A 115,343-nucleotide genomic window follows, 5' to 3' on the forward strand; every position below is an offset into this window, starting at 1 on the left:
GTGATCGAAGCCTTGGCAGCTTCGTTTACGGAAAAGGCCTCCTTGTTACGAGTCTCGGTCACTTCGGCGAGAATCGTCAGGAATTGATCGCGAACTTCAGGCTCCAGGCTGTCCAGCCAGTCAACTGAGGTTACAACCAGATAATCGATGATACCGTGGTTCGTTTCTGTGATGCCGTCCTGCACCTCGAAGAACTTCTTGCCGTAGATGTTCGACCAGGTGTTTTCCTGCCCGTCAACAACGCCCTGTTGCAGAGCACCGTACACTTCCGAGAACGCCATCTTCTGAGGGCTGCCACCAATTGCTTCCATCTGGGCAACCAATACGTCCGAAGACTGAACGCGGAACTTCAGGCCGTTCGCATCCGAAGGATCTTCCAACGGCTTGTTCGCAGACATCTGTTTCATGCCATTGTGCCAGAATGCCAGCCCCTGAAGGCCGCGGCGCTGCATGCTGTCTTTCATCGCCTGACCATCAGCCGAGGCTTGGAACGCATCCACAGCATCGATGTTCTTGAACATGAACGGCAGATCGAACAGGCGGAATTGCTTTGTAAATTTCTCAAACTTCGACAGCGAGGGCGCGGCCAACTGCACGTCGCCCTGCAGCATCGCTTCAAGAACCTTGTCATCGTTGTAAAGAGTGGAGTTCGGATAAACCTCCATGCACATCACGCCGTTCATCTCGTCATTGACGCGCTGCTCAAGCAGCGAAGCGGCGATGCCCTTGGGGTGTTTGTCGGTATTGGTCACATGCGCAAACTTCACGACGATCTCGCCATCATCGCAAGCTGCTACACCAGCGGTCGCTGTCACGGACAGTGCGATTGCGGTTGCTGCCGTTGTCAGGAATTTCATCAGTCTTATCCTCCCAGACTTCCCTAAAACTTCCATCGAGCGCTCAATCAGCGCCGTATGTTGCGGAGTGAACCGAATCGGCTCCTCACTCTCAACATTTTGTTTAGATGTTGCTGAAATCTGTTTTTTCCAAATAATTTCTTACGGTTAAATGATGTCCGTTATAAATCTGGTATTTCGGCAGAACTACGCTGTGCGATTTTTCGCACAGGCAGTCAGCACCTTGTGCGAATTTCCGCACAATATCCGAATCGATGCGAGCGAATCGCTCGCTTAAGCCACAGCGCAACCGCAGTTCGCCCTAGCGGAAGTGTTTTGCTAACGACGATAGTCTTCTGGCCTAATGTGGTAGCGGGTCAGCTTGTCATAAAAAGTTTTGCGCGGCAGCTTCAGTGCCTTGGCGGCATCCGCAGCCTTGCCATTGTGGCGCCCAAGGGCTGCAATCAGCAAAGACCTCTCAACACGCGCCAATTGCTCGCTCAACCCCAGATCAGCGGCCTGTGCAACCTCATCCGGCATCCCCAACACAAACCGCATTGCCGCCGACATCAACGATCGGGCATTGCCCGGCCAATCCTGCGCCATCAGCGAGGCCAGATGCTCGGGTGTCACTTCAGGTTCCGCAATCCCGGCCTGCTCAGCGGCCTGCGCCACATAGCGGCGAAAGATGACGGGGATATCCTCGGGCCGTTCTGACAGGGCCGGGATTCGCACCCGCATGACATCCAACCTATAGAACAGATCGGCATTGAACCTTCCCTGTGCAGTAAGGTCCGACAAATCGGCCGTTGCCCCTGCGATGATTCTGGCTTCCGTCCCTTGTTCGATCAGTTCCAGCGCGGCGTATTGCGTGGCATCCGACATCGCCGAGATCTCATCCAGATACAGCGATCCGCCTGCCGCATCCTTACAGACACGCAACAAATCATCCGGGTTCAGGCCTGAGGCAGGGCGTTTGACAAATGGCCCCTGTCCAACCGGAGACATCAGATGGACAACTTCAGCGACCTTTGAAACTCCGCTACCCGCTGGCCCGGTAACCAGTACCTCGGCCCGTGTTGGCGCTACGCTCCGCACTCGCTCACGCAAGGCCTCGGCTTGATCTGACAACCCAAACAGCATGCGTGCTGCGGGATCGCCACGCTCAAGTTCGCGCCGTTGCTCGCGTTCCTGCAGAATTTCTGCGCGCGCGGCAAAGGCTCGTTCGAGTACCGCCAATAAATCCGCTGCTGCACAGGGCTTTTCCAGAAAATCAAATGCTCCCTGCCCCATGGCCTGTACCGCCATCGGGATATCGCCTTCACCTGTCAGCAATACCACCGGAAGTTCAGGATCAACCTCGCGCGCGTATGCGAGCAGATGAAACCCATCCCGCCCCGGCATGCGAATATCCGAGATGATCACACCGCCGAAGTCACGATGAATATGATCCTTTGCGGCCACGAAAGATCCCGCGGTGACCGGTTCATACTCGGCCAATTCGAGGGTTTGCGCCAAGGCCTCACGTACGGCGGCATCATCATCGACCAAAAGCACTTTGCGGATCATGCTGCCTCATCTTCTTCAAAGGGTTCCAGTTCAACCGTGAATTCAGCACCCTCGTCCGTGTTGGCACCGCGAATATCCCCCCCGAAGCTCTGAACCAGACCGTAGGATATCGACAGCCCCAGACCCATCCCTTCGGACGTCCCAACCGTTTTTGTGGTGTAGAACGGCTCAAACACGCGGTCGGGGTCCTCGATGCCGGGTCCGGTATCCCGCACCGACACGCGAATAGGCTTTCCCCCTGACAGAGTGACCAATATTCTGCGCGTCGGTCGATCGACCATCGCATCCGCTGCATTATTGATTAGGTTGACAAACACCTGCACCAGACGCACCTCTCCACCCCAAGCATAGACCGCAGTCTTTGGCGGCACCCACTCCAACGCGACGTTCTCATCGCGCAGGCGCGCCTCGGTCAATTCTGTGGCAGTGTTCAGAACCTGAACCAGATCAACGCGCCCCATTGGTTCGTTTTCATTTCTCGCAAAGGCCCGCAGGTTCTTGATGATCCGCGCCATGCGTGCGGCCATATCGGAAATGCGGCCCAGATTTTCGCCAGCTCTCTGGCCCTTGCCGCGCTCAAGAAAGGCGGTCCCGTTGTCGGCGAACTGCTGAATCGCCATCAAGGGCTGGTTCAATTCATGACTGATGCCAGCCGACATCTTGCCCAAAGCGCTCAACTTACCAGCCTGAACCAAATCGGCCTGCGCTTGTTTGAGCGCGGCCTCCGCCTCCTGCCGCTCGGCAACTTCGTGGCGCAAAGCGCTATTAGCCGCCGTCAAGGCGCGCGTACGTTGCGCGACCCGGCTTTCCAGCACGGTATTTGCCTCTGCAAGTGTCCGACGGCGTTCCGAGGCCAGAAACAACAAAGCACCAAAGGCGAAACAGATCGCCGCAACCGCCGCCGCCTGCAACCCCGCCAACCGGCGCGCCGGGGCGACATCAACCAGCATCTCTGCGGTCATCGCAATCACCGGAAGATCGAGCGTCAGATGCAGGGCGCGACGGGGCAGATAGCGACCCCAATTGAGCTTCCACACTTCATATCCCGCAATCCGGGTTGAGGCGAAATCGACATTCTCACCTTCTGGTGACATCAGCCCTTGCTGCCCTTGCCCGCGGCGCCATAGTAGCAGATCCGATCGGTTCGAGATAAAGACAACCCCATCCGTATCAACGAAAAACACCGCATCGGTACTGCCGCGCCATGTTTGTTCCACATCCTGCACATCGGCCAGAACCATCAACGCGCCTTCTATTTGGCCCAAATCCCCGAATGATGGGGCCGCGTATGAATAAATGCGGTCACTGCTTGCGTCTTCGACCCCATGTGCGCTGCCCAGGGCCCCCTGCATGGCGCGCTCGAAGGCCGGATGTGCGGACATATCGCGCTGCGTCACCGGTTGGGCCGCGACCAGAACCTGACCCTCCGGATTCAGGTACATAACGTTAACGGCAGCGGTTTTGTCTGCCACATCCAGCAGCACCTTTCGGGCGGCCCGTTGCTGTTCTGATGTTTCTAGCTCCTGCAAAGCAGGATGGTCCGCCATCAAGGCGGCCACTTCCTGATAGACCTGCATTTGAGTGCTCAGACGGTCGGCGGCCAGTTCTAAATCGGCCTCGGCCTTCTCGCTCAGTTGCGACAGGGCCTGACGATAGCCATAAGTCCAGACCGCCGCTGACAGCAATCCGACCGCGCATAAGAAACCGGCTATGATCCAAAAACGTTGCATATCTAGGGTCTTGCATTCAGCAGCCGCCATGGCAAGTCTGCACCGCATGAAGACGCTGACCCAATCCCCGACCGACCCGGCATTCGTGCAAAACCCATACCCCTTTTATGACAGCGCACGTCAGTCGGGCGATCTGTTCTACTGGAAAGACTACGGCCTTGTCGCGGCTGTCTCGCACAAAGCGGTGCAAATTCTGCTGCGCGATCGGCGCTTCGGGCGTGAAATCCCGGCGGAACTTGCAAAACCCGGCCCAGAGCATCTTGCACCCTGGCTAGAAGTCGAATCCCATTCGATGTTAGAGCTTGAACCCCCGCGTCATACTCGATTGCGTTCTCTGGTACTGCGGGCGTTTACCTCTCGCGCGATCACGGCGCTTGAGGGGTCCACTGAACAGTTGTGCCACGATTTGATCAAGCAGTTCCCCGCTGGCCCCTTCGATCTGCTGGAGGCCTATTGCACCCAGGTCCCCGTGATCACGATCTGCCGTCTGCTTGGTGTGCCGGAAGACATGGCACCGCAACTGTTGCAGTGGTCGCACGCCATGGTGGCCATGTATCAGGCAAACCGGACGCGCCAGACCGAAGACGAAGCCGTCCGGGCGACGCAAGCCTTCACCACCTATCTCGAAGAATACATCGAAAAACGCCGTACTGACCCGCGTGACGATCTGATCACCCGGTTGATCGCGGCAGAGGAAGATGGCGAAAAACTCTCGCGCGACGAACTGATCACGACCTGCATTTTGTTGCTGAACGCCGGTCACGAAGCCACCGTGCACGCTATTGGCAATGGCGTGAAGACTATATTAACGACGGGTACACAGCAGTATGTCCTGGCGCCCGGCACTATCGATAGCGCAGTCGAGGAAATCCTGCGTTTCGATCCACCACTGCACATGTTCAGACGCTATGCCTATGAAGACATTGAACTCTTCGGTCACCGCTTTGCGCGTGGTGACGAAGTTGCCTTGCTTCTGGGCGCAGCCAATCGCGACCCTGCTGCTTGGTCCCAACCCGATACATTCGACCCGATGCGAGATGTAAGCGCCAATACTAGCTTTGGTGGTGGCCTTCACTTCTGTGTAGGCGCTCCGCTGGCCCGGCTTGAGATGCGGATCGCCCTGCCCATCCTGTTCCAGCAATGCCCAAAGCTAGAGCTGACGGCAGAGCCGCAATATTCGGACAGCTACCATTTCCACGGGCTGACCAAACTCATGGTAGCGGTCTGACTTAACATCCTGTCAAGAAACCCGGATCCGTGCTTCATCTGGCCATAAATATCTCGGGGGAGTCGCCTTCGGGCGGCGGGGGCGGCGCCCCCATTCACGCTTCATCCTATCCGACAGACTTCAGTGGTAGCATGGTGGTCGATTTGATCTCTTCCATCGAAAGCAAGGCTGTGACGTTGTGCACCCGTACCTCTGAAATCAAAGCCTGATAAAACGCATCATACGCACGCGCGTTCTTGACGCGCACTTTCAGAATGTAATCGATGTCTCCAGCCAAACGGTGCGCTTCCTGAACCTCCGGACGATCGCGCAACGCTTTCAGGAACTTCTGCTGCCACTCAGCCTCATGTTCCGACGTACGGATCAGCACAAAGAATGTGGCCTCAAAGCCCAACGCTTCGGCATCCAGCAATACTGTCTGCTGGCCAATGACTCCTGCCCCCTTCAGTTTGCGAATGCGATTCCAAACCGGCGTCTTGGAGCTCCCTACACGGGCTGCGATTTCGTCAAGCGACTGGCTGGCATCCCGTTGCAGCTCGGCTAGAATTTTCCGATCCGTGTCGTCTATTCGCACCGACATTCCAATTTCCCTTCCAATTCAGAACAAACCTTCTTCCACTCGCCGATGATAGAACATTTGTCCTTATTTCTTAGCGCATATGGCGATTTGGCGGGAATATTTCCTATATTGGCACTCAAGTCAAATCAGTCACGAGATGATCCGATGCAGGTCAAACAAACAAATATGCGCATTCACAAACCCGGCGTCGCCCGAGTTGCGCAATACCCGCACGTAGTCTCGGATTTCAATAAGGAGCTTGCCTGATGGCCCGCGCTTTTACCCCCAAAGTCGTCACCGCCAACGACTTGTTGGAAGGTGATGTGATTTACCAGACCGAAGATGACCGGTGGTCGCGCGAGTTGTCCGATGCCGAACTGATCACGGACGAAGCTCACGCGCAGGTTCGTCTGCTGGATGCCGCGCGTCAGGCCAACAAGATCGTCGGCGCCTATCTTGCCGACGCGGTGGCCGGAGAAAACGGCCCCGAACCCACCCACTTTCGGGAGGATTTCCGCCGGACTGGTCCGTCCAACTATGCCCACGGCAAACAGGAAACCTCCCCGCAGCCTCGGGCCTGATCTCAGGCCATTCTCTCTCCCCTTCAAGGCCCCGGGTCCGGGGCTGCAACTAAGGACAGCTAAACATGTATCGCTACTCCGAGTTCGACACAGCATTTTTGGCAGAACGCAACGCGCAGTTCCGTGCGCAGGTTGAGCGTCGCATTGACGGTTCGCTGACTGAAGACGAATTCAAGCCACTGCGCCTGATGAATGGTCTGTATCTGCAATTGCACGCTTATATGCTGCGGGTCGCTATTCCATATGGCACGCTGTCCAGTGCTCAGATGCGTCAGCTCGCTTTGCTGGCCGAGAAATGGGACAAAGGTTACGGCCATTTTACCACCCGTCAGAACATTCAGTACAACTGGCCGAAGCTGAACGACGTGCCGGATATGCTGGACGCACTGGCCGAGGTTGGCATGCACGCCATCCAGACCTCGGGTAACACCATCCGCAACGTGACCGCCGATCATTTCGCCGGTGCCGCCGCGGATGAGGTCGCTGATCCGCGCCCCTATGCCGAACTGCTGCGCCAGTGGTCAACCGACCACCCTGAATTCCAGTTCATGCCCCGCAAATTCAAGATCGCCATCACCGGCAGCGAGAATGACCGCGCCGTGATCAAGGCGCATGACATCGGTCTGCAATTGGTTGAGCGTGATGGCGTTCTGGGTGCCCGCGTCATCGTTGGCGGTGGTCTGGGCCGTACGCCCATGATCGGCAAAGAGCTATCGGAATTCGTCGCCTTTGACGACCTGCTGGCCTATCTTGAGGCCACCGTTTCCGTGTGGAACCAGATCGGCCGTCGCGACAACAAGTACAAGGCACGTATCAAGATCACCGTGCATGAGCACGGCATCGACGCCATCCGTGCCAAAGTGAACGAACGCTTTTTGAAGGTTCGCCCGCAATTCAAAGGCGCGGATATGAACCTGCTGGAAGAAATCAAGGGCCACTTTGCGCCTCCGGCCTTCCGTGATGGTTCGGTTGCCTCGTTCGAGAGTGCCTACACCAACGATCCGGTCTTCCGTTCGTGGGTCGACACCAACATCGCGCCGCACAAGAACGCGGACCACGCGATCGTCACGATCTCGATCAAGAAGCACGGCCAGACGCCGGGCGATGCGACTGCCGAGCAGATGCGAGTGATGGCTGATCTGGCCGAAGAGTTCGCCTATGACGAACTGCGTATCAGCCATGAGCAGAACGTAATCCTGCCGCATGTCCACAAATCCGACCTGCCCGCGATCCACGCAACGCTGAAAGAACACGAGTTGGCGACCGCCAACATCGGCTTGATCAGCGACATTATCGCCTGTCCCGGTATGGATTACTGCGCACTGGCGACGGCACGTTCGATCCCCGTGGCGCAGGAAATCGCGACCCGGTTCGAAGACCTGAAACTGGAGCATGATATCGGCCACCTGAAGATCAAGATTTCAGGCTGCATCAACGCCTGTGGTCACCACCATGTGGGTCACATCGGCATTCTTGGCCTAGACCGCGCTGGCGTCGAAAACTACCAGATCACTCTGGGTGGTGACGGTACCGAATCCGCCGCCATCGGTGATCGTACTGGCCCGGGCTTCGCCTATGACGAGATCGTTCCGGCGGTCGAGCGCATCGTCGACACGTATCTGGAGCAGCGCGACAGCGCGGAAGAGACCTTCTTGCAGACCTATCGCCGCGTTGGCATGGCACCGTTCAAGGCCGTGCTTTACCCCGAGGCACAGGCCAATGCCGCTTGACCTGATCCAAACGGAACTGGGGGCTGACCGCGCCGAACTGACCGAAAAGGTCGAGGCGCTGAACGCCCGCTTCCGCCACCACAGTGCCCATGATGTGATGCATGGCGCATTGGACGAGATCGATGAGCTTGCTCTGGTCTCCAGCTTTGGCGCGGAATCGGTGGTGTTGCTGCATATGGCTGCAGTGGTCGACAAGATGACCCCAGTGCTATTCGTGGACACCCAGATGCTGTTTGCCGAAACGCTGGAATACCAGCAGGAGGTCAGCGAGCGTCTGGGCCTGCGCAATGTGCAGATCATCCGCGCCGAGGATGAAGATGTTCAGCGTGACGATCCTTATGGCGCGTTGCGTCTGCGTGACACCGATGCCTGCTGCAACCTGCGCAAGACCTTCCCGCTGCAGAAAGCTCTGACTGGGTATTGTGGCTGGATCACCGGGCGCAAACGGTTTCAGTCCGGCACCCGTGCCGCGCTGGACTTTTTCGAGGTCGAGGACGGGACCGGCCGGATCAAGGTCAACCCGCTGGCCCATTGGGCACCCGAGGATGTGCGCGCCTATATGGACGAAAACAACCTGCCCCGGCATCCGCTGGTGGCCAAAGGATACCCCTCGATCGGCTGTGCGCCCTGCACTTCACCGGTCAAAGAAGGCGAAGACCCCCGCGCCGGGCGCTGGCGCGATCAGAACAAGGAAGAATGCGGCATCCATTTTGTTGATGGAAAAATGGTGCGCATCGGAGAGAAAACATGAACGTAATCGTAAACGACGAGGGCTTTGCCCCCGATGATTGGAGCGATGGCTATGTCACGCTGGACGATGCAGCGAATGACGTGGTCGCACTGGATATCGCTTCGGACACTGACCCCGATGAACTGTTTGACCGGCTGGGCAGCGCCCAGATGGTGCGCGTGGATTTTCCATCCTCAGCGGATGGGCGCGGTTTTACCATCGCGCGTGTTCTGCGTCTGAAAGGTTATACAGGTCGCCTGCGGGCAAAAGGCCATGTTCTTGCAGACCAATACGCCATGGCGCGTCGTAGCGGCTTTGACGAAGTCGAAATTGATGACACCTTGGCGAACCGGCAGCCCGAAGATCAGTGGCTGGCCCGGGCCAATTGGCAGGACAACAACTACCAGGCCCGCCTGCGCGGCTAACCCGCCATCGCCAACCTGTGATACGAAAGGGGCAATCTGCCCCTTTTCCTGACTTGGATCAAAGATTAAACGGAGATACCGGTTTAGCAGACCGGCAGTGAAATGATGACAGAGATGAAATCCGTGAGTGAAGCAACCGCCGTTAAGGCCCCCGTCCTGCCCGACGCCCAGACTGTGACCGAGGTCAAACATTGGACCGACCGCCTGTTCTCTTTCAAGGTGTCGCGCCCGGCTTCCTTGCGCTTTCGCTCGGGTGAGTTCGTTATGATCGGCCTACTGGGCGATAATGGCAAACCGCTGTTGCGCGCATATTCCATCGCCTCGCCTTCATGGGATGAGGAACTGGAATTCTACTCGATCAAAGTGCAGGATGGCCCGCTGACCTCAAAACTGCAGCACATCCAGCCTGGTGATCAGATCATTCTTCGGCCCAAACCCGTCGGCACGCTGGTGCATGACGCATTGCTGCCCGGCAAGCGCATCTGGTTCTTCGCCACCGGCACAGGCTTTGCGCCCTTCGCGTCGCTGCTGCGTGAACCGCAGACCTATGAGGATTATGACGAGGTTATCATCACCCATACCTGCCGCGACGTAGCTGAACTGGATTACGGTCGCGAGTTGATCGAGGGCGTCAAACAGGACGAGTTGCTGGCCGAACTGATTGGTGACGGTTTCGCCGACAAGATCCGCTATTATCCCACCACCACGCGGGAAGAGAGCCCAAAGATGGGCCGTATAACCGAGCTGTTAAAAGACGGCACCGTATTTGCCGATCTGGGCATCGAAGGTGGTATCAAGCCAGACACTGATCGCGCGATGGTTTGTGGCAGCCTTGCCTTCAACCATGACATCAAAGCAATTCTGGAAGAGTTCGGCCTGCGAGAAGGCGCCAATTCCGAACCCAAGGAATTCGTGATTGAAAAGGCATTTGTGGGCTAATGGGGTTTGCCGGTGGAGTTATCGACACCCTAAACCGGCAAAAACTCACGAAATTCATGGAAAATTCATGCGGCTTGCAATTTATGCCGCTTGAAACACCTCTCAGCCCGGTCTAAATTCCGGGCTCGAAATTCTGCAATCATCAAAGGAATGAACCCATAGCCCGCAGACCTCACAACGCGCCGCCACAGCGAGATACCGGCCCGCGCGTCAATGACAAGATCCGTGCTCCCGAAATTCGCCTGATTGGCGCCGAAGGTGAAAATGTCGGGGTGGTTCATCCCGCAAAAGCCATGCAGATGGCCGCCGACGTCGGTCTCGATCTGGTTGAGATTTCGCCTAACGCCAACCCGCCGGTCTGCAAAATCATGGATTTCGGCAAGTTCAAGTACGAACAGCAGAAACGCGAAAGCGAAGCCCGCAAGAAGCAAAAGATCATCGAGGTGAAAGAGGTCAAGTTCCGGCCCAACACCGATACGCATGACTATGACGTCAAGATGCGCAACGTGTTCAAGTTTCTTGAGAACGGCGACAAGGTCAAAGTCACCCTGCGTTTCCGTGGCCGCGAGATGGCCCACCAAAATTTGGGGCGTGAACTGCTGGAACGTGTGGCCGAGGACGTCAAGGATCTGGGCAAGATCGAGAACATGCCCAAGATGGAAGGCCGTCAGATGATCATGATGATTGGCCCGCTGCCACAGAAGTAGGTTTTCTTTTTGTAGAATGACAAAAGCCCCTCCGAAATCGGAGGGGCTTCTTTGTTTTCTGGCTTCTCGCCTAAATCAGATCACCGAGGATATCGCCCGATCCAGCTTGTCTACAAGCTCGACCAGTTGGTCATCTTCGATGACAAAGGGCGGTGCTAGGAGGATATGATCTCCGTTGCGTCCGTCACGCGTGCCTGACATCGGGTAACAGATCAATCCCTCGGCCATGGCGGCCTTCTTGATTTTGCCCGCCACGCCACGCGACGGATCAAACGGGGTTTTCATATCTCGATCCTCGACCAGCTCAATCCCTCGGAACAAGCCGCGACCGCGAATATCCCCGACATTCGGGTGCTGACCGAACTTGTTTTCCAGCATGCTCTGCAGCTTATCCCCCATTACACCTGCCCGCGCCGGCAGATCACGAGAGGTAAGTTCCTGTATAACGGCAAGCGCAGCCGCAGTCGCAACCGGATGACCGATATAGGTGTGGCCATGCTGGAAGAAACCCGATCCATCCCGGATCGCATCATAGATTCGACCCGAACACAGCATCGCTCCGATAGGCTGATACCCTGCACCCAACCCTTTGGCGATACAAAGAATATCCGGCGCGACATCGTCATGATCACAGGCAAACAAATGCCCGGTACGACCCATGCCGCACATTACTTCGTCGAGGATCAGAAGAACGCCGTGTTGATCGCAAATTTCACGGATTCGCTTGTAGTACCCCTCGACTGCCGGAACAGCCCCAAGCGTCGCACCAACCACCGGCTCTGCCATGAAAGCCATGACCGTTTCAGGCCCAAGGCGCAGGATTTCTGCCTCCAGCTCATTCGCAACGCGCTGACCATATTCAAAACTGCTCTCATCCTCAGGCTTTTCGGCGTACTCATAGCAAGGAGCGATATGAGTCATCTCGATCAGCATCGGTGCAAACTGCGCCCGCCGCCATTCATTGCCACCCGCCGAAAGTGCCCCCAAAGTGTTGCCGTGATAGCTTTGCCGACGCGCGATCACATGGCGGCGTTCTGGCTGACCGGTTTCCAGATAATACTGCCGCGCCAGTTTGATAGCAGCCTCGGTCGCCTCTGACCCGCCCGAGACAAAATAGACCCGGTCCAGTTCGCCGGGGGCGTGTTTAATCAGCAGATCGGCCAGTGCCTCGGCCGGTGCCGAGGTCATAAAGCCCGTATGCGCAAACGCAATCTGCGCCACCTGATCCTGCACCGCTTTGACCACAGCGGCGTTGGAATGGCCGAGGCATGAAACGGCAGCATCACCACAATCCAGATAGCGACGGCCGGTTGAGTCGATGAGATAACAGCCGTCACCACCAGCGGCCTCAGGCAGTTCCGACTTTGTATGGCGTGGAAATACGTGACTCATGTCGACGTCCTTTTCAGAAGATCAATCAGCGCCGCGACGGATGCGGCATTGTCTGCCCAAGCCTGGCCATCCGGACCGGCAAGGCTGTTCTCAAAACCAACGCGCACATCGCCACCCAGCTGCGCGGCCTTTTGCAGGCACGCATGCTCCTGCCCTCCAAAGGCACAGACCATCCATGGATCAGCGCTGTGCGGAAACACATCCAGATCATTCGGACTCGATTCCTGCGCCGTGGAATAGCGACCAAGGACAAGCAGACGGTCGACCTGATCCGATTTTACCACCCCTTCAGCCTGCCAATGGGTCAGTAACTCAACGTCAGCGACATCATAGAGGATATGCTGAACACGAGTCCCTTGTTCCGCGCATAGTGCGTAGACCTTTGGCGCAAGTTCGGGCGACCGTGCAATCTCGCGCACCGAAATCGAAGCCCAGTCCGGGCGCACATTTTGCAAACAAGCAAGTTGTGCTTGAACGCCGAAAACGCCAGCAGCTTCTGTCGTAATCTGGATGTCCATGTCAGGGGCCGCAGCACGCAGTTCAGCAATGGTTTCGCGATACAAACCCGCATCTAGTGAATGGTTACCTGACTGATCGCGAATATGCAGATGCAGACCTTGCGCACCTGCCCTATGGCACGTTTTCGCGACCTTGACGATTTCATCAGTCTTGATCGGCAGGGCAGGATGATCTCCATGCCCTCGTCGCGCCCCGTTCGGAGCCACCAACACATATGGCCTTCTCGTCATCCTCAAACCAGTCCCAGACATTCCGTCACCTGTTTTTTACGATCCCGAATTAGACACCTCGCTCACGTTTTCAATTTGCAATCTTCATAACATTTGTTTTTTCTTACCAAATGCAACACACCTCATCCCAACTCACCGAGCAGCTTCGGCACGAAATCGACACCCTGCCTCAGCAAATGCAAGCCGCAGCGAAATACATCATCGACCACCCTGGCGATTTCGGGCTCGACCCGGTTCGGCTTACCGCCGAAAAGATCGGTGTCAGTTCAAACGTTTTGGTGCGGTTGGCACAACGCATGGGATTCGACAGTTTTGAGTCGTTCAGACGACCCTTTCGCCAAACCCTTGTCACAGATCGAGAAGATCGGCTGGGTCAGGGCTGGCTGGATCGCATGAAATCGGGGGGCCAATTCAGCGCCGCGCAAGCTGGGTTTGCGCAAAACGAACTGAACGTCGTAGCCCGCTCCTTGCGACTGGCCGATCCTGATTTGATGCAACAGGTCACAGAGTACATGATTGCAGCTAATCGCTGTTTCCTAACCGCGACCCGGGCCAGCTATGCTTTGGCCTACTATCTCCACTATGCGGGTCGGATGGCACACCCAGGATTTCAACTTATCCCGCGACATATGGGATCAGCCATCGATGATTTGCTCGAGGCCGATGAGGCGGACTGCCTTTTCGCTATTACCGTTCACCCCTATTCCTCTGACACTATACAATCCATGCGTTTTGCGCGTAAACGCGGCATGCGCATCGTGCTATTGTCGGATAGCGACGTCATCGCCCCTGGTGTTGACCCTGACATCGTGCTGCCTGTAAGTACCCGCGCGCAACATCACTTTTCCAGCTTCTCCGGAGCGATGGCAGTGCTTGAATGCCTGCTGGGTCATCTCTTTGCCGCAGGGGGATCAGCCGCGCGTGACCGCGTGGAACGCTATCAGACAGCCAGAGAAGACACCGGCGCCTACTGGCGCCCCGCCAAGCTCCCAAGAGTTCGGAAAGAATAAAGAGCCCCGGCTTTCACCGAGGCTCTCAAAGCTGATTAACAATCAGATCAACTGCAAGCTTCGACAGCCCGTTTCGTCATAACAGTGACCAGATGCGCCCGATACGTTTTGCTCCCGTGCAGATCACCAATCATGTTCATCGGATTGATATGCAGCCCCATCAAAGCGTCCGCGCGGAACTCTTTGTTCAGGGCCTCCTCAGCCTCCGCCCAGCGGAAAACTCCGTCCTCGCTTGCACCGGTTACTGCAACCCGAACGCCATCGGCAAACCGGGCAAGATATACCCCGACCAACGCAAACCGAGACGCGGGCTGCAAAAACTTCTGATAACTCGCCGCCTGAGGCACGGGGAAACGCACCGAAGTGATAATCTCGCCCTCTTCCAGAGCTGTCGTAAACATGCCCTGAAAGAAGTCATCCGCCGCTATCTGGCGATTATTGGTGACAATGGTCGCGCCTGAACCCAGCACTCCCGCCGGATAACAGGCCGCTGGATCATTGTTGGCAATCGAACCGCCAATAGTGCCACGATTACGCACCGCAGGATCACCGATCTGGCCGGCCAGCGCTGCCAGCGCCGGATAGTTACCAGCAGCTTCAGCGGCCACATTTGCGTGGGTTGTCGCACCGCCTATCGCTACCGAGCCATCATCCTCGACGCAGACCCCTTTCATTTCAGCGATTCCATTGACCGAAACCAGCTTGGATGGCGCGGCCAACCGCTGCTTCATTGTGGGGATCAGGGTTTGCCCACCCCCCAGTGCCTGTGCATCCTCAACTCCCAACGCAGTAACCGCGTCAGCGATGGTCGAGGGTTTCTCAAACTCGAAATTGTACATTTCGTTCTTCCTTTCCGAAAAGCGCGGATCCGCCCTTCATCTGGCTATAAATATCTCGGGGAGCGCGAGGGGCTGGCCCCTCGCACCCGAACCTCTCAACCATGCATTGCTGTCCAAACACGCGACGGGCTCATCGGCATGTCAATGTGATCAACAGCCTTTCCACCCGAGTTCAGCGCATCCAGAACCGCGTTGACTACCGCAGGCGGCGAGCCAATCGCACCAGCCTCACCGCAGCCCTTCACACCCAACGGGTTGTGCGTACACGGCGTCTGGCTGGAATGGTCGACCGCATAGAACGGCAGATCATCGGCGCGTGGCATCGCGTAATCCATGAAGGATGCGCTCAGCAACTGGCCATTCTCGTCATAGGCGCAATTTTCCAACAAAGCCTGACCGATACCCTGACCGATACCGCCATGTACCTGACCATCCACAATCATCGGGTTAACGATGTTGCCAAAGTCATCCGCAGCGGTGAAGGCTTCGATGGTCACCTGTCCAGTCTCGGGATCCACCTCAACCTCGCAGGCATATGCCCCCGCTGGGAAGGTGAAGTTGGCCGGGTCATAAAATGCGGTCTCCTCCAGCCCCGGCTCAACCTCCAATGGGAAGTTGTGCGGTACATAGGCTGTCAGAGTCACATCACCCCAGGCCACGGACTTGTCAGTGCCCGCGACGCTGAACTGACCGTCCTTCAGCTCGATATCGGCCTCGGACGCCTCGAGCAGGTGGGCCGCGATCTTCTTGGCCTTGTCGATCACCTTTTCGGTCGCCTTAACCATGGCCGAACCACAGACCGCGAGCGAGCGTGAGCCATAAGTGCCCATGCCGAACGGGATCTTCGAGGTGTCGCCATGCACAATCTCTACCATCGACTCGTCGATGCCGATCATGTCGGCCACAACCTGCGGGAAAGCGGTCTCATGCCCCTGCCCGTGGCTATGTGCACCAACCATGACGCTGATGGAACCGGTGGCGTTCACCCGCACCGTGGCAGCATCATAAAGACCCGCCCGGGCCCCCAGCATGCCGACGATGTTCGAGGGCGCGATGCCGCAGGCCTCGATATAGCAATTGACGCCTAGGCCACGCAGCTTGCCATTGGCCTCGCTTTCCGCCCGTCGCGCGGCAAAGCCAGCCAAATCAGCAGCAGCTTCAAGCTTATCCATCGTCCCGTTGTAATCCCCGGTGTCGTAGGTCAGCGCCACCGGTGTGTCATACGGGAACTGGGTGATGAAATTCTGGCGACGCAGGGCGATCGGATCGACACCCAGTTCACGCGCTGCCTTGTCGATGACGCGCTCCAGCTGATAGGTCGCCTCTGGCCGACCCGCACCGCGATAAGCGTCCACCGGCACTGTGTTGGTGAACATTGCCTTCACATTCACCTGAATGACCGGCGTCTTGTAGTTGCCCGCCATCAGAGTGCCATGCAGCCAAGTCGGAACCGAGCTTGAGAAGGTCGACAGATACGCGCCCAGATTGGCGTAGGTGTTGGTGCGAAGGCCTGTGAAGTTATTGTCCGCGTCCAAAGCGAGCTCAATCGTGCTGACGTGGTCGCGGCCCTGCGCATCCGACATAAACGCCTCGGACCGGCTGGCGGTCCATTTGACCGGACGGTTGCAGGCCTTGGCAGCGAATGTACAGAACGCCTCTTCCGCGTAGTGGAAAATCTTCGTGCCAAATCCACCACCAACATCAGGCGCTACGACACGCACTTTGTGTTCAGGCAAGCCCAGAACAAATGCGCACATCAGCAAGCGGATCACATGCGGGTTCTGCGAAGTGGTGTAGAGCGTGTACTCATCCGTACCCCGGCTGTACTCGGCCACCGCAACGCGCGGCTCCATCGGATTAGCAACCAGACGGTTATTGATCAGGTCCAGAGTGGTGACATGGGCCGCGTTGGCAAAAACCTCATTGACCTTGTCATTGTCTTCTTCGCCCAGATGCCAGTCATAGCAGATGTTGTTCTTCAGATCCTCATGGATAAGCGTAGCGCCATCCTGCGCTGCGGCTTTCATATCCAGCACGGCAGGGAGTTCTTCGATATCCACTTCAATCGCTTCCGCCGCATCGCGGGCGAGTTCAAGGCTGTCCGCGACAACGGCAGCGATGGGATCGCCTACATGTCGGACCTTGCCTTGCGCCAGAATGGGATGCGGTGGTTCCTGCATCGGGGCGCCATGACGGTCGGTTACTTCCCAGCCGCAAGGCATTCCGCCCACGCCTTCAAAGTCCTTGCCGGTGAACACCTTCACAACCCCCGGCATACCCTCGGCGGCAGATGTGTCGATGTTGGTGATCCGGCCATGCGCGATGTCGGACCGTAGGAAATGCACATAGGCCTGGCCATTTACGTTGATGTCGTCGGTGTAATTGCCTGCTCCGGTCAGAAAGCGTACGTCCTCGCGCCGCTTGGAACTGGCTCCGATGCCACTGTCTTTGGGCATTGCTTGTTCTCCTCCGTGGAAAAGAATTTTCGTCGAAAATTCTTACCCGCCTCACTCGGCGGCGATGCTGGAAACGTCTTGACCCGATGCGGCCATGATTGCCTTGACGATGTTGTGGTAACCTGTGCACCGGCATAGGTTACCCTCAAGGTACTTGCGAATTTCGCCTTCGGTCGGGCGCGGGTTATCCTTGAGCAATGCTGCAGCGCTCATCACCATGCCCGGAGTGCAAAATCCACATTGCAGCCCGTGATGATCCTGAAAGGCCTGTTGGATCACGTTCAGCGTGCCATCTTCGGCCGCCTGCCCCTCGATCGTGCCCACATCCGCGCCGTCTGCTTCCAGCGCCAGCATGTTGCAGGATTTGACCGCCTCACCATTCACGTGCACCACGCACGCGCCACATTGAGCCGTGTCGCAGCCAATATGTGTGCCTGTCAAATTCAGGTGGTCGCGTAGAAATCCGGATAATAGAGTCCGCCCTTCAACATCACCGCTGACGGCAACGCCGTTCACGGTCATTGAGACCTTGGTCATAAGATCCTCCCCTTTTCTTGGCTTATTTGCTAAGCCAGAGTTAAACACGGTAAATTTCGTTTGAGAACAAAAATATTTGCCTGATTTTTCCGCAGTTTCGCTGATCAGCCTTCTAACAATGATGCGTCCACCAAACAGGGCAAAATTGCCGTTGCGTCATTTACTCTTGGCAGCGCGGGGCTGTGGCCGCGTCGGGATTTCTTTTAGCAGCCCACCGACACCCATCCCTGCGATGTCCGCGCCCGTCGTTTCGATTCCGCAAGCAACGCGGGACAAGACCCAATCCGCCCCGTTCAATGCTGGTGAGCGCGCGCATCCGGGCAAACCGATAATGGGGCGCCCGCCGGAAGATCCCAAAAACAACAGGTTCCCCGGATCGACCGGCATTCCAAACCGGTCGACGATACCCCCCGCTGCCCGCACAGAAGCAGGCGCCACATCATCTTTATCCGACGTGGCCGATCCGGTCAGGATCATGACGATCTCACCCCGAATGGCCGAAATCGATGCTGTTAAGTCGCCCATCCGATGCGGCACCACCTGAACATCTGACAGATTCATACCCAAAGCCTCAACCCGGCTACGAATAGCAGCGATACCTTTTTCATTAGATGGCCCGCCAGCAATGTCGGTAACGATGAGACCCGCGTTTTCGTATTTGGGCACCGATAACCGAATAGCGTCCTGCGCATGACGGGCCGCACTCTCAACGTCGGATCGAGGTACGGCATAAGAAATCACCTTGATCGTCGCGACCATGCCGCCAGCCGCCATCTGCTGATATTGCGGCACCGTGGCAACCGTGATCATCGGGTTGACCTGATTGAACTTTTGCAAGGCATCGGTATCCAGCACCGCGACGCCTGGTCCATTTGCTAAAAGGTTGACCCGGCCTGTAAAGGCTTCGGTGACACGCAGATTTGCCTGTGTGGGACTTGGTGCAAGCGCTTCTGCCAGCAGCGCTGCGGCTTCGTCCTCATGGCAATCACCTTGCTCCAGTCTGGCGACTGTGACCTCGGTCAGACCGGCTTGGTGCAACTCGGCTATGTGCTCGGACGCAAGCGTTATACCTTTCCTAAGCTTGCGGTTTCCCGCTTTGACGGAATGGGCCAATATCGCGCCGTTGGCGTCGGAAACGGGTACAGGACCAAACTTCACGCTCTGCCTCGCAGGACCGCCGTCATCTGCGCAAGGATCGCAACGGCTATCTCAGACGGTCCAGCCGCCCCGATATCAAGCCCAACAGGTCCGTGAATCAGTGAAATCTGGTCATCGTTGAACCCGGCCTGCTTCATCCGCTCCACGCGTTTGGCATGTGTGCGCTTAGATCCGAGTGCGCCGATGTAGAACACATCGGCCGCCAAACCGGCCTGAAGCGCGGGGTCATCAAGTTTGGGGTCGTGGGTCAGCAACACAAGCGCCGTGCGCGAGTCGAGACCCAGCTTTGATACAGCCTCATCCGGCCAATCCGTAAGGATGGTTTCTCCGGGAAAACGTGCGTCCGATGCGAAGGCCTCGCGCGGATCTATAATCGCCGGGTCATAACCCGCGATCCGGGCCATCGGCACCAGAGCTTGGGCGATGTGCACCGCTCCCACCACTATCAACCGTAACGGTGGGTTGTGGACAGCGACAAAGGTCTGCCCATCCTCTTCGAACCCGGACCTGTCCATACGCAAGCGTTCGGAATAGGCATTTCGGCGCAACGCGCGCTGGCCCGTCTCGACATTGACTTCATGGGCCAAGGGTTCGCGCCGCGCCCGTGCCGCGACCAGTTCGGCCAGCATTGGTTCGGGCAGGACCTTGCCGACCGGTTCAACCAAAACCCTGATCGTACCGCCGCAAGCCAGACCGACGGCAAACGCATCCTCGTCGCTTACACCGAACTCTAGCAGCCTTGCCTCGCCTTCATCTATGGCTTCCAGCGCTTCGACGATCACGGCACCTTCGACGCAACCACCAGAAACCGAGCCTTCGATCCGACCATCGCCCGCAATGACCAACTGCGCGCCTACACGGCGCGGCGCGCTGCCCCAGGTCTCAACCACAGTGGCCAAAGCCGCGCCCTTCCCGGCGCGATACCATTTTAGTGCGGTTTCCGGGCTGCTATCGAATCGTTCCATTTAGACCTCCGGCCTTGCTTGGGTTCAACATAGTCAGCTTTGGAGCAATGAAAAGCGCTCAGCGGGTCGATCTTGTGGCGCTAACAAGCCGATTTTGAACTCACATTCACAAATTGTTGAATGTTGGAAGGCGTCATTCTAGCCTGCATGCGATTCCGGGGCCTATTCGGGATCGTCCCAACATATTTCATAGCGGAGACAAACAGTTGAAACGCATTCTTACACTCGGAGCAGCGATCGGCCTGTTGACTGCCAGCACCGGCTGGGCTGACACATTTCTGAAATACGGTGAGGTCGAAGGCTGGAAGGTTTTCATCGATCAGGACAAGAAATCCTGCCTTATCGAAGCGGTTGATGACGCTGAAAATGTCGTACAGATGGGCCTGACCGAAGATCGCGGCGTTGGCTATGTGGGCGTCTTCACCAAAGCCGAGACCAACATCAAGAAAGGCGAGAAAGAGGCCGTCGCCATCCTGATCGGAGACAATATCTATGTTGGTGAGGCCACCGGCATGAAGGGGAACATCACCAAGGGTTATTCGGGCGGATATGTCCTGTCGGACGACCCTCAGTTCGCGGATGACCTTGCCAAGAAGAAGGTAATGGTCGTGTTCCCGGAAAAAGAGTTCGCCTTCACCGTCGATCTGACCGGCACTTACAAAGCCATGGAGATGGCACGGAAGTGCAATGAAGAGCAGCTTTCGTAACAGCTAGTCGGAAAGCGCGGACATCAGCCGCGCTTTCTGCCCCTGATCATCTGGCTGTGAAATCACGGCGGCCAGATCTTCCAGCGACGCAATCGAATGCCCGGCGCGGAAGCTGTCGACATGTGGAAGCATTGTCGCCACACCCTGAGCTTTCGGTGCGAACCCGTCCCAGCGCAGCAATGGGTTCAGCCAAATCAGACGCCGCGACGACAGGTGCAGGCGCTCGATTTCCTTTTCCAGCATCTCGGGATCGCCCCGCTCTAACCCGTCGGTGATCAACAACACGACCGCCCCCTGCCCCATGACGCGCCGCGACCAGTCGCGATTGAACTGATGCAGGCATTCTCCGATCCGGGTTCCGCCTTCCCAGTCCCGTGCCTCGGCCCCAGCAGCGGCCAGCGCTGCATCGACATCACGTTGATGCAGATGGCGGGTGATGTTGGTCAGGCGTGTGCCAAACGTGAATGCGTGCACTTTGGCCCAACCTGCGCCTTTGGCATTCGAAACCGCGTGTAGAAAGTGCAGAATGATCCGACTGTATTGGCTCATCGACCCGGATATATCGCACAACGCCACCAAATTCGGCCACCGAGGTTTGGGTTGCAAGTGCGCGATATCGCGTAGTTCGCCACCCTGCCGCATCGCTGACCTAAGTGTCCGAGCGCGATCAACGCGGTGACCGAGGTGACTGGCCTGACCTCGGCGAGACTCGATGGGTTTGACCGGTAAGTTCAGGCGCGACAGCATGCGTTTGGCCTGGGCGATCTCGGATGTACTCATCTGTTCGAAATCGAGGTTGCGCAAGCGTTCTTCAGATGACGCGGTTTGGGTTGCGTCGATCTCGATCTCGCTTTCCTCTTGTTGCTCGGTTGATTCTGGCAAGTCGCGTTCGACGCCATCCAATAACGCCTCAACCGCGCGCTTTTCAGCCGCATCCGCTTTGCGCTCCTCCTGAACACCGCGAATGGCGGGCAGCATCATGGACATCATATGTTCTAGATACCGCGGATCGCGCCAATAGAGGCGGAAGACTTGCGCAAAAACCGTTCGATGTTCCGGCCGGTTCACGAAACAGGCATGCAGCGTCCAGTAGAAATCTCTTTTCTCGGTGAACCCCGCAGCCTGCACCGCGCGGATCGCGTCAATCACGCGCCCAGTTCCTATCGGCAGTCCGGCCTTGCGCAAAGCGCGCGCAAAATGGGTGATGTTCTGGGCCAGTTTGGGGTTGTCCGGTATATCGAGTGGGAGTTGTTCGGCCATCAAACCCCCAAAGTATTTTCGAGCATATGAAGCATCAGGCTGGTTCGAGATCGGCTTTCGCCTGATCCAGAATGCGTTTGGCCTCGGACCCCTGCAACTTTTGGATGTCGTCCTGGTATTTCAGGATGGCACCCAACGTATCGCCGATTACTTCGGGACTGAGGTTGATAACGTCCAGCGCCAGCAGACACTTAGCCCAATCGATGGTCTCGGCCACCCCCGGTTTCTTGAACAAATCTTCAGTGCGCAAGCGCTGAACAAAGGCGACCACCTCACGGCTCAGCGCTTCTGCCGCTTCGGGAGCCCGTGCGTGCAGGATTTCGATCTCGCGCGCAAAGTCAGGGTAATCAACCCAATGATATAGGCAGCGGCGTTTCAGTGCGTCGTGTACTTCGCGCGTGCGGTTCGAGGTAACGATCACAATGGGCGGTTCTGGAGCTTTGACAGTACCAAGCTCGGGGATCGTGACCTGAAAGTCACTGAGTGCCTCCAGCAAGAAAGCCTCAAAGGGTTCGTCTGTCCGGTCCAATTCGTCAATTAGCAATACAGGTGCCCCATTGGCATCCGGACGCATGGCCTGCAGCAAGGGGCGTTCGATCAGATAATCATCCGAGAACAGCTCGGTCTGCAACGCGCCTCGGTCCGCCCCACCCGACGCTTCTGCGGTTCGGATCGCCACCATCTGGGCGGGGAAATTCCACTCATACACAGCGGAAGAGGCATCAAGGCCTTCGTAACACTGCAACCGGATCAAGCGGCGGCCTAGTCCTGCGGCCAGCGCCTTGGCAATTTCGGTTTTGCCGACGCCCGCCTCACCTTCCAGAAACAGAGGCCGACCAAGTTTCAGCGAAAGAAACACAACCGTCGCCAAAGCCCGGCCACAGACATAACCCTCAGAGCCCAGAAGCTCTTGCACGGCATCGATGGAGTTTGGCTGTGTCATGAGTTCCCCTTTTTCCTGCGCCCCAACAGGTCATGACCACAACCAGAGGTCAAGACCACCATCCGTCAGTGACTTACGGCGATCTGTCTCATCGGCAAGGGCAAGAGGGTCTTTCACCACCCAAGCGGCTGTGTTAGCCGGGGGCCATGACCCAATCCCTGACGATCCGCCGCCCCGATGACTGGCATTTGCATCTGCGCGATGGCGCGATGCTGCAAGCCGTCTTGCCTGAAACCGCGCGCCATTTTGCCCGTGCCATCATCATGCCGAATCTGGTTCCGCCCGTTGTCAAAGGTGACGACGCAGCAGCTTATCGGGACCGCATCCTTGCTGCTCTGCCTGAGGACATGACGTTTGAGCCGCTGATGACGCTCTACCTGACAGAAGACACAGACCCGGCGGATGTGGCCGCCGCACATGCAAGCGGTTTGGTCAAGGCGGTAAAGCTTTACCCGGCTGGGGCAACAACCAACTCGTCTTCTGGCGTTCGCGATTTCGACAAGGTACGCCCGGTGCTGGAGAAGATGGCCGAGATCGGTCTGCCGCTATGTGTGCACGGCGAAGTCACGGATGCCGAGATCGATATCTTCGATCGCGAGGCGGTGTTCATCGACCGCGTTCTTGATCCGATTCGCAAAGCAACACCCGGACTGCGCGTGGTGATGGAGCACATCACGACGTCAAACGGCGTGGATTACGCCAGGGCGAACGAGAAAGATCTGGGTGCGACGATTACAACGCATCACCTGATCATCAACCGCAACCACATTCTGGTTGGCGGCATCAAGCCGCATTACTACTGCTTGCCGGTCGCCAAACGCGAAGAGCATCGGCTGGCGCTGCTGACCGCCGCGACATCAGGCGATACGCGTTTCTTCTTGGGCACAGACAGCGCACCGCACACGGATGCAAACAAGGAAATGGCCTGTGGCTGCGCCGGCTGTTTCACTGCAACCAATACGATGTCACTGCTGGCCGAAATGTTCGAGCGCGCAGATGCGTTGGACAAGCTGGAGGCGTTCACCTCACTCAGCGGCCCGGCCTTCTATCGCCTGCCAGTAAACGAAGAGACCATCACGCTGACCAAAGGCGATGAGGTCGTCTATCCGGCCAAAATCGAAAGCGGCGACGGCCCCGTGACCGTATTCGATCCGGGCTTTCCACTGCATTGGCGCGTCGCTTAATCAGTTAGCCTTTCAGCCAAATCCGCTGCGCGCCCACCGGTGCGTAGCATTGACCAGATGGCGTCTGCCTCATCCCCTCCGATCAGCTTCGCCGCTTTCTCCCTGACGCGATCTTCGCGATCCGATAGAGACATCGGAGCCAGCAGATCATGGCTGGCCTCGCGGCGCGCGCCGTCCCGGCGTAACAGGGACAGATGGGCTTGTGTCTCGGATAGACTCTCATCCGCCTCGACCGTGATCCGGTCCCTTAAGGATTGCAGTCTTGGATCAGCACAAATCTTGTCGGAATAGCTCCCTGGCAGAGCTGTATCGTAGCCCATTGCCTGCATTGCGATCACGGTACGATAGGAAAACTTCGCTCCTAACCCACTGGTCGGCTGCAGTTGATTGCACACGCTCATCCAGCGGGGGTGGGTTTTGATCTTGATCTCGGCCACCTCAGGCTCGGCGACGTCGAGATCGCGCGCAGCCTCGAGCGCCGCGTGCAGGCCATGGCAGCAAGCGTGGAATTTGTGGCTGATGCTTTCGAACAGCCACTCGTCCCCCAAACCATCAAGCGCAGCAGCTAAATCGTCAGCTCCCAAATGTGTCGCCCCAAACCCAAACGGGCCTTCCAATGCGTCAGCACCGGGTTGAAAACCGTTGCGGATCAACTGGGCGGCCTCAACCCCGTTCGAGGCCGCAAGTCCAGCGTTATAGGGTTTACCCATGGTCCCGAACTGTGATTTCTGCCCTGAGGCCCGGGTCGCGGTTAGCCCCAGCAGGTCACGCATCTGCTTTACGTCAAATGCCATAATCCGACCCGCAGCCACCGCAGCCCCAAACGCGCCAGCCGTGGCTGTTTGGTGAAAACCAGCCTGATAATGACCACGACCAAGCCACAAACCGATGCGGATCGATAACTCCATTCCCACTAGCGCTGCCTCAAGCAGATCGACCAGAGGTCGGTCTTCCCACGCAGTAAGAGCAAGGGCTGCAGGAAAAACAGCAACCGATGGATGACCGATATGAGCGAAATGCGTGTCGTCATAATCAAGCGCATGAGAAATGGTACCATTCACCAGCGCAGCTGCACGTAGCGGCGCATCACCGCCTCCGAACAAACGCGCCTGTGCGGCACCGCTCTCGGAAAGAACCATCTGACGTATGATGCGGGAAACCGGCTCATCTGCGCCTGCCCGCCCCACAGCAAGCCAGTCCAACGCGGATAGAGATGTCACGATACGAGCCTGCGCCGTGGTCGACACAGAACCAGCAGCAAACTCGGCAAGGGCAGTTGTCAAATCGGTCATGTGGCGCAGTCTAGCGCGCGCCGCTCGGGCGTAAAGCCTCAGCCGTACAGGACGGCAGCACGTTGTTCGAATGCTCGGACGATACGGTGCATGGCTTCGTTGAAAACCACGCCAATGATTCCTTGCAGAACCGCGTTCTTGAATTCGAAATCAACGTGGAACGAGACGTTGCAGCCATCAACTGTATCCTCGAATTCCCAATCCGAGCGCATGTATTTGAACGGACCGTCCAGATACTCGGTATCGATCCGTTTCAGCTCATCAAATAGCGTGACCCGACTGCCAAAGCGTTCTCGGAATACCTTGAATGAAATCACCAGATCCGCCTCCATCACCTTGCCATCTCCGGCTTGATAGGTCCGACGGATGCGGGCCGCAGCGCACCATGGCAGGAACTCGGGGTATTTCGCCACATCCGCGACCAGATCATACATCTGCTGAGCGGTGTAAGGCAGCGGGCGGGTCTCGGAATGGGTTGGCATGATATCCGGGATTAACTGGTGACAATGGCGCGTGATTTCGTATGTTGCGCGCCAAAGATCAAGGGGGCAGCGATGAGCCAGCGCGCATATGTGATAGATGAGATGATCTCGGCCAAGGCAATTGCTGCCCGGATCGAAGAGCTTTGCCGCGAAATAACGGCTGAATTCGGCGGCACTGACAAGCTGGTCGTTGTCGGCCTGCTGCGCGGCAGCTTCGTCTTTATCGCTGATCTGGTGCGTGAGCTGGACCTGCCCATCGAGGTCGATTTTCTTGAGGCATCATCCTACGGAGACTCGATGGAAAGCAGTCGAGAAGTTCGTATTCTTAAGGACTTACGCGGCGCCATTGAAGGGCGCGATGTTTTGGTAGTCGAGGATATCGTGGATACCGGCCATACCCTGAATCATGTCTCCAAGCTGCTCCGTACCCGCAAGCCGCACCGGTTGAAATCCATCGCCCTTCTGGACAAACCCAGCCGGCGCGAGGTTGATTTCCGCTCGGACTGGATCGGGTTTGAAATCCCTGATGAATTTGTCGTGGGTTATGGCATCGACTATGCGCAGCGCAATCGCAACCTGCCGTTTATCGGCAAGGTTCGATTTGTCGAAGATCAGGACTGATGAGTCTGCGCCACTTTGTTCGCATGTCAAAATGGGGGCGAAACCCGCCCTCGGAACGGCGCGTGAAACTGGTGTTTGGCGCGATCCTTATCTGCCTGATGATTGCCGGAATTGAATATATGGGTTGGTGGCCCGAATGGGCAGAAAGCCAGCCCAGAAAACTCAGGCCTTGAGCGTTTGTTCGATAGCAGCCAGAAAAATATCTGTCCCGATCGGGATCAAAGCATCCGGGAAATCATAGTCGGGGTTGTGTAGCTGCGGATGATCCCGCCCCGCGCCTAGCCAGAACATGGCGTTTTTTGCGCCTTTTCCGAACTGCCCAAAATCTTCCGAAAACCTTTGTGGGGTTGCAACCAGCTTACAAGGAATGTCGCGGCTTTGGCAGGCCTCTGACAGGATCTGCACGGCTTCACCCGAATTTGTGCAAGCCTCAAACACATCGTCATAGGTGATTTCAACACCTAATCCTTGTGCCTGAGCACGTGTAGTCACCAGCTGTTCTGCGTCGCGGATCAGGCTTGCCATCCGGCTGTCCGAGACCGTGCGCAGGGTCACCCACAGTTCGGCCTGACCGGGTGCGATACCAAAAGTGGCCTCACCCAGCCTAGCATGGGTTACCGTTGTCAGCGCATATTCTGCATCCAGCGCCCCACCCTGCCCCAGAATGGCCAAAGCAGGCATAAGCTCTGCCAACGCACCGGCTGGCGACACTCCATCCTGAGGAGCCGCCGCGTGAGAGGTTTTGCCCGTCAAAACAATTCGCATCCCACGCGAGGCGCAATTCGCCGGACCCGAGCAAAGCTCAACCCCGCCCAATTCCAAACCCGGCAAATTGTGCAAAGAAAACACATAGTCCGGAGCGATATCCGCAAACTTGGGATCAGCACGATAGGCAATCGCACCTTGACCGGTTTCTTCGGCGGGTTGAAAAATCAGAATCACCCGCCCCTTGGTCGGACGCTTGTCCCCCAATACAAAGGCAACACCAAGCACCATCGCCATGTGGCCATCATGCCCGCAAAGATGCCCCTTTCCGGGATGTTGCGACGCGTATCGTGCACTTGAGATTTCCTGAATCGGCAAACCGTCCAATTCACATCGGATTCCGATGGTTGGTCCGGGCTGTCCGCTATCATAAACCGCCGCGACACCGTGGCCACCGATACCTGTCAGAACCGCATCGGGATCACACGCCTGAAGCAAGTTCGAGATACTCGTCGCGGTTCCACGTTCCTCGCCCGATATCTCAGGCACTTGATGCAGTTCATGGCGCTTTTCGGTAAGCCAGGATTGAAGTTCGGGTTTCACCTCTGGTTCAACTTCTTTTGTCGAGCTTCGCGCAAACGGGCGAAATCATCGCCCGCATGGTAAGACGACCGGGTCAAAGGAGTTGCCGAGACCATAAGGAAACCTTTGCCGAATGCAGCTTTTTCATAGGCCGCAAACTCTTCGGGTGTAACAAAGCGGTCAATGCCATGATGCTTGGGTGTTGGCTGCAGATACTGGCCGATAGTCAGAAAATCGATATCCGCCGCGCGCATGTCATCCATGACCTGACGAACTTGCTGCTCGTCCTCGCCCAGTCCGACCATTATGCCGGATTTGGTGAAAATGGACGGGTCCATCTCTTTGACCCGCTGCAGCAAGCGCAATGAGTGGAAATATCGCGCACCGGGACGCACCTGAGGATAAAGGCCCGGCACCGTTTCAAGATTGTGATTGAACACATCTGGCTTGGCCTCGACAACAATCTCAAGCACCGAGGGATCGCATTTCAGGAAATCCGGCGTCAGAATCTCGATCGTAGTCTTGGGCGAGCGGTGTCGCACCGCACGGATGGTCTGTGCAAAGTGATCGGCGCCTCCATCGAGCAGGTCATCCCGGTCCACGGATGTGATGACCACATGGTTCAAGCCCAGCTTCTGCACCGCATGCGCCACGCGACCCGGTTCAAATGCATCCAGAGTATCCGGCTTACCGGTCGCGATGTTGCAGAATGTACAACCGCGCGTGCAAATCTCGCCCATGATCATCATGGTCGCGTGACCCTGGCTCCAGCACTCACCTACATTCGGGCATCCGGCTTCTTCGCAGACGGTGACCAGATTATTGTCACGCATGATCTTGTGCGTCTCGGCATAGCCCTTGCCACCCGGCGCTTTGACACGAATCCAATTCGGTTTGCGCGGAGCCGCATTGTCAGGTCGATGTGCCTTTTCGGGGTGTCTTTGCTCGGGTATTTTCAGATCACGCACGGCTGGCTTTCCTGACTTTGGGTCGGTTTTCTTTGTTCATAACATAGACCGACTCATTTGGTTACACCAGCGGCGCATAGCCGCTATGCGGCACGTCTACGCGCGTGCAGCGAAAGTGACCATACACATCATTTTACGCATTACTTATAATGCTTTAACGCCATCAAAGATATTATGCTGTTGCAGCATATATATCATTGAAGCCGAGTTAGAATCATTTTAACTCTCGCGGCAAACATATGTGAATCACAGGAGTTTGATGATGAAAACCGGTGCAAAACTGCCTGACGTAACCTTCCACACCCGTGTCCGCGATGAGGCCGTCGAAGGCCCCAACCCGTTCCGTTGGGAAGACAAGACAACTGCGGATTATTTTGCAGGCAAGCGTGTTATCCTGTTCTCGCTGCCCGGCGCATTCACCCCGACATGCTCGACCTATCAATTGCCTGGTTTCGAAAAAGGCCACGGCGATTTTGCGGCCAAGGGCATCGATGCAATCTACTGCATGTCCGTCAACGACAGCTTTGTCATGAACAAATGGGCCGCCGATCAGGGTCTGGAAAACGTCAAGGTCATTCCTGATGGGTCCGGTGAGTTCACGCGTAAAATGGGTATGCTGGTCGACAAGGACAATCTGGGCTTTGGCATGCGCTCGTGGCGTTACGCAGCCATCGTCAACGATGGCGTTGTGGAGGCATGGTTCGAAGAGCCCGGCCTGATGGATAACTGCCCCGAAGACCCTTACGGCGTGTCGTCCCCAGAAAACCTGATGAAGCATCTGGACGAAGCCCGCGAACCGGCGCTGGCATAATCCTGTCATGCCCTACTTTGAAAGGCCCGCCATTTCGGCGGGCCTTTTTCGTTAGGTTCGAGTTTTAGCTACCACGTCTTCACCGACCTGCCGGATTACTTGCGCCAATCGATCGAACCACTCCTCCGCTCCGGTCGAGCTGCGACGCACCAGGCCAATGGTCCTCGCCGGTTGCGGCGCACCAAATCGCAACAATCGCAGACCAGGGACTGCATCCGTCTCGGCCTGCGCCGCAAGTTCAGGCATCAACGTCAGGCCAAACCCTTCGGCGACCAAACGCGACAACGTGGCAAGTGAGGACGCACCCATATTAATTTGGCCGCTGGTACGATCCTGACCGCAAACTTCTAGCGCCTGATCTGTCAGGCAGTGCCCGTCTTCCAACAGCATCAATTGCGCTGTCTTCAAGTCCACAGGCCGCAACTCTTCCGGGCTGATGGTCAATCGATTCAAGCGAGTCTGACTTCCTGCCAGCAAGAACCGATCTTCGAACAGTGGCTCTTCGTGGAAAGTTCCATTTCCCAGGGGCAGCGCCAGTACGGCGGCATCTATTTCGCCCAAGCCCAACATGGATAGCAGCCGCTCGGTCCGAGCCTCACGAATCTGAACCCGCAACGAGACATCCGCAGCCCGCAACCCGGCCAGTACCCCCGGTAGCAAATATGGCGCAACCGTAGGAATAATCCCGATCGACAGGGACCTATGGCCACCCGAATGGTCGCGCGCAAATCGATCCAACCGTTCGGCCGCGTTCAGGACATGTTGGGCATAGTCCAATACGTCTCGACCAAGTGGTGTCAACAGGATGTCGCGGGCCTGCCGTTCGAACAACGGCCCACCGATCGAGTCTTCCAGTGACTTGATTTGAACTGAAAGCGCAGGCTGCGACACATGGCAGACCTGCGCGGCACGGCCAAAGTTACGCTGTTCGGCGACGGCCTGGAAATATTGCAGCTGGCGGAAGGTGAAATTCATAACCCCTGACTATCATTTGGGGTTATTTCCGCAAGGCCGGTATATGGCTGCATGAATCGTTCAGCCGATCATCCGATCCCGCTCGGTCTGGTCCTCGTAGTGGCGCTTCAGCCTTTGCAACGCGATCCGCAGCACGATCTTGCCTGATCGCGCAGACCAGCCCATCCGCTTTTCAGCCAGCTCAAGCCCTTCTAGATAACAACAACAGCGCAGCGCGACGTCGCTCAAACCCGGCCCAAGGTCAGACAGCGCGCGGGCCACACGATCCCTGGCACCAGAAGGTCCTCGCCCCACCTGGCTGTCCGAGGCAAAGTCACCGCGTCCACCGCCTGTCAGAAAGCGATCCCAATTTTGTGTGACCTGAGGTCCGATCTGCGCCAGTTCGAAATCCTCACGCAAGCGCTCGCCCGCGCTCACCAGAGTTTCATCCAGAAACGGCTTGCCATCCCGGTCGCGGCGGCGCGCCAAAGCGATCAGCGGGCTTTCCACAGTGCTGTAACGAACGCGGGGCTGCGATGGCGCCCTTGCACCCGCAGTTGCGGGTTTGAATGCCGCCTGCGCTTCCGCCATGCCAAATTCATTCTGCGTACGCGCCCGGTTTTCGGCCTCGGCAATCAAATGACTTAGTGCAGCCCTGCCCGAGGTTGAAATCCGGTAGCGCGAAATCCGACCCGGACTATCGCATGAAATCCAATCATTCAGCGCCAGAGCCTGCGCGATCCGGCAATCTACAACTGCTGTTTTGGTAGTTCCTCCTTTGCCGTTGTCCCGAACCACAACAGCCTTGTCCATATCCTCGGCCACGGCAAGCACGGCACCGGATTCACACATGCGCCTCAGTACACGCAGCGACTCGCGCTCGAATTCGTCGTCTTGAGCTTCGGGCCGTCCTGCCTCAGACGTCACGATTGCAAAAGAAGAACCTGTGCGCTCCATTGGCGCAAAGTGTGATTGGGCCAGAGAATGCAGAGCTGCATCCACCAAAGGATCGTCCCTGCGCATCTCAACCCTGCGGATCTGACGCAGAATGGTCGAGGCATGGCACCCTGCGGACCGCGCAATATCCCGAATAGATCGCCCTGACTCCGTATGGTCCAGATATCGTTGCGCCCCTTCGGGAACCCATGCCGGAACAGTGAATGCCACGCTGTTTTCCATATTTCTTCGCCCTCGTCGACAAAACAAACTGACAGTTTTAGCCGTCGGATTCTTAGTTAACCAAATCTAACTAGAGTTGCTTTCGTTACTCGTTCGTTAATCGCAGACGGCACAGAGCAGAATTGATTCAAAAAGATAAACAGTGGTGAAACCATAGTTCGGGGTGATCCCGCACAAGGCAACACCCGCTTAGGTTGTGTCACATTTCAGACAGCGAAATTGAAAAATAAGGAAAGCTGCCGTGCAGGACCTGATGACCATGATCACCACACTCCGCCGCCCGCGACTATTGGCCCGTGCCGCCAAGATCGGGGCGCAGGACTATAATCGCGACCGCCACCTGCAACGGCTTCTTGGGTATGGATCAACACCGGGCACTGGCGCAGCGTTGATCCGTTTGCTGGAATTGGAGCGTGAGATTAACGCGCAGCGCATCGAAGAAGATGCGGCCTATTCACTTGTTCGCCATCTTGATCTGCTGATTGCATTGAATGGCGAAGCGCAACTGTATCAGGCCAGTCGCGCAACGCAGTATCAGTAATCAGGTGAACGCGTCCGGCATCGATGCTTTCTTTTCGGCAACATATGCGTCGAGCGCCGCCTTTACATCAGGGTCAAGCTGCGGCTGCTGGTAGTTCGCCAACAGATGCTCAACCCGTGCCGAAGCCAGCGTCCGTGTATCGCGGGCGCCTTCTTCTTCCCAGGTCTCAAACGGCTTATAATCCAAGAGATCGGTTTTCCAGAACGCTTCCTTGAAGTTGGCTTGCGTATGGGCACAACCCAAATAGTGACCTCCGGGACCGACTTCGCGGATGGCGTCCATCGCCTGTGCATTCTCATCATAGGCCACACCTTTGGCCAATCCGTGCAAGACGCCCAACTGATCGGCATCCATGACGAATTTCTCGAAATCCGCCACCAAGCCGCCTTCGAGCCAACCGCAGGAATGCAGCATGAAATTCACACCCGACATAAGGCCCATGTTCAACGAGTTCGCGGTCTCATACGCAGCTTGCGCATCCGGCAATTTTGAACCACAGAACGAACCCGCAGAGCGATATGGCAAACCCAGTCGGCGCGCCAACTGACCCGCACCATAAGTGACGTGCGAAGCCTCTGGGGTGCCAAAGGTCGGCGCTCCTGAATTCATGTCGATCGACGATACGAACGCCCCAAAGATCGCAGGAGCACCCGGACGGATGATCTGGCTATATGCTACACCTGCCATGACCTCGGCCAGAACCTGCGTCAGCGTGCCCGCGACCGAAACCGGTGCCATAGCACCACCAACGATGAACGGCGAAATAATGCAGGCCTGATTGTTTGCGGCATAAACTTCCAGAGAACCCATCATCACGTCGTCAAAGGTCATCGGCGAGTTGATGTTGGTCAACGATGTCATCACGGTGTTGTTCTGCACGAACTCTTTGCCGAACAGAATCTCGCACATCTCGATCGAATCCTGCGCCCGGCTAGGATCAGTGACCGAACCCATGAACGGTTTGTCGGACAGAGTCATATGCGCCATCAGCATGTCCAAATGGCGCTTGTTTACCGGAATATCTGTCGGTTCGCAGACCGTACCGCCCGAATGGTGCAGCCACTTGGACATGTAGGCCAGCTTCACGAACTTGTTGAAATCGTCCATTGTCGCGTAACGACGTCCGCCTTGCGCATCGCGTACGAACGGAGGACCATAGACCGGAGCCAGAACCATATTGCGGCCGCCGATGACTACCGATTTCTCAGGATTGCGGGCGTGCTGGGTAAATTCGCTAGGGGCGGTCTTGATCAGCTCACGTGCCAGGCCGCGCGGCAGGCGGACCCGCTCACCATCGACATCTGCACCCGCGTCTTTCCAGCGCTCAAGCGCTGCCGGATTGTCTACGAAATTGACGCCAATCTCAGCCAATACGGTTTCCGCATTGGTTTCGATAATCTCCAGCGCCTCTTCGTTGAGGACCTCGAAATTGGGGATATTGCGTTCGATATATTTCGCGGTTTCGATCTTGACCGCCGTACGCTCGGCACGACGGGCGGCACCACCGCCACCCCGTGCCCTGCGCCGGGTGTTTGCCTCTGCCATTGAGTAAATCCCGTGATTGGTTGGTTTGGTAGATGTGTTACATGAACGGCAAACTCCGCCACAGGTAGTTTACGGCGCTCTAGAGGTAAAAGCGACATGAACTGTAGGCCACAGCGACATATGTCTGTCAGTCCCTACTTTGCCCATTTCTGCATGACGACAGAATTCCCTGCCTCCTCGACCTCCACCCAACCCAGATGGGTGTACATTTCACGGGTCGCGTGCATCAATCGGTGAGTCCGCAAGCGCAGGATAGAAAGCCCAAGCTCAACAGCCTCAGCTTCAGCAACTGCAAGTAATTGCCGCGCAACACCTTTGCCCTGAGCTTCTGGCGAAACGGCGAGATTGAATACCATCATAGCCTCGGCCTGTTGATCAAATATGATGACACCGAGAAGTGTACCGTCCACTTCAGCAATGACGACCTGATGCTCTGCGATCTCTTCCTCGATACCAGACGCAACATCCGGCAGATCGGCAATGTCTCTCATCGCATCGGCATAAGCGCTTGCGATACAAACTTGTATCGACTTGGCGTCGCTTCGTTCGGCAGTTCTGAGTTTTATGGTGGTCATGTATCAGCCTCCTCGCTGAATTGACGTCATTACGCTTGCACAAGCAAGGCTTGCGACCTAATAGCCAATCATGACCCAAGACAGCCATGACCGCCTTTTGATCATCGACTTCGGCAGCCAGGTGACGCAGCTTATTGCCCGCCGCTTGCGCGAACTGAACGTCTATTGCGAAATCCACCCCTACCAGAACGTCACGATGGATTTCGTGCGAGAGATGGCGCCCAAGGCCGTCATTTTTTCGGGCGGCCCTGACAGTGTTACGCGCGAGGGTTCACCCCGCGCCCCGCAAGAGATTTTTGACTACGGCGTGCCGATCCTGGGCATCTGCTATGGTCAGCAGGTGATGATGCATCAGCTGGGCGGCAAGGTTGAAAGCGGGCATGGCACCGCAGAATTTGGCCGCGCATTTGTTACTCCGAATAATCGGCTTGATATCCTCGATGGCTGGTTCGCCGAAGGTGACGAGCAGGTCTGGATGAGCCACGGCGACCATGTCAGCGAAATCGCTCCGGGTTTTGAGGTGTTCGGTACTTCACCCAACGCGCCGTATGCCATCACGGCCGACGCCTCGCGTCATTTCTATGCGGTGCAATTTCACCCCGAGGTTCATCACACACCCAAGGGTGCAAAGCTCTATGAGAATTTTGTCAAACTGGCAGGGTTCAAGGGCGATTGGACCATGGGGGCTTATCGGGACGAGATGATCCGCAAGATCCGCGAACAGGTCGGGGACAAAAAAGTCATTTGTGGCTTGTCTGGCGGTGTCGACAGCTCGGTTGCGGCGATCCTGATACATGAGGCGATTGGCGATCAGCTGACCTGCGTGTTTGTCGACCATGGGCTGCTACGCAAGAACGAAGCTGCCGAAGTCGTCGGCATGTTCCGCGACAATTACAACATCCAGTTGATCCACGCGGACGAAAGTGAACTGTTCCTGTGTGAACTTGATGGTCAATCCGATCCTGAGACCAAGCGCAAGATTATCGGCAAGCTGTTCATCGACGTGTTCCAGAAACACGCCGACACAATCGACGGCGCCGAGTTCTTGGCACAGGGCACCCTGTATCCAGATGTGATTGAATCCGTGTCGTTTTCGGGCGGTCCATCTGTGACCATCAAATCGCATCACAATGTGGGTGGCCTGCCTGAAAAGATGGGTTTGAAGCTGGTCGAGCCTCTGCGTGAACTCTTCAAGGACGAGGTCCGCGCGTTGGGCCGAGAGTTGGGCCTGCCCGACAGCTTCATCGGTCGCCACCCCTTCCCCGGCCCCGGCCTTGCCATTCGCTGCCCGGGTGAGATAACTCGCGAAAAGCTTGAGATCCTGCGCGAAGCCGACGCCATCTATATCGACCAGATTCGCAAACATGGTCTGTATGATGAGATTTGGCAGGCCTTTGTCGCCATTCTTCCGGTGCGCACAGTCGGTGTAATGGGGGATGGACGAACATACGATTACGCCTGCGCCCTCCGCGCGGTCACATCCGTCGATGGCATGACAGCGGACTACTATCCGTTCAGCCACGAATTCCTCGGTGAAACCGCCACGCGTATCATCAACGAAGTCAAGGGCATCAACCGGTGCACTTACGACATCACCTCGAAACCTCCCGGAACGATTGAATGGGAGTGATTATTCCCCCTCGACAGTGCTGAAATGCACCGCGTTTGACGGGAGAAGGACAATTCGATGAGCAACTACTCGGTACATGAAACGGCAATCGTCGATGAAGGCGCGCAGATCGGAGATGGCTGCCGAATCTGGCATTGGGTGCACATCTGCGGCGGCGCTAAGCTGGGCCGAAATGTTTCACTTGGGCAGAATGTATTCGTTGGGAACAAGGTCATAATTGGCGACGATTGCAAAAAATTCAGAACAACGTTTTGAACTATGACAACACCACGCTGGAAGACGGCGTATTCTGTGGGCCGAGCATGGTGTTCACGAATGTGTACAACCCGCGTTCATTGATCGAACGAAAGGCCGAATACCGCAATACTCTGGTAAAGAAAGGGGCCACGCTGGGCGCCAATTGCACGATCGTTTGCGGTGCTACAATCGGGGAATACGCGTTTATCGGTGCAGGTGCCGTGGTTAATGCAGACGTGAAGCCATACGCACTGATGGTGGGCGTCGCTGCCAAACAGATTGGCTGGATGAGCGAGTATGGCGAGCAGTTGGATATCCCTCTCACTGGTCGTGGTGAGGTTACCTGCCCTCATACCGGTGCTCGATACGTGTTGAACGGCGATTCGGTCAGCAAAGCTCTGCCAACCACCTGAGTATCAGTGCCAGCGCGCTGACCGGTTAAGAACCCCCTTTATTTGAGGGTTCGCGTCAGAATACTGGCATCATCTAAGCCGCTCACCCAAAGCGATCATAGACGGCCAGACTTACATTTAGCCTTGCTTCATCGGGTAAAACGCAATCTATTCAGCCCGTTGCACCACGGCACATGTAAGAGATCTCATGAACAGCAATAAAATGCAGATCGGTAAGGCGGCGCTGTGGATGACAGGGGCGATCGCCTCATTCACATCGATGGCCATTGCCGGCCGCGAGCTGAGCGTGACGCACGACACCTTTGAGATCATGTTCTATCGCAGCCTAGTTGGTATCTGCGTGGTGGCAATCGTCCTCTCGGCTTCACGCAAATGGCATCAGGTAACCACCAAACGTCTTGGTTTGCATGGTATTCGGAACGTGTTGCATTTCACCGGGCAGAACCTGTGGTTCTATGCAGTAACAGTGATCCCGTTGGCCCAGGTCTTTGCACTCGAATTCACTCAGCCCATCTGGGTGATCCTGCTGTCCCCACTGCTGCTGCACGAGAGGTTGACCGCTTTGCGTCTGACCGCAGCCCTGATCGGATTTGCCGGGATTCTCATTGTGGCCCGTCCAGGGGCCGCCACACTTAGTCCCGGCGTTATTGCTGCGGCCGCATCTGCGATTTTCTTCGCGTTAACAGCAATATCGACCAAGTCCTTAACGCGCATAGCCAGCATCGGATGCATTATGTTCTGGCTTACTTTGATGCAGGCCGGTTTGGGTCTGGTTGCATCAGGTCTGGATGGGCAAATCACACTTCCAACCTTAACGACTGCGCCGCTTCTTTTGCTTGTCGGCTTGGCAGGCCTATTGGCCCACTACTGTATTACCAATGCCCTGGCCATCGCGCCTGCGACCGTGGTCGTGCCGTTTGATTTTGCACGCCTTCCGACCATCGCGATCCTCGGGATGGTCCTTTATCACGAGCCGCTGGATCACTGGACGCTTCTGGGGGCCGCGGTGATCTTTGCCGGGATTTTCCTGAACGTTTGGTCCGAGAACCGTAGCAATTCAGCAACACCCGCATAGAGCTATTTTGCTGAATAACGCTCCGTCACCGGTTGACCCAATTTTAAAGTTTAAGACAGTAAAAAGCGGTAACGAGGCCGAATACGCCCAATGAGGATGCGTATAACAGGCAATTTGGACAGTGTAGGGAGGAATATATGAAACGAGTGTTGTTGCACACATGCGCGTTGTGCATTGGGGCAACCGCGGCGCAGGCCGGCGGCCTAGACCGAAGTGGGCAAGGTGTTAACATCCTTTTCGAAGAGGGATCTGTCGTGCAGTTTCGGCTTGGGTATACAAAGCCGGACGTAAGCGGATCGATGGAGGATCAAATCCCGACCAGCCCGACGTTTGGGGAAACGATTGACTCGGGCAATGTCTCGAACAGCTTTTTCACGCCGCATCTGGCATACAAGACTTCTTTGACCGAAAAGCTCGACTTCGCGCTGGTTTATGACGAGCCGTTTGGCGCGGATATCGACTATTCTTCGGATTATCCCTTGTCGCAGAATGTCTTGGCTCTGGCAGGTCTTCCCGGAGCAACAACTGACGTGCTTCGCGCAAAAGCAGATACCGATGCGATCACGGCTTTGCTTCGCTACAAATTGGATGGTGGCTTCAGTGTTATCGGTGGTCTCCGCGCCCAGCGTCTGAAAGCAAGTGTTTCAGTTCCGATCGCTGGAGCAAGCACAACACCATTCGCGTCCGGCGGTTACCGCGTTGAAACCGATGCCGAGATCGATTTCGGTTACGTTGTCGGTGTTGCTTGGGAACGGCCAGATATCGCCGCACGGGTCGCTCTGACCTATAACTCGAAAATCACACATGATCTGTCGCAGACCGAAGCGAACGATGCCATCACTGGAATTGTTCCACCCGGCATACCCGTCGTGGGTCGCGTCAGCGCTGATTCATCGACCGAGGTTGTGACGCCTCAATCGGTCAATCTCGATTTCCAGACAGGTGTCGCGCCAAAAACGCTGTTGTTTGGTTCGATCCGTTGGGTTGACTGGCCGCAAACCGTGTACGCACCGCCGGTCTATACTGGTCTGACCGGTATTAACCTGGTCGACTACGAAGAGGCGACATGGACCTACTCACTGGGTCTCGGCTATCAGTTTAGCGAAGAATTCTCTGGCGCGGTAACGCTGGGCTACGAGAGCTCTCAGGGGAACTCGGTCTCGAACCTAGGCCCGACGGATGGGTTCTGGAGTATCGGTCTGGGCGGCACTTACTCTCTTGAAAAGGCCAAGATTTCCGGTGGTGTACGCTATACGGATATTGGGGATGCCACTGCCAACGGTACTGGCCCCGATAACCGTGCCACGTTCACTGGCAACAGCGCATGGAGCGTTGGTATTCAGGTGACTTACGCGCTGAACTAAAGCAGATGCAAATGTGCATATTAAGCCCCGCCATCTCGGTGGGGCTTTTTCGCATGTTCCGGGTCGATATGCTGATTGAGAGATGCCAGAACAAGCCATGACTTCTCAGAAAACACTCACAGCTCGCACTTGGTCCGAATTGATACTGCTTGGTGTCATTTGGGGAATGTCATTCCTTGCGATCCGAATTGCACTTGATACGATTCCCGTCATAACATCAGTTTTCCACAGGGTTTTTTGGGCAGCGCTGGCGTTGTGGATCGTCATCATCTTTCAACGCCAACCGGTCCCGAGCGATCCCAAGGTCTGGGGTATTTTTCTGATCATGGGGCTGTTGAACAATGTCCTGCCATTCTCGCTTATGGCCTGGGGGCAGCTCTATGTCGAAACTGGGCTGACATCGATTCTGAACGCTGCCACCGCGATCTTCGGCGTCCTTTTAGCGGCCTTGTTTTTTCGCGACGAGAGGCTGACCAAAACCCGCCTCCTTGGCGTAGGGCTTGGGTTTCTGGGCGTTTCAATCACAATTGGCCTCAGACAGTTTAGCAACCTAAACCCAAGCAACCTGGGTCAGGTTGCGATCCTGGCTGGGACGCTTTCTTATGCGTTTGCAGCCATCTGGGCTCGCATCCACATGAGCACACTTCCACCTCAGATCGCCGCGGCAGGTATGTTGACCGGATCTGCGATCCTGATGACGCCTGTTATGTTGTTGGTCGATGGAGTTCCGACCTTCACCCTGCCCCTGCAAACCTGGCTGGCAATCGCCTATTACGCCCTGCTCGCTACGGCCGGGGCGTATCTGCTGTATTATCGCGTACTGCAACAAGCAGGCAGCGGCAATGTTCTGCTCGTAACGCTCATCATTCCGCCAATCGCAATACTAATGGGTGCTTTGGTACGCGATGAAGCTTTGCCACCACGTGCTTTTATCGGTTTTACGATACTGGCGATCGGCTTGCTCATCCTCAGCCGATCTCGCCGACGCGATTGACGCCGCCAGCGGCCCGTTTTAGCTAGGGCAAAACAAGGGACGGCGGATTATGATCTACAACTCGGCAACGGACTGGCGTCAGGCTGCGCGAAAGAAGGTGTTGTTCTTCGGTATGTCCGGGTTGGGAAAATCCTATGTCTCAAACACGCTGCGAGATGCCGGGGACTGGTTCCACTATTCAATCGATTACCGCATCGGCACCCGCTATATGGGCGAACATATCGCGGACAATGCCAAGGCTGAGGCGATGAAAGTACCCTTTCTCCGCGAGCTTTTGCTGTCGGATTCAATATATATCGGGTCGAACATCACGTTTCAGAACCTGACCCCGGTGTCGACTTATCTGGGCAAGCCGGGCAATCCCGATCTGGGAGGCCTTGAAATCTCGGAATATCAGCTGCGGCAAGACCAGTTTCGTCAGGCCGAAATCCATGCCCTGTTGGATACCAAGTATTTCATAGACCGGGCCAATCGTCTTTATTGCTATCCACACTTTATCTGCGATACCGGCGGGTCAATCTGCGAATGGGTAGAGCCTGACAATCCAAATGACCACATTCTGACCGAATTGTCGCGCCAGACCCTGATGATCTGGATCAAGGGCGATGAAGCCCACACTGAAGAACTGATCAAACGCTTCGACAAGGCACCAAAGCCTATGTCCTATAAGGCAGAGTTCCTGCAGAGGGTTTGGGACGAATACCTCGCCCTCAACAAGTGTTCCGGCACCAAGGTTGATCCGGATGCATTCATCCGCTGGACCTATGCGCAAGCGCTGGCGCACCGGCAGCCACGCTATGAAGCGATGGCCCGAAATTGGGGCGTTACAATAGCAGCCGATGACATCGCCAAAGTGCGGGATAGTGGCGATTTCGATGAGTTGATCGAACGCACCCTTGAGACCCGCCCCAACCCCGCCTAAGTTCCAGACTTCCTTCGCAGTTTCAACAGCGTGACCAAATGCCGATCAAAATCCCCTCTGACCTGCCCGCCTTTGAAGTCCTGACAAATGAGGGCGTCATGGTCATGGCTGATGATCAGGCCGCACGGCAGGATATTCGCCCCCTTCGGATCGGGCTTTTGAACCTGATGCCAAAGAAGATACAGACCGAAAACCAGTTCGCACGCCTGATCGGAGCGACCCCGCTGCAGATTGAGCTGTCTCTAATCCGCATGACGGAACATCAGACCAAGAATACCGCCGCCGAGCATATGGCCGAGTTCTACCATCCGTTTCAGGAGGTGAAGAACCAGAAGTTCGACGGCCTGATCATAACCGGTGCACCAATCGAACATCTGGATTTCGCTGACGTCACCTATTGGGATGAAATCCGCGAAGTGTTTGAGTGGACCCAGACCAATGTGCATTCCACATTTGGCGTATGCTGGGGTGGTATGGCGATGATCAACCATTTCCACGACGTTGAAAAACACATGCTGGATGCGAAGGCCTTTGGCTGCTTCCGGCACCGGAACCTTGCACCCGCGTCTCCATTTTTGCGTGGTTTTTCTGATGATTGCGTGATACCCGTTAGCCGCTGGACCGAGATGCGGCAATACGAGATCGATGCGGTTCCCGATCTGATCACCCTGCTTGGCAGTGATGATGTCGGCCCCTGCCTGATCGAAGATCCCGCGCATCGGGCGCTCTATATCTTCAATCACTTTGAGTATGACAGCGATACGCTTAAACAGGAATATGACCGGGACATCGCAAATAACACGCCGATTAATGTGCCTATCAACTACTATCCCGACGATGATCCAAGCCAGAACCCTCAGAACAGGTGGCGCAGTCACGCGCATCTGCTTTATGGTAACTGGATCAATGAAATTTACCAGACAACCCCGTTTGATATGAGTAAAATTGGCCAGTAAGCTTTTGATATCGCTCAGCGTTGCGCTTGTGGGTCTCGCCCTTGTGACCGCATGGCGCAGCGCGCAGCGTGAAAGCAGCGCCGAGGCTTCGTTTCCGCCAGAAGGCCAGATCGTCGATGTCGATGGCGTTGCTGTGCATGCCGTCGTGATGGGCGTAGGGCCGGATGTGGTGCTTATCCACGGGTCCAGCGGAAACACGCGCGACATGACTTTTGCGCTGGCCCCAATTCTGGCCGAGACCTATCGCGTCATCGTCTTTGACCGCCCGGGTCTTGGATATTCAGATAGCTTTAACTCCGACGGCGAAACCATTGTCGAACAAGCGGAAATCCTACAACGGGCCGCATCGAAACTAGGCGCAGAAAAACCGATCGTCGCCGGGCAAAGCTATGGCGGTTCGGTTTCGCTTGCCTGGGCTGTCACCCGGCCCGACAACATCACAGCTTTGGTCCTGATCGCTCCGGCGGCGATCCCGTGGGAAACACCTCTGGACGCGTTCAACACTATTGGTGCGACGACAGCGGGCAACGCCCTTGCCTTGCCTTTGGTCAGCGCATTTGTTCCTGACTGGTTTGTTACGAAGGCATTGGACCAGGTGTTTGCACCGCAAAAAGCCCCCGAAGGATATGCCGAGCATTTCGGGCCGGGCTTGACCATGCGCCAGTCTTCGATGCACGCAAATGCCAAACAGCGTGCAAATCTGCTGGATGAAATCACCGAGCTTCAACCCCGCTATGGCGAGATCTCCGTGCCAACCGAAATTGTCCACGGTACGGCGGATACGACTGTCGGGCTGGGCTGGCATTCCGAGCGCCTGATCGAACAGATTCCCGGCGCTGAGCTGATCGAATTGGACGGCATAGGACACATGCCGCAGGTTGTGGCCGCCCCAGAGGTTGCCGCCGCAATCGACCGCGCAGCCGAGCGCGCGGGTTTGCGTTAAGTCCATCCGTAATTCATAGTAAGATATGGATTTTATGGCGAGGCGTGCATGACCCAATCAGACCCGGACACTATCGAGAACTATTTTCACAACCACGCCCCAAGATCCATACGCTCGGCTATTGAAGAGGCCAAGAAGGGTGAAATTCTGAACCCGACCTACCCCTACTCCAAAAAGCTTAAAGGCAAGGAATACGATCAGCAGATGGAAGGTCTGCAGATTGAGCTGGTCAAGATGCAGCGATGGGTCAAGGAGAACGACCAGCGCATCGCTATCCTGTTCGAGGGCCGTGACGCCGCTGGCAAAGGCGGAACCATCAAAAGGTTCCGCGAGAATTTGAACCCAAGGGGCGCGCGGAACGTGGCGCTTAGCAAACCCTCGGACGCAGAACGCAGCCAATGGTATTTCCAACGCTATATCTCTCATCTCCCATCGGCTGGTGAAATCGTGTTTTTTGATCGCAGTTGGTATAATCGGGGCGTTGTCGAAAATGTCTTTGGCTTCTGCACGACGGAAGAGCGTGAACGTTTTTTCAGGCAGGTCCTGCCCTTGGAAACCGGGTTTAGCAACGATGGCATACATATCTTCAAGTTCTGGCTGAATGTCGGGCGCGCCGAGCAGCTTAACCGCTTTCTTGCCCGCGAAACCGACCCTCTGAAGCAGTGGAAACTCAGCCCGATCGACATCGCAGGCCTACACAAATGGGACGAATACAGCCAGTCGATTACCGAAACCCTTACACGAAGCCATTCCGAAAACTGCCCTTGGACGATCATTCGATCAGATGACAAGAAACGCGCCCGGCTGGCAGCCATTCGCACCGTGCTAAGCCAACTCGACTACGAAGGCAAAAACCTGGAAGTGGTGGGCATGCCGGATGAAAAGATCAGTGGTGGTCCGGAAATCTGGGATGCATAAGCTAATTGTAACACTCTGCTCAGCCTATGCTGGATTAGGCCCTAGCCGCTGCATATATATAATAAAACGCGCCTGAGGCCGGGATGACGAAACGCGGATATCACCACGGAAACCTAAAGCAAGCCTTGATGGAGGCCGCCTTATCCCTGATCGAACAGAAGGGACCGACCGGTTTTACATTGTCAGAGGCCGCAAAGACCGCTGGGGTCACTCCTGCCGCCGTTTATCGCCATTTCGAAGGGCGTGAGGACCTGATCGCCGAGGCTGCGCGGCAGGGGTTTGAGATGTTCGCCGACCTGATGCAATTTGCCTATGACAAAGGGCAACCCTCGGCACTTGCGGCGTTTGAGGCCACGGGCCGCGCCTATCTGGCCTTTGCCCGCAAGCACCCCGGCTATTATATTGCGATGTTCGAAAGCGGGATTTCAATCAATCGTACACCGGAACTGGCGCTGGCCGCGAACCGGGCCAAAAACGTGCTTGAAAAGGCCGCCAGCGATCTGTCGCAGCATATTCCGCCGGAGAAGCGTCCGCCCGCTTCGATGTTCAGCGCCCATATCTGGGCCATGAGCCATGGTGTTGTCGAACTTTTCGCACGCAATACCGGCGCAAGTTCCCCCTTCCCGCCTGAAGACCTTCTGGAGAGCGGAATTGGAATCTATCTGCGCGGTTTGGGTCTGGTCGCACAGGACGAATAAGACCCTGCCAGTCAATCACTTTCGCGGGCGGTCCCGCCGTCGATCAACGGGACTCCCGCTGCCCTCACGCCTGCAATAAGCGCATCAACCGGTTGCGACTCTTTGAATACGCGGCGTTTCAGGGCCTCCAGCGGAAAACCAGGCCAAGTTTTCTGGTAAACATTGGCGAGACGCTGTGCCTCGACTTGTTCGCCATTGTTCCAATGCGCGGCCATCAGATAGGCCGCTGATATCGGCCCAAATGGTCCTCCGCGCTCGATCGTGTCCTCGTAAGTTCGGATCGCCGCTGCATAGTCTCCGGTATGAAAATGCGCAGACCCTAGTACATTGCCAAAGACAAGCCCGCCGCTGCGTTCCGCAAGCTCTTCATACCATTCAGATTGCGCCAGGATCCGCTCGAAATTCAGAGTATAGAGTGAAATAAGTGCATCGAACTCAGCGACATGCGGATCGGTGGGGGCCAGATCAACGGCTCTGCGAGACAGGGCTGATGCCCGATCGTAATTGCCCAGTGCAAATTCCAGCCAGGCCCGCGCCGAAAGCGCCCAAGCCTCATCAGGTGCGATATCCATCGCATGGGCGCTTTTTTCATCGGCAGACTTCAAATACTTTTCTGCATCCGGTTCAAAGAACAACAAAATGGCCAGCATGGTCTCGACCTGTGCCGCTCCGGCATAGCCGCAGAAAAAGAGTGGATCTCGTTCAATCGCCGTCTCAAAAATCAGCAAAGCCGGTTGCAGGCGCGATAGGTCAACGACGGGGAACATCACATCGCGGCCAGCACTACAAAGGTTTATCGCTTCTACCCGCGCGGGAGATACGTCATAAATCGCGCTTTGCCCTCGGCCCACAGCGCTGCGAGGCTCATTCTTTGAGTAATAGCCTGATACCCAGATGCCTAAGCCAATCAAAGCCAGAAAGAACGCGATGACCAACGCGCTTCGCCGAATGCCCTGTGGGTTCTGGGCTTGCGAACTCCCCAGCGTAAATTCGGGTGCATAGCTACCGACAGGCAGTGAAATCACCACGGGATCAGCTTCGCCATCACCTCCGTAGTAAGCTTTTAGCTTTCGCCTGACACGACCCGCATCAACGCGCACAACCCCTTCCCGCTTGGTCAAGTCGTCGGCGCTGTAACCATAAACATCCATGGCAATGGTCTTGGCGCGGATCTCATCCGTGCGGCCCGCAAGCGCTTCGGTCACGACATAGCTAAGAAAGGCCCGCATTCGGGCAGATCCTTTGAAGCCACCTGAGTTCAATACCCGCTCAAGAGCACTTCGCACTTCCTCATCCGAGAAAGAAAGCGCTGTGTCACGTTGTTTGTTATCCGCCTGGGCAGTCAAGAACTATCCTTTCATGACAATGGCTTGACCCCATGGTGCTACGGTAGCATGCGGCTTAATACGTTCAAGTCATATTCTAGGGAATGCATGCTTTATGAGTAATTTCCACGAAGGCAACGCGGATGGACGAAGAAGACTTCTTTGACGCACAATTCCCGGGAACCTCCGTTCTGCTGCGAAACATGCGCGCCCAAGACAGTGAGTTCGACCGGATTTGCCTCGACTATCAGGAGATGATGACCGAGCTGGCTCAGTCTCCTCTTTCCGACACGGGCGTTCGCCCTCGGTACCTCGCGGATTTGGCGGAAACCGTTTCTGATTTGCGAAGCTCTATCGAAGCAAAGCTGTCAGACGTTCCGGGTACGCTTGGGCATATGGATAAAACGAAAGGCTTGAAATGACCCTGAAACACATTTTGCCCGCGCTAATCCTGACTGCAGGTTCGGCATATGCCCAACAGAACCCGATTATTCACGATGGTGAGTTCGAATTTCTGCGTGCCCAGTTCGGCACGGTCTGGGATGCCCAGGACATTGAGATTGACGCGAAACTGGCCGAAATCCGCGACGCAAACGGGGGCAAACCACCCAATATCCTGTACATCCTGATCGACGACATCAGCTTTGGTCAGATGGGTGATCGCAAGATGAACTACGTCATGGGCATCGAAACGCCCAGCATCAACCAGTTCGCCACCGAAGGTTTGTCGCTGATGCGAATGTACACGGAACCCTCGTGCACGCCGACACGAACGGCGATGCTGACCGGGCGACATCCGGTGCGTGCCGGTGTGACAGAAGTCAAAGTGGCTCTGGTAGGCGAAGGCCTTCCAGCCAGCGAGGTGACCCTGCCCGAGATCCTAAAAGAGGTTGGCTACAACACCGTGCATGTTGGCAAGTGGCACCAAGGTGACATCGAACAGGCCTACCCCCACAACCAAGGTTTCGATTGGGCCGCCTTCCCCCTGCATCAACAAGTTCAACTGAGCCTCATGACCCCCGAGGCGATGCGCGCGAATAACATGCTCGGATACGTGCCCGAGGGGCAGAACAATCAGTTTCTGCTGGATGAGCGTTTCAAACCCTACGGACTGGTGACTGGTGTCGAGGCAGAAGCAGGCGGCACCGCCCGAGAGGTGGATATGTCACCGGGCGAGGTCTGGACCCAAGCCAAGTATGAAGCGATGAACGAGAGGTATCAGCGTCAGGCTCTTGAGCAATTGGAGCGTGCCGCAGCCGAGGAAGAACCGTTTTTCCTGCAATATTGGCCGCTCTACCCGCTGAATTTCGTTTATTCCGAGAACGCGATCTCTCGCAACGGCGGGTTTCATGCTGACAAACTGCAACTACTGGATGGCTGGATCGGTGACCTGCTGGTCAAGCTCGAAGAAACCGGAGAAGCCGACAACACGATTGTGGTTTTGATGGCCGACAATGGACTGATGTACCACTACGAAGGAACTTCGGGGCTCAATCAACTGATCTATCGTGGCGGTAAGACCCAACATCTGGAAGGTGGCGTACGCACGGATGCATTCATTCGCTGGCCCGGAGTAATCGAGGCTGACAGCGCCGCCGGAGATATCTTTCATGTGTCTGATATCTATACCACAATGGCTCGGATCGCAGGCGCGACTGATCATATCCCGCGCGACCGCATCATCGACGGTGTCGATCAGACCGCCCTGCTGCTGAACGGTGAAGGCAACGGTCGCCGCGATTATGTATACGTCTATGAAGGCCCGGTTTTGCGCTCGGTGGTCAAGCAGGAATTCAAGATGCACCTGCCCGCGCCCGGCCAACCCGGAGCGGCGGCCCCGACCTTCAACATCTATCGTGATCCACGCGAACTGCACCCTTTGGTCGGTTACTCACTTTGGGCCGGAGCGTCGTTTCAGGACATGATCAAACGCCATCAGAAGATGATCGCGAAACACCCGCATTCCGAAATCGGGCGCGGCATCCCCTACGAGGGCATCGACAACCTGCGCCCGGAATCTGAACTGGCTCGCGATGTGTTCACCAGCTGGCAGCAGTGAAGGCTACAGAAATTCCTGTTTAAATATGATAATGTTTTAATGTGAAATCAGCGGCAGGAGTGTTTGCGTTCCGCCCAGTACATGATCGGGGGATATCGAATGAAGATTTCAGGGGTATTGGTTTTATTCGCCAGCCTTGCCGCGCGCAGCACGTTCGCGCAAGAAAACCCAATCCAACACGATGCCGAATTCTATATCTTGCAAGCACAGCGCGCAGAGCAATGGGCCCAGGATGATATGGCTGTGGATGAAGCCCTGGCTGCATTTCGCGAAGGCAACAACGGTAAGCCACCGAACATCATCAGCGTTCTGATCGATGATCTGGGATTCGGCGACATGGGGATACCCGAGTTGAACGCCGTTCGGGGTTATTCGACGCCGAATATCAACGATTTCTCCGACGACGCGATGCGCATGGTTCGGATGTATACCGAACCCTCTTGCACCCCTACTCGCGTCGCCCAAATGACAGGGCGGCTGCCTGTACGCATGGGAATGGGTGATACCACCGTTGATATTGCCGGCTTTGGCCTGCCGGGGGCAGAAGTGACGTTGGCCGAAGTGCTGAAACAGGTTGGTTACGCAACCAGCCATGTTGGCAAGTGGCACATGGGAGATATCGCGGAAAGTTGGGCGATGAACCAAGGCTTTGACTATGCGCAACACGCCATTCACCAGCAGGGTCAGCTGACAATTTTCAATGATGATGCAATCAAAGAGCAGGTCTCGGTCGCGATCAGAGATTATGATGACAAATACACGCTGGACGGTTGGTTCAGGCCGGACGCCTCAGCGATGATGACCGTCATCGAAGGCGAAACAGGCGGTCCTATTCGCGAAATTCGGATGGAGTCAGGTGAGCGCTGGAATGCGGCCAAATACGATGAGATGAACCAGGCCTTTCAGGACAAAACCTTGTCAGAGCTTGAACGTCTTGCCAGCGACGATACCCCCTTTTTCCTGCAATATTGGCCGATGATCCCTCTGGATAATACCCGCGCCGGACGTTCTGGTCCCGAAAGCGCGAATGGCGGTCTCTATGTCGACAAGATGCAACTTTTGGATCAATGGCTGGGTGATTTGTTCGCCAGCATGGCAGAGTTGGGGGTCAGCGAGAATACCATCGTCATCGTTATGGGGGACAACGGCCACTTTACCAAATACGCCCCGCAATCGGGCTATACTCCGATGATATATGCTGGTGGCAAAGGGGATACGACCGAGGGCGGTGTTCGGGTCGATGCCTTTATTCGCTGGCCGGGGATGATTCAGGCAGATGGTTTGCTGAACAGCATCATTCACGTGTCGGACCTTTATACAACGCTTTCACGTTTTGCGGGGGCCGAGCAATACATCCCGCGAGATCGTCTGGTGGATGGCGTCGATCAATCCGCAGCGCTATTGTTTGCGGACGAAGCCAAAGCGCGCAGAGATCACGTGATCATCTATTCGGTGAACAAACCCGAGGCGATCGTTAAGGACCAGCTTAAGCTCAAACTGCCGGGAGCCGGGGAAAGCGCCATTCTGGCAAAGTTCTTTGATCTCTACCGGGACACGCGCGAGGAATATTCAGTCTCGACCGAGGTTGGCGCCTGGGGCGGGCAGGAATTCGCACGCATCCTTGGCCGACACATGGCCCGCAAAGAGAAATTCCCCGACACGCCACCCGCGTATGGCGTGCCCTATGAAGGGATCGAGAACCTGCGCCCCGAAACCCAACAAGCGGTCGAGGCTTTCCTGATCAAAAGCCAATCCCCGCAGCAATAGCACGGTGTCGCCGTCGTCATTCACTCAAGTTTCTAGGATCATCACATGCTTGGATTACTCCTATTCGCACTGGGTTTAATCGGATCACTTGGGATCGGGTTCGTCTACTTCCGTGATTTGGGCGACGTGTCCCAGATGCTGTTGAAGGTAAAGCGCGAGAATATGGTGCGTTTCATCCGCAATGAATACCGCTTGATTGCCATCGGGTTGGGCGCATTTGCTCTCGCAACGCTCGCGCATTTCGCCCTGGGAGCCGGGCCGTTCTGGCTTTGGCTCATTGCCGCTTTACTTGTTCTACTTCTCTATGGCTTTCCCTATGTCTGGGTTCATCTAGGTCTGAGAAATCAGCTAAATGACGCGCAGTATTTTCCCATCGACGAGGCCCGCAAATATGTCGGGCCGACTGCCCCCGTGATGGTGATTGAGAATGACGGCCATGCCCGAGCCCATCCTGATGCACAAATCATGCGCCCACATTTGGCGGGCGACGACAAAGGGCTGGGCGGAGAAGACGTCGTGATGACCTATTGCGCCATGGCCAATCTCGGTCAGGGCTATGCGCCAAGCATCGAAGGCAAACGGCTGAACCTTGAGGTTCTCGCCCAGCATGGCAACAACCTGATCCTGCGGGACAACGATACTGGCGAGCCCATCCAGCACATATACGGTTTTCGCGAAGCGGATCGTGACACAAATGCACACGGTCTCGCGTGCCCTCTGCGGCCCGAAGCGCAGATGACACCCTGGCCAACCTATCGGATGACTTTCCGTGGATTTCAAAAGGCTTTCCCGGAAGGCGAGGTGTTTTTGAACAAACCCTCCCCAAACCCCTTGCTGCGGCTGCTGGACATGATGACCGAGATCACGTTCGGCTGGGGCATTGGCCGCCAGCATCAGGAAGAGGCTCCGGTGATGGACAACATGGACCGTTCGGACAATCGGCTGCCGAATAAAACCTATGTCTGGGGGATCACAATCGGACAGGATGCCACCTGCTGGACCGACGATTTCGTTGTCGACAACGATTGGATCGTCAACGCGCGTGTCGGCGGGCGGGATATCGTCGTCAGCCTCGATCCAAAATTTGAAAGCTTGGGCGTTTGGTACAATGACAGCGGTCAGCCCGTGACCCAATGTGACTTTTGGGGAATGTCTGATCAGGGCCAACTGCAACGGGTCGAAACTCTGCGCGCAGGCGTGTTCTGGCATGTCTGGTCCGAGTTTTTTCCTAGCACCGATATCAATCGCGTCGGAGACGGCGCAGGCAAACCCGAAGACGTGGCAGCATGAAAGAACGAACAATGCGCCTGGCTAGGTTGGCATGAGGCGACAATAGAAATCAATTCAAGGTTCTTGGCGGGAGACGGAAAATGGATGTGACAGTAAAGTGGACAGGATTGGCGCTTGGCCTCGCAATGGCAGGTTCGATGGCACCAATGGCCTTGGCCCAACAGTCGGACTGGTCATATGAGGCCTCAATCTATCTTTTCATGCCGGAAACTGAGACCTCACTCAGCACACCGATGGGTACACTGGATGGCACCCTGAGTTTTTCCGATGCGTTGGACAATCTCGATTTTGCCTTCATGGCCGCGTTTGCCGCCACAAATGGCCGGTGGTCCCTGTTGGCCGACTATAACTATACCAATCTGTCTTTCAGCAGTGACACTCCCGGCCCTGCCAGCTCAGGCTTGGACACATCCTTTACCACGCAATTTCTCAGCGGCTATGTCGGCTATAGGGTCTACGAGGATCAAACCGCGAATGTGGATATTGTCGGTGGATTCAGGTGGTTCAGCACGGAAACCGACTTTGAATTGCAACCAGGCGCGGCCCCCGGCCGTCGAACAACGGTTGATTCAAGCTGGACCGATCCCGTGATCGGGGCCCGCGCACGCGTCAAGTTCTCGGACAAATGGTCAGGAACTGGGTTTGTAGACTATGGCGGCTTCCGCAGTGGCAGCGAGACATGGCAGGTTCTGCTGACAGCCGACTATGCGATTAATGATCGTTGGCTGATCCGCGGTGGATACCGCTATATCTCATTCGACCACGATATCGACGGAAACGATTTCAAGTTCGACCAATCCGGTCCACTGATTGGCGCGACCTACCGCTTTTGAGCGGCTTTTAGTGACCGCCAAAGTAAGCCTCGAGCAATCGCTTATCATTCCGCAACTCGTCTGCGGTGCCTGATGTCTGCATGTGTCCTGACTCGAGCACGTAAATCCGGCTCGCCAGCGAAAGCGCGAAATTGGCGTTTTGCTCGGTGATTACAACTGTCAGCCCGTATTCCTTGTTGAGCTTGCGCACCACCTCGGCGATTTCGTGACAGATTTTTGGGGCCAGACCAATCGTCGGTTCGTCGACGAGCAACAGCTCGGGGCTGGTCATCAGCGCGCGTCCGAACGAGACCATCTGACGTTCCCCGCCCGACTGGGTCGAGGTCTCCTGCCCTTCCCTCTCTTCGAGACGCGGGAACAGACTGTGTACCATTGCCAGATTGCTCTGGATGTCTTCGCGGGCCGTGAAGGCACCGACCATTAGGTTGTCACGCACCGACATATAGGGAAACAGGTTAAAGCGTTCGGGCGCATAACCCACGCCATGTCGTACAATTTCGGAAGGCGTCCGACCGGCAAGGCTGTGCCCCCTGAGCCGGATATCGCCCTCGATTTTGACTAGCCCCATGATGCTGTCCAGCAAGGTCGATTTTCCAGCCCCATTTGGACCCACCACAGCGACAATCTCACCGGGTTGGACGGTGATCGAGATGTCGGTCAGCGCTTGCGCCTTGCCATAGAATGCCGACAGGTTTTCGATTTCCAGATACGACATTACGCGCCCCCCAGATACGAGGCCTGAACAGCCTTGTCGTTCATGACTTCGCTGAACGAGCCCTCGGCAATCATGGTGCCCCGTTCAATGGCGATCGCACGGTCGACCAATGGCTCAAGCGCAGGCAAATCATGGCTGACGATCAGAAAAGTCATCCCATCTTTGCGCATCGACTGAATGAGATCAGAGATTTGGGCGATCTCTCCTGTGGTGAGACCCGCAAACACTTCATCCAGCAGCATCACCTTGGGCGCGGTTGCCATTGTGCGCGCCATCTCAAGTTTACGCAGATCACCCATGGCCAGTTCTGTCGGCGCGCGTTTCAAGTCCGCTTCTGTAAACCCGACGCTGAGCGCAAGCTCTCGCTCACGTTCTTTATCTGGGGGTGAGACGATCATCTGCCAGATATTGTCGGGCATTAGGCCAACCCGGATATTTTCGGCAACGCTCATATCACCAAACGGGCGTGGGATCTGATAGGTTCGGCTGACCCCGGCCCGAATGCGTTGTGGCGTCGACAGTGTCGAAATCTCCTGCCCGAACAGTTCGATCGTTCCGCCGTTTTGCCGCAACTCACCCATGATCTGGCTGAACACGGTCGTCTTGCCTGCCCCGTTGGGACCGATCAATCCAAGCGACTCGCCCTCTTTGAGAGAAAACGACAGATCATTCGTCGCGACTAATCCGCCGAAACGTTTTACCAGACCTGAAACCTGTAACGCCACGCTCATGTCGTCCGCCCCTTGCCCAGGCCTTTGAAACCACGCCGAACCAGCTCAACAATGCCTTTCGGCTGATACATATAGAGGAGCAGCGCTATAGCTCCGTAGACGAAATACCGTTCGGCGCCAGGAAGGACCGGTCGCAGATACTCCAACAGGAATGTCATGAAGAACGCGCCGATCATGGGGCCGATGATGGTCGAGGTTCCACCCAGAAGTGCCGCGACAATGATGGTGAACAAGAAGTTGATATCAAACAGCGCACGTGGAGCAAGCGATCCCAGATAGTGGACATAGAACGCCCCGCCTAGACCCGCAATCATAGCGCTTGTCAGAAAGGCAAACGCCTTAAGGCGCGTGGTGCTGAGGCCCGAGCCCCGCACACTTTCCTCGTTCATGCCAATCGCAGACAAGGCGGTTCCAAGCCTCGTCTTCATCAATAGCCACATACTGACAGCGATCGCCAGCATCAGCGTCGTCGACAGATAATACCCGTTCGCCGCGCCGCGCGTCAGCGTTTGAATGCCCGACATGCCGCGCGTTCCGCCGGTCAAGTCGGGACGAATGACTTGAACCAGTTGATATAGCAGCTCCATAAAGGCCAGCGTGACCAGTGCGAAATAGCTGCCCCGAATTCGCAAGGCTGGCAGCAACACCAGCAGGCCCGCGATCATGGTGACAACAACAGCAATCGGGATTGATACCTCAACAGCGACATCGAACCGCTTGGTCAGGATTGCAGTGGTATAGGCCCCGATACCGATCAGAAAAGGATGCCCAAAGCTCACATACCCTGTTCTGCCCGACAGCACGTCCCAACTGATGGCAAAGATCGCCAGATAGTTGGCAAAGATCATTGTGCGCAATGTCCCGTTCGAGACGACTTGCGGCAGCAGGAACATTCCCGCGATCAAGCCGCCCCAAAGCGCAAAGTGATACCAGCGTAGCCCCATGATCACAGCTCCTCTCGGCCAAACAGGCCTTGCGGTCGCGTAACCAGCACGCCGATGATCAGAAGCATTGTGAATACTCCGCGCAACTCTGGTGCAAGCGTCGCCACAACGATGACTTCGAGGAAGCCCACAATATGCGCCACCACCAAAGTGCCCAGGATCGAGCCGATCCCACCAACGATAACCACAGCCACCGAAATGATTAGCGGTGCCACCCACATGGATGGCGATAGCTGAGTGTAGCTGGCAAAGAAGACGCCTCCGATTGCGCCTAGTGCGCCCGAGATACCCCATGTGATCAGGTTGATGCGATCCGGGTCGATCCCGGAAATTGCAGCGCCCTTGGCATCCATTGAAACCGCCTGCATCGCCCGTCCGGTATGGGTCAGCCGGACAAATGCATAGAGCCCCAGCAGAATGGCCCAGCTAATGAGTGTCGCGATCAAGATATTATACGTGACCGAAGCGCCAGCTACGTTGATCACCCCGGGAACAATCGGCAAAAGGATTTTGCTGCTGTCGCCAAAAACCAAAACGATGCCTGCCTGAATGACGACTGCAAGGATCAGCGTCGAAATCTCGACAGACACATGATCCCCTTTGAGCGTTTTGACGATCAGGCGATATTTCAAGACGCCCATAAGCACACCTAGCGCGGCGGCCACGGCAACCCCCATGAGCTTAGGCATCCCAAGCGATTGCGATATCCAAAAGTAAATATAGCCGCCGACCATCAGATATGCGCCATAGGCAAGATTCAGGACACGACCGATGCTGAAGATCAGCGTGAACCCCATAGCAATGAGCGCGTAGAGACCGCTGAGCAAAAGCCCCTGAATCAGTATCTGCAACATGTGTTGATCCTTGGCTGCGGGCGCGCGCCACCGCGCACCCGTTTCAAGCTATGGTTGGGTCAGGATTACTGCTTAACCCAGCTGGGAAGCGTGAACTCGCCCGTCGCGTATTTCTCGGGGTACACAACTGCGGCAGTGCCGTCTTCATACCACTGAACAACGACCATTGACGGGGCCGCATCATCAAACGGCTCGGACAGATCAAAGCGAATGTTGTGAGGATAGGTGCGGCCTGTCACAGGCTCGACCTCATCATCGCCCCAGAAGGCGTAGCGCAGCCAAAGCTGACCATCCATCTCAAGAACCAGATCCTGCTTCTTCATTGCGTCGGCCCAGCCTTCGACATTGTCGAAGCCACCCGCCTCTTCCGCGGCAGCCATAGCCTGTTTCAGACCGTGGTAGGCGTTGAAACCATTGAAATGCGGCAGCAGTGGGCGGCTGTCATACTTGGCCTGATAGGTGTCGACAAAGGTCTGGCTTGCCGGGTCAAGTTTGAACCCTACAGACGGGATCGGTGACAGGGTCGAGATGCCGCCCCCGGCTCCGCCAGTGTCTTCCCAATATTCCATACCCAATGCAGCTACGTTCACGCCTGTCATCGCCATGGGCACCTGCAGTTTCACATATTGCGACGAGACCACCTGAGAATTTACGGATGAGACCTGGTAGATGAAATCCGCCCCTGTATCCTGCGCGCGGCTGAAGATCGGCGCGAAATCAACGGTGGCAACATCATAGGTGATGATGTCCTTGACCTCGATCCCCGCAACCGGCGCAAGCGCCTCGGTCACCAATCCGGTGATCGCTTCGCCAAACGCTGTATCCTCAGCCAGAATGACAACGGAGTCCCAACCCATCTTTTCCTTCAGGACGTCGGCACCAAAATTTATATAGAGCGTGGCAAGCGCCTCGTCTGAGGCGATGTTCATAAAATATGGTGCCATGCTTTCGGGATCTTCGACCACCATGTCGATGATGCCGATATATGACGTCCACGTGTCCAGCGTCGGAATCCGGTATTCCTGCATTCGCGGCAGCCAGCCCAACGAAACATCATCGATAGAGCCTGAGATGATGAAATCTACTTCCTCGGTTTCCGCCAGATATTCATAGGCCCGCACCCCTTCGGTCGGGTCCTGCCCAGTGTCGGCGGACACCAGCGTGATCTGTTCCCCCATAACGCCGCCATTCGCATTAAGCTCTTCAATCGCGATCTCTGCACCACGCAGCGTCGACAGACCGGTGTCTGAGGAAAGAGATCCAATAAAGCCCACCTTGATTTCAGCTGCGGCCGCCGAGGCCACAAGCGCGATACATGTTCCGCTGAGTAGCGCTGTCTTGATCATCACATTAGCTCCCTGTGTCTTATTGTGCCCTTCTTGTATTCTGTATACAGTACACAAGACGATAGTTCGATCAAATCCTTTCTTGGTGACTCATGTTCAGATTCCGCTGATTTCGCCGTTTACGTCGTGAATTACCGCATCCACATCTATTTCCACCGTCAATCCAGGCTGCGTAAGCCCCGCTTGAACGGCTGTCAGAACCGGATCGATATCTTTGAATACCTCTCCGTGAACGCTCGCGAATTCACCCGCGCGCGACAGATCGGTCAGATACGCGCGGACCCGGCCTACATGGCGCATCTCGGCACCGACGGCCTTAAGCGCCTCTTCTATACGGGACAGAATGTATTTTGTCTGGGCTCCCACATCTCCTGGCGCATGAATACGCCCGCTGGGTTCGATCGCTGTGGTCCCTGCGACCCAAACGAAGGGACCGATGCGCTTTGCGCGGGAATAAGACGCAACTTCTTCGAACCGCCCGCCTGACTTCCAGATGCGGAGGGTCACAGGCCTAACCTCGACCGGATGGCATCCGCCGCTTTCTGCAAGGCTGCTTGTTCTTGATCGGTCAGCCGCAACTCCTCGACTTCGACCAACCCGGAAGACCCCAGATGGGCAGGAACACCAAGCACAACCCCATCGATGCCATATTCCCCCTGCAACATGACCGAGACCGGAACCGGGCCGGTGCGTGCGCCCCGGATATGGTCGATCAACTCGATCGACGCGTGCGCCGGTGCTATGGTTGCGGAACCGGATTTCTTCAGGGCAACTACCTGCCCACCGCCGGTCACGGCGTCCTGAACGCAAGCCTCAATCTGATCAGGCGATAAAAACACATCCAATGCCCTGCCCTTAATTTTGGCCCCGCTTGGGATTGGCGCCATCTCGTCCCCGTGGCTTCCGAGCGTGAAGGCCTCGACATCAGCGGGCGCTACTCCCGCAGCCATAGCAAGGGCGTTGCGAAACCGGCTGCTGTCCAGAGTACCGGCCATGCCCAGCACTCTTTCACGAGGGAACCCGGTTGCGCGCAGCATTTCTACGGTCATTTCGTCAAGCGGATTGGTCACCACGATGACGATGGAATCAGGCGCAGCGGAGCGTATGGCCTCAGCGGCCTGGCGGATCACGCGCGCATTCACGTCGATCAGATCCGCGCGGCTCATACCCGGACGCCGGGCACGGCCTGCGGTTACCACGACCACCTCAGCCCCTGACACAAGGTCCAGCGACTCGCCACCAACACATCGTGCCCGTGCGCCGGTAATGCCTGACGTGTGGTTCAGATCCAACGCCGTAGCAGCGGCCATTCCGGGCGCAATATCGATCAGCGCGATCTCATCCGCGATATCCTGCATCGCCGCCAGATGCGCCACATTGCCCCCGACGCCCCCTGCCCCGATCATGGCAAGTTTGCCAAGCCTTCGGGCCTTGCGTTTCGAACGCACCGGAGCAACCCATTTGGGCGAGCGGCGATACAACACACGCTGCATTGAAATAGCAGCGTCTGTACGCGTTGATTGTGGCTTTTCCAGCGGTCCGTCGACAAGCTTTATGCCAACACGCTCGGCAGTTTCGCGTGCCAAGGCCGTCACGATATCGTCGGGAAGGACTTCAAACACGATCCGACCGCGACGGCGGGCATCTTCGACCGCCTCTGAACCTATGACGCGCGGCGCTGCCATCAGTTGGCTTGCCCGTCCACCGCCTCTATCGCGCGGGTTGCGGCCTCGACGGCGGTCTTGACCGAGTTTTCAGACCCCGAGATGAACAGGCGGCCAAACCGCCCCACGGCGCGCACTTCGACAATATCGATCTCTGCCGCCTTCTCCGCTTCATTCGCGGCAATCGAGATATAGGCTGCCGGGGCACATTCGACGATGCCCAGCGTCTGCCCTGGAACGATCAGAGCCCCTTTGCGCCATTTGTTCAGCAGTTGCGCCTGATAGGGTTCGACGCTGGTGATAATCTGCGTGGAACTGATCGCCGGTTTCAACCGGTCAGACATTGTTGCGCCGAGCTCGGCCAGCATCGCATCGCGCGCGGCGGACACCTCCGCATTCGACGGAGACCGCAGGATAAAGAACCCGAACTCGCGCTCGACCATTTGTGTTGTCGCCTCAACCGAAGATGCCTTGAGCGCCCGGTCGATCAGCGAGAATACTCCGTTACCCGGCGCAAACTCTCCGATCAAAACCGTATCCCCGGACAAGGGCACCGACCCTTGCACCGTCGCACCGTTATAGGCGGCGAATTTTGGTTGCAGGTTGTCGATCTGCATCAGCGCCCGGATAGTAATCTCGCTCATGCGCCATACTCCTCGTAAATGTCGCGCCAGGGTCTGCTTTCATAGGCTACCCGTTTGATGTTGATGAGATGCAGGGCCGTCACATTGTCCGAAGTGATCGAACCTGACCACGTGCCGGTGCCCAGCATGAAGGATGGTTCCAGATCAGTCGAATATCCCATACCGCCCATGATGCCCGGTGTATTCACCAGTACCCGACCCGTCGGCACGGTGGCAAAACGGGCCACGATCTCAGGGTCGTCCGAATGGATGACCGAGGAATGACCCCAGCCTTCGAACTTGGCGATGGATTGTGCCAGCTCGATCCCATGGTCTGTGGATTTCGCCGCGTAGAACGCCAGAACGGGGTTCAGCTTTTCTGCAGACAGCGGGCGCTGCCAACCTACTTCAGTTTCTTCCGAAACAAGGCACCGGGTGCGTGGTGGGATGGAAAAACCGGCAGCATCCGCCAGCGCCTGCGGGCTTTGCCCCACCTTCTCAGGGTCCATGGCCTGCACGCCTTTGAAGATCACCCCGGCAAGTCGATCCGCTTCGGCCGGTGTGCAGAAATAGGCACCTTTCAATTTAAGCTCGTGGCGCAAATCACGTGCGATCTCGGGATCAGCGACGACGGCCTGCTCACTGACGCAGGCGGTCCCGTAGTCAAAGCTCTTCGAAGTCACGATCATCTCGGCGACTTCCGCCAGATCGCGTGCTTTCGACTTGTGTACGTAACACGGCACGTTGCCCGCACCGACCGCGAGCGTGGGTTTGCCGCTGGAATACGCCGCTTTGACCATGGCAGGACCACCGGTTGCCATCACAACCGAGGTACGGCGGTGTTTCATCAACTCGGCTGTGCCCTGAATTGTCACGGAATCCAGACATTGGATTAGACCCGTGGGCGCACCCATTTGCTCTGCCACGCGCGCCATAATTCGCACCGTTTCGATGCCACAACTCACGCCACGTGGATGCGGCGCGCACACGATCGCATTGCCTGCCTTCACCGCAGAAAGCACTTTGTAGATGATCGTTGAAGTGGGGTTCGTCACCGGGATCAGAGCTGCCACAACGCCCATCGGTTCACCGAAGGCTGCGATCTTTGTCGCATCATCGCGCCAAAGCAATCCCAGCGTTGTCACATCTCTTAGATAATCCGCGACTGAAAGCGCGTTGAACAGGTTCTTGACGCGCTTGTCCGGCACATTCCCATATCCGGTTTCCTCGACGGCCATTTGCCCCAGCCGTTCGGCCTCGGGCTCGATGGCGCGCGCCATGGCGTCGACTATTGCGTCTACCTGCGCCGGGTCGGTGCCCAGAAAGGCGCGATAAGCCTCGAAAGCGCTATCTGCGGCACGCCGTGCGGCGGCGATTGATTTCAGATCTGCATCCATCAAGAAGCTCCGGTGACGATGGTGTCAAAGATACGGCGCGCTTGATCAACGTCGCCCGCTGAAACCCCGATGGCTTCGAGGCGCCGTCCGGCGGCAGCCACATCCGCCCCCAAAATTCGGTCGGACATCGCGATTAGGCTGTTCGTCAACGGGCTCGGGATACCCGCAAGCTCACCCGCTGAGACCAAAGGTACAAGCGAGCCCAACACGCCATCCCGCATCATACCGCGCGACGTTTGCTGATCCGGGATCGGACGCGCGCCCGAGCCACGTTCGGCGCCGGCAAAGGTGGCTATCCACTGCCCTGTCTCCGGCAGGTTGCGAACTCCAAACGCAGCAGCAATGCGTCGCCGTTCGTCTGCAAGCCCCTGAATGACCTCCGTCTGGTCCGGACCAATCAGAGACGCAAAGGTCTGGTTATCCTCAAGCTGAACACCACCCATTGGAATGTCAGGACCACCTGTCCCCATTGCGGCACCGCCGAGGATCAGCGCAGGTATCTCGACTGCGGCCGACAGATCGTTGAAGCCGCACGACAAAACCGAGTCGACCGCCTGAACGTTGGACAAATAGGCGGACACGGCGTCCAGAACCTCTTCCCGACCGCGCGGCAAGGTTGCCGCAGCCATCGGTGCCGCCTGCGAAAGCGTCAAAGCTGCGCCCTCGGAACGGAACCAGTATGGCAGACCCTGAACCTCGACCAGCGTGACGTCCGCCGCGCAGCCTCCGATCCGCAATAGCCAGGCTGTTTCCACAGCCCCCAAAGATCGTCCCGGCGCAAGGACCAAGATTTGCCCGTCGCTGAGGTGATCGGCCAGCACCATCGCATAAGTGCGCTGTTTGTGAAGCGGTCCGGTCAGGAATATCACCTGTGCATCGCGCACCGCTGCATCCAGCTCAGCGGTTGTGCGCACCGACGGCCCATCCCGATCGACTTGATAGGTCCCGACCGGACCTTCACCGCGAAGCGAAATGCCCGAGGACTGGGCCAACAGCGACAGTTCGGCCCCATAGGCCGAAAACAGGGTGACCTCAGCCCCTTCGGCAAGGCAAAGAGCGGCCAACAGGCGTGCATCAGCCCCGCCGCCCAACACCGATATCCGGTCGAGCTTGGGATGTTCAGGTGCACCCCGGGTTGAGCCACGTGTCGCTGCACGTGTGAATTCCTCGAAACCGGCTGACATAGCGTCTCCTCAAGACAGACGGATTAAGCCGCAGAGCCAGCACCAAGGCTGTCGATTATGGCCTCAAGTTCATCATGTGGGCGCGCGATCACGTGGACGGATACGACTTCACCCACTTTGTTTGCCGCTGTCGCTCCGGCATCCGCGGCGGCTTTGACTGCGCCGACTTCACCACGCACAAGGGTGGTGACTAGGCCTCCGCCAGCCTTGGTTTGGCCGACAATCGAAACGCTGGCCGCCTTGACCATCGCATCTGCCGCTTCGATCGCGCCGACCAGTCCGCGCGTTTCGATCATGCCCAGGGCCATTTGCCCCGCCACTGGTTTCGCCATTTTTCGTTCCTCCAAAGAAATTTAGATGTTTGGTGTTCTTGGTTCAGGTCGTGGACACGCGATCCACAATCGCGATGATCGCCAGATCGACGGGCGCGGTGGACAGACCGGCGGCCATACGCGCCGCCGAGCCGTTGACCAGCAGAACCGTATCCCCCACCCCGGCACCGCAGGTGTCGACGGCGACCCGCGCCGGTTCGATCACCTTGCCTTTGCTATCGACCAAATCCGTCACCAGCAGTTTCGTACCGACCAGTTTTGCGTCTTTGGCCGTGGCTGTGACGGTCCCGGCGACCTTGCCCAAATGCATCAGAAGGTCCTCAGGTAACGGTCCAACTCAACCGGAGTGACCTGTTGATTGAAGAATTCAAGCTCGCGCTCGGCCTGTTGCAATACCAACTCCCACAGCATTTCGCCCATGAGATCGCGAAGCCATTCGGATCCTCGCGCCAGTTCGATCGCCGTTGGCAAGTCGGTCGGGATCGGATCGCCGATCCCTTCTTCGTAACCGTTGCCGGTTGTCGGCTCTGACGGAGCCAGGCCCTGCTCGATCCCGTCCAGCCCCGCTGCAATCTCGGCCGCCAGCAGAAGGTAGGGATTGGCATCTGCACCAGCGTCACGTTTTTCTACGCGCACCGCGCTGTCGGATCCTTCAATGACCCGAATACCAACGGTCCGGTTGTCATAACCCCAGCTCGTGTTGATCGGGCAGAAAGTATAAGGCTGACGGCGTCGATAACCATTGACGGTGCCACTGCCACAGATTGCCGTTTCGCACATGCGTTGTTGCAGCCCGGCGATGAAGGATTTGCCGGTATCGTTTACCTTGCCGTTATCGGCAAAGACATTCTTGCCGTCTTTCCAAAGCGAGTAGTGTGTGTGGAAGCCGTTGCCGGACTGATCGAAGAACGGTTTTGGCATGAAGGTTGCCAGATAGCCGTGGGCGATGCCCAGCTGGCGGATCAGCGACTTAAACAAGACGACACGATCTGCCGCTGCCAGCGCTTCGCCGTAACGGATATTCACCTCAATCTGACCCGCAGCGTATTCGGGGTTCGATTGCTCGATTGGAATACCGCACTCGTTGATCTGTTGGCGGATCGGCCCAACGATGTGCTCCATCCGCGCAGCACGGCCCAGACCGTAGACCTGGATCCCGCTATCGCGCGGCTGTCCGGTCTCCGGATCCAGTAGATAGAATTCAAGTTCAGTACCGACATTGACCTCGAACCCCATTTCGCGGGCCCGTTCAACTTGACGCACCAACGCCTGACGCGGATCGATCGGAACAGGCTTGTGATCCATACCTTCCGCCCGACCAAAGCAAACAGCGACGCCTGGCTCCCACGGCACAGCGACGGGCTGGGTCATTGGGAAGACGTGCATATCGGGGTAGCCGTTGTCGAAATTGACATAAGGCGTATCCCAGACGTCGCACGTCATATCGATCGCCATCAATGCAATCGACAGCGCATTGCCGCTTTTGCAGACGTGGTCCCAGTGGCTGGCCGGAATGCGCTTGCCACGCATGATGCCGTTGAGGTCACCCACACCAAGTATGACGGTGTGCGTGCCTTCGGGCAGATCAAATCCCGAACTCATTGATGCGCTCTCCCTGTTTTTTGCTTTATAATTGTTGTATTCTGTATACAGTATTCACAAAGACAATCGATAAACAAGGAAAATCTGCATCATGTCCAAGAACTCGGTCATCGTTGTCGGAGGCGGCATCGTCGGCGTCATGACGGCGCTTACACTGCAACGACGTGGTGAGGCAGTGACTTTGATAGATCGCTGGGAACCGGGACATTCCCGTGCATCTTCAACGGATTACAACCGTGTCATCCGTGCGATTTCCGGGCGGGACGAGTTCTATACACGTTGGGCCCGCGAAAGCCGCTTGCGCTGGCTGGAACTGCAAGCCGAGAGCGGCCAGAACCTGATGTATGAATGCGGTGCGCTGATTCTTGCAACAGGCGGTCATTGCGACTGGGAGAACGCCACAGCCGAAACCTTCGACCGCGTTGGTGTGCCCTACTACAAGTTCGGGCGGCAGGACATCGAATCGCGATTTCCGCAGTTTCGCGTTCCTGACATCGAATACGCCCTGTTCGAACCCGAAGCCGGAATGCTGATGGCGCATCGCTGCGTCCTGACCGGGCTTGAGCTGTTTCGTCGAGCGGGCGGGATCGTACAGCGCGGTCGCGTGACCACCGATGGATCAGAGTGCCCAATGCTGGATGGAAAGCCGCTTGAGGCTGATCTTATCATTGTCTCAACCGGCCCCTGGATGGCGGACATGTTCCCCAGGACGATCAAGCCGATATCGACGGTGGTTGGTGTGAATGTCCTCTATACCTCAACGCCAGATGGGTCCGAGGAGTTCGATATGAGCCGGATGCCCTGCTGGATCGATCATGGTCAGGGCTCATTCGGGCTACCCTCATCCGAAGGTTCAGGCGTGAAAGCCGCGGTCGTCATCCCGGACAAGATCGATCTGGACAATGACGAAAGGCTAATCCGACAGGAAACGCTAGGACGCACTCGCAGCTACATCCGTCATCGTCTTCCGGGCCTTGAAGGTGAGCGGGTAGTGGATTCCAAATTCAACCAGATCATCCTGACACCTGACACGCACTTTATTGTCGACTGGCACCCCGAGCATGAAAACGTGCTGTTCGCCGGAGGCTGCTCGGGACATCTGTTCAAACACGCGCCGGTTTTTGCAGAGTTTGCGGCAGGTGTTGGAATGAAGGATTTCGGAACGGCTGATCGTTTCAAGATCACTGGTCGAAGAAAACTGAGCCCAAAAGAAAGTCCAAGCGGGCGTTAACCTTCTGAAAGCGCCGCATAGAGCCCTGAATTCGGGCACTTTTCCTGAGGCAGGCGAACACCTGATCGAATTGCATCTCGGCAGGTCTTTGCTTGGCGACAATGTCCACATTTTTCCGCCAACTCAAGGCCAAGCTCAGGATGGGCCTTAAGATCATCTTCACTCAGGCCAAACTGACTAGCCATCGAGAGTATACGCTCTCGCGCGTTGGGCGCGCCAGAACGCAACATGGCCAAATCAGTGCGGGACAGGCCGAGATCCGATAGCTCCAGATCGCTGATACTTCCCTCGCGTGGAGCATTCACAATCCGCGCAATCCTCTCAAAGAAATCCTTGTATCCCGTCATTGCCAAATCTCCCAACCGATTGCGTATACAGTATACATAGTGCGGCTTGGCTGGACTTGATTAGGATCAAGAGCCGCTCGCTCAAAGGCTTATTGCTCAGGGACGTATGTACCGCGAAAAAGCTCTACTGCTTGAAGCGCTGCAATATCGTCGGGCACAATTGCCGCGCTGACCGAGGACATCCCATCATCCGCTTCCGTAGCTGACAAAAGCACCTCTCGACCTCTGGTGAACAGATCGCGCAAGTGATGCGCCTTGTATTCGGGATGAAACTGAACAGAGCGGGCAGGAAAATCATAATCCAGTGCACCAACTGGACAGTGGCCCGCTGATCCGGTCACCCGAGCCGAGTCCGGAATGCTTGTTACCTGATCCTGATGCCAGACATATGCATCCACGCTATCTCCGCCATAGTTGAAGGGCCGTGCGCCAACGACATTGCCTACCTCGACTTTCTCGGCCCGACCACCATAGACGTCAGCCATGATCTGATGTCCGAAACAGATACCAAAGACTGGTTTTCGGATTTCTCGACAACGGTCCAGGAAGGCACGTAGCGGCTGCATCCAATCCGTGTCATCATAAACGCCAAATTCAGATCCGCCGACTATAGCGCCGTCGAAATCGCTCTCGTCCGGGAGCGGTTCTCCATCAACGACCCCGACTACTACGAACTCGGCTTCCGGTAGGTGTGGGGCGATCCACTCCTGAATCTGCTGTGAAGTCCGCGGCATTCCCTCCAACAATGGCAGCGGGTGGCTAGTCAACTCAAGAACTGCGATTTTCACCAGTCAAAAGCCCTGTCAATTCCAGCCATTTTCACCCCAGTGAAAGCTGACGCTTGAAAGCTAAGCGCACGCAAGTCTTCGGTTTCCAGATTGTGTACCGAGGACTTTCCGCAGGCTTTCGCAAGCGCTGTAATCTCCATGGTCATGGCCGTCAGATAGCGCGCAATGCGCTCTGCCCCTGCATTAGGGTTCATACGAGCTTCGAGACTTTCATCCTGCGTCGCAATGCCAACCGGGCAACGACCAGTGTGGCAATGGTGGCAGGCGCCCGGCGAGGTTCCCAACGCCGCGTAATCTTCGAGATAGCGCGGACTGTTGCATCCTAGCGCAACCATGGCCGCGTTGCCGATCATCACAGCGTCAGCACCGAGGGCCAGACACTTCGCGGCGTCCACACCGGACCGAATGCCACCGGCAGCGACCAGAGAGACTTTGCCGGTCATGCCGCATTCGTCCAATGCTTCACGCGCGGCACGAATAGCGCTCATCGTTGGGATTCCGGTATGGTTTAGCAATAGCTCCGGAGACGCGCCGGTACCACCTTCGGCACCATCAACTACTACAACATCAGCACCCGCTTTGGCGGCAACTGCCACGTCAAACCGGGGACGTGTCGCACCCATCTTGATGAAGATCGGCACCTGATAGTTGGTGGCGATGCGCAATTCTTCAATCTTCACTGCCAAATCATCAGCGCCGAGAAAATCTGGATGGCGGATCGTAGATCGCTGATCCACGCCTTCGGGCAAAGTTCGCATCTGGCTGACGCGCGGGCTGACCTTCATACCCAGCAACAGACCCCCGGTTCCGGGTTTCGCACCCTGCCCCACGACAAGTTCCAAGGCATCCGCGCGGCGCAGATGATCCAGATCCACACCATACCGCGCGGGTGACATCTGATAGAGCAGGCGTTGGGAGGCTTCGCGCTCCTCTTCCAGCATGCCACCCTCACCCGTGCAAGTCATGGTTCCTACTTTCGAGGCCCCATAACCCAGCGATGCCTTGGCCGATGCCGACAAAGCACCAAAGGACATTGAAGCGATGTAGATCGGGATCTTCAATTCAAGCGGGCGCTCCACAAGGCCGCGCCCTCCACCCAGAACGGTCGTCGTATCGCAATTCTCGCGATAGCCTTCTAGAGGCAGGCGGGTCATCGTTGCAGGAACGAATGTCAGATCATCAAAAGTCGGCAATTGCTTGTTGAACGTGTTGTATCCACGTACCTGATAGCGCCCAAGCTGCGCCAGCGCGTGAACTTCCGAGATCGCCTCGGGTGTCCAGCGGGTCGATCCTCCTTCGTCATACGACGAAGGAACGCCAGCCGGGCGGCCGTCGATCGCTCCCGCATCGCGGAACCTGATTTCCTCTTCCGAGGCAACGTCGAACGGATATTCGTAAGGTTTACTCAGATCATGAGCCATGCGCTTGCGTCCCTGCTTTCAAAATACCAAAGACGCTGGCCCGAAACCATTTTGCGCCAATTTCGCGAACTGTCGACAAGCCCGAGCGGGTCGAGGATCGCATCGACCTCGGCCACTTCTTCAGCAGTCGGTTCGATCACGTCGACATCCACACCCAGGCTGTCGACCTCGCCAGCTACCCAGACCTCACCTTCCCAAAGCGCATCAGCACAGGATTCCCCCGCTCCGCCAAGCGCTATGATCCGACCGGAATGCGCCATGAAGCCGGACTGATAGCCAATCTTTCCTTCGACGACGATGTTTCCACCTTTCATCGCAACGCCCACCCTTGGACCCGCATCGCCTTTGACATGGATCGTGCCGCCGATCATCGCAGCACCACAGGACATACCGGCATAGCCACCGACAGTGATGTGCCCTTTGGCCATACCTTCGCCAACGGCCCACCCACAATTGCGCTCAATTGTGATGTTCGCCCCGGTATTGAGGCCGCCGCAGTAGTACCCCACAGAGCCCTCAAATGTGATATCCACATTGTCTGGCAGACCCACGCCCAAATTATGACGAGACAGCGTATCTACCACGCGGATCGGCCGACCCATTGTGCAGGCTTCCATTATCTCACGATTGACCTCGCGGATATGTCGCTTGCCGACTTCGATGACGATCTCATCCATCTTTGCAGCCACCTCATTCATGCCGCCAAACTCCGGTTTCCGACGCCCCAGATACCGGTCAGCGACGGGCCGTCGTAGTTGATCACATCGCATTCCTCGGTCATCACCCGGCGGACCGCTTGTTCTTCGGTCGCAGCCGCCAGATCGCCATTGCGGTTGACGACGACCAGAGGCTTCATTGCAAATCGGTCTTTGGCAAACCCAATCCCGTTTGGCGTTGCGATCATGTAGGTAAACACACCATCGATAGAGGTAATGGACTTCTTTAGCGCCTGCTCCATGGTCAGGCCCGCCTTCATCTGGTCGCTGACCCACACGGCAATCAACTCGCTGTCATTCTCAGTCAAGAACCGATAACCCATTCGGGTCAGCTTATCGCGCCAGGTGAAGTAATCGGTGATCTGCCCGTTATGTACGATCGCGACATCCGAAAATGGGCGCGCCCAGAACGGATGCGATGCGTTAGGCAATACCGAACTTTCCGTAGCAAGCCGCGCATGCCCCAGCCCATGTGTTCCTATCATATCGCGAACGCCGTGCTTTTCTGCCACGGCTTCGGCACCACCAATATCCTTGATGATCTCAAGACTACGGCCGCAGGATTGTACTTCAATGCGGTCTGTCAGCTCATCCGCGTCTGCGACCCAGGCTTGAAGATTCCTTGGGTCTGAAATTTCCATCCGAAAGCAATAGTGACGACTTTGGTCCGTTACGATTTGGGGGTCAGACAGAAAGCTGCTTCCGTGTTCACGCAATATCGTTTCAAACGCGGAGAGATCCGCATCCTGTTGAGACTTGTCGAATCCCATTCCGCGTAAAACGTATCCCGTTTCTCGTGGCAAACCATAAACGGCGAAGCCAGTGCTGTCGGCGCCTCGATGTTCCTGCGCATCCATCAGGTCAACAAGATCCGCCCCAACCTTCCCGGGCGCGGCCAGTATTCTACCAGCAATTCCACACATGAAGAGCTCCCTGTTCATTCTTTCCTGTATACTGTATACAGTACACGAACAATAGCAACCCCATTCGCCTTGGCAGCAGTTGTTTTATTGAATACAGAATTCATGAAGGACAGAAAGAGAGGCTCCGAGTGGCTCTGAAACAAATCAAAACACAACGCAGACGCCTGGCGGACGAGGTCTATGACCAACTGGTCGAAGCCATCATGAGTCGCGAGATCACCGGTGAAGATCGGCTGGTGCAGGAAAAGCTGGCCGCCGAGTTGAACATCAGCAGGACGCCCGTACGCGAAGCGCTCATGCGGTTGGAGACTGAAGGCGTGTTGGAAGTGGCCGCCAGCGGCGGATTTCGATTGGCGCGCATGGACCAGACCGAGGTGCGGCAACTATACCAGGCACGTGCCGCGATCGAAGGACAAGCCGCGCGCATACTTGCGGTACACGCAGAACCAGAGGTGCTGGATCGATTGCGTGAACTCATTCGTCGCGAAGAAGATCTGAGCCAGCCAACGACCCGAGACTATTTTATCGCAAACCGACGCATTCATCGTGCCTTCATGGTTGAGGCGGGCAACAAATTTCTTATCGATATGTTCGATATGATCTGGGGCAAAGCGATGGCGTTCCATCTGTTTTCAGCGATTGAGAATGTTGATATCTCCAAATCGCTCGGAAACCACCTGACGCTAGTTGACGCGATAGCGACGGGTGATGTCACCGAAGCGCTGGAAACTTTCACCAGCCACATTCAGGAAGGTTTCGACCTTCAGATCGAAGGTCTGAAAGAAGCGGATAACGGTTAAACCGCGTTTCTGAGCGAGCGGCCAATCAGGGCCTTTGCCTGATTGGCCGCAGCTTGTTCAAATCACGAAATGCAGCCTGTCGAACTCAGCGCGCCATCCAGATACCTCGGTTAGAACGGATTCACCGCTCAAGCCACGTCGGATCAGTTCCGCCAGACGCTCTGCATCTCCTGCTGTCATACCCCACCGGACCAGCTCGGGCGTGCCGATCCGTAGGCCATTCATGTCGCCTTCCACCGGCTCAACTGGCAATCCGATGCCACATGCCAGAAACCCGGATTTACGAAGCAGTTTGGAGGCAGTCTGACCGCCACCATACGGCGCTGCCAGTACCGCGAATTGATGAGAATTGGTGAAACCCTCTCCACCCGCGAAGACCGGAACACCTTGCGCATCCAACGCGGCAGCAAGTGCTTTGGACATCGCAATCATCTCATCTGCATAGGCTGAGCCGAACTCTTTCCAATCCAGCATGGTGACGGCAAGTGCAGCCGTTTTTGCGGCATCAAAGTTGGCTGTCATACCGGGGAAAGCAATTGCATCCAGCGCCTTGGCGATTTCTGCATCGTTCGACACAATCAGACCCCCGGCCGGTCCGCCCAGGCTTTTGTAGGTACTCATGGTCATGAAATGCGCACCCTCCTTCAGCGGGTTGCACCACGCACGCCCTGCGATGATGCCGCACTGATGGGCGGCGTCGAACATGACCTTTGCGCCAATTTCATCTGCTATGGCACGCACCTCGGCCACAGGATGCTCAAACAGGTTCAGACTGCCGCCTATCGTGATTAGCTTGGGGCATTCGGTCTTCGCCAATGCCCTCAACCGGTCCAAATCAACGGTATACCCATCCGCATTGACGGGGGCCTCAATAGTGCGCAGACCAAACAGCCCCGCACACCCCGCCAAATGATGAGTCACATGGCCACCAATCGATGCTGGCGGAGCGATTATCGCATCACCGGGTTTGCAGGTCGCCATAAAACCATAGAGGTTGGCAATTGCGCCCGAAGGCACGCGAACCTCGGCGAACTGCGCATCAAAGACATCGGCACATAGTTCTGCGGCGATAACTTCGATCTCTTCGATCGCCTCCAGTCCCATTTCATATTTGTCACCGGGGTATCCCAGCGATGGTCTGGATCCAATGCCCGAAGACAATAGCGCCTCGGCCCTCGGGTTCATGACATTTGTCGCCGGGTTGAGATTGAAGCACTCTTTTTCGTGAATGCGCCGGTTTTCGTCCGCCAGATGCTCGATCCGGACCAGTAGATCGCCAGACGACGTCGAGGCGGCCTTTGTCGCGATATCCTGAATCAGGGTTTCGCTTGCGGCAGGCACCCAGTCTCTTTGTACAAGTGTCATCTGACATCCTCCTGTTTTTTGCAGTTTGGCGGCTTTCGCGTGACACCGCAAAGCAGAATTGTTATTTCTTGGCGTAGAAAAACTAAGGCTAGATCGATGAGTGTCGCCCCCAAACGCCCCAAGGGACCTCCGCTGAATGCAATGAGGGCGTTCGAGGCCGCGGCGCGGCATGTCAGCTTTGTCGCGGCGGCGGAAGAGTTGAACGTCTCACCGGGGGCGATCTCGCAACATGTAAAGGCGTTGGAGGGTTGGGCAGGTGCGCCGCTGTTTCGCCGCAACGCGCAAGGGGTTGAACTGACGCCCCAAGGTCAATCACTTGTCGCTGTCTTCACCACAGCCTTTGATCAGATGGGCGATGCCGCTCGGGCCTTGCGAAACCTTAAACCAAATGCCGATTTTCACATCGCCGCTTTGCCTGCTGTTGCCCAACTCTGGTTGCCCAAACGATTGCGCCGGATCAGAGAGTGTTTTCCGCATATCAATTTTTCGGTCACGGCGCTGGAAACACCACCCAGCCTGTCGCGTGAGATGTTCGATTTGGCGATCTTCTTCGCGACCTTGGACGAAGCACCTGACCAAATTGTGCTGTGCGAGGATGAAACCCAACCGGTTTGCGCGCCTGCTCTGCTGGATCGGGTGACCGGCAACAACGGGTTTCAGGGCACTCCCTTGTTGCACGATCAGACGTGGAGCAGCGATTGGTCCACATGGTCGCGAAGCACAGGTTGTGAGGTCCCAGATGTCAAAACTGGTCCGCAGTTTTCGCTTTACAGCCTTGCCGTGGAAGAGGCCAAGGCCGCAGCTGGCGTGCTAATGGGGCACCTATGCTTACTCGAAGAGCCATTGAAATCTGGTGCACTCGTAACGGCCCACGCGCAATCCTGCCCGACAGGGCGTGCTCTAGCGGTTCAAGTGCCAGTGGCATCGCGACGAAGACCCGAAACCGATCAAGTCATCGCCTTGTTGTCAGATTGAGTCAAATCTCATCAATCCGGTGCATTGTGCACGTCACTTCACATTGAAAGCCGTGCACAAAACAGTCTCGCATAGACCGCAAGGCAACTCAGATTACATAGGGCATATGGCGGAGAGACAGGGATTCGAACCCTGGAGACGGTTTCCCGCCTACACACTTTCCAGGCGTGCGCCTTCGACCACTCGGCCACCTCTCCGGTAGAGGTGACTTATGCGAATTTCTGAACCGAGCGCAAGGCCCCTTTCGTAAAAATGGACGGGTCAGAAAATACGAAAGCTGGCGACAAATGGCAGATGATCCGACACCTCATCCTTGAACGCCTCGCGCCCCATATTCATGGTCCAGTGCATTGGAAACAGTCGCAAGCTGCCGCGGACATAATCGGTGGAATAAGTGCGTGATACGGCAAAACCGTCCAGTAAATTGGCGCGACCCCTATCCAGAATATGCGAAAATCGGTCTTGCAGATCCCAGCACGAAACAAAGTCCATCATGTCATCCCCACCAAGATGGTGGAAATTGCTGACGTCCTGACCGGGGATCATGTTGAAGTCGCCCATCAGCAGAATCGTGCGTTGTGTCAGACCGGGGGTCGAGCGGATTTCAGCGATCTTATCACCGATGATCTTGCATTGGCTGTCACGTATCTGCTGCTCGGGCCGGTCTCGTCCGGATTTAAGATGCACAGCGATCAGCTTGGCCTTGAATTTGCCGACCTCGACATCGGCGATCAGGGCCTGACGTCCGCCGGGATCGTCACCTTCCGAGCCGTCGATCAGCTGCAAACCTGTCACCGAGACCCCCGGTTTGTGCAGAAACCCGATATGGATATTGCCGTTGGGCTGCGGCAGGATCTTGACCTGATAGTCCAGCCCCTTATCGGCCAGACCCAAGGCAAGCCGATCAATATGTTCGATGGGGCTGACCTCGACCAGAGTGATCAGTTCGGCGTCCAGCAGGGCCAGCCCTTCGATTTGATGGGTGACTCGGTCACTGCTGGCTAGAATACCCAGACTTGTGTTCACCGGATTGAAGCCGGCCAGATTCCAGACGGCAATACGCGCGAGGCTGTGTGAAAATGTAACCATCAAAATTCCTCCTGCAAATGACTTCAGACTACATCAAAATGAAACAGTCCGATAACCATTTGCGGGAAAATGCCGATCGCATCACGCTCAGTGGTTGTCGCCCTCGCCGTCCTGATCCCCTGCCGCGTCCAGATCGTCCGCTGTCATGTCCACTGGTTTTGTCGATGGCGCATGGGGTGATAGGTCGTCATCCACGGCAGAAGCATCATTGGACGGATCGGACTGACCCGTCAGCACCTCAGGGTTACGGAGCCACAGGTCACGCTGCGCAAACGGGATCTCGATGCCTTCCTCAACGAACCGGCGATTGATCTCGTGGTTCATGTCGGATTTGACAGACAGCACCCAATTCACATCCCGCAGGATCGCGCGGATTTCGAAATCCAACGAGTCTGCACCGAAGCCCTGGAACACTACGCTGGGCGCGGGATTGGCCAGAACCATCGGGTGCCCGTTTGCGATCTCGCCCAGAATAGTTTCGACCTTGCGGGTATCGGTACCATAGGCGACGCCTACAGGCACGATCACTCGGCCAATCGTATTGCCCCGGGTGTAATTCGTAACCACCCCACTGATCAGGTCCGAGTTCGGAACGATCACATCCGTCCGGTCGAACGTCTCGATCCGCGTCGACCGGACTGAGATATCGCGCACATATCCCATCATGCCGTTCACATCGATCCAGTCACCTTTGGAGATAGGACGCTCAACCAGCAGGATGATCCCTGAGACAAAGTTCGATACAATGGTCTGAAGACCGAAACCGATGCCGACCGACAAAGCACCCGCAACGATCGCAAGCGAGGACAGGTCAAAACCGGCAACCATGATAGCGATCAGTGCCGCCAGAAAAATTCCGACATATCCGGTACCCGACACGATGGCATTCTGCCCGCCGGGATCAATGCTGGTCTTCGGCAGCAGTGAATTGCGCAGCCCGCTTTGCAGCAAACGGGTCAGCGTATATCCAATGGCGAAAATGGCAACGAACGTCAGGAAATTACTGGGTGAAATCGTAACCCCGCCAATATCAAACCCCAGCAACAATCGCGACCAAGCTTCAAGCAGGTCCGTCTGGCGCGCGCCCCAGTAAAGCGCCAATATCGGCAACGCCAGAATGGCCAGCGCGAACCCGACCAGAACCGAAAACAGTGAATCGCGCGCGGCGTCGCCCTGCCCCGAAAGCCAGCCATATACCGTACCAATAAATCGCTGCACGATCACTAGTGCTGCAATCAGAACCAGCGTTTTGATGGCAGGAAATACGATAGCTTCGGCAGCGTTAATGTATCCGAAAGCCCCCAGGATTGGAGTCGCAATCCCAAGCATGAACAAGGCGCGCCGCAAGAACTCGACCAATTGGCTGAACCCTGCGCCACGGCGGGTAGCTTCCTGGTCCGTCTGTTCTTGCTGAGGCTCTGATTGGCGGACCTGACGCACACGCAGCAGAAGAAGGGCCGATACCACAACGATCGGGAAGCCAACAACGGCGCGGGTCGCGTCAGAGATATTCTCGATCTGCTCGAACAATTGCGCCAGCTCGTGCAAAATAAGCATGACCGCCAACAGGTCTATATAAACCCGCAATTCTCTGATTTTGCCTGCGGACAGTCTTTGGAAGTTCTGCGCCGCTCCCATCAGATAGACCTGCCGGCCGATCCAATCAAAATAGAAGATAATCGCGGCCCAATAGGGGATTTGCTGGAACAAAAGTGTACCGCGCAGGCCCAGCACGCCAGTTAGCACGACGGCGGTGACCAACGCCAACACGCCCAACCAAGGCAACAGAATGCGCAACAGCGAGACAATAAAGGTCCAGACCCCGCTGCCGCTACCTCCTAGCGAGCGGAGATATTCGCCACCTTTCTCGGACCATTTGCGCCCAAACAGCAATAGAACTGCTGAAACAACCAACAGCACGAGAATGCCAAGACCGCGCTCGCGGATTTGTTCGCGCACCACATCAGAGCGCAAGTTTTCGATGGTTTCGTTAATAAGGCTGTGCGTCGCCTCTTTGATGTCGACCCAAGCTGGTCCCCAATAGACGGGGTTGAGCGGCGACGGCCCGCGTTTCAGCATCTCTTTCTTTTGTCGGTCTCGGACTATCCGATCAATTTCGCTGATCAGCCCATTCGCGCGACTGAAAGCCTCTTCCGAGATGATGCGGGGAACACGCAAACTGTTCAGTTGTGTTTCGAGTTGCGCACGCAGCTTGGCAATGTCTTCGGCCTCGCTTTCCCCTTCAGCCGGCTTTGGGCCAAGCGCCTTGAGTTGGCTTTCCAGCGTCTGAATACGATCGGTGTTGGCACCGCGGGCTTTGTTAAAGTCTTCGCGATACTCATTTATTTCCGAACGCAAATTCTCTAATGCTGCGTTGGATGCACGGTTCGCGCGAATAACAGATTCCGCCCGGTCCGCCGTGCTGACCCAGCCCTGATAATATTCGCTCTGCCGGTCAGTAAGTTGGGCAGAGGCGATCCCGCCCGAACCAATCAAGCAGAATAGCACCAGAACCAGACACAGGCGGACCTGTCGCAGCATCACACGTCCTCAAACACGCCAGGAATACTGCGCGGCGCATCGGTCATCCAATCGGGCACGGGAAGTTCCTTTTCACGCAGGAATTCAGGATTGAACAGTTTGGATTGATAGCGGGTGCCGTAGTCACACAAAATCGTAACAATGGTGTGCCCTGGCCCCAGTTCTTTCGCCAAACGGACGGCACCGGCAATGTTGATCGCAGTTGAACCGCCCATCACCAGACCCTCTTCGCGCAGCAGATCGAAGATATAAGGCAGCGCTTCGCTATCGGTAATCTGCCAGGAATGGTCAGGTGTGAACCCTTCGAGGTTCTTGGTAATCCGCACCTGTCCGATACCTTCTGCGATAGAACCTCCCTCCATCGCGATCTCACCAGTGGTGTAGAAGGAATAGAGCCCCGCCCCCATCGGATCAGCCAAACCGATCTTGACACCCTTGGGCTGCAACGCTTCAGCCACCCCGGCCAGAGTACCACCCGATCCAACGGCACAGATGAAGCCATCGACTTTACCGCCGGTCTGCTCCCAGATTTCGGGACCAGTGGTTTCCACATGTGCCTGACGGTTGGCGACATTGTCGAACTGATTGGCCCAAATCGCACCATTTGGTTCGGTTTGAGCCAATTGTTCGGCCAGTCGGCGCGAATAGTGCACAAAGTTGTTGGGATTACGGTACGGCGCTGCAGGCACCTGCACAAGCTGAGCCCCCGCCAGGCGGAGCATATCCTTTTTCTCTTCGGATTGGGTTTCGGGAATGACGATCACCGTCTTGAACCCCATCGAGGCACCAACCAGCGCCAGACCGATACCGGTATTCCCGGCCGTGCCCTCAACAATCGTGCCGCCGGGTTTCAGATCACCGCGCGCAATCGCATCGCGGATGATAAACAACGCAGCACGGTCTTTGACGGACTGACCCGGGTTCATGAATTCGGCCTTGCCGAGGATCTCGCATCCCGTTTCTTCGCTGACGCGACGCAGCCGGATCAAAGGTGTTTTACCGACGGCGTCGGCAAGGTCTCGTGCAATGCGCATGGCATCCTCTTGTCATATGGTATTGCAGCAGATTTACAGGTGCCCTGACGCGATCACAAGCAGGGATCACTTAGCGCGCAGTCGATCGCGGTTCCGCGCCAACCAATAAGCAAGAGTTAGAAGCGGCAGATCCTTGAAAACATGAGCATCTACCATGTTCATGAATTTATCAAACGGCAGAATTCTGCTGCGGATATCCTCACCTTCGGAAGCGAGGCCACCGCTTACAACCGTACTAGTCAGATCCCCAAGACCGACATAGAGATAAACATACTCTGTTGACGATCCGCTGGATGAATAGGCACCACCTGCATATTCCAGTTGGTATAGTGAAATCTGCGCTTCTTCCATGGCCTCGCGGGTGGCCGCCTGCTGAGGTGTTTCGCCCGGATCGATCATACCAGCCACAGGCTCCCACATCCACGGCTCGGGGTCGTCGATCAGGAACACGGGCGCACGGAATTGCTCTACCAGCAACACCGTATCGCGCACCGGATCATAAGGCAGGACGATCACTGCAGACCCTTGCATCAACCCGCTGCGATGCAGCACCGGGCTCAGGGCGCCGTCATACTGACGATGCTGCAGTTCAATTTCATCCATCCCAAAATAGTTGACATAAGCGTGCTTGCGGTCATGAACGATCACGTCATCCGCAACGCTCCGCTCATCCCCCGTTCCACGTTGTCTTGCCGCTAATCTGGCCCAGGCGCGTGTTCTCATAGCTGGAAAGCTGCGCACGATGTCCGAGGCATCGACTCTTCCAAAATGGGCCATCACCTCGTCTGCCGCGAACACCGAAAGCGCACCCCAATCCCTGATCCAGGTTTCAAGATCCCACGGTGCGCCTTTTTTCCAAATGTCAGTATCCGGAAAGAACACCAAGGCCTGATGTTCTTTTCCATCCTCAGTCACGATTGTCTCCGGGCGCAGTTCATATTCGAACCCGCCTTCATAGAAGGCCAATCGACTACGCTCGACGTCACCTAGGCCCTGCACCAGAACGCCACTGGCCTTACTGCCCTTTTCGGTGACAATCATTGGAAAGGGTTGATCTTGAACCGCATATACGGCGTGATCGGGCAAAACAGCCTGCATCGCCGATAAATCGTCTGCGCTGCGACCCATGACGAGTTCCAGCAAAGAGACATGGCGCAGAGTGCCATAGAAAAACAGATTGGACAAAGTTGAGGCCCCGAATTGGCAGATCAGATTTAACGCCAGCGGCGAAAGGCAATTTCGGTAAGTATCCCGCTGAGAACAGCACCAAAACCCAGCGTAAGCAGGATTTCCGGTGCCAGAAGCTGTTCACCATAGCCAATCCCGATCTGAAAGATAGCAAGCAGAGCCTCAAACGGACCACCAAACCGATGGCGCATCGCCTGACAGAACATCTCGTAGGTGCCCTGAACGAACAGCCCCCAGAAGACCAGCGCCGCAACACCGGTCAAACCGTTGTTGACGGCCGCGGTCCAGCCACGGCCAGCACGTTTACCCATGACAACCCAGCCGCAGATCCAACCCAGGATTATGTTCACGTAAGTGAAATAACCATAGTCCTTACCCTCTTCCCCGTTGTCGATAATCATGCCTGAAACAAGGAATGCGATCACCAGCAGACACAACGCGGCGACGAGACGTGAGGCTGTAGGCATTCGATTTTTCCGTTCTTCAACTGGGTTTGGCTATCGTGATCTGTGTCACATCACAATTACCGGTGTCAAAGGCTGCGCCACATGCGGTCAAATAATAATTCCACATGCGGCGAAAACGCTCATCAAACCCCATCTCCGATATCTGATCCCACTTGGCATTGAATGTCTCGTACCAGCGTCGCAGGGTCAGATCGTAGCTTTTGCCAAACTCTTTTGAGCGCACAACGGTCAACCCCGCCTGATCGATCTGATCTCTAAGGATTGACGGTGCGGGCAGCATCCCGCCGGGAAAGATGTATTTCTGAATGAAATCAACGCCGTTCTTGTAAATGTCCCAGCGATGATCCGCGACTGTGATGATCTGCAAAGTGGCATGGGCACCCGGCTTCAACCGATCACGGACCGTGTTGAAATATGCGGGCCAGTATTTTTGACCGACTGCTTCGAACATCTCGATCGAGGCAATTCCATCATATTGACCCTGCTCATCGCGGTAGTCCTGTAGCTTGAACTCCACGAGATCAGAAAGCCCTGCTTTTTCAATTCGCTCTCTAGCAAACTTCAACTGCTCTTGGCTAATGGTCAGCCCGGTGACGCGCAACCCACGCTCTTTCGCGGCATATTCGGCGAACCCACCCCAGCCGCACCCGATCTCAAGGATATGATCCCCCGGTTTGGCCCCCATTTCATCCACCAGGCTGGCATATTTCGCAGTTTGCGCCTTTTCGAGGCTTTCCTGACCCGTTTCAAATATGGCGCTGGAATAGGTCATCGTGTCATCCAGCCACAGGCCATAGAAGTCATTGCCGAGATCATAGTGATACGAGATGTTCTTTTTCGCCTGCGACCGGTTGTTACGATGCAACCAGAACCGCAGTCTTTCATAGGCTCGCACTAGAAACTGTCCGGTAAAATCATCGTAGACCGTCTCAGTTCCCAGATGCACGAGGTCCATGAAACTGCGTAGGTCCGGTGTGCTCCAATCGCCTTCAAGGTAGCCGTCCGAGAAGCCCAGCTCTCCCTCGCGCACCAGCCGGGAAAAGACGTCCGGGTCGTGGATGTCCACATGTGCCACGGGGCCTGGTTGTGGCGCATCCGCGCGGAAAATGCGTCCGTCGGGCAGCGCGATGTCAAGTCGGCCGCGCTCCATCCTCTTCAGCATCTTGAAGACTTGTGTAAAATATCTCGGCAGGTTTTCCTGCCCTTCGGTGCTCGTCAGGAACATCCGCTCTCCCCTCTGCGGTTGCGGGTCAAAGCTAGGACGGGATTCGGTTTCTGGCAAGTTTTCAGTTCCTTACTGGTCTTTTCCGGCATTATACGCGCCCAACGCACGGGCGCGGCCTTCCTTCAGCCCCACCACCGGTGCGGGATACATCTGGTCAGGAGAAAGCCCCCATGATCGCGGCACGGCATCAAAATAGGCTAGCGCGTTCGATGGCGGCTCGGATTGGCCCTCGGCAATCCAGCGACGCACAAAACCTGAGTTTGGATCAAACCGCTCGCGCTGTGTGTCGGGATTGAAGATACGGAAATACGGTGCGGCATCAGGCCCGCAACCGGCCACCCATTGCCATCCCATCGCATTTGCAGCTGGGTCCCAGTCGATCAGGCAATCCCCGAACCAGTCTGCGCCGATTTTCCAATGCGTCATCAGATGCTTTGTCAGATAACTCGCGACAATCATCCGAGCCCGATTGTGCATGCGTCCGGTGACATACATTTGTCTTAGACCGGCATCGACAAGCGGAATTCCGGTTCTTGCCTGACGCCACGCGCGCACTTCGGGCGTGTCGGGATCAGTATTCCAAGGGAATGCGTCCCATTCAGGCTTCCAATTGGCACTCAGAAGATGCGGCCAGTGGTACATTAAGTGATATGCGAACTCACGCCACACAAGCTGACGCAGATAGCCTTCACCACCATGCGCCCCGGTTTGGTCGGCGATTTGCACCCGATGCCAGATTGTACGCGGCCCGATCTCGCCCAGTGCAAGGTATTCTGAAAGATCAGAGGTTCCAGATTGATCCAGTTGGTCCCGCTGTTCGCGATACTGATCAATACGTTCTAGAAACGCATCCAACTGGTCCAGCGCCGCATTTTCGCCCGGGTGGACAAACGGGCGGACCACTGCGGCCCCGCGCTGCATAACCCGATCCAATCGCCAATCAGACAATTGATCGGACGCAGGCCAGGTTTTCGGCGTCATAAGCCGCGCGGGCGCGGGCTCGGGCAAAGAGACTTCGCGCCCCTGCACTGATCGCCACATCGGAGTGAAGACCCGAAACGGCTGGCCGGTTTTGGTGGCGATCGTCCAAGGCTCAAACAGAAGTTGGCCAGCAAATGACTGTGCCTGGATACCCTGTTCGGTCAAAGCAGCCTTGATCTGGGTATCCCTGTTGATCGCCTCCGGATCATAAGCCCGCGTCCAGAATACGGAGCCTGCCCCAGTTTCTCTGACCAGTTCACAAAGAACATCCAGTGCTTGACCCTGGCGCAGTATCAACTTGCTGCCAAGCTGCTCAAGCCTGCCGGCAAAAGCGTCAAGGCCCAGACCAAGGCGCCATTTCGGCGCGGCACCCAAAGTCTGAACCTGATGATCGAGAACAAATACGGGCACGATGGGTCGACCTGATTGCACCGCCGCGCTCAGCGCCGGATGATCTCCTAACCGAAGATCGCGCCTGAACCACAAAATGATCGGAGAATGATCAAAATTCATGTCCGCCCCATGTTTTCTTCGAACTACGAAGCGCCGCAGAAACTGGATCACAAAACGCGGTCAAGCGCCTCCAAAAGCTGATCAATTTCCTGTCGACTGGTGTAGTGTGTAAAGCTAAGGCGCAAGACCCCTTGTTCTGCGTCAACGCCCATCGCTTGCAACGGGCGATGTGCGTAGAAATCACCGCCACCTGCCATGATACCGTGTTTGGAAAGCTCGGCAGCAACAGGCTCGGCCTTCTTATTCAGACTTAACGCTACCGTCGGTGCACGCCGGCTGGCATCAGACGGTCCGATGAGGCGCAGAGCGTTCCGGTCTTTGACCGCGTCCAGCAGAGGTTGCAATAAAGTGACCTCGTGTTCCCGCATCAGATCATGCACAAAGGACCCCCTTGCCGAAGCTCCTGTTTCCGGTCCTCCATGATGGGCACAAAGCAGGTCCACATAGTCCGCCATGCCTGCGCTGGCCGCGATCTGAGCATGGTCAGGCCCGGCTGGTGTGAACCGCTTAAAAAGAGTGTCGCCGTTAAAATAATGCGCTTGGTTGGGCAGCAATTCACCCAAAGCTCGTCGAATAACCATGCAACCCTGATGCGGGCCATAGGTTTTGTAGGCGGAAAACAGATAGATATCTGGGCCCAGATCACCGACATTGGGGAACCCGTGCGGTGCGTAAGAAACCCCGTCGACACAGGCAAAAGCACCCGCAGCATGGGCGATCGCGGTGATTTCGGTGACCGGGTTGATTTCCCCAACGACATTCGAGCAATGCGGAAAGCACACCAGCCGCACTTTCTCGTCCAGCAAATTCTCCAAATCTTGCGGGTTCAAAGACCCACTCTCCGGATCAATCTTCCATTCCCGAATTTCGATCCCCTCATCGGCCAATCGCCGCCAGGGCCCCGAGTTTGCTTCGTGGTCCTGATTGGTCACGACAATCGCTTCGCCCGGCTGCATCCACTGCCGGAATGCCTGAGCCAGTACATAGGTGTTCTGTGTCGTCGAAGGGCCAAAGCTCAGCTCATCTGTTTCCACCCCCAATATCGCGGCAAGTCGCGCTCGTGCTTCGTCCATTTCCGCGCCACCCGCACGGCTCGCCTCATAGGGCGCGTAGGGCTGAACCTTTCGCTGGATGTAGAACCGGCTCAACCGATCAAGCACAGGTTTGCAGGTATAGGACCCACCTGCATTCTCAAAAAAGGCCTGTCCTTGAAGGCTGGGTTCCGAAAAGGCCGGGAATTGTGCCCGAACGAATTCAATATCAAGAGCGCCCATCGCATCTCTCTCCCTTATCATGCACTACAGTCCGGGTTGTTGCCCGCGCAAAGTCCGGACATCCCCGAAAACAAGGCAGGTCTTCCAGCCCAGCCGCAGGTCCTTGGAACGGGTAAGGATCGACGGCAGCCCCCATGATGGCCCCATCACCACCAGCAGACCCGGCCAGATAGCCAGAGGTAGAAGGTTGGGTCAAGTGATTGCGTTAATGGTATTTTTTGCCGCCACGCAATGCGTGCACTGACGAAGTCATTGGCCCACGCGGGGCTTAGTTTCTTTTAGGTAGGAAAATGCCGGGCAGAGATGCCCGGCTCAGTGTTGCTCAAATCAGCATTAGCCCTGAACTTTGGTATAAGTCCCCTCACCCGCCAGGATGCCGCGGAACCCGCCGGGTTCATCCAGACCGAAAACGATCAGTGGCAGATTGTTGTCGCGCGCCAATGCAATGGCCGATGCGTCCATCACGCGCAGCCGCTTGGCCAAAACATCGTCATAGGAAACCTGATCATAGCGCACTGCATCCGAGTGTACCTTGGGGTCTTTGTCATAAACGCCATCCACACCGTTCTTGCCCATGAAGATCGCCTGACACGCCATTTCGTTAGCGCGCAGAGTCGCAGCGGTATCGGTGGTGAAATAGGGGTTCCCGGTTCCTGCGGCAAAGATGCAAACCCGCTTTTTCTCAAGGTGACGAACAGCACGGCGGCGAATGTAGGGCTCGCACACCTCATCCATCCGAATGGCCGAAATTACACGTGTAAAGACCCCTACCCCCTCCAGAGCGGATTGCATCGCCAGCGCGTTCATGACAGTCGCCAGCATACCCATGTAGTCGGCTGTCGTACGCTCCATCCCCTGCGCAGATCCAGACAGACCACGGAAGATATTGCCACCCCCGATGACCATGCAAATCTCAACACCAAGATCATGAACCGATTTGACCTCTTGCGCGATGCGCTGAACGGTGGGCGGATGCAGTCCGAATCCCTGATCTCCCATCAGCGCCTCGCCGGAAATCTTCAACATGACACGGTCATATGTTGTTTTTGGGGTCTCGGTGGTCTCGACGGAAGGGGAAAGGCTCATGTTGCGCTCCGGGCTGGCACGGGGTTATTTTCCGGCGCAAAATGAAGCAAAACCTCCGCAGGTTCAATGCGGATAGTCAGGAACGGGGCAACCAGTCATGGCCGACAACTCTGAGAACCGGCTTTTGGCGCAATTGCCGTCGATTCCCGATGACAAACCTGTATTGATCGCCGGGCCCACTGCCTCGGGTAAATCGGCGCTGGCGCTGTTGATCGCCGAGCGTTTCGGAGGCGTGATTGTCAACGCCGATGCTAGTCAGGTCTATGACTGCTGGCGTATTATCTCGGCCCGCCCCTCGCCCGAGGATGAGGCCCGCGCACCGCACCGTCTGTATGGGCATGTTGCCTATGACCAGACCTATTCGACTGGTCATTGGCTGCGAGAGGTCACGCCGATGCTGTCGCAACGCCCTCGTCCGATAATCGTCGGAGGGACCGGTCTGTATTTCACAGCTCTGACCGAGGGGATGGCCGATATCCCCGCAACCCCGCCGGAAATCCGGGAACACGCGGATAAGTTGCCGTTGCAAGAACTAATCGCGGGTTTGGACGGTCTGACCCTGCAGAGGATCGACACCCAAAACCGCGCGCGTGTTCAGCGCGCCTGGGAGGTTCAGAACGCAACCGGGCGATCCCTTTCGGATTGGCAGGCTGACACCCCCGCCCCGATACTGGATATTCAAAACACGGTGCCGATTGTTTTCGACGCCAGAAAAGACTGGCTGCTGGATCGCATCAACCGACGGTTCGACCTGATGTTGGACCAAGGAGCTATAGAGGAAGTGGAGGCCATGCGCGATCGCTTTGACCCCTCTTTTCCCTCCTGTAAAGCGATCGGCGTTCCGGAGCTAATGGGCTACCTGGACGGCCGCATGACACTGGATGAGGCGCGCGAAAAAGCGACGATCGCGACACGGCAGTTTGCCAAGCGCCAACGCACATGGTTCCGTGCGCGCATGAAGTTCTGGCATCACCTTGACGCTGCGTGTTGAAGGCTGCAGTCGCCGGAGACGATAAAGCCTAATATAACAACGCTTTAATCAGCACTATGGTGAGAGATAGATATGTATCCATCTATCCGTCACAACGCGACTCGTTTCCTTTCACATTGAAACTTTCCGAACCTCACTTTCTGCCCGGATGTCGTTTTTGTACCATCTATGACGATTTCCAACATTGACGCAGGGAAAAAACTGGTGCCGAATGCGGCTATGGGGATGTTGATAAATCGTAAATCCAAGCCCGTGGCCCTACCAACCGAGACCAAACGGTCCCTGTAGTGCCCGGCTCTATCAATCAGAAACACGAAATCTAAAAAAATTATGTGTCACAGGGAGACATCTATGGAAAACCAGACAATCAACGGAAAGCCGATGCATTGGGCGGCAGAGATGCACGCCAAGGAATATCGTGAGGGCAATCTGAGCCGTCGTGAATTTCTGGCCCGTGTAACCGCGCTGGGCGTTGCTGTACCGACGGCATATGGCATGATTGGCCTGCAGTCACCGGCAGCCGCTGCCGAACCTCAGCGTGGCGGCACCATCCGCTATCAAATGGAAGTGCGCGCACTGAAAGACCCGCGCACATATGACTGGACGCAGATCGCAACCTTCACGGCTGGCTGGCTGGAATATCTTGTCGAATACAATAATGACGGCTCGTTCAAACCCATGCTGCTGGAAAGCTGGGAAGCCAATGATGACGCCACTGAATACACGCTGAACGTCCGCAAAGGTGTGAAGTGGAACAATGGTGACGATTTCACTGCCGAAGACGTAGCTCGTAATATCGAAGGTTGGTGCGACGGGTCTCTTGAAGGGAACTCGATGGCCTCGCGCATGGCCTCACTGATGGATGAGAGCACTCAGAAAGCCGCAGATGGCGCCATCACCGTTGTCGACTCGCATACAGTCAAGCTGAAGTGCAACGCGCCGGATATCACGATCATCCCCGGCATGGCAGACTATCCGGGTGCAATCGTACACAGCAGCTTTGATGCAAATGATATGCTGTCCAACCCAGTTGGTACGGGTTTCATGATGCCCGAAAGCCATGAAGTCGGCGTGAAGGGCGTACTGGTCCGCAACGAAGGCTTTGACTGGTGGGGCTACGAAGCTGGTAAAGGCGGCTATATCGACCGGATCGAATTCATCGATTATGGCACTGACCCTGCCGCTTTCCTGGCCGCCTATGAGGCCGAAGAGATCGATATGAACTGGGAATCGGTTGGCGAGTTTGTCGACATCTTTGACAGTATTGGCCTTGTCCGCTCGGAAATCCCATCGGGCTTTACCATTGTCATTCGCCCCAACCAGCTGGCTGAAGACGCCGATGGCAACAAAATCTATGGCGACAAGAGGGTCCGTCAGGCCCTCGCCATGGCAGTCGACAACGCCGTCTGCCTTGAACTTGGCATGTCCGGCTACGGCATCACTGCCGACAACTGTCATGTAGGCCCGATGCACCCCGAGTACGACTCGGCTGTGACGCGTATCCCTTACGATCCGGCAGGCGCAAAGGCGCTGATGGACGAAGCGGGTATGGGCGATTTCGAGCACGAAGTGCAGTCGATCGACGATGACTGGCGTCGCAATACCACGGCTGCGGTAGTGGCTCAATTGAACGATGCGGGCATCAAGGCAAAGCACACGGTTCTGCCTGGTTCGACATTCTGGAACGACTGGACCAAGTACCCGTATTCCTCGACCAACTGGAACCACCGCCCGCTGGGCACGCAGGTTCTGGCACTGGCGTATAAGTCGGGTGTCGCTTGGAACGAATCTGGTTTTGCCAACGAAGAGTTCGACAAGCTGCTGGCCGAGGCGAACTCGATCGCGGATGTCGATATGCGCCGCGAGGTGATGGCGAAACTGCAGGCGATCATGATCGACGAAGGCGTGGTCATCCAGCCGTATTGGCGGACCGCGATGCGTCACCACCGCGACAATATGGTCGGTGTCGAAAAGCACATTGCGGACCTGCCGCAGCTTTATAAGTTCGGCCTGACTTCCTAAGCCGAAACCTACAAGGGCCGCGCCAATCTGGCGCGGCCCTTCGTCCTCAATACGGCGACCAGAATAATAGCAATGCGTGGGGCGAAATGCCTGTCACGCCAGCCGATCAACAGGGGCTAACATGGGACTTTTTATTCTAAGGCGTGTGGGGATTATGCTGCTGACAGCATTGTGCCTGACATTCCTGGTCTTCTTCCTTACCAATCTCTACCCGAACCTGGAAAAGCTTGCGAAGACGCAGGGCAATTTCAGGATGTCTGATGAACAGGTAGAAAGCTATCTGGAGAAAAACGGCTACCTCCAGTCCACGCCGATCAAATACGGTGAATGGCTCGGTGTCCTGCCCTCGTTCCGACACACGAATGAGGACGGTACCGTTCAGGGCAGATGTATCCTGCCAGGCAAAACTGCCGAGGAATCTCCGAATTTCTGCGGTATCCTGCAGGGGTACTGGGGATATTCAACTGTCTTCAAGGAAGAGGTCTCTACCGTTGTTGGCAACCGGCTGGCACTGACCGGACGGCTGATGTTCTGGGTGATGCTGCTGATGGTCCCTTCGGCACTTATTCTGGGCATCCTGGCCGGGATGAAGGAAGGTTCGGCCACTGACCGGACGCTTTCAACCTTTGCCATTACGACGACGGCGACCCCAGAATACGTCTCGGGTGTGATCTTCATAGCGATCTTCACATCCTCCGCCGTCGGACTCAAATGGTTCAAAGGCACCGCCACTCAGGCGATGGAGAACCCGACATTTGAGAATTTCTTCTTACCAGTGTTGACCATCGCGCTTTACGGGATGGGCTATATCGCCCGGATGACCCGCGCCTCAATGACCGAGGTGATGACGGCGCAATACATCAGGACGGCGCGTCTGAAAGGCGTGTCATTCCCGAACATCGTCATGAAACACGCGCTGCGCAACGCGCTTATCGCGCCCTTTACAGTCATCATGCTGCAGTTCCCATGGCTGCTGAATGGTGTCGTGATCGTCGAGACCCTGTTCAACTACAAGGGCTTTGGCTGGGCGCTTGTACAGGCAGCGGGCAACAATGACATCCAGCTGCTGCTGGCGATCTCGGTCGTGTCGGTCTTTGTGGTGCTGGTGACGCAGCTGATCTCGGATATCGGCTATGTCTACCTCAACCCGCGCATCCGCATTTCGTAAGGAGGGATAGATCATGGAACCACTTACCTGGACCGGCTCTATCGCCTTCCTGAACCCGCTGTTGATGCTTGCGTTGGGACTGATGCTTTTGTCCATCGTTGTCTGGATGCTGGCAAGTATCGTGCTGCCCGAAGATCAGATGATTGTGAATGCCGATGGGACGCTCAGTTCGAGCTCTGGCCTAAGAATCCTGATACAATCGTCGCTACGCTATAGCTTTCTGGCAAGTGTGGGAATTGCGGTGGCGTACATTGTCCTTGGCATCCTGATGGGGACCAGTGCTGGCATCATCGGCGCTATCTCTCAGCAGTTTCTGCCCGTCTGGCTGTCGCTGATCATCCTTTATGCGATGTCGATTGCGTTCAAGCGCAAGCTGGGCCTATATGGCAAGCTGTTCGACAGCCCCATTGGTATGATCGGCTTTGGCCTTGTGATGTTCTGGGTGTTCACCGGCATATTTGGCGCACTCGATCTGATCGTAACCCACGATCCCCTGTCGCAGGTCTCGGGTATGAAGAACAAAGTGCCGGGCACCCCGCTTCCCAATCTGGAGGACGGTCAATACGCTTGGTATTTGCTGGGTGGAGATAACCTCGCGCGCGACGTCTTTAGCCGTATGGTTAAAGGTGCTTGGATCGTCGTGCAGATCGCGCCGCTGGCGACGATGTTTGCCTTCATGGTCGGTATCACTCTGGGTTTACCCGCAGGCTACTATGGCGGGCGTCTGGATACGCTCCTGTCATTCCTCGCGAACCTGATCCTGGCTTTTCCCGTTATCTTGCTGTTCTACCTTTTGGTCACGCCCGAGATCGTAGCGACCGGCGTGCCGAACTATATGGCGGCGATCCTATTCGTGTTCCCGATCATCTTCCTCGGCGTTCTGCTGAATTCGCGTTTCTATACGCGTCCCAGTTTTCGAACGCCTTTGTTGATCGGCGTTCTGGGTGTTGCGCTCTGGCTCTACCTGTCGCTGATTTCGACCGGTGGCTACATCATCAACACCGACAGCTACCGCATCTGGGGTCTGCCGACCTACCTTGATCTGTTCGATATTCCAGGCGGTATTCTGGTGGTGTTCGTCTCGGTGGTCTTCGTGAACTCTCCGACCGTGTTCCGCATCGTACGCGGACTGGCGCTGGACATCAAAACTCGCGACTATGTGGCTGCGGCCCAAACGCGCGGCGAGGGTCCATGGTACATCATGCTGTGGGAAATCCTGCCCAACGCGCGTGGCCCGCTGATCGTCGATTTCTGCCTGCGCATCGGCTACACGACCATCCTGCTTGGAACCTTGGGTTTCTTCGGGCTGGGGCTGCCACCGGAAAAGCCCGGACTGGGGCTCGACGATCAACGAGGGGCGCAAGCTTCTGTCGATCTATCTACATCCCGCACTGCCGCCCGCGCTGGCATTGCTGTCGCTGGTTCTTGGCTTGAACCTGCTGGCGGATGGTCTGCGCGAAGAAAGTCTGAAGGACTGATTGTGATCGAGGCCGGGGGCTCTGCCCCCGGACCCCCGAGATATTTTTAGCCAGATGAAGGGGAACCCCCGGACTCTCGCGAGGAGTAATAAGATGAACAAACTGGCGGATTATGACGGGCCAATCCTGGAGATCGACAAGCTTTCGATTTCCTTCTTTACCCGCCTTCGTGAGATCCCTGCCGTGATGGATTTCTCGGTCAGTGTGCAACCCGGCGAAGCCGTCGGTTTGGTGGGTGAATCAGGTTGTGGGAAATCTACCGTGGCGTTGGGTGTCATGCAGGATTTGGGCAAGAATGGCCGCATCGTCGGTGGCTCGATCAAGTTCAAGGGGCGTGATCTGGGTGAAATGACCACCGAAGAGCTGCGCGACATACGTGGCAATGAAATCGCGATGATCTATCAAGAGCCGATGGCATCGCTGAATCCGGCGATGAAGATCGGCAAGCAGCTGATGGAAGTGCCGATGATCCACGAAGGTGTGGGCGCGGAAGAGGCCTACGCGCGTGCGCTGGAGGTCGTCACCGATGTACGCCTGCCCGACCCTGAGCGGATGCTGAACTCGTTCCCGCATCAGCTGTCAGGCGGTCAGCAGCAGCGGATCGTGATTGCGATGGCGCTGATGTCGAAACCTGCCTTGTTGATCTTGGATGAGCCAACAACCGCTCTGGACGTGACGGTCGAGGCCGCCGTGGTCGAGTTGGTCAAGGATCTGGGCAAGAAATACGGCACCTCGATGCTGTTCATTTCGCACAATCTGGGTCTGGTGCTGGAAACCTGCGACCGGCTGTGCGTGATGTATTCAGGTGAAGCCGTCGAGCGTGGCTCGATCAAGGATGTATTCGACGAGATGCAGCACCCGTATACGCAGGCGCTGTTCCGCTCGATCCCGCTGCCGGGCGCTGACAAGAACTCGCGCCCGCTGGTGGCCATACCTGGGAATTTTCCACTGCCCCATGAGCGGCCTCCGGGCTGTAACTTTGGTCCGCGCTGCGACTATTTCGAAGAAGGTCGCTGTGACGCCAAGGATATCCTGATGGAGGCGGTACCGGGCAACGACCGACACCACACGCGATGCTTGAAATTCCAGGAAATCGACTGGAACGCGCCAATCACCGTTGGTGAACAGAAAGAGAAAGGCGAGATTGGCCGGACTGTTCTGAAAATGGACAACCTCAAGAAATACTATGAGGTGGCGGCGAATGCATTGTTCGGCGGTGGTGAGACCAAAGTGGTCAAGGCCAATGAGACGCTAAGCTTTGAAGCGCATGAATCCGAGACGCTTGCCATTGTCGGCGAATCCGGTTGCGGCAAATCCACTTTTGCGAAGGTCTTGATGGGGCTGGAAACGGCCACCGACGGGCAGATCCTGCTGGACAACCGCAATATCGAGGACGTGCCCATCGAAGAACGCGACGCCAAGACCGTTGGCGAAGTGCAGATGGTGTTTCAGAACCCGTTCGACACGCTGAACCCGTCGATGACCGTAGGCCGTCAAATCATCCGGGCGCTGGAAATCTTTGGCGTCGGTGACTCCGAGGCTGATCGCAAGAAGCGGATGCTGGAACTGCTGGATCTCGTGAAATTGCCCCGCGCCTTCGCGGACAGGATGCCACGCCAGCTATCAGGCGGTCAGAAGCAGCGCGTCGGTATCGCCCGCGCATTTGCCGGTGATGCACGGATCGTGGTTGCGGATGAACCGGTTTCGGCGCTGGACGTATCCGTACAAGCTGCCGTTACAGACCTGTTGATGGAAATTCAGCGCGAGCACAAAACCACGCTGCTGTTCATCAGTCACGACCTTTCAATCGTGCGCTATCTCAGTGACCGTGTGATGGTGATGTATCTGGGGCATGTGGTTGAACTGGGCACCACCGATCAGGTCTTTAGCCCACCCTATCATCCCTACACTGAGGCATTGCTAAGTGCGGTTCCAATCGCAGACACATCGATCGAAAAGCAGCACATCGTGCTTGAGGGCGATATCCCCTCGGCCATGAACCCGCCGCCGGGTTGCCCATTCCAAACACGCTGTCGCTGGAAATCAGAAGTGCCGGATGGGCGATGCGAATCCCATGTGCCTCCGGTGCAGACACTTGCGGATGGTCATCAGGTGAAATGTCACCTTGCCGAAGACATTCTGGCCAAAATGGAGCCGGTTATCAAAATTGCGGCCGAATAAATCCGCGCAAACGAAAGAAAAGGGCCGGTCAAAGACCGGCCCTTTCAATTTGCGTCACGTTTAGTGGGGAGACAGGCGACGCAGGTCGTGGGTGAGTGGCAGTTTCTGATCGTAATCAGCCCGTCATCACGTTGTTGCCGAAGTGCATGAACTCCTGGTTCATACCCGCCACATCTCCGGCTTCCAGTTTTAGACTGGCGCTGTCGAGCATCTTGTAACTCTGCTGGCTTTTGACCCAATCGTCTGCGGCCTGCAGCGTCGTAAGCGTGTATGACGTAACCTCATTGAGGTAGTGCGTCGGGATGATGATCTTGGGCTTGAGCTTGGCGACAATATCGTTGCCCTGATCGAAGCTAAGGATGTGTTCCGATCCGTCGACGGGCAAAGTCAGCACGTCTACCTGTCCTATAGCATCCCAGAACTCCTGAGGCGGATTGTGGCGGTTGTCGCCCCAGATCAAGGTGCGAATGCCTCCGGTTTCGACAAGGTAGACCACCATATCCATATGTCCGACGTTGTTGGGCGGACAAGCTTCCGCGCCAAACTCGGCCAAGGCGTTGGTCCATTCGTACCAACCCGGCGCAACGCAGGCATGTTTGTCAGCAAAACCTGTGATCTTAAGATCAGCAAATTCAAAATTGCCCGCCATCCTGTCTAAAACCATTGTGGAACTTGGCCGCTCGATAGCGTCATGGTCAAAATGAGCATGAGTGGACATAGTGATATCAACTGGGATCTGCGGGAACTCGTTGCGGAACCACAGGCCCCATGCGCCGGAGGGATCATCGCGCCAAGGATCAAACAACACGGTCGCTCCGTTTGGAGAGGTGATTTTAATCGCGCAGTGACCGTAATAATCGATTCCAACCGCTCCCGTGCTTGCCTGACCAGTCGAGCCCTGTAGATCGATTACGTGGTTATTATTGCCAGGCTGTAGCCAGGCCTGCGATTGCGCCTCGGCCGGTTTGCTACCCAGCAGTGAGGCCCCTGCACCGACACCGGCGGCCCCGGCAGCCATAAAGAACGATCGACGCGACAGACCAGTTGCCAATGTGTCGCGTTCTCCGTTTAGAATTGTGGGTTTCAGATCTTTGCGATCCATTTTTATCCTCCCGAGTTGAAAAGGCCCGGCTTGGTCCGCACCCTTGCGACCAGCCTAGCGCGCGTGGCACAGGTTGCTCAGATCAGAAAAATCGGGGGGGAATATGGGGGAAATCCCCATATTCAGAAATCACGAAATCGACAAAAGATGGCTTCGCAAGTTCTGGTCACGGCCTTCGAGGCCAAGTTTTCGACGAATATTGTTACGATGAAAATCAATTGTAGAAGTTTCGCGCGACATCGCCCGGGCGATATCTTTCGTGGTTTTGCCCGACATGACCAGCTGAGCAATTTCGATCTCGGTCGGCGTCATGACCGAAAACGCATCCGATAGTTTGTCGGAAATCATTGAAGTAATCTCTTGCAGATTACGCTCGGCCAATTCCAGATAAACTTGCGAGGCGTCGCCTTCGGTCAATAGCCCGCGCAACTTGTCCAGATAAGGCAACACCATCGTGCGAACCTGATCTACGATATCCTGATCCCGGTCTTTCCGATCGTCGTCCAAACTGGTCAACAGCACCCGTAGCGCCGTGTTTGTTTCCTGCAGCTCCCGCGTCCTCGCCGCGACGCGGTGCTCCAGTTGCGCCAGAGTTTCATTCAACTTCACTTCCAGCGCTCGGCGCAGGTAAACCTCTTGGATCAAAGCCAAATCCGATTCAACCATGCGCGCAAACTGTGCCAAACCTTCACGAAACAACAAGGCCCGGCGATTGCGGTGACGGTCCAAGACGCAGATTGTTCCGAATACCGAACCATCCGGCCACTTCAGCGGAAAACCGATATAGAAGGACATGCCATGCTCCATGTCCTCATTGTCGCTCCAGGCCGGGTCACATGTTGCGTCCTCGACAACAAATTCGCCGTCGCGTTCCAGAACGCCCTGACAATAGAGCTTGGGGTTCAGTCGAAAATTCATGCCGACCGGGTATGGGTTTTCTGGATGATCCGATGTGATCAGAACCGCATGATCCGGCGCTTCGGTCTTCATGATCAAAGTGGCGGGCACATCGGCCAGCTGCGAAACAAGGTCGACCAAACGCTGCCAGTTCGCCATTGTTTCGGGTGGTATGTTGGGTCGATCTTGGATCATCGTAATTCGCACAAGTCCGAAAGGTTATCCAATCAGACTAGGACAGCGTTTGGCGGTAGATCAAGAAACAGACACGCTGCGGCGCAGCTAGCCCCCCCAGATCACTTTTACGTAATTCTGGGTTTCCTTGTAGGGTGGAATTCCGCCGTGCTTTTCAACTGCTTTGGGCCCTGCATTGTAAGCTGCCAGTGCAAGGCGCCAGGACTTGAACTTGCGGTATTGCCAGGAAAGATAACGCGCACCACCCTCCAGATTCTGGATCGGATCGTGCGGATTGACGCCCAGCAGCCGCGCGGTCTGGGGCATCAGTTGCGCAAGACCTAAGGCCCCTTTGTGGGATTTGGCATTCGGGTTCCACCCGCTTTCTTGTTGAACAAGTCGCAGGAAAAGTTCTTCCGGCACGTTATGTTGCCGCGCTGCTTTTCTGGCATGATCCAGATACTGGCCCCGGTAGTTACCAGAGTAACGCTTGACGAATTTCCCACGCTCGGTCTTGGGTTTAAGCCGTTCAGAGCCGCGATATTGCGTAGCGGCCCGATTATCCAAAACCTTGGATTGCTTGAGGAATATCGCCTTGCGATTCTTGGTGGACAGCGTTTCTGCCTGCGTCACGAACGACGTCAGACAAAGACCCAATACCGAGATACCGCCGACCAGAAAACGCATTAATGCCAATCCTGCACCCTCAACAACCAATCAGATTATAGTTAAATCAGCCGGAAATGAAAGCTTGGTTAAGACAGTCCTAATGTTTTCCTGCTCAGCGTTGCACGATCAATCATGTTTCAACCAAGTCGTAGCCCGTATAGGGTCAGCAGCAGAATACAGCGCCAGATTCGGGCGCCATCCAGTCAGAGTAAAACGAGGGAATATATGGCGGGTTCAGTCAACAAGGTCATTCTGATCGGCAATCTCGGTGCCGACCCCGAGGTGCGGTCGTTCCAGAACGGTGGTAAGGTGTGCAACCTGCGCATCGCAACATCAGAGACATGGAAAGACCGCAACACTGGTGAGCGTCGGGATCGAACCCAATGGCACACAGTCGCCATCTTCTCGGAACCTCTGGTTCGCGTTGCCGAGCAGTATTTGCGTAAAGGCAGCAAAGTCTATGTCGAGGGCCAGTTAGAGACCCGCAAGTGGCAGGATCAGTCGGGGCAGGATCGCTATTCGACTGAGGTTGTCCTGCGCCCTTACCGCAGCGAGCTGACTATGCTGGATGCCCGCGGTGAAGGCGGTGGCGGCGGTGGTGGCTATGGCGGTGGTCAGGCCGGAGGAGGCTATGGTGATCCCTATGGCGGTCAGTCCAGCGCCCCTGCCCCTGCATCCGGCGGCATCGATGACGACGAGATTCCGTTCTAAACCAAACGGAGAAACAACATGGCATGGTCCTTCTCACTTGGCCGATTGCTCGGCTCGGAACTGAGGGTCCATGTCACCTTCTTCCTGCTGCTCGCCTGGGTTGGTTTTGCGGCGTATTCCAGCGGCGGTTGGCCCGCTGCGCTCAACAACATCCTGTTCGTTCTGGCTTTGTTTGCCTGTGTCGTCGCGCATGAATTCGGTCACGCGCTCATGGCAAGGCGATACGGCATTCGCACCCCTGATATCACTTTGCTGCCAATCGGTGGACTGGCACGTCTTGAGCGGATGCCAGAAAAACCGATGCAGGAGGTTTGGGTCGCCTTAGCAGGCCCGGCCGTAAACGTCGTCATCTGGGCCATCCTCGTGGTTTTAGGCGCGGGGATACAACTTGGATCGCTGGCCCAGATCGACTCGGCAGGCACGAACCTATTGAGCCGTCTGGCCTATGTGAATCTGCTGCTGGCGGCCTTCAACATGATCCCGGCATTTCCGATGGACGGCGGGCGTGTATTCCGCGCCTTGCTATGTATGAAGATGGAACGTGCCAAGGCCACGCGGATCGCCGCCCTTGGCGGTCAGATCGTAGCGGTCGGGCTTGGCTTTCTGGGGCTGACCTCTGGCAACCCGATACTGGTTCTGATCGCCGTCTTTGTCTTCATTGCCGCGAATTCCGAAAACCAGGACGTTGCGCTACGTTCGGTTGCGCGGCGTGTTAAGGCCCGGGATGCGATGATCACCGAGTTCAAGGCATTGTCGCCCGATGATACGTTGGCGACGGCGGCTCAAGCGGTCATTCATACGACCCAGCACGAGTTTCCCGTCTTGGCCGAGGATGGCAGCCTTTTGGGTTTTGTCACCCGTGACCGACTGTTCGCAGCGTTAGCAAGCGACCATCCCCGATCCGAGCCTGCAGCGTCGATTATGGATAAGAACATACCACAAGTCGCACTCACCAGCGGATTGGACCAAGTTCTGAATGGCCTGCATAAAGGTGCACCCGCAATTGCTGTATGCACCAAATCGGGACACATGGTTGGCTATATCACCCGCGAAAACATCGGCGAGCTGATGGTAATCCAGGGGCGCTGAATCTCAGCAGGCGGCCAGCGCATCATCAAGCACCGAGACCACTGTCTCGCGCGGCACTTCTGAAGTGACGAATGCCTGCCCGATGCCTCGTGCCATAATGAAACGCAACTGGCCATCCACGACCTTTTTGTCCTGCGCCATCAGATCGACCAGTGTTTCTGCATCCGGCAGTTCACCCGGAATATCGGCCAGATCAGTCTTCATGCCCATGGCGCGCAAATGCGCCCTGACACGGCTTGGATCTTCTTGCGGGCAAAGCCCCAGCCGAGAAGAAGTTTCAAACGCCAGCGCACAGCCGATGGCGACACCTTCACCGTGCAGCAATCGATCAGAATAATCGGTCGCAGCCTCAAGCGCGTGGCAGAAAGTATGACCCAGATTGAGCAGCGCCCGGTCGCCCTGCTCGGTCTCGTCGCGTGCCACGATATCGGCCTTCATCTGAACCGAACGTGTGACGGCCTGCACACGCGCCGCCATGTCGCCGGATGCTAACAGAGGCCCGTTGTCTTCAAGCCACTCAAAGAACTGGGCATCGCCCAACAGTCCATATTTGACGACTTCGCCATATCCGGCGAGAAAGTCCCGCGTCTGTAAAGTACCCAGCACGTCCGTGTCGGCCAACACCAGTGACGGCTGGTGAAACGCTCCAATCAGGTTCTTGCCCTGTGGCGCATTGATCCCGGTCTTGCCCCCAACCGAGCTGTCGACCTGTGCTAGCAGCGAGGTAGGTATCTGAACAAAGCGTACCCCTCGCCGCATCACTGCTGCAGCAAATCCCACCAGATCACCGATCACACCCCCACCTAGCGCAACGACGATGTCGTTCCGTTCGACCTTCTCCGCCAGCAACCATTCTACCGCGCGCTCAAAATGCGGCCAGCTTTTGGTGGCCTCACCCGCTGGCAGTGCCAGAGCATTCATCCCGATCCCGGCTGAGGCCAGGCCTTCACGCAGTGCATCCAGATGCAGGCCCGCGACAGTCTCATCCGTCAGAACCGCGACACGCTTACGCTTTATCAGTGGAGCAATCCGTTCCCCAGATTGCGCCAAAAGGCCGGGACCGATCTCAACATCATATGAACGCTCGGCCAGATCAACATGTACGGTTTGATGCATTAAATTCGTTCCAAAATATCAGGGCGCGTCACCAATGCAGCGATCACCCGATCCACCATATCTTCGATTGCGGTTTCGCCATCTGAGTCAGCCACCAGATCGGCCTGTTCATAGATCGGCACGCGCGCCTCGTACAAACCGCGCAACGTTGCATACGGGTCTGCCGTACGCAGCAATGGGCGCGTGTCTTTATGTTTGACGCGATTCCACAACACGTTCAGATCGGCCCGCAACCACACAGATGCACCGCGATCTGAGATCATTTTTCGATTGCCTTCTGCCAGAAACGCGCCGCCCCCAGTCGACAGGATGCCTTTTTCCTCGTCCAGAAGCCGCCCGATGATCTGACTTTCCTTGCTGCGAAAGAACGCCTCACCATCGCGGGCAAAGATCTCGGGGATGGTCATGTTGGCGGCCGATTCGATCTCGGAATCGCTATCGAGAAAGGGAACGCCTAGCCGAGCCGCAAGGGCCCGGCCCACCGCAGTCTTTCCAGCCCCCATCATTCCGACCAAAACGACGGTTTTGTGCAGTTGAAACTGCGCCGCTGTGTCGGAACGCACCGTGTTATGCTTAATTTCGCTCATTTCGTCGTGAATGACGTGATCTTAAGAAAAATGCTAGTTATAACTTGGGCAAAAGCAAAAATTGAGGCAGCGTTCACCCATGGGCCGTTTAATCAAGTTCCTGATTTACCTCATCTGCCTGTGTTTCATCGGGCTGGTTGGGTATGCCTATGTCGGGCCGTTTTTTGGTGCGGACTTTTCCGCTCCTCAAAGTGAAGTCCGCGAACCGGTCATCTTGAATGCCGACTAGAACCACTCTTCTGGCGTTTTTTCTAGCCGGAACTGCGCAGGCACAATCGACGGAGCCCTTGTCGATCATCGACTGGCTGACCGACCCGCCTGAGAATCTGCCGGGCACAGTGCTATTAGAGCCACCTGTCACCCAGACAGGGTTGCAGCCGGATATTCAGGTCACCCCGCTTGAGGCGCTGTCGCCTCCGCTGGGTTTGGTGGCCTCTTCCGTCACGGGTCTGCCAGTCAACTTGTGGCAGAACAGCGATGCGGATCGTCTGGCGGAACTGATCGGGCAGGTGCGGGTCAAGTCCAACCCCGCAATGCAACGGCTGCTGTTCACCCTGCTCCTTTCCGAGGCACGTCCCCCAAGCGGAGGACAGGCAGAAGACAAATTGCTTATGGCGCGACTGGACCGCCTTATGCAATTGGGCGCATCCGATCCGGTACAGTCTCTGGTTCAGCTGGCCGGTCCGACCGATACGCAAGCTCGTTTCAAACGCTGGTTCGATGCGACGTTGCTGACGGGTGACGAAGACCGGAGTTGCACCGCGCTGATCGCGCAGCCGAATTTGTCTCGGGATTACGCAGCGCAAATATTCTGCAAGGCCCGTCGTGGAGATTGGGCGTCAGCTGCTCTGACACTCGAAGCCGCTCATGCGCTGCAGGTGCTTCCCGATGAACAGCTGGCATTGCTCGATCGCTTTCTCAGCCCGGAATTGTTCGAAGGGGCCGAGTATCTTCCTCAGCCCGACGACCCGAATCCGCTTACGTTCCGTCTGTTCGAAGCCATTGGTGAACGTTTGCCCACGGCTTCACTGCCACGGGCGTTCGCCAATGCCGATCTGCGCGATGTGGCGGGCTGGAAAGCCCAGGTCGAAGCTGCTGAACGATTGACGCGGATTGGGGCGCTGACACCCAATCAGTTGCTCGGCCTGTATACCGAACGTTCTCCGGCTGCTTCGGGTGCTGTCTGGGACCGCGTGGCTGCCATCCAACGGTTCGAAACCGCATTGGAAACCGGAAATCCCGAGGCAGTTTCCAAAACTCTTGTTGAGGTCTGGGCTCAGATGAAAACCGTCGGGCTTGAGGTTCCATTTGCCGAACTCTTTGCCCCGCGCCTGGCTGCAATCAAACTGTCTGGTCCGGCTGCCGAGAATCTGAGGTGGCGTATTCTGCTGTTGTCCGAGCTTTATGAAGACGCGGCGCAAAACGTGCCTGATAGTTCAGAGACCAACATGTTTCTGGCCGCCCTGGCGCAGGGCGATCCGCAGCGCGCACCGTCACCAACCCCTCTGGCGGATGCCATTTCGCAGGGCTTTGCCTGGTCCGCGCCCATCCCTTCGGATATCGACGGGCTTCTGAGCAACGATCAATTGGGCGAAGCCATTCTGGAAACGATGCAATTGTTCGCCCATGGCGCGCGCGGCAATCTGGTCGACCTGACCGCTGCAATCGCTGCGTTCCGCCGCGTGGGTCTTGAAGACACCGCACGTCGGGCCGCGTTGCAGTTGATGATCTTGAACGGGGCTTGAGCATGACCGCGCCCGCGTCTCAGGAGCTGTGGATTTCCACCTTCCTCGAAGCGCAAGCTGCCGAGCTTGGCGCTGCCACCAACACCCTGCTCGCCTATGGCCGGGATCTGAAAGATTTCTCTGATTGGTTGACGCGTCGGAAATCGGGCTTTTCCGAAGCGGATCGCGATCGGATCGAAGGTTACCTGATCGATTGCGATGCGCAGGGCCTGTCGCGCTCGACAAGGGCACGGCGGTTGTCGGCGATCAAACAATTGTACCGATTTGCTTTCGAAGAAGGCTGGCGCGAAAGCAATCCGGCCATCCAGATCAAGGGACCAGGGCGCCCCAAGCGATTGCCAAAAACACTGGACGTGCCCGAAGTTGACCACCTGCTTGCAGCAGCGCGGCGCACGGGCCGTTCCGACGCAGACAGAATTCGCAACACGTGCCTGATGGAACTGCTCTATGCGACGGGGATGCGGGTGACAGAGCTGGTATCGCTGCCGGTCAGTTCAGCCAGAGGTGATCCCCGCATGCTGCTGGTCCTCGGCAAAGGCGGGAAAGAGCGGATGGTTCCGCTGTCCCCCCCTGCCCGCGAGGCGTTGGCAGACTGGCTGCAAGCCCGCGATGCGGCCGAGGAAAAAGCTATTTCCAAAGGGGGGCAAGCGTCGCGTTTCCTGTTCCCGTCGCGCGGGAAATCCGGGCACCTGACGCGGCATCGCTTCTTTCTGCTGGTCAAGGAACTGGCGATCGAAGGCGGTGTTTCGCCTGAAAAAGTCACACCTCATACGCTGCGCCATGCGTTTGCGACGCACCTGCTGGCCAATGGCGCGGATTTGCGCTCGATCCAGACGCTGTTGGGCCATGCAGATGTGGCGACAACCGAGATCTATACGCATGTTCTGGATGAGCGCCTGTCGGAACTGGTGTTGGAACACCACCCGCTGGCCAAAGACGACACCACAGATCAGGGCTAACCCCTTGATTGGCCGGGCCCGCACCCCCATAACGAATGCAGCAACACGAACAACCTAGGACCAATGGAACCCACTCCTTCTCTGCTTGATGGCGCATTCTGGATCACGACAGGATCCATTCTTCTTCTCCTTGTCCTATCGGGCTTTTTTTCGGGCTCCGAAACTGCGCTGACCGCATCATCGCGTGGCAAGCTGAGAGCGCAGGCTGACAAAGGCTCGCGCGGGGCGAAAAAAGCGCTGGAAATCACCGATGATAACGAACGTCTGATCGGCTCGGTCCTTCTCGGCAACAACCTTGTCAACATCCTTGCCGCTTCGTTGGCAACCGCCCTGTTTACCCGCCTGTTCGGCGAAAGCGGTGTGGCGCTGGCGACGCTCGTGATGACCCTTCTGGTGCTGATCTTTGCCGAGGTGCTGCCCAAGACCTACGCGATTACCAACGCCGAAAAAGCCGCCGCCTTGGTGGCACCCGTTATCAGCGTCGTCGTAACGGTGTTCTCGCCGGTGGTGGCTGCCGTCCGGCTACTGGTGCGCGGTGTATTGCGCCTGTTCGGCGTACAGATCGACCCCGATAGCAACATCCTTGCGGTCCGTGAAGAAATCGCTGGCGCATTGCAACTGGGCCATTCCGAAGGTGTGGTCGAAAAAGAAGATCGCGACCGTATTCTGGGCGCGCTCGATCTTGGCGACCGCGCGGTGGAAGAGATCATGCTTCACCGTTCGAATATTGAGATGATCGATGCGGATGACGAACCCGAGGCGATCCTGAAACAGTGTCTGGAAAGCCCACACACCCGCCTGCCTGTGTTCCGTGAAGAACAGGAAAACATCGTGGGTGTCGTGCACGCCAAAGACTTGTTCCGCGCAATGTATGCACAGGTAGGCGGCGCGGATGGTGATCCAGAGCGGCTTAAGAATTTCGACATCGCGAAGGTTGCCAACGATCCTTATTTCGTGCCCGAAACCACCACTCTGGACGACCAAATGCGTGAGTTTCTTCGCATGCACAGCCATTTCGCGCTTGTTGTTGACGAATATGGATCGCTGCGCGGGCTGATCACGCTGGAAGATATTCTGGAAGAGATCGTGGGCGAGATCGCAGACGAGTTCGACATCGACGAAGATGTCCCCGTTACCCGATCTGACGACGGCCAGTATCTGGTCGAAGGCGCAATGACCATCCGCGACGCCAACCGCGCGCTTGACTGGTCGCTGCCGGATGAAGAAGCCAACACGCTGGCCGGTTTGGTGATCCACGAGGCTCAGATGATCCCCATTGTGGGCCAAGTATTCTCGTTCCACGGTTTCCGATTTGAGGTCACGGCCCGCGAAGGCAACAGGATCACCGCCCTCAAGGTTCGTCCTCTCTAAGCCCTACAGCGCGCGTATTCAGCAAACGACGCGCGGTGTCGCGAACGGAACAGTAATACGCCAGAGCCCTCGGCAGGCTCGGCCAAAAGCCGAGGGAGAAACATCGTGAAAACCACCACCCGTGTCGCAGTTATCGGAGGCGGCGTTGTCGGATGCTCGGTCCTCTATCACCTGACCAAGCTCGGTTGGTCGGATGTGATGCTGCTGGAACGGTCTGAGCTGACCAGCGGTTCGACCTGGCATGCGGCGGGCGGGTTTCACACCCTGAACGGCGACACAAACATGGCCGCCCTGCAGGGTTATACCATCCGGCTGTACAAAGAGCTGGAAGAGATCACGGGCATGTCGTGTGGCCTGCACCACGTCGGCGGCGTCACGCTGGCCGACAATTATGACCGGTTCGACATGTTGCTCGCCGAACGCGCCAAGCACCGATTCATGGGTCTTGAGACCGAGATTGTCGGGCCAGAGGAGATCAAGAAAATTGCTCCGATCACCAACACCGATGGCATCCTTGGTGCGCTGTATGATCCGCTGGACGGGCATCTTGATCCGTCGGGTACAACACACGCATACGCCAAGGCCGCGCGTATGGGCGGGGCTACGATCGAAACACATTGCATGGTGCGCGAGACGAACCAGCGCCCGGACGGAACTTGGGACGTGGTGACCGACAAGGGTACAATTCACGCCGAACATATCGTCAATGCGGGCGGATTGTGGGCGCGCGAGGTCGGTGCGATGGCCGGGATCTATTTCCCGTTGCATCCGATGGAGCATCAATATCTGGTCACCGATAACATACCCGAGATCGAGGCCATCATCGACGCAGGTGGCGAGCACCCGCATGTGATGGACCCCGCTGGCGAAAGCTATCTGCGGCAGGAAGGGCGTGGACTGTGCATCGGCTTCTACGAACAGCCCTGCAAGCCTTGGGCGGTCGACGGCACCCCGTGGGAGTTTGGCCATGAATTGCTGCCCGATGACTTCGACAAGATCACCGATAGCATCGAATTCGCCTACAAACGCTTCCCTGTTCTCGCTGAGGCGGGTGTCAAATCCGTCATCCATGGGCCGTTTACCTTTGCCCCGGATGGCAACCCTCTGGTCGGCCCGGTGCCCGGCGTGCGGAACTACTGGTCAGCCTGCGGTGTCATGGCCGGTTTCAGCCAAGGCGGTGGTGTTGGCTTGACCCTCGCTCAATGGATGATCGAAGGCGAACCCGAACGCGATGTGTTTGCCATGGATGTGGCGCGGTTTGGCGATTGGATCAGCCCGGGCTATACGCGCCCCAAGGTGATCGAGAACTATCAGAAGCGGTTCAGCGTCGCTTATCCGAACGAGGAACTGCCTGCAGCGCGTCCCAACCGAACAACACCAATGTACGACATCTTCAGCGATCTCGGTGCCGTTTGGGGGCAGCAATACGGGCTGGAAGTACCAAACTACTTTGCCCAAGGCGATGAACCGGATTTCGAGACACCCTCGTTCCGCCGTTCCAACGCCTTTGAGGCCACCGGCCGCGAAGTTCGTGCCGTGCGTGGAGGTGTTGGGATCAACGAAGTCCACAATTTCGGAAAATACCGTATTACCGGTGCCGGTGCTCGTGCATGGCTGGATCGCATCATGGCGGGCCGCATACCCAAACCAAGCCGCGTTTCACTGACGCCAATGTTGTCGCATAAAGGTAAGCTGATCGGGGATTTCACCGTCTCCTGCTTGGGCGACGACCTTTTTCACCTGACCGCCTCATACGGCAGTCAGGCATTTCATATGCGCTGGTTCCTGCAAAACCAGGACCATGGCGTGGGCATCGAGAACATCAGCGACCGGTTGAATGGGTTTCAGATCGCAGGCCCCAAGGCCACCGAGGTTTTGTCGGCCTGCACCCGAGAAGCAGTCAACTCGCTCAGGTTTCTAGACGTGCGCGAGATGACAATTGGCATGACCGACTGCATCGTTCAGCGTGTCAGCTATACGGGCGATCTGGGTTATGAGATTTATTGCGACCCAATGGCCCAACGGCAACTTTGGTGGAGCCTGTGGCAAGCGGGTCAAGCCCACGGCATGACCCCGTTTGGCATGCGCGCAATGATGAGTCTGCGTCTGGACAAGTTCTTTGGCTCGTGGATGCGAGAATTTTCACCCGACTATACAGCGGCAGAAACCGGGTTGGATCGGTTTATCTCATTCTCCAAGAGCAGCGAATTCATAGGCCGAGCAGCGGCCGAGGCCGAGCGCGCATCTGGCGCTGATCGCTGCTTGGTGGCTTTTGAGGTCGACGCGGCAGATGCAGATGTAAACGCGTACGAACCGATCTGGTTAGACGGCGCTGTTGTCGGCTTCTGTACATCTGGTGGGTATTCGCACTTTGCGGGCAAGTCGATTGCCATGGGGTTCCTCCCGACTGAACAGGCCACCGAGGGACGTGCGGTTGAAATTGAAATTCTAGGTCAGATGCACAAAGCGCGTGTCATCACGACCCCACTTTTCGATCCCGATGGCGCAAGAATGCGGGGATGACTTATTAATCCACCGACGGCATGCTTGCGAAATGACCCAGATTCCCATCATCCTGCTCGCTGCCGGGCAATCCAGCCGCATGGGTGGTGCTGATAAGTTAATGCAACCGATTGAAGGCGTGCCGCTTCTGCGCCGAGTGGCTCAGCGGGCGCTTGCCGCAGGTCACGTTATCATCGCCCTGCCCCCGGCCCCACATCCCCGATATACGGTGCTACAGGGCCTCGATGTTCAACTGGTCGAAATCCCAAATGCGCAAGAAGGCATGAATGCCAGTTTGAGAGGCGCAATGGCCTCCGTTCCAGCAAATGCACCTGCGGTCATGATCCTGTTATCGGACCTTCCGGACCTCACAACCCAAGACCTGAACAGCGTTCTCCGATCAGTCAAAACCCACCCTGACAATCTGATATGGCGTGGGGCTACTGACGAAGGCGCTCCCGGCCATCCTGTCGTGTTTGATCGTTCTCTATTTTCAGAGCTTTCGGAACTGAACGGTGACAGCGGCGCGCAGATTGTTGTGCAACGCTACAAGGGCAAGGTTCATCTGCATCGCCTGCCCGCCCAGAATGCGCTGCTTGATTTGGATACACCCGCCGATTGGACCCGTTGGAATGCGGGCCGACCGCAAAAGCAGCCCCTCAAATAAACGCGACCCGGTCAATAATGACCGGGTCGCATGCCCAAAAACAGGACTACCACTTTCACCAATCTCTAAAGCGCGGTCAGATCGCCAATCAGGCTTCCCGACGTTGTGCTGCTGAACCTAAACAAGACCCCCTCGTTAACATGCCGCTCAGCGCTATGGAGACTGAGATGCGCCTTTGACACCCCCTAGTGCCTAAGGCCCCCCTCACTTGGGCAACTCCAATGTCGCTGATCCGATGCGTTCAAACAATGTAAAATTGGATGAAATGGTAAATTTCAGCGCAGGCGCACTGGCTTTTGAGCAACAATGCAACACTCTGGATTCTACCAATGGTTGCATCGACTTATACTTTTTCCAGAAGTTTCCGTCAGTTGCGCACTTAGAATACGGCTAACTTACCTATTTCAAAGGCATCGACGGGCGTGTTCGAAATTTGAACACTCCATCTCACGCAACTTTTAGGAGAAGTATTTTTGAGACCGCAAAAGCGTCGTTTCTTTGTTAACAAAAATGAATCAATTCAATGCTTTTTCGAAATTATTGACTTTATCGGCAACAATCCACCGATTCGCCACATAGCACCCAAGCTGATTCTTGCTACCCGAGCACGTTGAACGGAGTCATTAAAGCGGCGAAACGTGGCGAAATTAAGGTTTCTTAATATTTCTCTCAGGATATCCCAAGGTTGCCAGTGCATCTCCTGTCTCAATGCGCGGGATCAACCGCCGAAATAGACAGGAGTCAAAATGAGCATCCGTAAATCCTCACTGCTTATTCCACGCACATCCAGCTGGATGGGAGCTACCGCACTGGGCGCGGCCATGATGGCCACCACCGCCCTGCCCGCAATGGCAGACGAGGCTCTGGCCGATCTGGTCGAAACCGTCTCGCCTTCGGTGGTCACGATCACCGCCAAGCAAGATGCCAAACCACGCCCCACACAAGGTCAGGAGTTCGACCTCGAAAACCATCCCTTTGGCGAGTTCTTTAAACGGTTCGGCGGTCCTGAAGGATTTGACATGCCGCAGCGAGGCCCCAGCCAGGGTTTGGGATCAGGCTTTGTACTTGATAAGGCGGGATACATCGTTACCAACCACCACGTTGTCGACAACGCCAGCGAAGTGACCGTACGTCTGAGCGATAACCGCACTTTCGAAGCCGAAATCGTCGGAACAGATCCGCTGACGGACATCGCCGTACTTAAAATCGACGCAGGGGAAGACCTGCAAGCCGTTCAAATGGGTGACAGCGACGTCATTCGTGTGGGCGAAGACGTCGTCGCCATCGGCAACCCGTTTGGCCTGAATGCAACTGTCACGACCGGTATTGTTTCCGCGAAGGGACGCAATATTTCGGAAGGCCCTTATGCCGAATTCATCCAGACCGATGCTGCCATCAACAAAGGCAACTCGGGCGGTCCGCTGTTCAACATGGAAGGTGAAGTGATCGGTGTGAACTCGGCTATCTATTCGCCAAGCGGCGGCTCAGTCGGGCTCGGCTTTGCGGTGACCTCGAATATTGTAGATCACATCACGGCTGATCTGCGCGATGACGGCGAGGTCAGCCGCGGTTGGTTGGGAGTGTCGATCCAGAATGTCAGCCCCGAACTGGCTGCTGCGATGGGTATCGATACGGCAACAGGTGCACTGGTATCGGATGTTGTACCTGACAGCCCGGCCGATGGCGTACTGCAGCAAGGTGACGTGATCCTGACCTTCAATGACGAAGCCGTTGATTCCAGTAGCGATCTTCCGATCCTGGTTGGCACGACCAAGGTAGGTACTGATAGCACGCTGACTGTTCTTCGAAATGGCAAAGAAGAACAGATCGAACTGACAATCGGTCAGCATCAGTCAGCCTCGGCGGCGACCGATAGCGTGGTTGAAGACAAGTTCGAAGGTACGTCGCTGGGCGTAACCGTGGCACCGCTGACCGAAACCGCCCGCGCCGAGATTGGCGTGGCCGAGAACATCGATGGTGTTGTTGTCACCGATCTGGAGCCCGAAAGCCCTGCGGCCAAGGCCGGATTGCAGCGTGGTGATGTGATCGTTCGACTGGGCAATCTGGATACCGTTACGCCAGACGCTTTGAAAGAAGCGCTGGAGAACGAAAAGACGGATCCAGCTCTGGTTTTGATCAATCGCGGTGGCAACCAGATCTTCGTCGCGGTCGAAATCGCCTAACCCTACACCTAAGCGCGCCACATGATGGGGAAATCTGGAGCGCTTATTCTGGCAGGCACGGATTGTCCACGTGCCGCCGGAACAGCCGGGTGCACCTTTGCACCCGGCATGTTTTTTTCAAAGAGTATGTGTGTTTAAATCCCATTGGGAAGGAGCCCTGACCATGAGCAGACGCTTGTTGATCGTTGAAGATGACCAAGACACACGGGACTTCATTGCCAAGGGATTTGGTGAAGAAGGCTATGTTGTCGAAGTCGCATCAGATGGCCGCGAAGGCCTGTACCACGCAACTGACGGCGGATTTGATGCGGTCGTACTGGACCGAATGCTTCCCGGGCTGGACGGGTTATCACTGATTAAGTCAATGCGTGCGGCTGGGTTGAAAACACCTGTTCTGATGTTAACCGCCATGAGTGCAGTGGACGAGCGAGTCAAAGGCCTCCGCGCGGGCGCAGACGATTATCTGGTCAAACCATTTTCATTCCAGGAACTTCATGCCCGGATCGAAGCCCTGTTGCGTCGACCGCAAGAAGCCGAAGAAACGCCGACCCTTGCCTGCCGCGATCTCGAAATGGATCTGTTGACCCGCAAGGTCACGCGCAACGGTCGTGAAATCACCCTGACCCCGCGCGAATTTCAAATTCTGGAGTTCTTTCTGCGCCGAAAAAACCGCGTCGTCTCGCGCACGATGTTGCTTGAAGGTGTGTGGGATTACCACTTTGACCCGAACACCAACGTGGTCGACGTCCATATTTCGAAACTGCGCCGCCAGCTTGATGAAGACGGAGCTGACCCGGTGATTGAAACAGTCCGAGGCGCCGGATACATGGTTTCGGATGGATAACCTGCGCCTGTCGCTGAAAAACTCTCGTACTCGGTTGGTTCTGGCCAGCATGGTGCTTAGCACTTTGCTGACGGCGACCGTTCTGACGATGGTGTATTTTACGGCCAATCGCACGATTTCAGGCGAGACGCGTTCGGTCGTTCAGGCCGAGCTTACGGGCCTGGCAGATGAATATGAACGACGTGGCATGATCGGGTTGATCTCGGCCATCGACCGCCGCTTGCCGACAGCGGCCGAGCGGGATGCCTTGTACCTGCTGACAGGTCGGCAAGGCACGAAACTGGCGGGCAACCTGACGCATTGGCCGGAAGGGATAACTCCGGGCAGCGGCTGGGTCGATCTTCAGCTTCGCAAAGAAGATACGGATCAATATGTCCCGATCTCTGCCGCTTCGGTCCGGCTGCCGGGTGGTGAGAGGCTGCTTGTCGGGCGTGATTCATTGGCCAGACAGCAATTCGACCGGGTTCTGTTCCGGTCTGTTGCACTGGCACTTGCCACCGCATTGGCGCTGAGTTTGTTGACCGGCTGGCTGCTGACCCGGCTGGTGTTTTCACGACTGAAAGACATCGCCAATACAGCCGACAATATCGTTTCCGGCGATTTAGCTCTGCGCATGCCTCTACGTGGCACGGGCGATGAATTCGATCAGGTCGCAGGCACACTGAACAACATGCTGGATCGTATTGAAGAACTGATCAGCAACCTGCGCACAACCTCCAATTCGATTGCTCATGACCTGCGCTCTCCCTTGTCGCGGCTGCGGCAAAGGGTCGAATCCCTGGCTGAGCCCGGCAAAAGCGATCAAGATCGCGAGATCGACATGGCGCGCGCGACCGGAGAGATTGACCACCTGCTGCGCGTTCTCAGCCAACTGACCGAGATTTCGCGCGCCGAGGCCGGTCTGGGCCGCGAACAATTTGAACCGGTAAAGCTTTTGCAACTGGTCGGTGATGTGGTTGAGTTATACGAACCTGTCGCGTCTGATCAGAACATCCGACTCGAGGTCGTTGGAAACGCGAAACCCATCCAAGGCCACCGCCCTTTGCTGTCTCAAGCGCTGTCGAACCTTCTTGAAAACGCCATGCGCTACGCCCCGCCCGGCACCGCGATCACCATCGAAATTCAAGACGACGGCGACTATGCTTTACTCAGCGTTCGCGACCGGGGCCCTGGCGTACCAGAAAGCGATCTGCCTCGATTGCAGATGCCGTTTGTCACGCTTGATCCTGCAAGGACCGGGCGCAATGCCGGTCTTGGACTGGCGCTTGTGGCGGCAATTTCGCATATGCACGGCGGCACATTTCTTGCGCGTAACCGGAAGCCAGGGCTTGAGACAACTCTGAAGTTGTCACGCAATTCGTAATTACATGAAGAACATCTACTATAGCCTTGATAAAATTACATAACTGCAGGCAAGGAAGCGTATCCGTGAAAGCGAATGCGACCACCCTGCACCCGTTTTCCTTGAATCTGGTAATCGGGAAAACGATTCAACAACCGGCCCAATGCAACACGACCTTCAAGACGCGCCAAAGTCAGGCCAACGCAGACATGCGGCCCGCCTGCGAAAGCTAGGTGCCTGTTCGGCTTGCGTGTGATGTCAAACCGGGTCGGGTCGGTGAACACCTCGGGATCACGGTTCGCTGCCCCGATACATAGATGCAGGTTCGTTCCTTTGGCGATCTGATGTCCTCGGATTTCAACGTCCGACGTAGTTTCCCGGTTGCCAAATTGGTTGGGCGACCGAAAGCGCAAGACCTCTTCAACCGCCGGAGCAATCAATTCGCCATCTTCCAACAGTCTTTGGCGTTGTTCTGGATAGTCATGAAGCAGCGCCAGCCCATTGCCGATCAGATTGGTGGTCGTTTCGTGGCCCGCGTTCAGTATGAAGATGCAGTTTTGCAGAAGCTCAATCTCGCTCAGCATCTCATCCGCGCCTTCGCCACGGATCAGACGTGTCAGAACATCTGTTTCCGGATCTCCCGGTTTTGCGCGACGACGGGCGACGAGATCCCGAAGGTAAGTTTTGAAGTCGCGAACAGCAGTGTGACCCTTTTCCAGCTGAGCTTCCGTCAAAGCGGGTTCCAAAGCACCAAGGATAGCCAGAGACCAATCGCGCAGAGGCGCGCGTTCATCCATCGGTACATCCAGCAGATTGCCGATGATTTGGATTGGAATGGTCGAGGCAAAATCCGCAATCAGATCAACCCGTCCCCTGCCCGCCATATCATCCAGCAGCGTATCAACGGTTTCGATCAGACCCGGCTCCATCCGCGCGATTGCCCGGGGCGTCAGGGCTGAGGTCATGATCTTGCGCACACGCGTGTGCAAAGGCGGGTCGGAGAACACCAATGAAGTTGTATGATGTTCGAATAACGGCGAGCCAACACCGAATTTAGGGCCAAACGCCGCCTCCTTATCCGAGGAATAAAGCGTCGTATTGCGATAAATGGCATCCAGATCCGCATGGCGCGACAACAACATGGAACCGTCAGGCTGCCGCATTACAGGTGCATGCTTAAGCAGTGCATCATAAAAGGGGAACGGGTCGTCGACAAACCCCTCGGGCGGGTTCATCAGGTCCAGATTTTGCGCGACATTCTCTAGGCTTAGATCGTTCATGCTTGGCCCCTCCAACGCTTGGGTAGCGGAAAGGGAAGCTGCAAACAACCTTGAGCGGGTGACAGGCCGTATCGGGCGGGATAAGACAAGGCATGTCTGATCCGATCTCCTCCATCCGCAATCTTGGCCCGGCATTCGAGCAAGCCTGCGCACGTGCCGGCATTATGACAGCTCAGGAGTTGCGAGCGTTGGGAGCAGACGAGGCTTATACGCGCCTGCTACAGGCCGGAACGCGTCCTCATTTCATCGGCTACTATGTATTGGTCATGGGCTTGCAAGGTCGCCCCTGGAATGACTGCAAGGGCGAGGAAAAGAAGACCTTGCGCGAACGATTTGACGCAATCAAAGCCGGAGTCAGCATAACGCCAAAGCATCAGATGATTGCCGATCTTGATGCTTTGGGCGTGCGAATATCGGCCAAGGATCTGGCGGCAGACTAGGCTTCGAGCGCCCCGATCATATCGACCCGCGTTGCGTGGCGACCACCTTCAAATTCGGATGTCAGGAAAGCAGCCGTGATTTCCAGTGCTTGCTTTTCATCGAGAATCCGCGCCCCCAGCGAGAGCATGTTTGCGTCATTGTGCTGCCGGATCATCTGGGCCGAAAAGACATCACTGCAAACACCACATCTGACGCCGTTGATTTTGTTGGCCGCTATCATGATGCCCTGCCCGGTGCCACACAGGATGATACCAAAGCGACAATCACCCGATGCCACGAGGCGCGCGGCGGCGGCTCCGTGTTCGGGATAGTGAGTGCTTTCCGATGTGGTCGGACCGATATCTACGGCCTCCCAACCTTGGGATTCAACGTAAGCAGAGATAGCCTGCCTGAGGTCGATTGCAGCGTGATCACTGGAAAGAACAATGCGTTTGTTTGTGCTCATGACGGCATTTCGCTCCTGTCGACTAAAGCAATGCGGACAAACACTCTTGAGCCCTGCCCTCATAAGAAAGGCCGCACCCGATATGGGGTACGGCCTAAAGCTGTGATCTGACGACCGATTAGCCGACCAGTTCGATGCCCGAGAAGAAGTAGGCGATCTCAACCGCGGCAGTTTCCGGTGCGTCCGAACCGTGGACCGAGTTTTCACCGACCGATTCAGCGAACTCGGCGCGGATGGTGCCAGGTGCTGCGTCTGCAGGGTTGGTTGCGCCCATGACTTCGCGGTTCTTTGCAATGGCACCTTCGCCTTCGAGAACCTGAACAACAACAGGGGCCGACGACATGAATTCGCACAGTTCGTCATAGAACGGACGCTCGGCGTGCACGTCATAGAACTTGCCTGCTTGAGCTTTGGTCATGTGGATGCGCTTTTGCGCAACGATGCGCAGGCCAGCTTCTTCGAACTTGGCATTGATCTTGCCAGTCAGGTTGCGGCGGGTTGCATCGGGTTTGATGATCGAGAATGTGCGTTCCAGTGCCATATTGGCCTCTCCTTGACTTAAGGGCGCGATACCCGCGCCGAAATCCATCGCGCGCCGCCTAACATGGTATTTGCCTCATGAAAAGCGTTATGATCGTTTATCGCTCAGATCGCCTCAGGCAGCGGGTCGGTACGATCCAACCGGCGGACATAGAGCACTGCCAAAAGACCCGCAAAGCTGCTGCCGCACATCATGCTCAGCACCAGATAAGGCCCGTTTTCGGGGCTTACGAACGTCCCGGTCATCATGGTCAAGACCGCCCCCAGCGCCACGATCAAAGCGCCTGATAATCCAGCCGCGCTGCCGGCCAATTTCGGGCGCACCGACATCACCCCGGCCGAGGCATTTGCATTGGTCAAACCATTTCCGAAACCAACGCAGATGGCGGATCCAAAAAACACCCAGACCGAGCCCATATTGCCGATGAACAGCAGCAGCCCGCAAAATGGACCAACCGAGGCCACGACCCGACCGAACAAGATCATTGTCGTCAGCTGGGTACGCTTTGCGATGCGCCCGGTAACAAAGTTGCCGACCATAAACCCGCCCGTGATGATACCGATGCCCAGACTCAGCATTGCTGGGCTCAGGTCGAACCAGGCTGCGGCGACCAGAGGCGCGCCGGTGATAAAACTAAAAAAACCGCCGATGGAGAACGCGGCGCATAAGGCGTAACCCCAGAACCTACGCGCGCGGAACAAATGCGGGTATTCCCGCATCTGCGCCGCGAAAGTCGACGAGCGGTTGGTGTTGGTTTCACCCATGTCAGCCCAAAGCAGCAACAGCACCCCTGCCCCAAGCAGCGAATACAGCACGAACCCGGCCCGCCAACCAAAAAGCATATCCAGCGCGCCACCTAGCATTGGCCCAAGCATCGGTGCCAGTGCCATGGCCATTGCGACATAGCCCAGCTTGCTGGCGGCCTCGTTTGGTGGATATCGGTCGCGGATCGAAGCACTCGACAGCACCGGCCCGGCCACCACCGCCGCCTGAATCATCCGAAACGAAAGGAAAACCCAGATTGACTCGGCTAAGACGCATCCAATTGAAGCGGCGACAAATATGACCATCGCGATCAACAAGACAGGTCTTCGCCCGTAGCGATCCGACAGCGGCCCGACGATCAACTGCAAGACCGCCGAGACAAATAGGTACCCTGCGACGGCCACGTTCATCAGGCCATAATCCACGCCGAAATCTTCGCTCATATGCGCCAGCGACGGCAGGAACATGTTCAGTGTCAGAACCGAGAGCGCCGTTGCAAAGATCAGCGTTATCAGGGTCGGAGGAGATTGAGCCGCACGCATAGCGAAACCAATTGGAGGACGAACCGGAACAGCGCTAACACATCGCTTCTGAATTGAACATGGCGACCTCTGGCGGCGGTTTGGATGCTCTGGTAAGAGCGGCTCATGCTACGGATCGAGAACATCACCTACGCCGTTGAAGGGCGTCCTCTGTTCGACGGGGCCAGTGCGACCATTCCCGATGGCCACAAGGTCGGCCTTGTCGGGCGCAATGGTACCGGAAAGACGACGCTCTTTCGGTTGATCCGGGGAGAGCTGTCGCTTGAATCAGGCAATGTATCCCTGCCAAAACGCGCGCGGATCGGGGGCGTGGCGCAGGAAGTGCCATCCTCGGATGTCTCGCTAATCAACACGGTTCTGGCCGCGGATGTGGAACGCAGCACATTGATGGCCGAAGCAGACAGCGCAATAGATCCGGACCGGATTGCTGAAATCCAGACACGGCTGGCTGATATTGATGCTTGGTCGGCTGAGGCTCGGGCAGCCTCGATCCTCAAAGGACTGGGCTTTGACGATGAGGATCAGCTGAAACCCTGTTCGGATTTCTCGGGCGGATGGCGCATGAGGGTGGCGCTGGCGGCCGTACTGTTTTCGCAGCCTGACTTGTTGCTGTTGGACGAACCGACCAACTATCTGGACCTTGAAGGTGCGTTGTGGCTTGAAAGCTATCTGGCCAAATACCCTCACACCGTCATCATCATCAGCCACGACCGGGGGTTGTTGAACCGCGCCGTGGGATCAATTCTGCATCTCGAAGACCGCAAGTTGACCTATTACGCGGTTCCCTACGACAAGTTTGCCGAACGTCGCGCTGAACGTCTGGCACAAGCGGAGTCGGAAAACGCCAAGGCCAAGGCCCGCATCGCACATCTGCAAAGTTTCGTGGATCGTTTCCGCTATAAGGCGTCAAAGGCCGTACAGGCCCAGTCTCGTTTGAAGATGATCGAGCGCATCCAACTGGTTTCAACTCCGCAAGAGGCGGCTTTGCGCGCCTTTTCATTCCCCGAGCCAGAAGAGCTGTCGCCACCGATCATTCAGCTTGAAGGAGGCGCGACCGGTTATGGTGAGACCGAGGTTCTGCGACGACTGAACCTGCGTATTGATCAGGATGATCGCATCGCTCTGCTGGGCAAGAATGGTCAGGGCAAGTCAACCCTTTCAAAACTGCTATCTGACCGCCTACCCCTGATGGCTGGTAAAATAACCCGAAGCTCCAAGCTGCGCATCGGCTATTTCGCGCAGCATCAGGTGGATGAGCTGCATGTTGACGAAACACCATTGGATCACCTGCGCCGCCTACGCCCCAATGAGGCGCCCGGCAAGTGGCGCTCGCGTCTGGCGGGGTTCGGATTGAACGCGGATCAAGCAGAAACGCTGGTCGGTCGCCTGTCGGGCGGACAAAAGGCGCGCTTGTCGCTGCTGATCGCTACCATCGACGCGCCGCATATGCTGATCCTTGACGAACCGACGAACCATCTGGACATCGAAAGCCGCGAAGCGTTGGTCGAAGCGCTGACTGCCTATTCCGGCGCGGTCATCTTGGTCAGCCACGACATGCATCTACTGTCGCTTGTCGCTGATCGGCTATGGCTGGTCTCGGATGGCACCGTGAAGCCATTCGATGGCGATCTTGAGGCCTATCGCGCTCTTTTGCTGGCCCGCGAGAAACCGGTCAAAGATAAACTACAGGCGCCCAAACCCAAACGTGCGTCACGCGAGACCGTATTGGCCCTGCGTGCGGATCTGCGCAAATGCGAAGACCGGGTCGAGAAACTGACCAATATGCACAACAAGCTTTCTGCCAAGCTGGCCGATCCGGCGCTTTATGAAGATGACCGGATCAACGATCTGGAAACCTGGAACCGCAAATTCGCCGAGGTGGTCGAAGCCATGCAAAAGGCTGAAGCCCTATGGGTCGCCGCCGCAGAACGGTTGGAACAGGCAGAGAGCGCAGCATGATCGACATGGCCTTTTTCATAACGGCTTTCACCACGATGTTTGTGGTGATCGACCCTTTCGGAACCACGCCAATTTTCGTTGCCTTGACGCAGGACATGGATGCGGCCACACGCCGTAAGATTGCCATTCGCAGCTGCCTGACCGCGGTTTTCATCCTGATCGCCTTTGCCGCTTTTGGTGAAGCGGTTCTTGGATTCGTCGGCATCTCGATGGAAGCCTTCCGCGTTGCAGGTGGCGCGCTTTTGTTTCTGACTGCGCTGGACATGCTGTTCGACCGCCGTACCAAACGCCGCGAGGACCGCG

Annotated in this window: 108 protein-coding genes, 1 tRNA gene and 2 pseudogenes (2 of these 111 cut by a window edge); 51 read left to right on the forward strand and 60 right to left on the reverse strand. The window is 56.4% G+C overall.

From position 1 onward, the window contains the following. The 3 genes from I5192_RS07705 to I5192_RS07715 form a co-directional block, all read right to left on the reverse strand. Nucleotides 1–857 carry the 5' portion of a DctP family TRAP transporter solute-binding subunit gene (locus tag I5192_RS07705; protein WP_304621967.1) on the reverse strand. 145 nt of this gene lie to the left of the window's left edge, so the window shows 857 of its 1,002 coding nt (coding positions 1–857); it begins with the start codon at nt 855–857; its stop codon lies beyond the left edge, outside the window. A 318-nt stretch (nt 858–1,175) separates the two neighbouring features. Beyond that, nucleotides 1,176–2,405 (reverse strand): sigma-54 dependent transcriptional regulator, encoded by a 1,230-nt coding sequence (locus I5192_RS07710; RefSeq protein WP_170393221.1) that lies wholly within the window; start codon nt 2,403–2,405, stop codon nt 1,176–1,178. Beyond that, nucleotides 2,402–4,135, reverse strand: coding sequence for an ATP-binding protein (locus I5192_RS07715; protein WP_223118110.1), 1,734 nt, complete (start codon nt 4,133–4,135; stop codon nt 2,402–2,404). Before I5192_RS07715 ends, I5192_RS07710 begins: the two co-directional genes overlap by 4 nt. A 46-nt stretch (nt 4,136–4,181) precedes the next feature. On the opposite strand from I5192_RS07715, the gene I5192_RS07720 reads away from it, so the two are divergent. After that, entirely contained in the window at nt 4,182–5,363 is a 1,182-nt protein-coding gene (locus tag I5192_RS07720) for a cytochrome P450 (protein ID WP_223118111.1), read from the forward strand. Between the two features lie 106 nt (nt 5,364–5,469). Here the strand turns inward: I5192_RS07720 and I5192_RS07725 are convergent, their stop codons facing one another. After that, nucleotides 5,470–5,943, reverse strand: a complete 474-nt coding sequence (locus I5192_RS07725) for an Lrp/AsnC family transcriptional regulator (protein ID WP_010439761.1) — start codon at nt 5,941–5,943, stop codon at nt 5,470–5,472. 245 nt (nt 5,944–6,188) lie between these two features. Between I5192_RS07725 and I5192_RS07730 the strand changes: the two genes are divergently transcribed. The 6 genes from I5192_RS07730 to infC all read left to right on the forward strand — a co-directional run bounded on the left by I5192_RS07730 (nt 6,189) and on the right by infC (nt 11,034). Continuing rightward, on the forward strand, nt 6,189–6,503 hold the full coding sequence (locus I5192_RS07730) for a DUF2849 domain-containing protein (protein ID WP_170393224.1): 315 nt from the start codon (nt 6,189–6,191) through the stop codon (nt 6,501–6,503). A 65-nt stretch (nt 6,504–6,568) separates the two neighbouring features. Then, a complete protein-coding gene (locus I5192_RS07735; RefSeq protein WP_223118112.1) occupies nt 6,569–8,233 on the forward strand; it encodes a nitrite/sulfite reductase in 1,665 nt (554 codons plus the stop codon). Further along, nucleotides 8,223–8,984, forward strand: a complete 762-nt coding sequence (locus I5192_RS07740; RefSeq protein ID WP_223118113.1) for a phosphoadenylyl-sulfate reductase — start codon at nt 8,223–8,225, stop codon at nt 8,982–8,984. Before I5192_RS07735 ends, I5192_RS07740 begins: the two co-directional genes overlap by 11 nt. Further along, nucleotides 8,981–9,388 (forward strand): DUF934 domain-containing protein, encoded by a 408-nt coding sequence (locus I5192_RS07745; protein WP_223118114.1) that lies wholly within the window; start codon nt 8,981–8,983, stop codon nt 9,386–9,388. Before I5192_RS07740 ends, I5192_RS07745 begins: the two co-directional genes overlap by 4 nt. 105 nt (nt 9,389–9,493) lie before the next feature. Further along, nucleotides 9,494–10,327, forward strand: coding sequence for a ferredoxin--NADP reductase (locus tag I5192_RS07750; protein ID WP_170595767.1), 834 nt, complete (start codon nt 9,494–9,496; stop codon nt 10,325–10,327). Nucleotides 10,328–10,485: 158 nt separating this feature from the next. After that, nucleotides 10,486–11,034, forward strand: a complete 549-nt coding sequence (gene infC / locus I5192_RS07755; RefSeq protein WP_029621782.1) for a translation initiation factor IF-3 — start codon at nt 10,486–10,488, stop codon at nt 11,032–11,034. Between the two features lie 75 nt (nt 11,035–11,109). Here the strand turns inward: infC and I5192_RS07760 are convergent, their stop codons facing one another. After that, nucleotides 11,110–12,426 carry an aspartate aminotransferase family protein gene (locus tag I5192_RS07760; RefSeq protein ID WP_170625973.1) on the reverse strand — a complete coding sequence of 439 codons (1,317 nt, stop codon included), beginning with the start codon at nt 12,424–12,426 and terminating at the stop codon, nt 11,110–11,112. Beyond that, nucleotides 12,423–13,175, reverse strand: a complete 753-nt coding sequence (locus I5192_RS07765) for a 3-keto-5-aminohexanoate cleavage protein (protein WP_255612110.1) — start codon at nt 13,173–13,175, stop codon at nt 12,423–12,425. Before I5192_RS07765 ends, I5192_RS07760 begins: the two co-directional genes overlap by 4 nt. A gap of 110 nt (nt 13,176–13,285) precedes the next feature. Here I5192_RS07765 and I5192_RS07770 point away from each other — a divergent pair, with 110 nt between their 5' ends. Next, nucleotides 13,286–14,185 carry a MurR/RpiR family transcriptional regulator gene (locus I5192_RS07770; protein ID WP_170405443.1) on the forward strand — a complete coding sequence of 300 codons (900 nt, stop codon included), beginning with the start codon at nt 13,286–13,288 and terminating at the stop codon, nt 14,183–14,185. A gap of 47 nt (nt 14,186–14,232) precedes the next feature. Here I5192_RS07770 and I5192_RS07775 read toward each other — a convergent pair whose 3' ends face one another. From I5192_RS07775 to I5192_RS07795, 5 genes are all read right to left on the reverse strand, one after another. After that, on the reverse strand, nt 14,233–15,024 hold the full coding sequence (locus tag I5192_RS07775; protein WP_170510616.1) for a xanthine dehydrogenase family protein subunit M: 792 nt from the start codon (nt 15,022–15,024) through the stop codon (nt 14,233–14,235). Between the two features lie 95 nt (nt 15,025–15,119). Then, nucleotides 15,120–17,480, reverse strand: a complete 2,361-nt coding sequence (locus tag I5192_RS07780) for a xanthine dehydrogenase family protein molybdopterin-binding subunit (RefSeq protein WP_223118116.1) — start codon at nt 17,478–17,480, stop codon at nt 15,120–15,122. Nucleotides 17,481–17,531: 51 nt separating this feature from the next. After that, the gene (locus I5192_RS07785; protein WP_170393234.1) at nt 17,532–18,017 is read right to left on the reverse strand and encodes a (2Fe-2S)-binding protein; all 486 of its coding nucleotides are present in this window, start codon (nt 18,015–18,017) and stop codon (nt 17,532–17,534) included. 156 nt (nt 18,018–18,173) lie between these two features. After that, nucleotides 18,174–19,175 (reverse strand): molybdopterin-binding protein, encoded by a 1,002-nt coding sequence (locus tag I5192_RS07790; RefSeq protein ID WP_223118117.1) that lies wholly within the window; start codon nt 19,173–19,175, stop codon nt 18,174–18,176. Further along, the gene (locus I5192_RS07795) at nt 19,172–20,140 is read right to left on the reverse strand and encodes an XdhC family protein (protein WP_223118118.1); all 969 of its coding nucleotides are present in this window, start codon (nt 20,138–20,140) and stop codon (nt 19,172–19,174) included. Before I5192_RS07795 ends, I5192_RS07790 begins: the two co-directional genes overlap by 4 nt. A gap of 206 nt (nt 20,141–20,346) precedes the next feature. Between I5192_RS07795 and I5192_RS07800 the strand changes: the two genes are divergently transcribed. Further along, nucleotides 20,347–20,847 carry a hypothetical protein gene (locus tag I5192_RS07800; RefSeq protein ID WP_170393237.1) on the forward strand — a complete coding sequence of 167 codons (501 nt, stop codon included), beginning with the start codon at nt 20,347–20,349 and terminating at the stop codon, nt 20,845–20,847. Between the two features lie 3 nt (nt 20,848–20,850). On the opposite strand, the gene I5192_RS07805 is transcribed toward I5192_RS07800, so the two are convergent. Beyond that, nucleotides 20,851–22,107, reverse strand: coding sequence for a VWA domain-containing protein (locus I5192_RS07805; RefSeq protein WP_223118119.1), 1,257 nt, complete (start codon nt 22,105–22,107; stop codon nt 20,851–20,853). Nucleotides 22,108–22,141: 34 nt separating this feature from the next. Next, nucleotides 22,142–23,050, reverse strand: a complete 909-nt coding sequence (locus I5192_RS07810) for a MoxR family ATPase (RefSeq protein ID WP_170421335.1) — start codon at nt 23,048–23,050, stop codon at nt 22,142–22,144. A gap of 146 nt (nt 23,051–23,196) precedes the next feature. Here I5192_RS07810 and pyrC point away from each other — a divergent pair, with 146 nt between their 5' ends. Beyond that, complete coding sequence (gene pyrC / locus I5192_RS07815; protein WP_223118120.1) at nt 23,197–24,234, forward strand: dihydroorotase; 1,038 nt, start codon at nt 23,197–23,199, stop codon at nt 24,232–24,234. On the opposite strand, the gene I5192_RS07820 is transcribed toward pyrC, so the two are convergent. Further along, a complete protein-coding gene (locus I5192_RS07820) occupies nt 24,231–25,526 on the reverse strand; it encodes an MmgE/PrpD family protein (protein WP_223118121.1) in 1,296 nt (431 codons plus the stop codon). The two genes, pyrC and I5192_RS07820, sit on opposite strands and share 4 nt — an antisense overlap. Nucleotides 25,527–25,564: 38 nt before the next feature. Next, entirely contained in the window at nt 25,565–26,008 is a 444-nt protein-coding gene (locus I5192_RS07825) for a type II toxin-antitoxin system RatA family toxin (protein WP_170801000.1), read from the reverse strand. Nucleotides 26,009–26,080: 72 nt separating this feature from the next. Here I5192_RS07825 and hpt point away from each other — a divergent pair, with 72 nt between their 5' ends. Both hpt and I5192_RS07835 read left to right on the forward strand, forming a co-directional pair. Then, nucleotides 26,081–26,629 (forward strand): hypoxanthine phosphoribosyltransferase, encoded by a 549-nt coding sequence (gene hpt, locus I5192_RS07830; RefSeq protein ID WP_010439696.1) that lies wholly within the window; start codon nt 26,081–26,083, stop codon nt 26,627–26,629. Further along, the gene (locus I5192_RS07835; protein WP_170421327.1) at nt 26,629–26,802 is read left to right on the forward strand and encodes a hypothetical protein; all 174 of its coding nucleotides are present in this window, start codon (nt 26,629–26,631) and stop codon (nt 26,800–26,802) included. Before hpt ends, I5192_RS07835 begins: the two co-directional genes overlap by 1 nt. Here I5192_RS07835 and I5192_RS07840 read toward each other — a convergent pair. Together I5192_RS07840 and lipA are read right to left on the reverse strand one after the other, a co-directional pair. Next, on the reverse strand, nt 26,792–27,937 hold the full coding sequence (locus I5192_RS07840; protein WP_223118122.1) for an amidohydrolase: 1,146 nt from the start codon (nt 27,935–27,937) through the stop codon (nt 26,792–26,794). The genes I5192_RS07835 and I5192_RS07840 overlap by 11 nt on opposite strands. Then, entirely contained in the window at nt 27,934–28,884 is a 951-nt protein-coding gene (gene lipA / locus I5192_RS07845) for a lipoyl synthase (RefSeq protein ID WP_170405410.1), read from the reverse strand. The genes I5192_RS07840 and lipA overlap by 4 nt, the downstream gene beginning before the upstream one ends. A gap of 262 nt (nt 28,885–29,146) precedes the next feature. Here lipA and I5192_RS07850 point away from each other — a divergent pair, with 262 nt between their 5' ends. Further along, nucleotides 29,147–29,695: a peroxiredoxin gene (locus I5192_RS07850; RefSeq protein ID WP_170393246.1), complete on the forward strand. Its 549-nt coding sequence runs from the start codon at nt 29,147–29,149 to the stop codon at nt 29,693–29,695. A 51-nt stretch (nt 29,696–29,746) separates the two neighbouring features. Here I5192_RS07850 and I5192_RS07855 read toward each other — a convergent pair whose 3' ends face one another. Together I5192_RS07855 and I5192_RS07860 are read right to left on the reverse strand one after the other, a co-directional pair. Next, the gene (locus I5192_RS07855; RefSeq protein ID WP_170562940.1) at nt 29,747–30,670 is read right to left on the reverse strand and encodes a hydrogen peroxide-inducible genes activator; all 924 of its coding nucleotides are present in this window, start codon (nt 30,668–30,670) and stop codon (nt 29,747–29,749) included. A 60-nt stretch (nt 30,671–30,730) separates the two neighbouring features. After that, nucleotides 30,731–31,828, reverse strand: a complete 1,098-nt coding sequence (locus I5192_RS07860) for a DUF6456 domain-containing protein (protein WP_170421319.1) — start codon at nt 31,826–31,828, stop codon at nt 30,731–30,733. Nucleotides 31,829–32,081: 253 nt separating this feature from the next. Here I5192_RS07860 and I5192_RS07865 point away from each other — a divergent pair, with 253 nt between their 5' ends. Continuing rightward, nucleotides 32,082–32,369: a DUF6477 family protein gene (locus I5192_RS07865; protein ID WP_370644434.1), complete on the forward strand. Its 288-nt coding sequence runs from the start codon at nt 32,082–32,084 to the stop codon at nt 32,367–32,369. Here I5192_RS07865 and I5192_RS07870 read toward each other — a convergent pair whose 3' ends face one another. Both I5192_RS07870 and I5192_RS07875 read right to left on the reverse strand, forming a co-directional pair. Continuing rightward, entirely contained in the window at nt 32,370–33,914 is a 1,545-nt protein-coding gene (locus tag I5192_RS07870) for a trimethylamine methyltransferase family protein (RefSeq protein WP_170393250.1), read from the reverse strand. Between the two features lie 134 nt (nt 33,915–34,048). Next, on the reverse strand, nt 34,049–34,489 hold the full coding sequence (locus tag I5192_RS07875) for a GNAT family N-acetyltransferase (protein WP_223118123.1): 441 nt from the start codon (nt 34,487–34,489) through the stop codon (nt 34,049–34,051). A gap of 70 nt (nt 34,490–34,559) precedes the next feature. On the opposite strand from I5192_RS07875, the gene guaA reads away from it, so the two are divergent. The 10 genes and pseudogenes from guaA to I5192_RS07925 all read left to right on the forward strand — a co-directional run bounded on the left by guaA (nt 34,560) and on the right by I5192_RS07925 (nt 44,639). Continuing rightward, nucleotides 34,560–36,119 carry a glutamine-hydrolyzing GMP synthase gene (gene guaA, locus I5192_RS07880; protein WP_223118124.1) on the forward strand — a complete coding sequence of 520 codons (1,560 nt, stop codon included), beginning with the start codon at nt 34,560–34,562 and terminating at the stop codon, nt 36,117–36,119. A 57-nt stretch (nt 36,120–36,176) separates the two neighbouring features. Then, nucleotides 36,177–36,769, forward strand: a pseudogene (locus I5192_RS07885) (acyltransferase). A 187-nt stretch (nt 36,770–36,956) separates the two neighbouring features. Continuing rightward, entirely contained in the window at nt 36,957–37,844 is an 888-nt protein-coding gene (locus I5192_RS07890) for a DMT family transporter (RefSeq protein ID WP_223118125.1), read from the forward strand. Nucleotides 37,845–37,981: 137 nt separating this feature from the next. Beyond that, the gene (locus tag I5192_RS07895) at nt 37,982–39,208 is read left to right on the forward strand and encodes an OmpP1/FadL family transporter (protein ID WP_170393255.1); all 1,227 of its coding nucleotides are present in this window, start codon (nt 37,982–37,984) and stop codon (nt 39,206–39,208) included. Between the two features lie 97 nt (nt 39,209–39,305). Next, on the forward strand, nt 39,306–40,202 hold the full coding sequence (locus tag I5192_RS07900) for a DMT family transporter (protein ID WP_223118126.1): 897 nt from the start codon (nt 39,306–39,308) through the stop codon (nt 40,200–40,202). Between the two features lie 49 nt (nt 40,203–40,251). Beyond that, on the forward strand, nt 40,252–41,124 hold the full coding sequence (locus tag I5192_RS07905) for an ATPase (RefSeq protein WP_223118127.1): 873 nt from the start codon (nt 40,252–40,254) through the stop codon (nt 41,122–41,124). Nucleotides 41,125–41,162: 38 nt separating this feature from the next. Beyond that, complete coding sequence (gene metA, locus I5192_RS07910; RefSeq protein WP_223118128.1) at nt 41,163–42,080, forward strand: homoserine O-succinyltransferase; 918 nt, start codon at nt 41,163–41,165, stop codon at nt 42,078–42,080. After that, on the forward strand, nt 42,070–43,023 hold the full coding sequence (locus tag I5192_RS07915) for an alpha/beta fold hydrolase (RefSeq protein ID WP_170510670.1): 954 nt from the start codon (nt 42,070–42,072) through the stop codon (nt 43,021–43,023). The genes metA and I5192_RS07915 overlap by 11 nt, the downstream gene beginning before the upstream one ends. Nucleotides 43,024–43,071: 48 nt before the next feature. After that, a complete protein-coding gene (gene ppk2 / locus I5192_RS07920; protein ID WP_170662364.1) occupies nt 43,072–43,941 on the forward strand; it encodes a polyphosphate kinase 2 in 870 nt (289 codons plus the stop codon). 83 nt (nt 43,942–44,024) lie between these two features. Then, the gene (locus I5192_RS07925) at nt 44,025–44,639 is read left to right on the forward strand and encodes a TetR/AcrR family transcriptional regulator (protein ID WP_170393260.1); all 615 of its coding nucleotides are present in this window, start codon (nt 44,025–44,027) and stop codon (nt 44,637–44,639) included. Between the two features lie 11 nt (nt 44,640–44,650). Here the strand turns inward: I5192_RS07925 and I5192_RS07930 are convergent, their stop codons facing one another. After that, entirely contained in the window at nt 44,651–45,868 is a 1,218-nt protein-coding gene (locus tag I5192_RS07930; RefSeq protein WP_255612111.1) for a lipopolysaccharide assembly protein LapB, read from the reverse strand. A 239-nt stretch (nt 45,869–46,107) separates the two neighbouring features. Between I5192_RS07930 and I5192_RS07935 the strand changes: the two genes are divergently transcribed. The 5 genes from I5192_RS07935 (at nt 46,108) to I5192_RS07955 (ending at nt 51,913) form a co-directional block, all read left to right on the forward strand. After that, nucleotides 46,108–46,386 (forward strand): hypothetical protein, encoded by a 279-nt coding sequence (locus tag I5192_RS07935; RefSeq protein WP_223118129.1) that lies wholly within the window; start codon nt 46,108–46,110, stop codon nt 46,384–46,386. Beyond that, on the forward strand, nt 46,383–48,023 hold the full coding sequence (locus tag I5192_RS07940; protein ID WP_223118130.1) for a sulfatase-like hydrolase/transferase: 1,641 nt from the start codon (nt 46,383–46,385) through the stop codon (nt 48,021–48,023). Before I5192_RS07935 ends, I5192_RS07940 begins: the two co-directional genes overlap by 4 nt. Nucleotides 48,024–48,122: 99 nt before the next feature. Beyond that, nucleotides 48,123–49,790, forward strand: a complete 1,668-nt coding sequence (locus I5192_RS07945) for a sulfatase-like hydrolase/transferase (RefSeq protein ID WP_170393264.1) — start codon at nt 48,123–48,125, stop codon at nt 49,788–49,790. Nucleotides 49,791–49,835: 45 nt separating this feature from the next. Next, the gene (locus tag I5192_RS07950) at nt 49,836–51,080 is read left to right on the forward strand and encodes a DUF3179 domain-containing (seleno)protein (RefSeq protein ID WP_223118131.1); all 1,245 of its coding nucleotides are present in this window, start codon (nt 49,836–49,838) and stop codon (nt 51,078–51,080) included. 80 nt (nt 51,081–51,160) lie between these two features. Then, nucleotides 51,161–51,913 (forward strand): outer membrane protein, encoded by a 753-nt coding sequence (locus I5192_RS07955; RefSeq protein WP_255612112.1) that lies wholly within the window; start codon nt 51,161–51,163, stop codon nt 51,911–51,913. A gap of 7 nt (nt 51,914–51,920) precedes the next feature. On the opposite strand, the gene I5192_RS07960 is transcribed toward I5192_RS07955, so the two are convergent. The 13 genes from I5192_RS07960 to I5192_RS08020 form a co-directional block, all read right to left on the reverse strand. Next, nucleotides 51,921–52,628, reverse strand: a complete 708-nt coding sequence (locus tag I5192_RS07960; RefSeq protein WP_223118132.1) for an ABC transporter ATP-binding protein — start codon at nt 52,626–52,628, stop codon at nt 51,921–51,923. Beyond that, nucleotides 52,628–53,359 carry an ABC transporter ATP-binding protein gene (locus tag I5192_RS07965; protein ID WP_170393267.1) on the reverse strand — a complete coding sequence of 244 codons (732 nt, stop codon included), beginning with the start codon at nt 53,357–53,359 and terminating at the stop codon, nt 52,628–52,630. The genes I5192_RS07960 and I5192_RS07965 overlap by 1 nt, the downstream gene beginning before the upstream one ends. Continuing rightward, a complete protein-coding gene (locus tag I5192_RS07970) occupies nt 53,356–54,303 on the reverse strand; it encodes a branched-chain amino acid ABC transporter permease (RefSeq protein WP_223118133.1) in 948 nt (315 codons plus the stop codon). The genes I5192_RS07965 and I5192_RS07970 overlap by 4 nt, the downstream gene beginning before the upstream one ends. 2 nt (nt 54,304–54,305) lie before the next feature. Then, nucleotides 54,306–55,157, reverse strand: a complete 852-nt coding sequence (locus I5192_RS07975; RefSeq protein WP_223118134.1) for a branched-chain amino acid ABC transporter permease — start codon at nt 55,155–55,157, stop codon at nt 54,306–54,308. A gap of 65 nt (nt 55,158–55,222) precedes the next feature. Further along, nucleotides 55,223–56,503, reverse strand: a complete 1,281-nt coding sequence (locus I5192_RS07980) for an ABC transporter substrate-binding protein (protein WP_223118135.1) — start codon at nt 56,501–56,503, stop codon at nt 55,223–55,225. Between the two features lie 96 nt (nt 56,504–56,599). Then, nucleotides 56,600–57,010, reverse strand: a complete 411-nt coding sequence (locus tag I5192_RS07985; protein WP_223118136.1) for a Rid family hydrolase — start codon at nt 57,008–57,010, stop codon at nt 56,600–56,602. After that, nucleotides 57,007–58,188 carry a malate dehydrogenase gene (locus tag I5192_RS07990; protein ID WP_223118137.1) on the reverse strand — a complete coding sequence of 394 codons (1,182 nt, stop codon included), beginning with the start codon at nt 58,186–58,188 and terminating at the stop codon, nt 57,007–57,009. Before I5192_RS07990 ends, I5192_RS07985 begins: the two co-directional genes overlap by 4 nt. Beyond that, nucleotides 58,188–58,811 carry a BMC domain-containing protein gene (locus I5192_RS07995; RefSeq protein ID WP_170393272.1) on the reverse strand — a complete coding sequence of 208 codons (624 nt, stop codon included), beginning with the start codon at nt 58,809–58,811 and terminating at the stop codon, nt 58,188–58,190. Before I5192_RS07995 ends, I5192_RS07990 begins: the two co-directional genes overlap by 1 nt. Continuing rightward, nucleotides 58,808–60,187, reverse strand: a complete 1,380-nt coding sequence (locus tag I5192_RS08000) for an aldehyde dehydrogenase family protein (protein WP_223118138.1) — start codon at nt 60,185–60,187, stop codon at nt 58,808–58,810. Before I5192_RS08000 ends, I5192_RS07995 begins: the two co-directional genes overlap by 4 nt. Then, nucleotides 60,187–61,371, reverse strand: coding sequence for a hypothetical protein (locus tag I5192_RS08005; protein ID WP_170610365.1), 1,185 nt, complete (start codon nt 61,369–61,371; stop codon nt 60,187–60,189). The genes I5192_RS08000 and I5192_RS08005 overlap by 1 nt, the downstream gene beginning before the upstream one ends. Before the next feature lie 23 nt (nt 61,372–61,394). Continuing rightward, a complete protein-coding gene (locus I5192_RS08010; RefSeq protein WP_170393275.1) occupies nt 61,395–61,703 on the reverse strand; it encodes a BMC domain-containing protein in 309 nt (102 codons plus the stop codon). 43 nt (nt 61,704–61,746) lie between these two features. Then, entirely contained in the window at nt 61,747–62,013 is a 267-nt protein-coding gene (locus I5192_RS08015) for a EutN/CcmL family microcompartment protein (RefSeq protein WP_170393276.1), read from the reverse strand. After that, nucleotides 62,013–63,305, reverse strand: a complete 1,293-nt coding sequence (locus tag I5192_RS08020) for a glutamine synthetase family protein (RefSeq protein WP_223118139.1) — start codon at nt 63,303–63,305, stop codon at nt 62,013–62,015. The genes I5192_RS08015 and I5192_RS08020 overlap by 1 nt, the downstream gene beginning before the upstream one ends. Before the next feature lie 91 nt (nt 63,306–63,396). On the opposite strand from I5192_RS08020, the gene I5192_RS08025 reads away from it, so the two are divergent. Continuing rightward, a complete protein-coding gene (locus tag I5192_RS08025; RefSeq protein ID WP_223118140.1) occupies nt 63,397–64,536 on the forward strand; it encodes an FAD-dependent oxidoreductase in 1,140 nt (379 codons plus the stop codon). Here I5192_RS08025 and I5192_RS08030 read toward each other — a convergent pair. The 5 genes from I5192_RS08030 to I5192_RS08050 all read right to left on the reverse strand — a co-directional run bounded on the left by I5192_RS08030 (nt 64,533) and on the right by I5192_RS08050 (nt 68,731). Further along, entirely contained in the window at nt 64,533–64,883 is a 351-nt protein-coding gene (locus I5192_RS08030) for a hypothetical protein (RefSeq protein ID WP_170405345.1), read from the reverse strand. The genes I5192_RS08025 and I5192_RS08030 overlap by 4 nt on opposite strands. 89 nt (nt 64,884–64,972) lie before the next feature. Continuing rightward, a complete protein-coding gene (locus I5192_RS08035) occupies nt 64,973–65,617 on the reverse strand; it encodes a type 1 glutamine amidotransferase (protein ID WP_223118142.1) in 645 nt (214 codons plus the stop codon). Nucleotides 65,618–65,667: 50 nt separating this feature from the next. Beyond that, nucleotides 65,668–67,092: an FMN-binding glutamate synthase family protein gene (locus tag I5192_RS08040; RefSeq protein ID WP_170393281.1), complete on the reverse strand. Its 1,425-nt coding sequence runs from the start codon at nt 67,090–67,092 to the stop codon at nt 65,668–65,670. After that, nucleotides 67,077–67,790 (reverse strand): glutamate synthase, encoded by a 714-nt coding sequence (locus I5192_RS08045; protein WP_170393282.1) that lies wholly within the window; start codon nt 67,788–67,790, stop codon nt 67,077–67,079. Before I5192_RS08045 ends, I5192_RS08040 begins: the two co-directional genes overlap by 16 nt. Beyond that, nucleotides 67,787–68,731, reverse strand: coding sequence for a glutamine amidotransferase (locus tag I5192_RS08050; protein WP_170421277.1), 945 nt, complete (start codon nt 68,729–68,731; stop codon nt 67,787–67,789). The genes I5192_RS08045 and I5192_RS08050 overlap by 4 nt, the downstream gene beginning before the upstream one ends. Nucleotides 68,732–68,859: 128 nt before the next feature. Here I5192_RS08050 and I5192_RS08055 point away from each other — a divergent pair, with 128 nt between their 5' ends. Continuing rightward, nucleotides 68,860–69,531, forward strand: a complete 672-nt coding sequence (locus I5192_RS08055) for a GntR family transcriptional regulator (protein WP_170405336.1) — start codon at nt 68,860–68,862, stop codon at nt 69,529–69,531. Nucleotides 69,532–69,588: 57 nt separating this feature from the next. Here the strand turns inward: I5192_RS08055 and glyA are convergent, their stop codons facing one another. After that, on the reverse strand, nt 69,589–70,896 hold the full coding sequence (glyA, locus tag I5192_RS08060) for a serine hydroxymethyltransferase (protein WP_223118143.1): 1,308 nt from the start codon (nt 70,894–70,896) through the stop codon (nt 69,589–69,591). Between the two features lie 96 nt (nt 70,897–70,992). Between glyA and I5192_RS08065 the strand changes: the two genes are divergently transcribed. Further along, nucleotides 70,993–71,871 carry a LysR family transcriptional regulator gene (locus I5192_RS08065; RefSeq protein ID WP_170732005.1) on the forward strand — a complete coding sequence of 293 codons (879 nt, stop codon included), beginning with the start codon at nt 70,993–70,995 and terminating at the stop codon, nt 71,869–71,871. 107 nt (nt 71,872–71,978) lie between these two features. Here the strand turns inward: I5192_RS08065 and I5192_RS08070 are convergent. The 10 genes from I5192_RS08070 to pyrH form a co-directional block, all read right to left on the reverse strand. Then, nucleotides 71,979–72,068: transfer RNA gene (locus I5192_RS08070), tRNA-Ser, on the reverse strand. 64 nt (nt 72,069–72,132) lie between these two features. Further along, the gene (locus tag I5192_RS08075) at nt 72,133–72,960 is read right to left on the reverse strand and encodes a GMP synthase (RefSeq protein WP_223118145.1); all 828 of its coding nucleotides are present in this window, start codon (nt 72,958–72,960) and stop codon (nt 72,133–72,135) included. Nucleotides 72,961–73,047: 87 nt separating this feature from the next. Continuing rightward, complete coding sequence (locus I5192_RS08080) at nt 73,048–75,501, reverse strand: DUF3772 domain-containing protein (protein ID WP_223118146.1); 2,454 nt, start codon at nt 75,499–75,501, stop codon at nt 73,048–73,050. Next, nucleotides 75,501–76,535, reverse strand: coding sequence for a cysteine synthase A (locus tag I5192_RS08085; protein ID WP_170393289.1), 1,035 nt, complete (start codon nt 76,533–76,535; stop codon nt 75,501–75,503). Before I5192_RS08085 ends, I5192_RS08080 begins: the two co-directional genes overlap by 1 nt. Nucleotides 76,536–76,601: 66 nt before the next feature. Further along, nucleotides 76,602–77,720, reverse strand: a complete 1,119-nt coding sequence (locus I5192_RS08090) for an NUDIX domain-containing protein (RefSeq protein ID WP_223118147.1) — start codon at nt 77,718–77,720, stop codon at nt 76,602–76,604. A gap of 29 nt (nt 77,721–77,749) precedes the next feature. After that, nucleotides 77,750–78,190 (reverse strand): TrgA family protein, encoded by a 441-nt coding sequence (locus I5192_RS08095; RefSeq protein WP_223118148.1) that lies wholly within the window; start codon nt 78,188–78,190, stop codon nt 77,750–77,752. Between the two features lie 16 nt (nt 78,191–78,206). After that, the gene (locus I5192_RS08100) at nt 78,207–79,415 is read right to left on the reverse strand and encodes a cyclopropane-fatty-acyl-phospholipid synthase family protein (RefSeq protein WP_170393292.1); all 1,209 of its coding nucleotides are present in this window, start codon (nt 79,413–79,415) and stop codon (nt 78,207–78,209) included. 69 nt (nt 79,416–79,484) lie between these two features. After that, entirely contained in the window at nt 79,485–80,909 is a 1,425-nt protein-coding gene (locus I5192_RS08105) for a deoxyribodipyrimidine photo-lyase (RefSeq protein ID WP_223118149.1), read from the reverse strand. A 47-nt stretch (nt 80,910–80,956) separates the two neighbouring features. Continuing rightward, on the reverse strand, nt 80,957–82,183 hold the full coding sequence (locus I5192_RS08110) for an aminotransferase class V-fold PLP-dependent enzyme (protein ID WP_223118150.1): 1,227 nt from the start codon (nt 82,181–82,183) through the stop codon (nt 80,957–80,959). Between the two features lie 333 nt (nt 82,184–82,516). Further along, nucleotides 82,517–83,269, reverse strand: a complete 753-nt coding sequence (pyrH, locus tag I5192_RS08115; RefSeq protein ID WP_170405311.1) for a UMP kinase — start codon at nt 83,267–83,269, stop codon at nt 82,517–82,519. 97 nt (nt 83,270–83,366) lie between these two features. Between pyrH and miaA the strand changes: the two genes are divergently transcribed. From miaA to I5192_RS08140, 5 genes and pseudogenes are all read left to right on the forward strand, one after another. Beyond that, nucleotides 83,367–84,260 carry a tRNA (adenosine(37)-N6)-dimethylallyltransferase MiaA gene (gene miaA / locus I5192_RS08120; RefSeq protein WP_223118151.1) on the forward strand — a complete coding sequence of 298 codons (894 nt, stop codon included), beginning with the start codon at nt 83,367–83,369 and terminating at the stop codon, nt 84,258–84,260. A 351-nt stretch (nt 84,261–84,611) separates the two neighbouring features. Next, nucleotides 84,612–86,282, forward strand: coding sequence for an ABC transporter substrate-binding protein (locus I5192_RS08125; protein ID WP_170393298.1), 1,671 nt, complete (start codon nt 84,612–84,614; stop codon nt 86,280–86,282). Nucleotides 86,283–86,403: 121 nt separating this feature from the next. Then, nucleotides 86,404–87,450, forward strand: coding sequence for an ABC transporter permease (locus I5192_RS08130; protein WP_170393299.1), 1,047 nt, complete (start codon nt 86,404–86,406; stop codon nt 87,448–87,450). Between the two features lie 13 nt (nt 87,451–87,463). Continuing rightward, nucleotides 87,464–88,928: pseudogene (locus I5192_RS08135) on the forward strand (ABC transporter permease). Between the two features lie 93 nt (nt 88,929–89,021). Continuing rightward, nucleotides 89,022–91,109, forward strand: a complete 2,088-nt coding sequence (locus I5192_RS08140) for an ABC transporter ATP-binding protein (RefSeq protein ID WP_170393301.1) — start codon at nt 89,022–89,024, stop codon at nt 91,107–91,109. Nucleotides 91,110–91,224: 115 nt separating this feature from the next. Here I5192_RS08140 and I5192_RS08145 read toward each other — a convergent pair whose 3' ends face one another. The 3 genes from I5192_RS08145 to I5192_RS08155 all read right to left on the reverse strand — a co-directional run bounded on the left by I5192_RS08145 (nt 91,225) and on the right by I5192_RS08155 (nt 93,969). Then, a complete protein-coding gene (locus I5192_RS08145; RefSeq protein ID WP_170510750.1) occupies nt 91,225–92,211 on the reverse strand; it encodes an MBL fold metallo-hydrolase in 987 nt (328 codons plus the stop codon). A 129-nt stretch (nt 92,212–92,340) separates the two neighbouring features. Continuing rightward, nucleotides 92,341–93,303, reverse strand: coding sequence for a LuxR C-terminal-related transcriptional regulator (locus I5192_RS08150; RefSeq protein ID WP_170405297.1), 963 nt, complete (start codon nt 93,301–93,303; stop codon nt 92,341–92,343). An 87-nt stretch (nt 93,304–93,390) separates the two neighbouring features. Further along, nucleotides 93,391–93,969, reverse strand: coding sequence for a lytic transglycosylase domain-containing protein (locus I5192_RS08155; RefSeq protein ID WP_170393304.1), 579 nt, complete (start codon nt 93,967–93,969; stop codon nt 93,391–93,393). A gap of 207 nt (nt 93,970–94,176) precedes the next feature. Between I5192_RS08155 and ssb the strand changes: the two genes are divergently transcribed. Further along, nucleotides 94,177–94,662, forward strand: a complete 486-nt coding sequence (gene ssb, locus I5192_RS08160) for a single-stranded DNA-binding protein (protein WP_170393305.1) — start codon at nt 94,177–94,179, stop codon at nt 94,660–94,662. An 18-nt stretch (nt 94,663–94,680) separates the two neighbouring features. After that, nucleotides 94,681–95,751 carry a site-2 protease family protein gene (locus tag I5192_RS08165; protein WP_170595835.1) on the forward strand — a complete coding sequence of 357 codons (1,071 nt, stop codon included), beginning with the start codon at nt 94,681–94,683 and terminating at the stop codon, nt 95,749–95,751. Nucleotides 95,752–95,754: 3 nt separating this feature from the next. Here I5192_RS08165 and aroB read toward each other — a convergent pair whose 3' ends face one another. Then, nucleotides 95,755–96,867, reverse strand: coding sequence for a 3-dehydroquinate synthase (gene aroB / locus I5192_RS08170; RefSeq protein WP_223118152.1), 1,113 nt, complete (start codon nt 96,865–96,867; stop codon nt 95,755–95,757). Then, nucleotides 96,867–97,454 carry a shikimate kinase gene (locus tag I5192_RS08175; protein ID WP_170393308.1) on the reverse strand — a complete coding sequence of 196 codons (588 nt, stop codon included), beginning with the start codon at nt 97,452–97,454 and terminating at the stop codon, nt 96,867–96,869. Before I5192_RS08175 ends, aroB begins: the two co-directional genes overlap by 1 nt. Before the next feature lie 79 nt (nt 97,455–97,533). Between I5192_RS08175 and I5192_RS08180 the strand changes: the two genes are divergently transcribed. From I5192_RS08180 to I5192_RS08220, 9 genes are all read left to right on the forward strand, one after another. Then, nucleotides 97,534–97,683, forward strand: a complete 150-nt coding sequence (locus I5192_RS08180; RefSeq protein ID WP_170393309.1) for a hypothetical protein — start codon at nt 97,534–97,536, stop codon at nt 97,681–97,683. Then, a complete protein-coding gene (locus tag I5192_RS08185) occupies nt 97,673–99,199 on the forward strand; it encodes a hypothetical protein (protein ID WP_223118153.1) in 1,527 nt (508 codons plus the stop codon). The genes I5192_RS08180 and I5192_RS08185 overlap by 11 nt, the downstream gene beginning before the upstream one ends. A 2-nt stretch (nt 99,200–99,201) precedes the next feature. After that, the gene (locus I5192_RS08190; protein ID WP_170645926.1) at nt 99,202–100,158 is read left to right on the forward strand and encodes a site-specific tyrosine recombinase XerD; all 957 of its coding nucleotides are present in this window, start codon (nt 99,202–99,204) and stop codon (nt 100,156–100,158) included. 63 nt (nt 100,159–100,221) lie between these two features. Then, nucleotides 100,222–101,529: an HlyC/CorC family transporter gene (locus I5192_RS08195; RefSeq protein WP_170393312.1), complete on the forward strand. Its 1,308-nt coding sequence runs from the start codon at nt 100,222–100,224 to the stop codon at nt 101,527–101,529. Nucleotides 101,530–101,634: 105 nt separating this feature from the next. Further along, nucleotides 101,635–104,052, forward strand: a complete 2,418-nt coding sequence (locus I5192_RS08200; protein WP_223118154.1) for an FAD-dependent oxidoreductase — start codon at nt 101,635–101,637, stop codon at nt 104,050–104,052. Nucleotides 104,053–104,083: 31 nt separating this feature from the next. Further along, nucleotides 104,084–104,698, forward strand: a complete 615-nt coding sequence (locus I5192_RS08205; RefSeq protein WP_223118155.1) for an NTP transferase domain-containing protein — start codon at nt 104,084–104,086, stop codon at nt 104,696–104,698. Between the two features lie 746 nt (nt 104,699–105,444). Continuing rightward, entirely contained in the window at nt 105,445–106,881 is a 1,437-nt protein-coding gene (locus I5192_RS08210; RefSeq protein ID WP_223118156.1) for a DegQ family serine endoprotease, read from the forward strand. Nucleotides 106,882–107,044: 163 nt separating this feature from the next. Next, nucleotides 107,045–107,725 (forward strand): response regulator transcription factor, encoded by a 681-nt coding sequence (locus I5192_RS08215; protein ID WP_170393316.1) that lies wholly within the window; start codon nt 107,045–107,047, stop codon nt 107,723–107,725. After that, nucleotides 107,718–109,088 (forward strand): HAMP domain-containing sensor histidine kinase, encoded by a 1,371-nt coding sequence (locus I5192_RS08220; RefSeq protein WP_170510807.1) that lies wholly within the window; start codon nt 107,718–107,720, stop codon nt 109,086–109,088. Before I5192_RS08215 ends, I5192_RS08220 begins: the two co-directional genes overlap by 8 nt. A gap of 35 nt (nt 109,089–109,123) precedes the next feature. Here the strand turns inward: I5192_RS08220 and I5192_RS08225 are convergent, their stop codons facing one another. Beyond that, nucleotides 109,124–110,347, reverse strand: a complete 1,224-nt coding sequence (locus tag I5192_RS08225; RefSeq protein ID WP_223118157.1) for a cytochrome P450 — start codon at nt 110,345–110,347, stop codon at nt 109,124–109,126. Nucleotides 110,348–110,439: 92 nt separating this feature from the next. On the opposite strand from I5192_RS08225, the gene I5192_RS08230 reads away from it, so the two are divergent. Continuing rightward, nucleotides 110,440–110,787 (forward strand): TfoX/Sxy family protein, encoded by a 348-nt coding sequence (locus tag I5192_RS08230; protein ID WP_223118158.1) that lies wholly within the window; start codon nt 110,440–110,442, stop codon nt 110,785–110,787. On the opposite strand, the gene rpiB is transcribed toward I5192_RS08230, so the two are convergent. The 3 genes from rpiB to I5192_RS08245 form a co-directional block, all read right to left on the reverse strand. After that, nucleotides 110,784–111,233: a ribose 5-phosphate isomerase B gene (gene rpiB, locus I5192_RS08235; RefSeq protein ID WP_223118159.1), complete on the reverse strand. Its 450-nt coding sequence runs from the start codon at nt 111,231–111,233 to the stop codon at nt 110,784–110,786. The genes I5192_RS08230 and rpiB overlap by 4 nt on opposite strands. 118 nt (nt 111,234–111,351) lie before the next feature. Next, nucleotides 111,352–111,774: a nucleoside-diphosphate kinase gene (gene ndk / locus I5192_RS08240; protein WP_008757405.1), complete on the reverse strand. Its 423-nt coding sequence runs from the start codon at nt 111,772–111,774 to the stop codon at nt 111,352–111,354. Nucleotides 111,775–111,878: 104 nt separating this feature from the next. Further along, nucleotides 111,879–113,081 carry a multidrug effflux MFS transporter gene (locus I5192_RS08245; protein ID WP_223118160.1) on the reverse strand — a complete coding sequence of 401 codons (1,203 nt, stop codon included), beginning with the start codon at nt 113,079–113,081 and terminating at the stop codon, nt 111,879–111,881. Nucleotides 113,082–113,186: 105 nt separating this feature from the next. Here I5192_RS08245 and I5192_RS08250 point away from each other — a divergent pair, with 105 nt between their 5' ends. Beyond that, nucleotides 113,187–115,040 carry an ABC-F family ATP-binding cassette domain-containing protein gene (locus I5192_RS08250; RefSeq protein ID WP_223118161.1) on the forward strand — a complete coding sequence of 618 codons (1,854 nt, stop codon included), beginning with the start codon at nt 113,187–113,189 and terminating at the stop codon, nt 115,038–115,040. Next, on the forward strand, nt 115,037–115,343 hold the start of the coding sequence (locus I5192_RS08255; RefSeq protein WP_170465446.1) for a MarC family protein. 314 nt of this gene lie beyond the right edge of the window; 307 of the gene's 621 nt are visible here — the first part of the coding sequence; it begins with the start codon at nt 115,037–115,039; its stop codon lies beyond the right edge, outside the window. Before I5192_RS08250 ends, I5192_RS08255 begins: the two co-directional genes overlap by 4 nt.

Origin of the sequence: Ruegeria sp. SCSIO 43209 (genome assembly GCF_019904295.1) — a bacterium.
Taxonomy (GTDB): domain Bacteria; phylum Pseudomonadota; class Alphaproteobacteria; order Rhodobacterales; family Rhodobacteraceae; genus Ruegeria.

Bases quoted from the DNA above. Each gene is read 5' to 3' on its own strand.
- I5192_RS07710 (WP_170393221.1), bottom strand. From the start codon at position 2,405: ATGATCCGCAAAGTGCTTTTGGTCGATGATGATGCCGCCGTACGTGAG.
- I5192_RS07715 (WP_223118110.1), bottom strand. From the start codon at position 4,135: ATGCAACGTTTTTGGATCATAGCCGGTTTCTTATGCGCGGTCGGATTG.
- I5192_RS07720 (WP_223118111.1), top strand. From the start codon at position 4,182: ATGAAGACGCTGACCCAATCCCCGACCGACCCGGCATTCGTGCAAAAC.
- I5192_RS07725 (WP_010439761.1), bottom strand. From the start codon at position 5,943: ATGTCGGTGCGAATAGACGACACGGATCGGAAAATTCTAGCCGAGCTG.
- I5192_RS07730 (WP_170393224.1), top strand. From the start codon at position 6,189: ATGGCCCGCGCTTTTACCCCCAAAGTCGTCACCGCCAACGACTTGTTG.
- I5192_RS07735 (WP_223118112.1), top strand. From the start codon at position 6,569: ATGTATCGCTACTCCGAGTTCGACACAGCATTTTTGGCAGAACGCAAC.
- I5192_RS07740 (WP_223118113.1), top strand. From the start codon at position 8,223: ATGCCGCTTGACCTGATCCAAACGGAACTGGGGGCTGACCGCGCCGAA.
- I5192_RS07745 (WP_223118114.1), top strand. From the start codon at position 8,981: ATGAACGTAATCGTAAACGACGAGGGCTTTGCCCCCGATGATTGGAGC.
- I5192_RS07750 (WP_170595767.1), top strand. From the start codon at position 9,494: ATGACAGAGATGAAATCCGTGAGTGAAGCAACCGCCGTTAAGGCCCCC.
- I5192_RS07760 (WP_170625973.1), bottom strand. From the start codon at position 12,426: ATGAGTCACGTATTTCCACGCCATACAAAGTCGGAACTGCCTGAGGCC.
- I5192_RS07765 (WP_255612110.1), bottom strand. From the start codon at position 13,175: ATGACGAGAAGGCCATATGTGTTGGTGGCTCCGAACGGGGCGCGACGA.
- I5192_RS07770 (WP_170405443.1), top strand. From the start codon at position 13,286: ATGCAACACACCTCATCCCAACTCACCGAGCAGCTTCGGCACGAAATC.
- I5192_RS07775 (WP_170510616.1), bottom strand. From the start codon at position 15,024: ATGTACAATTTCGAGTTTGAGAAACCCTCGACCATCGCTGACGCGGTT.
- I5192_RS07780 (WP_223118116.1), bottom strand. From the start codon at position 17,480: ATGCCCAAAGACAGTGGCATCGGAGCCAGTTCCAAGCGGCGCGAGGAC.
- I5192_RS07785 (WP_170393234.1), bottom strand. From the start codon at position 18,017: ATGACCAAGGTCTCAATGACCGTGAACGGCGTTGCCGTCAGCGGTGAT.
- I5192_RS07795 (WP_223118118.1), bottom strand. From the start codon at position 20,140: ATGGAACGATTCGATAGCAGCCCGGAAACCGCACTAAAATGGTATCGC.
- I5192_RS07805 (WP_223118119.1), bottom strand. From the start codon at position 22,107: ATGGCCGAACAACTCCCACTCGATATACCGGACAACCCCAAACTGGCC.
- I5192_RS07810 (WP_170421335.1), bottom strand. From the start codon at position 23,050: ATGACACAGCCAAACTCCATCGATGCCGTGCAAGAGCTTCTGGGCTCT.
- pyrC (WP_223118120.1), top strand. From the start codon at position 23,197: ATGACCCAATCCCTGACGATCCGCCGCCCCGATGACTGGCATTTGCAT.
- I5192_RS07820 (WP_223118121.1), bottom strand. From the start codon at position 25,526: ATGACCGATTTGACAACTGCCCTTGCCGAGTTTGCTGCTGGTTCTGTG.
- I5192_RS07825 (WP_170801000.1), bottom strand. From the start codon at position 26,008: ATGCCAACCCATTCCGAGACCCGCCCGCTGCCTTACACCGCTCAGCAG.
- hpt (WP_010439696.1), top strand. From the start codon at position 26,081: ATGAGCCAGCGCGCATATGTGATAGATGAGATGATCTCGGCCAAGGCA.
- I5192_RS07835 (WP_170421327.1), top strand. From the start codon at position 26,629: ATGAGTCTGCGCCACTTTGTTCGCATGTCAAAATGGGGGCGAAACCCG.
- I5192_RS07850 (WP_170393246.1), top strand. From the start codon at position 29,147: ATGAAAACCGGTGCAAAACTGCCTGACGTAACCTTCCACACCCGTGTC.
- I5192_RS07855 (WP_170562940.1), bottom strand. From the start codon at position 30,670: ATGAATTTCACCTTCCGCCAGCTGCAATATTTCCAGGCCGTCGCCGAA.
- I5192_RS07860 (WP_170421319.1), bottom strand. From the start codon at position 31,828: ATGGAAAACAGCGTGGCATTCACTGTTCCGGCATGGGTTCCCGAAGGG.
- I5192_RS07865 (WP_370644434.1), top strand. From the start codon at position 32,082: ATGACCATGATCACCACACTCCGCCGCCCGCGACTATTGGCCCGTGCC.
- I5192_RS07870 (WP_170393250.1), bottom strand. From the start codon at position 33,914: ATGGCAGAGGCAAACACCCGGCGCAGGGCACGGGGTGGCGGTGGTGCC.
- I5192_RS07875 (WP_223118123.1), bottom strand. From the start codon at position 34,489: ATGACCACCATAAAACTCAGAACTGCCGAACGAAGCGACGCCAAGTCG.
- guaA (WP_223118124.1), top strand. From the start codon at position 34,560: ATGACCCAAGACAGCCATGACCGCCTTTTGATCATCGACTTCGGCAGC.
- I5192_RS07890 (WP_223118125.1), top strand. From the start codon at position 36,957: ATGAACAGCAATAAAATGCAGATCGGTAAGGCGGCGCTGTGGATGACA.
- I5192_RS07895 (WP_170393255.1), top strand. From the start codon at position 37,982: ATGAAACGAGTGTTGTTGCACACATGCGCGTTGTGCATTGGGGCAACC.
- I5192_RS07900 (WP_223118126.1), top strand. From the start codon at position 39,306: ATGACTTCTCAGAAAACACTCACAGCTCGCACTTGGTCCGAATTGATA.
- I5192_RS07905 (WP_223118127.1), top strand. From the start codon at position 40,252: ATGATCTACAACTCGGCAACGGACTGGCGTCAGGCTGCGCGAAAGAAG.
- metA (WP_223118128.1), top strand. From the start codon at position 41,163: ATGCCGATCAAAATCCCCTCTGACCTGCCCGCCTTTGAAGTCCTGACA.
- ppk2 (WP_170662364.1), top strand. From the start codon at position 43,072: ATGACCCAATCAGACCCGGACACTATCGAGAACTATTTTCACAACCAC.
- I5192_RS07925 (WP_170393260.1), top strand. From the start codon at position 44,025: ATGACGAAACGCGGATATCACCACGGAAACCTAAAGCAAGCCTTGATG.
- I5192_RS07930 (WP_255612111.1), bottom strand. From the start codon at position 45,868: ATGCGGGCCTTTCTTAGCTATGTCGTGACCGAAGCGCTTGCGGGCCGC.
- I5192_RS07935 (WP_223118129.1), top strand. From the start codon at position 46,108: ATGGACGAAGAAGACTTCTTTGACGCACAATTCCCGGGAACCTCCGTT.
- I5192_RS07940 (WP_223118130.1), top strand. From the start codon at position 46,383: ATGACCCTGAAACACATTTTGCCCGCGCTAATCCTGACTGCAGGTTCG.
- I5192_RS07945 (WP_170393264.1), top strand. From the start codon at position 48,123: ATGAAGATTTCAGGGGTATTGGTTTTATTCGCCAGCCTTGCCGCGCGC.
- I5192_RS07950 (WP_223118131.1), top strand. From the start codon at position 49,836: ATGCTTGGATTACTCCTATTCGCACTGGGTTTAATCGGATCACTTGGG.
- I5192_RS07955 (WP_255612112.1), top strand. From the start codon at position 51,161: ATGGATGTGACAGTAAAGTGGACAGGATTGGCGCTTGGCCTCGCAATG.
- I5192_RS07960 (WP_223118132.1), bottom strand. From the start codon at position 52,628: ATGTCGTATCTGGAAATCGAAAACCTGTCGGCATTCTATGGCAAGGCG.
- I5192_RS07965 (WP_170393267.1), bottom strand. From the start codon at position 53,359: ATGAGCGTGGCGTTACAGGTTTCAGGTCTGGTAAAACGTTTCGGCGGA.
- I5192_RS07970 (WP_223118133.1), bottom strand. From the start codon at position 54,303: ATGGGGCTACGCTGGTATCACTTTGCGCTTTGGGGCGGCTTGATCGCG.
- I5192_RS07975 (WP_223118134.1), bottom strand. From the start codon at position 55,157: ATGTTGCAGATACTGATTCAGGGGCTTTTGCTCAGCGGTCTCTACGCG.
- I5192_RS07980 (WP_223118135.1), bottom strand. From the start codon at position 56,503: ATGATCAAGACAGCGCTACTCAGCGGAACATGTATCGCGCTTGTGGCC.
- I5192_RS07990 (WP_223118137.1), bottom strand. From the start codon at position 58,188: ATGGCAGCGCCGCGCGTCATAGGTTCAGAGGCGGTCGAAGATGCCCGC.
- I5192_RS07995 (WP_170393272.1), bottom strand. From the start codon at position 58,811: ATGAGCGAGATTACTATCCGGGCGCTGATGCAGATCGACAACCTGCAA.
- I5192_RS08000 (WP_223118138.1), bottom strand. From the start codon at position 60,187: ATGGATGCAGATCTGAAATCAATCGCCGCCGCACGGCGTGCCGCAGAT.
- I5192_RS08005 (WP_170610365.1), bottom strand. From the start codon at position 61,371: ATGTCAGCCGGTTTCGAGGAATTCACACGTGCAGCGACACGTGGCTCA.
- I5192_RS08010 (WP_170393275.1), bottom strand. From the start codon at position 61,703: ATGGCGAAACCAGTGGCGGGGCAAATGGCCCTGGGCATGATCGAAACG.
- I5192_RS08015 (WP_170393276.1), bottom strand. From the start codon at position 62,013: ATGCATTTGGGCAAGGTCGCCGGGACCGTCACAGCCACGGCCAAAGAC.
- I5192_RS08020 (WP_223118139.1), bottom strand. From the start codon at position 63,305: ATGAGTTCGGGATTTGATCTGCCCGAAGGCACGCACACCGTCATACTT.
- I5192_RS08025 (WP_223118140.1), top strand. From the start codon at position 63,397: ATGTCCAAGAACTCGGTCATCGTTGTCGGAGGCGGCATCGTCGGCGTC.
- I5192_RS08030 (WP_170405345.1), bottom strand. From the start codon at position 64,883: ATGACGGGATACAAGGATTTCTTTGAGAGGATTGCGCGGATTGTGAAT.
- I5192_RS08035 (WP_223118142.1), bottom strand. From the start codon at position 65,617: ATGCCGCGGACTTCACAGCAGATTCAGGAGTGGATCGCCCCACACCTA.
- I5192_RS08040 (WP_170393281.1), bottom strand. From the start codon at position 67,092: ATGGCTCATGATCTGAGTAAACCTTACGAATATCCGTTCGACGTTGCC.
- I5192_RS08045 (WP_170393282.1), bottom strand. From the start codon at position 67,790: ATGAATGAGGTGGCTGCAAAGATGGATGAGATCGTCATCGAAGTCGGC.
- I5192_RS08050 (WP_170421277.1), bottom strand. From the start codon at position 68,731: ATGTGTGGAATTGCTGGTAGAATACTGGCCGCGCCCGGGAAGGTTGGG.
- glyA (WP_223118143.1), bottom strand. From the start codon at position 70,896: ATGACACTTGTACAAAGAGACTGGGTGCCTGCCGCAAGCGAAACCCTG.
- I5192_RS08065 (WP_170732005.1), top strand. From the start codon at position 70,993: ATGAGTGTCGCCCCCAAACGCCCCAAGGGACCTCCGCTGAATGCAATG.
- I5192_RS08075 (WP_223118145.1), bottom strand. From the start codon at position 72,960: ATGGTTACATTTTCACACAGCCTCGCGCGTATTGCCGTCTGGAATCTG.
- I5192_RS08080 (WP_223118146.1), bottom strand. From the start codon at position 75,501: ATGCTGCGACAGGTCCGCCTGTGTCTGGTTCTGGTGCTATTCTGCTTG.
- I5192_RS08085 (WP_170393289.1), bottom strand. From the start codon at position 76,535: ATGCGCATTGCACGAGACCTTGCCGACGCCGTCGGTAAAACACCTTTG.
- I5192_RS08095 (WP_223118148.1), bottom strand. From the start codon at position 78,190: ATGCCTACAGCCTCACGTCTCGTCGCCGCGTTGTGTCTGCTGGTGATC.
- I5192_RS08100 (WP_170393292.1), bottom strand. From the start codon at position 79,415: ATGTTCCTGACGAGCACCGAAGGGCAGGAAAACCTGCCGAGATATTTT.
- I5192_RS08105 (WP_223118149.1), bottom strand. From the start codon at position 80,909: ATGAATTTTGATCATTCTCCGATCATTTTGTGGTTCAGGCGCGATCTT.
- I5192_RS08110 (WP_223118150.1), bottom strand. From the start codon at position 82,183: ATGGGCGCTCTTGATATTGAATTCGTTCGGGCACAATTCCCGGCCTTT.
- pyrH (WP_170405311.1), bottom strand. From the start codon at position 83,269: ATGAGCCTTTCCCCTTCCGTCGAGACCACCGAGACCCCAAAAACAACA.
- miaA (WP_223118151.1), top strand. From the start codon at position 83,367: ATGGCCGACAACTCTGAGAACCGGCTTTTGGCGCAATTGCCGTCGATT.
- I5192_RS08125 (WP_170393298.1), top strand. From the start codon at position 84,612: ATGGAAAACCAGACAATCAACGGAAAGCCGATGCATTGGGCGGCAGAG.
- I5192_RS08130 (WP_170393299.1), top strand. From the start codon at position 86,404: ATGGGACTTTTTATTCTAAGGCGTGTGGGGATTATGCTGCTGACAGCA.
- I5192_RS08140 (WP_170393301.1), top strand. From the start codon at position 89,022: ATGAACAAACTGGCGGATTATGACGGGCCAATCCTGGAGATCGACAAG.
- I5192_RS08145 (WP_170510750.1), bottom strand. From the start codon at position 92,211: ATGGATCGCAAAGATCTGAAACCCACAATTCTAAACGGAGAACGCGAC.
- I5192_RS08150 (WP_170405297.1), bottom strand. From the start codon at position 93,303: ATGATCCAAGATCGACCCAACATACCACCCGAAACAATGGCGAACTGG.
- I5192_RS08155 (WP_170393304.1), bottom strand. From the start codon at position 93,969: ATGCGTTTTCTGGTCGGCGGTATCTCGGTATTGGGTCTTTGTCTGACG.
- ssb (WP_170393305.1), top strand. From the start codon at position 94,177: ATGGCGGGTTCAGTCAACAAGGTCATTCTGATCGGCAATCTCGGTGCC.
- I5192_RS08165 (WP_170595835.1), top strand. From the start codon at position 94,681: ATGGCATGGTCCTTCTCACTTGGCCGATTGCTCGGCTCGGAACTGAGG.
- aroB (WP_223118152.1), bottom strand. From the start codon at position 96,867: ATGCATCAAACCGTACATGTTGATCTGGCCGAGCGTTCATATGATGTT.
- I5192_RS08175 (WP_170393308.1), bottom strand. From the start codon at position 97,454: ATGAGCGAAATTAAGCATAACACGGTGCGTTCCGACACAGCGGCGCAG.
- I5192_RS08180 (WP_170393309.1), top strand. From the start codon at position 97,534: ATGGGCCGTTTAATCAAGTTCCTGATTTACCTCATCTGCCTGTGTTTC.
- I5192_RS08185 (WP_223118153.1), top strand. From the start codon at position 97,673: ATGCCGACTAGAACCACTCTTCTGGCGTTTTTTCTAGCCGGAACTGCG.
- I5192_RS08190 (WP_170645926.1), top strand. From the start codon at position 99,202: ATGACCGCGCCCGCGTCTCAGGAGCTGTGGATTTCCACCTTCCTCGAA.
- I5192_RS08195 (WP_170393312.1), top strand. From the start codon at position 100,222: ATGGAACCCACTCCTTCTCTGCTTGATGGCGCATTCTGGATCACGACA.
- I5192_RS08205 (WP_223118155.1), top strand. From the start codon at position 104,084: ATGACCCAGATTCCCATCATCCTGCTCGCTGCCGGGCAATCCAGCCGC.
- I5192_RS08210 (WP_223118156.1), top strand. From the start codon at position 105,445: ATGAGCATCCGTAAATCCTCACTGCTTATTCCACGCACATCCAGCTGG.
- I5192_RS08215 (WP_170393316.1), top strand. From the start codon at position 107,045: ATGAGCAGACGCTTGTTGATCGTTGAAGATGACCAAGACACACGGGAC.
- I5192_RS08220 (WP_170510807.1), top strand. From the start codon at position 107,718: ATGGATAACCTGCGCCTGTCGCTGAAAAACTCTCGTACTCGGTTGGTT.
- I5192_RS08225 (WP_223118157.1), bottom strand. From the start codon at position 110,347: ATGAACGATCTAAGCCTAGAGAATGTCGCGCAAAATCTGGACCTGATG.
- I5192_RS08230 (WP_223118158.1), top strand. From the start codon at position 110,440: ATGTCTGATCCGATCTCCTCCATCCGCAATCTTGGCCCGGCATTCGAG.
- rpiB (WP_223118159.1), bottom strand. From the start codon at position 111,233: ATGAGCACAAACAAACGCATTGTTCTTTCCAGTGATCACGCTGCAATC.
- ndk (WP_008757405.1), bottom strand. From the start codon at position 111,774: ATGGCACTGGAACGCACATTCTCGATCATCAAACCCGATGCAACCCGC.
- I5192_RS08245 (WP_223118160.1), bottom strand. From the start codon at position 113,081: ATGCGTGCGGCTCAATCTCCTCCGACCCTGATAACGCTGATCTTTGCA.
- I5192_RS08250 (WP_223118161.1), top strand. From the start codon at position 113,187: ATGCTACGGATCGAGAACATCACCTACGCCGTTGAAGGGCGTCCTCTG.